This window comes from Alteromonas sp. G5_S2_22_S1 (assembly GCF_054968525.1).
On sequence record NZ_JBQKUJ010000012.1, the window covers coordinates 1 to 115,343 of the forward strand.

At 44.8% G+C, this 115,343-nt stretch carries 106 protein-coding genes and 1 pseudogene (1 of these 107 running past the window's edge); 41 read left to right on the plus strand and 66 right to left on the minus strand.

All coding sequences use genetic code 11. The features are described 5' to 3' along the window. Positions 1-429 precede the first annotated feature (429 nt). Entirely contained in the window at positions 430-894 is a 465-nt protein-coding gene (locus ACTRWF_RS13190) for an RNA recognition motif domain-containing protein (protein ID WP_012519748.1), read from the plus strand. Positions 895-958: 64 nt separating this feature from the next. On the opposite strand, the gene ACTRWF_RS13195 is transcribed toward ACTRWF_RS13190, so the two are convergent. After that, positions 959-2,284 carry a DUF5610 domain-containing protein gene (locus ACTRWF_RS13195; RefSeq protein WP_462835683.1) on the minus strand — a complete coding sequence of 442 codons (1,326 nt, stop codon included), beginning with the start codon at positions 2,282-2,284 and terminating at the stop codon, positions 959-961. Between the two features lie 164 nt (positions 2,285-2,448). Between ACTRWF_RS13195 and trmA the strand changes: the two genes are divergently transcribed. Continuing rightward, positions 2,449-3,546, plus strand: a complete 1,098-nt coding sequence (gene trmA / locus ACTRWF_RS13200; protein ID WP_462835684.1) for a tRNA (uridine(54)-C5)-methyltransferase TrmA — start codon at positions 2,449-2,451, stop codon at positions 3,544-3,546. A 49-nt stretch (positions 3,547-3,595) separates the two neighbouring features. On the opposite strand, the gene fabR is transcribed toward trmA, so the two are convergent. Next, complete coding sequence (gene fabR, locus ACTRWF_RS13205) at positions 3,596-4,189, minus strand: HTH-type transcriptional repressor FabR (RefSeq protein WP_012519751.1); 594 nt, start codon at positions 4,187-4,189, stop codon at positions 3,596-3,598. A gap of 341 nt (positions 4,190-4,530) precedes the next feature. Here fabR and ACTRWF_RS13210 point away from each other — a divergent pair, with 341 nt between their 5' ends. Both ACTRWF_RS13210 and sthA read left to right on the plus strand, forming a co-directional pair. Next, positions 4,531-5,658: an acyl-CoA desaturase gene (locus tag ACTRWF_RS13210; RefSeq protein ID WP_012519752.1), complete on the plus strand. Its 1,128-nt coding sequence runs from the start codon at positions 4,531-4,533 to the stop codon at positions 5,656-5,658. 204 nt (positions 5,659-5,862) lie between these two features. Beyond that, on the plus strand, positions 5,863-7,284 hold the full coding sequence (sthA, locus tag ACTRWF_RS13215; protein WP_462835685.1) for a Si-specific NAD(P)(+) transhydrogenase: 1,422 nt from the start codon (positions 5,863-5,865) through the stop codon (positions 7,282-7,284). A 54-nt stretch (positions 7,285-7,338) separates the two neighbouring features. On the opposite strand, the gene ACTRWF_RS13220 is transcribed toward sthA, so the two are convergent. Beyond that, on the minus strand, positions 7,339-7,644 hold the full coding sequence (locus tag ACTRWF_RS13220) for a pyridine nucleotide transhydrogenase (RefSeq protein ID WP_462835686.1): 306 nt from the start codon (positions 7,642-7,644) through the stop codon (positions 7,339-7,341). A 114-nt stretch (positions 7,645-7,758) separates the two neighbouring features. Between ACTRWF_RS13220 and ACTRWF_RS13225 the strand changes: the two genes are divergently transcribed. Then, a complete protein-coding gene (locus ACTRWF_RS13225; RefSeq protein WP_012519755.1) occupies positions 7,759-8,346 on the plus strand; it encodes a uracil-DNA glycosylase family protein in 588 nt (195 codons plus the stop codon). On the opposite strand, the gene ACTRWF_RS13230 is transcribed toward ACTRWF_RS13225, so the two are convergent. Then, complete coding sequence (locus tag ACTRWF_RS13230) at positions 8,343-10,568, minus strand: bifunctional diguanylate cyclase/phosphodiesterase (RefSeq protein WP_012519756.1); 2,226 nt, start codon at positions 10,566-10,568, stop codon at positions 8,343-8,345. The genes ACTRWF_RS13225 and ACTRWF_RS13230 overlap by 4 nt on opposite strands. A gap of 141 nt (positions 10,569-10,709) precedes the next feature. Here ACTRWF_RS13230 and ACTRWF_RS13235 point away from each other — a divergent pair, with 141 nt between their 5' ends. Beyond that, positions 10,710-11,615, plus strand: a complete 906-nt coding sequence (locus ACTRWF_RS13235) for a TIGR03899 family protein (protein ID WP_012519757.1) — start codon at positions 10,710-10,712, stop codon at positions 11,613-11,615. Here the strand turns inward: ACTRWF_RS13235 and ACTRWF_RS13240 are convergent. The 13 genes from ACTRWF_RS13240 to ACTRWF_RS13300 form a co-directional block, all read right to left on the minus strand. Further along, positions 11,612-12,358, minus strand: coding sequence for a phosphoadenylyl-sulfate reductase (locus ACTRWF_RS13240; protein ID WP_020744285.1), 747 nt, complete (start codon positions 12,356-12,358; stop codon positions 11,612-11,614). The two genes, ACTRWF_RS13235 and ACTRWF_RS13240, sit on opposite strands and share 4 nt — an antisense overlap. Further along, positions 12,348-14,069: an assimilatory sulfite reductase (NADPH) hemoprotein subunit gene (gene cysI / locus ACTRWF_RS13245; protein ID WP_462835687.1), complete on the minus strand. Its 1,722-nt coding sequence runs from the start codon at positions 14,067-14,069 to the stop codon at positions 12,348-12,350. The genes ACTRWF_RS13240 and cysI overlap by 11 nt, the downstream gene beginning before the upstream one ends. Further along, complete coding sequence (locus ACTRWF_RS13250) at positions 14,069-15,895, minus strand: assimilatory sulfite reductase (NADPH) flavoprotein subunit (RefSeq protein ID WP_012519760.1); 1,827 nt, start codon at positions 15,893-15,895, stop codon at positions 14,069-14,071. Before ACTRWF_RS13250 ends, cysI begins: the two co-directional genes overlap by 1 nt. Positions 15,896-16,093: 198 nt before the next feature. Then, complete coding sequence (locus ACTRWF_RS13255) at positions 16,094-16,849, minus strand: TIGR04219 family outer membrane beta-barrel protein (protein ID WP_012519761.1); 756 nt, start codon at positions 16,847-16,849, stop codon at positions 16,094-16,096. 3 nt (positions 16,850-16,852) lie between these two features. After that, positions 16,853-17,845 carry a DUF2333 family protein gene (locus tag ACTRWF_RS13260; RefSeq protein ID WP_012519762.1) on the minus strand — a complete coding sequence of 331 codons (993 nt, stop codon included), beginning with the start codon at positions 17,843-17,845 and terminating at the stop codon, positions 16,853-16,855. A 156-nt stretch (positions 17,846-18,001) separates the two neighbouring features. Continuing rightward, entirely contained in the window at positions 18,002-18,364 is a 363-nt protein-coding gene (locus ACTRWF_RS13265; protein WP_015068081.1) for a hypothetical protein, read from the minus strand. Next, positions 18,364-18,564, minus strand: a complete 201-nt coding sequence (locus ACTRWF_RS13270) for a PspC domain-containing protein (RefSeq protein WP_012519764.1) — start codon at positions 18,562-18,564, stop codon at positions 18,364-18,366. Before ACTRWF_RS13270 ends, ACTRWF_RS13265 begins: the two co-directional genes overlap by 1 nt. A gap of 63 nt (positions 18,565-18,627) precedes the next feature. Beyond that, entirely contained in the window at positions 18,628-19,296 is a 669-nt protein-coding gene (gene pspA, locus ACTRWF_RS13275) for a phage shock protein PspA (RefSeq protein ID WP_141154577.1), read from the minus strand. Between the two features lie 332 nt (positions 19,297-19,628). After that, complete coding sequence (locus ACTRWF_RS13280; RefSeq protein ID WP_012519766.1) at positions 19,629-19,916, minus strand: hypothetical protein; 288 nt, start codon at positions 19,914-19,916, stop codon at positions 19,629-19,631. 189 nt (positions 19,917-20,105) lie between these two features. Beyond that, the gene (dusA, locus tag ACTRWF_RS13285; RefSeq protein ID WP_462835688.1) at positions 20,106-21,128 is read right to left on the minus strand and encodes a tRNA dihydrouridine(20/20a) synthase DusA; all 1,023 of its coding nucleotides are present in this window, start codon (positions 21,126-21,128) and stop codon (positions 20,106-20,108) included. Between the two features lie 696 nt (positions 21,129-21,824). Further along, complete coding sequence (locus ACTRWF_RS13290) at positions 21,825-22,073, minus strand: hypothetical protein (RefSeq protein ID WP_015068084.1); 249 nt, start codon at positions 22,071-22,073, stop codon at positions 21,825-21,827. A 185-nt stretch (positions 22,074-22,258) separates the two neighbouring features. Then, the gene (locus tag ACTRWF_RS13295) at positions 22,259-22,720 is read right to left on the minus strand and encodes a hypothetical protein (protein ID WP_462835689.1); all 462 of its coding nucleotides are present in this window, start codon (positions 22,718-22,720) and stop codon (positions 22,259-22,261) included. Between the two features lie 27 nt (positions 22,721-22,747). Next, entirely contained in the window at positions 22,748-22,945 is a 198-nt protein-coding gene (locus ACTRWF_RS13300) for a hypothetical protein (protein WP_462835690.1), read from the minus strand. Positions 22,946-23,266: 321 nt separating this feature from the next. Here ACTRWF_RS13300 and ACTRWF_RS13305 point away from each other — a divergent pair, with 321 nt between their 5' ends. The 4 genes from ACTRWF_RS13305 to ACTRWF_RS13320 are packed head-to-tail and all read left to right on the plus strand — an operon-like array spanning position 23,267 to position 28,216. Next, positions 23,267-23,818: a hypothetical protein gene (locus ACTRWF_RS13305; protein ID WP_012519796.1), complete on the plus strand. Its 552-nt coding sequence runs from the start codon at positions 23,267-23,269 to the stop codon at positions 23,816-23,818. 3 nt (positions 23,819-23,821) lie between these two features. Further along, a complete protein-coding gene (locus ACTRWF_RS13310) occupies positions 23,822-25,585 on the plus strand; it encodes an OmpA family protein (RefSeq protein WP_020746605.1) in 1,764 nt (587 codons plus the stop codon). 15 nt (positions 25,586-25,600) lie between these two features. After that, positions 25,601-26,086, plus strand: a complete 486-nt coding sequence (locus ACTRWF_RS13315) for a Rab family GTPase (RefSeq protein ID WP_012519798.1) — start codon at positions 25,601-25,603, stop codon at positions 26,084-26,086. Positions 26,087-26,095: 9 nt separating this feature from the next. After that, a complete protein-coding gene (locus tag ACTRWF_RS13320; protein ID WP_462835691.1) occupies positions 26,096-28,216 on the plus strand; it encodes an EAL domain-containing protein in 2,121 nt (706 codons plus the stop codon). Between the two features lie 102 nt (positions 28,217-28,318). Here ACTRWF_RS13320 and fghA read toward each other — a convergent pair whose 3' ends face one another. Next, a complete protein-coding gene (gene fghA, locus ACTRWF_RS13325; RefSeq protein WP_012519800.1) occupies positions 28,319-29,161 on the minus strand; it encodes an S-formylglutathione hydrolase in 843 nt (280 codons plus the stop codon). A gap of 113 nt (positions 29,162-29,274) precedes the next feature. Between fghA and ACTRWF_RS13330 the strand changes: the two genes are divergently transcribed. The 3 genes from ACTRWF_RS13330 to ACTRWF_RS13340 are packed head-to-tail and all read left to right on the plus strand — an operon-like array spanning position 29,275 to position 32,501. Further along, the gene (locus ACTRWF_RS13330) at positions 29,275-30,189 is read left to right on the plus strand and encodes an acyltransferase (RefSeq protein ID WP_012519801.1); all 915 of its coding nucleotides are present in this window, start codon (positions 29,275-29,277) and stop codon (positions 30,187-30,189) included. Beyond that, on the plus strand, positions 30,186-31,079 hold the full coding sequence (locus tag ACTRWF_RS13335) for an acyltransferase (protein WP_012519802.1): 894 nt from the start codon (positions 30,186-30,188) through the stop codon (positions 31,077-31,079). The genes ACTRWF_RS13330 and ACTRWF_RS13335 overlap by 4 nt, the downstream gene beginning before the upstream one ends. Positions 31,080-31,082: 3 nt before the next feature. Next, positions 31,083-32,501: a mechanosensitive ion channel domain-containing protein gene (locus ACTRWF_RS13340; protein WP_462835692.1), complete on the plus strand. Its 1,419-nt coding sequence runs from the start codon at positions 31,083-31,085 to the stop codon at positions 32,499-32,501. A gap of 69 nt (positions 32,502-32,570) precedes the next feature. Here ACTRWF_RS13340 and ACTRWF_RS13345 read toward each other — a convergent pair whose 3' ends face one another. Further along, positions 32,571-32,762 carry a hypothetical protein gene (locus tag ACTRWF_RS13345; protein ID WP_012519804.1) on the minus strand — a complete coding sequence of 64 codons (192 nt, stop codon included), beginning with the start codon at positions 32,760-32,762 and terminating at the stop codon, positions 32,571-32,573. Positions 32,763-33,097: 335 nt separating this feature from the next. On the opposite strand from ACTRWF_RS13345, the gene ACTRWF_RS13350 reads away from it, so the two are divergent. Together ACTRWF_RS13350 and ACTRWF_RS13355 are read left to right on the plus strand one after the other, a co-directional pair. Further along, the gene (locus tag ACTRWF_RS13350; protein ID WP_071952688.1) at positions 33,098-33,910 is read left to right on the plus strand and encodes a DUF2884 family protein; all 813 of its coding nucleotides are present in this window, start codon (positions 33,098-33,100) and stop codon (positions 33,908-33,910) included. A gap of 229 nt (positions 33,911-34,139) precedes the next feature. Then, on the plus strand, positions 34,140-34,952 hold the full coding sequence (locus ACTRWF_RS13355) for an NAD-dependent epimerase/dehydratase family protein (RefSeq protein ID WP_462835693.1): 813 nt from the start codon (positions 34,140-34,142) through the stop codon (positions 34,950-34,952). A 68-nt stretch (positions 34,953-35,020) separates the two neighbouring features. Here ACTRWF_RS13355 and ACTRWF_RS13360 read toward each other — a convergent pair whose 3' ends face one another. The 3 genes from ACTRWF_RS13360 to ACTRWF_RS13370 all read right to left on the minus strand — a co-directional run bounded on the left by ACTRWF_RS13360 (position 35,021) and on the right by ACTRWF_RS13370 (position 37,821). Beyond that, on the minus strand, positions 35,021-36,442 hold the full coding sequence (locus ACTRWF_RS13360) for a sodium-dependent transporter (RefSeq protein ID WP_015068089.1): 1,422 nt from the start codon (positions 36,440-36,442) through the stop codon (positions 35,021-35,023). Positions 36,443-36,710: 268 nt separating this feature from the next. Beyond that, positions 36,711-37,436 carry an SDR family NAD(P)-dependent oxidoreductase gene (locus ACTRWF_RS13365; RefSeq protein WP_462835694.1) on the minus strand — a complete coding sequence of 242 codons (726 nt, stop codon included), beginning with the start codon at positions 37,434-37,436 and terminating at the stop codon, positions 36,711-36,713. Further along, entirely contained in the window at positions 37,426-37,821 is a 396-nt protein-coding gene (locus tag ACTRWF_RS13370; RefSeq protein ID WP_462835695.1) for a DCC1-like thiol-disulfide oxidoreductase family protein, read from the minus strand. Before ACTRWF_RS13370 ends, ACTRWF_RS13365 begins: the two co-directional genes overlap by 11 nt. 261 nt (positions 37,822-38,082) lie before the next feature. On the opposite strand from ACTRWF_RS13370, the gene msrA reads away from it, so the two are divergent. Further along, entirely contained in the window at positions 38,083-38,628 is a 546-nt protein-coding gene (gene msrA / locus ACTRWF_RS13375) for a peptide-methionine (S)-S-oxide reductase MsrA (protein ID WP_462835696.1), read from the plus strand. A 97-nt stretch (positions 38,629-38,725) separates the two neighbouring features. Here msrA and ACTRWF_RS13380 read toward each other — a convergent pair whose 3' ends face one another. Next, entirely contained in the window at positions 38,726-39,847 is a 1,122-nt protein-coding gene (locus tag ACTRWF_RS13380) for a hypothetical protein (protein ID WP_462835697.1), read from the minus strand. A gap of 254 nt (positions 39,848-40,101) precedes the next feature. On the opposite strand from ACTRWF_RS13380, the gene ACTRWF_RS13385 reads away from it, so the two are divergent. From ACTRWF_RS13385 to ACTRWF_RS13405, 5 genes are all read left to right on the plus strand, one after another. Further along, the gene (locus ACTRWF_RS13385) at positions 40,102-41,967 is read left to right on the plus strand and encodes a metallophosphoesterase family protein (protein WP_043960158.1); all 1,866 of its coding nucleotides are present in this window, start codon (positions 40,102-40,104) and stop codon (positions 41,965-41,967) included. Positions 41,968-41,984: 17 nt separating this feature from the next. After that, positions 41,985-42,521, plus strand: coding sequence for a flavodoxin FldB (gene fldB, locus ACTRWF_RS13390; RefSeq protein ID WP_015068092.1), 537 nt, complete (start codon positions 41,985-41,987; stop codon positions 42,519-42,521). 25 nt (positions 42,522-42,546) lie between these two features. Continuing rightward, entirely contained in the window at positions 42,547-43,335 is a 789-nt protein-coding gene (locus tag ACTRWF_RS13395; RefSeq protein WP_012519815.1) for a CLCA_X family protein, read from the plus strand. Positions 43,336-43,477: 142 nt separating this feature from the next. Continuing rightward, a complete protein-coding gene (locus tag ACTRWF_RS13400) occupies positions 43,478-43,888 on the plus strand; it encodes an ExbD/TolR family protein (RefSeq protein WP_015068094.1) in 411 nt (136 codons plus the stop codon). A 183-nt stretch (positions 43,889-44,071) separates the two neighbouring features. After that, positions 44,072-45,487 carry a collagen-binding domain-containing protein gene (locus tag ACTRWF_RS13405; RefSeq protein ID WP_462835698.1) on the plus strand — a complete coding sequence of 472 codons (1,416 nt, stop codon included), beginning with the start codon at positions 44,072-44,074 and terminating at the stop codon, positions 45,485-45,487. A gap of 51 nt (positions 45,488-45,538) precedes the next feature. On the opposite strand, the gene ACTRWF_RS13410 is transcribed toward ACTRWF_RS13405, so the two are convergent. The 8 genes from ACTRWF_RS13410 to ACTRWF_RS13445 all read right to left on the minus strand — a co-directional run bounded on the left by ACTRWF_RS13410 (position 45,539) and on the right by ACTRWF_RS13445 (position 56,381). Continuing rightward, positions 45,539-47,986: a cellulose synthase subunit BcsC-related outer membrane protein gene (locus tag ACTRWF_RS13410; RefSeq protein ID WP_462835699.1), complete on the minus strand. Its 2,448-nt coding sequence runs from the start codon at positions 47,984-47,986 to the stop codon at positions 45,539-45,541. Beyond that, a complete protein-coding gene (locus tag ACTRWF_RS13415) occupies positions 47,983-49,056 on the minus strand; it encodes a glycosyl hydrolase family 8 (protein WP_462835700.1) in 1,074 nt (357 codons plus the stop codon). Before ACTRWF_RS13415 ends, ACTRWF_RS13410 begins: the two co-directional genes overlap by 4 nt. A 20-nt stretch (positions 49,057-49,076) precedes the next feature. Beyond that, positions 49,077-51,353, minus strand: coding sequence for a cellulose biosynthesis cyclic di-GMP-binding regulatory protein BcsB (locus tag ACTRWF_RS13420; RefSeq protein WP_462835701.1), 2,277 nt, complete (start codon positions 51,351-51,353; stop codon positions 49,077-49,079). Further along, positions 51,353-53,575 carry a UDP-forming cellulose synthase catalytic subunit gene (bcsA, locus tag ACTRWF_RS13425; RefSeq protein ID WP_462835702.1) on the minus strand — a complete coding sequence of 741 codons (2,223 nt, stop codon included), beginning with the start codon at positions 53,573-53,575 and terminating at the stop codon, positions 51,353-51,355. Before bcsA ends, ACTRWF_RS13420 begins: the two co-directional genes overlap by 1 nt. After that, complete coding sequence (locus ACTRWF_RS13430) at positions 53,553-54,125, minus strand: hypothetical protein (RefSeq protein WP_023559898.1); 573 nt, start codon at positions 54,123-54,125, stop codon at positions 53,553-53,555. Before ACTRWF_RS13430 ends, bcsA begins: the two co-directional genes overlap by 23 nt. Before the next feature lie 279 nt (positions 54,126-54,404). Further along, positions 54,405-54,899 (minus strand): YgjV family protein, encoded by a 495-nt coding sequence (locus tag ACTRWF_RS13435; protein WP_015068102.1) that lies wholly within the window; start codon positions 54,897-54,899, stop codon positions 54,405-54,407. Positions 54,900-54,912: 13 nt separating this feature from the next. Then, positions 54,913-55,629 (minus strand): methyltransferase, encoded by a 717-nt coding sequence (locus ACTRWF_RS13440; protein ID WP_462835703.1) that lies wholly within the window; start codon positions 55,627-55,629, stop codon positions 54,913-54,915. A 131-nt stretch (positions 55,630-55,760) separates the two neighbouring features. Beyond that, entirely contained in the window at positions 55,761-56,381 is a 621-nt protein-coding gene (locus tag ACTRWF_RS13445) for an NAD(P)H-binding protein (RefSeq protein WP_462835704.1), read from the minus strand. A gap of 70 nt (positions 56,382-56,451) precedes the next feature. Between ACTRWF_RS13445 and ACTRWF_RS13450 the strand changes: the two genes are divergently transcribed. Continuing rightward, positions 56,452-58,665 (plus strand): DPP IV N-terminal domain-containing protein, encoded by a 2,214-nt coding sequence (locus ACTRWF_RS13450; protein ID WP_462835705.1) that lies wholly within the window; start codon positions 56,452-56,454, stop codon positions 58,663-58,665. A gap of 130 nt (positions 58,666-58,795) precedes the next feature. Here the strand turns inward: ACTRWF_RS13450 and ACTRWF_RS13455 are convergent, their stop codons facing one another. Both ACTRWF_RS13455 and ACTRWF_RS13460 read right to left on the minus strand, forming a co-directional pair. Continuing rightward, positions 58,796-59,170, minus strand: a complete 375-nt coding sequence (locus tag ACTRWF_RS13455) for a PH domain-containing protein (protein ID WP_462835706.1) — start codon at positions 59,168-59,170, stop codon at positions 58,796-58,798. 12 nt (positions 59,171-59,182) lie between these two features. Beyond that, a complete protein-coding gene (locus tag ACTRWF_RS13460; RefSeq protein WP_462835707.1) occupies positions 59,183-60,730 on the minus strand; it encodes an EAL domain-containing protein in 1,548 nt (515 codons plus the stop codon). 171 nt (positions 60,731-60,901) lie between these two features. Between ACTRWF_RS13460 and ACTRWF_RS13465 the strand changes: the two genes are divergently transcribed. The 4 genes from ACTRWF_RS13465 (at position 60,902) to ACTRWF_RS13480 (ending at position 65,602) form a co-directional block, all read left to right on the plus strand. Further along, positions 60,902-61,918 (plus strand): serine/threonine dehydratase, encoded by a 1,017-nt coding sequence (locus ACTRWF_RS13465; protein ID WP_462835708.1) that lies wholly within the window; start codon positions 60,902-60,904, stop codon positions 61,916-61,918. 71 nt (positions 61,919-61,989) lie between these two features. Then, complete coding sequence (locus ACTRWF_RS13470; RefSeq protein ID WP_020744317.1) at positions 61,990-63,630, plus strand: amidohydrolase; 1,641 nt, start codon at positions 61,990-61,992, stop codon at positions 63,628-63,630. 19 nt (positions 63,631-63,649) lie between these two features. After that, positions 63,650-64,957, plus strand: a complete 1,308-nt coding sequence (locus ACTRWF_RS13475; protein ID WP_020744318.1) for an APC family permease — start codon at positions 63,650-63,652, stop codon at positions 64,955-64,957. A gap of 3 nt (positions 64,958-64,960) precedes the next feature. Continuing rightward, positions 64,961-65,602 (plus strand): MBL fold metallo-hydrolase, encoded by a 642-nt coding sequence (locus ACTRWF_RS13480; RefSeq protein WP_020744319.1) that lies wholly within the window; start codon positions 64,961-64,963, stop codon positions 65,600-65,602. A gap of 151 nt (positions 65,603-65,753) precedes the next feature. On the opposite strand, the gene ACTRWF_RS13485 is transcribed toward ACTRWF_RS13480, so the two are convergent. After that, entirely contained in the window at positions 65,754-66,269 is a 516-nt protein-coding gene (locus ACTRWF_RS13485; RefSeq protein WP_020744320.1) for a lactoylglutathione lyase family protein, read from the minus strand. 174 nt (positions 66,270-66,443) lie between these two features. Here ACTRWF_RS13485 and ACTRWF_RS13490 point away from each other — a divergent pair, with 174 nt between their 5' ends. Beyond that, on the plus strand, positions 66,444-67,436 hold the full coding sequence (locus ACTRWF_RS13490; protein ID WP_462835709.1) for a LysR family transcriptional regulator: 993 nt from the start codon (positions 66,444-66,446) through the stop codon (positions 67,434-67,436). Here ACTRWF_RS13490 and ACTRWF_RS13495 read toward each other — a convergent pair. The 4 genes from ACTRWF_RS13495 to ACTRWF_RS13510 all read right to left on the minus strand — a co-directional run bounded on the left by ACTRWF_RS13495 (position 67,433) and on the right by ACTRWF_RS13510 (position 70,154). After that, entirely contained in the window at positions 67,433-68,266 is an 834-nt protein-coding gene (locus ACTRWF_RS13495; protein ID WP_462835710.1) for a class II glutamine amidotransferase, read from the minus strand. The two genes, ACTRWF_RS13490 and ACTRWF_RS13495, sit on opposite strands and share 4 nt — an antisense overlap. A 185-nt stretch (positions 68,267-68,451) precedes the next feature. Further along, positions 68,452-68,922, minus strand: a complete 471-nt coding sequence (gene yiaA / locus ACTRWF_RS13500; RefSeq protein ID WP_015068116.1) for an inner membrane protein YiaA — start codon at positions 68,920-68,922, stop codon at positions 68,452-68,454. Positions 68,923-68,932: 10 nt separating this feature from the next. Further along, positions 68,933-69,742, minus strand: a complete 810-nt coding sequence (locus tag ACTRWF_RS13505) for a DUF2145 domain-containing protein (protein ID WP_462835711.1) — start codon at positions 69,740-69,742, stop codon at positions 68,933-68,935. Positions 69,743-69,749: 7 nt separating this feature from the next. Then, positions 69,750-70,154 carry a hypothetical protein gene (locus tag ACTRWF_RS13510; RefSeq protein WP_023559908.1) on the minus strand — a complete coding sequence of 135 codons (405 nt, stop codon included), beginning with the start codon at positions 70,152-70,154 and terminating at the stop codon, positions 69,750-69,752. A gap of 131 nt (positions 70,155-70,285) precedes the next feature. Here ACTRWF_RS13510 and ACTRWF_RS13515 point away from each other — a divergent pair, with 131 nt between their 5' ends. Next, on the plus strand, positions 70,286-71,020 hold the full coding sequence (locus ACTRWF_RS13515; RefSeq protein ID WP_015068119.1) for a helix-turn-helix domain-containing protein: 735 nt from the start codon (positions 70,286-70,288) through the stop codon (positions 71,018-71,020). A gap of 63 nt (positions 71,021-71,083) precedes the next feature. On the opposite strand, the gene ACTRWF_RS13520 is transcribed toward ACTRWF_RS13515, so the two are convergent. From ACTRWF_RS13520 to rutA, 9 genes are all read right to left on the minus strand, one after another. Continuing rightward, on the minus strand, positions 71,084-72,583 hold the full coding sequence (locus ACTRWF_RS13520) for an NCS1 family nucleobase:cation symporter (RefSeq protein ID WP_462835712.1): 1,500 nt from the start codon (positions 72,581-72,583) through the stop codon (positions 71,084-71,086). Between the two features lie 290 nt (positions 72,584-72,873). Then, positions 72,874-75,192 (minus strand): TonB-dependent receptor domain-containing protein, encoded by a 2,319-nt coding sequence (locus ACTRWF_RS13525; RefSeq protein WP_462835713.1) that lies wholly within the window; start codon positions 75,190-75,192, stop codon positions 72,874-72,876. A 291-nt stretch (positions 75,193-75,483) separates the two neighbouring features. Next, positions 75,484-76,974, minus strand: coding sequence for a CoA-acylating methylmalonate-semialdehyde dehydrogenase (locus ACTRWF_RS13530; RefSeq protein ID WP_015068122.1), 1,491 nt, complete (start codon positions 76,972-76,974; stop codon positions 75,484-75,486). A 19-nt stretch (positions 76,975-76,993) separates the two neighbouring features. Next, complete coding sequence (locus ACTRWF_RS13535; RefSeq protein ID WP_015068123.1) at positions 76,994-77,524, minus strand: flavin reductase; 531 nt, start codon at positions 77,522-77,524, stop codon at positions 76,994-76,996. A gap of 23 nt (positions 77,525-77,547) precedes the next feature. Further along, positions 77,548-78,168 (minus strand): malonic semialdehyde reductase, encoded by a 621-nt coding sequence (locus tag ACTRWF_RS13540; protein ID WP_020746628.1) that lies wholly within the window; start codon positions 78,166-78,168, stop codon positions 77,548-77,550. A gap of 86 nt (positions 78,169-78,254) precedes the next feature. Beyond that, positions 78,255-79,091 (minus strand): pyrimidine utilization protein D, encoded by an 837-nt coding sequence (gene rutD / locus ACTRWF_RS13545; RefSeq protein ID WP_020746629.1) that lies wholly within the window; start codon positions 79,089-79,091, stop codon positions 78,255-78,257. A 58-nt stretch (positions 79,092-79,149) separates the two neighbouring features. Beyond that, a complete protein-coding gene (gene rutC, locus ACTRWF_RS13550) occupies positions 79,150-79,533 on the minus strand; it encodes a pyrimidine utilization protein C (RefSeq protein WP_020746630.1) in 384 nt (127 codons plus the stop codon). 137 nt (positions 79,534-79,670) lie between these two features. Then, positions 79,671-80,405, minus strand: a complete 735-nt coding sequence (rutB, locus tag ACTRWF_RS13555) for a pyrimidine utilization protein B (RefSeq protein WP_023559915.1) — start codon at positions 80,403-80,405, stop codon at positions 79,671-79,673. Further along, positions 80,405-81,493: a pyrimidine utilization protein A gene (gene rutA, locus ACTRWF_RS13560; RefSeq protein WP_023559916.1), complete on the minus strand. Its 1,089-nt coding sequence runs from the start codon at positions 81,491-81,493 to the stop codon at positions 80,405-80,407. The genes rutB and rutA overlap by 1 nt, the downstream gene beginning before the upstream one ends. 304 nt (positions 81,494-81,797) lie before the next feature. On the opposite strand from rutA, the gene rutR reads away from it, so the two are divergent. Next, positions 81,798-82,469, plus strand: coding sequence for an HTH-type transcriptional regulator RutR (rutR, locus tag ACTRWF_RS13565; RefSeq protein WP_015068129.1), 672 nt, complete (start codon positions 81,798-81,800; stop codon positions 82,467-82,469). 3 nt (positions 82,470-82,472) lie between these two features. Here rutR and ACTRWF_RS13570 read toward each other — a convergent pair whose 3' ends face one another. Further along, positions 82,473-83,144: a Crp/Fnr family transcriptional regulator gene (locus ACTRWF_RS13570; RefSeq protein ID WP_020744332.1), complete on the minus strand. Its 672-nt coding sequence runs from the start codon at positions 83,142-83,144 to the stop codon at positions 82,473-82,475. A gap of 88 nt (positions 83,145-83,232) precedes the next feature. Here ACTRWF_RS13570 and ACTRWF_RS13575 point away from each other — a divergent pair, with 88 nt between their 5' ends. Continuing rightward, positions 83,233-84,126, plus strand: coding sequence for a sterol desaturase family protein (locus tag ACTRWF_RS13575; RefSeq protein WP_141154607.1), 894 nt, complete (start codon positions 83,233-83,235; stop codon positions 84,124-84,126). Between the two features lie 105 nt (positions 84,127-84,231). Next, positions 84,232-84,453, plus strand: a complete 222-nt coding sequence (locus tag ACTRWF_RS13580; RefSeq protein WP_015068132.1) for a VF530 family protein — start codon at positions 84,232-84,234, stop codon at positions 84,451-84,453. A gap of 49 nt (positions 84,454-84,502) precedes the next feature. On the opposite strand, the gene ACTRWF_RS13585 is transcribed toward ACTRWF_RS13580, so the two are convergent. The 13 genes from ACTRWF_RS13585 to ACTRWF_RS13645 form a co-directional block, all read right to left on the minus strand. After that, complete coding sequence (locus tag ACTRWF_RS13585) at positions 84,503-85,393, minus strand: MBL fold metallo-hydrolase (RefSeq protein ID WP_020746635.1); 891 nt, start codon at positions 85,391-85,393, stop codon at positions 84,503-84,505. Positions 85,394-85,456: 63 nt separating this feature from the next. Beyond that, positions 85,457-85,705 (minus strand): DUF1653 domain-containing protein, encoded by a 249-nt coding sequence (locus ACTRWF_RS13590; RefSeq protein ID WP_020746636.1) that lies wholly within the window; start codon positions 85,703-85,705, stop codon positions 85,457-85,459. 82 nt (positions 85,706-85,787) lie between these two features. Next, positions 85,788-86,861, minus strand: a complete 1,074-nt coding sequence (dinB, locus tag ACTRWF_RS13595) for a DNA polymerase IV (RefSeq protein ID WP_023559919.1) — start codon at positions 86,859-86,861, stop codon at positions 85,788-85,790. 211 nt (positions 86,862-87,072) lie between these two features. Next, a complete protein-coding gene (nqrM, locus tag ACTRWF_RS13600; RefSeq protein ID WP_020746637.1) occupies positions 87,073-87,306 on the minus strand; it encodes a (Na+)-NQR maturation NqrM in 234 nt (77 codons plus the stop codon). A 9-nt stretch (positions 87,307-87,315) separates the two neighbouring features. Continuing rightward, a complete protein-coding gene (locus tag ACTRWF_RS13605) occupies positions 87,316-88,341 on the minus strand; it encodes an FAD:protein FMN transferase (protein WP_462835714.1) in 1,026 nt (341 codons plus the stop codon). 117 nt (positions 88,342-88,458) lie between these two features. Next, on the minus strand, positions 88,459-89,691 hold the full coding sequence (nqrF, locus tag ACTRWF_RS13610) for an NADH:ubiquinone reductase (Na(+)-transporting) subunit F (protein WP_015068137.1): 1,233 nt from the start codon (positions 89,689-89,691) through the stop codon (positions 88,459-88,461). 20 nt (positions 89,692-89,711) lie between these two features. Next, positions 89,712-90,320 carry an NADH:ubiquinone reductase (Na(+)-transporting) subunit E gene (nqrE, locus tag ACTRWF_RS13615; protein ID WP_015068138.1) on the minus strand — a complete coding sequence of 203 codons (609 nt, stop codon included), beginning with the start codon at positions 90,318-90,320 and terminating at the stop codon, positions 89,712-89,714. A gap of 3 nt (positions 90,321-90,323) precedes the next feature. Then, positions 90,324-90,956, minus strand: a complete 633-nt coding sequence (locus ACTRWF_RS13620) for an NADH:ubiquinone reductase (Na(+)-transporting) subunit D (protein ID WP_015068139.1) — start codon at positions 90,954-90,956, stop codon at positions 90,324-90,326. A gap of 10 nt (positions 90,957-90,966) precedes the next feature. Further along, positions 90,967-91,731 (minus strand): Na(+)-translocating NADH-quinone reductase subunit C, encoded by a 765-nt coding sequence (locus ACTRWF_RS13625; RefSeq protein ID WP_015068140.1) that lies wholly within the window; start codon positions 91,729-91,731, stop codon positions 90,967-90,969. Further along, positions 91,721-92,923, minus strand: coding sequence for an NADH:ubiquinone reductase (Na(+)-transporting) subunit B (locus ACTRWF_RS13630; protein ID WP_462835715.1), 1,203 nt, complete (start codon positions 92,921-92,923; stop codon positions 91,721-91,723). The genes ACTRWF_RS13625 and ACTRWF_RS13630 overlap by 11 nt, the downstream gene beginning before the upstream one ends. Positions 92,924-92,926: 3 nt before the next feature. Beyond that, a complete protein-coding gene (locus tag ACTRWF_RS13635) occupies positions 92,927-94,267 on the minus strand; it encodes a Na(+)-translocating NADH-quinone reductase subunit A (protein ID WP_015068142.1) in 1,341 nt (446 codons plus the stop codon). 507 nt (positions 94,268-94,774) lie between these two features. Further along, positions 94,775-95,953, minus strand: a complete 1,179-nt coding sequence (fabV, locus tag ACTRWF_RS13640) for an enoyl-ACP reductase FabV (protein WP_020744340.1) — start codon at positions 95,951-95,953, stop codon at positions 94,775-94,777. Positions 95,954-96,284: 331 nt separating this feature from the next. Then, the gene (locus ACTRWF_RS13645; RefSeq protein WP_015068144.1) at positions 96,285-96,905 is read right to left on the minus strand and encodes an FKBP-type peptidyl-prolyl cis-trans isomerase; all 621 of its coding nucleotides are present in this window, start codon (positions 96,903-96,905) and stop codon (positions 96,285-96,287) included. 232 nt (positions 96,906-97,137) lie between these two features. Here ACTRWF_RS13645 and ppc point away from each other — a divergent pair, with 232 nt between their 5' ends. Continuing rightward, on the plus strand, positions 97,138-99,759 hold the full coding sequence (gene ppc, locus ACTRWF_RS13650; protein WP_015068145.1) for a phosphoenolpyruvate carboxylase: 2,622 nt from the start codon (positions 97,138-97,140) through the stop codon (positions 99,757-99,759). Positions 99,760-99,912: 153 nt separating this feature from the next. Here the strand turns inward: ppc and ACTRWF_RS13655 are convergent. Continuing rightward, positions 99,913-100,889 (minus strand): annotated as a pseudogene (locus ACTRWF_RS13655) (peroxidase family protein); the annotation flags it as partial. A gap of 136 nt (positions 100,890-101,025) precedes the next feature. On the opposite strand from ACTRWF_RS13655, the gene ACTRWF_RS13660 reads away from it, so the two are divergent. After that, positions 101,026-101,835 carry a hypothetical protein gene (locus tag ACTRWF_RS13660; protein WP_015068148.1) on the plus strand — a complete coding sequence of 270 codons (810 nt, stop codon included), beginning with the start codon at positions 101,026-101,028 and terminating at the stop codon, positions 101,833-101,835. Positions 101,836-102,025: 190 nt separating this feature from the next. Here the strand turns inward: ACTRWF_RS13660 and mdh are convergent, their stop codons facing one another. Further along, on the minus strand, positions 102,026-102,964 hold the full coding sequence (gene mdh / locus ACTRWF_RS13665) for a malate dehydrogenase (protein WP_015068149.1): 939 nt from the start codon (positions 102,962-102,964) through the stop codon (positions 102,026-102,028). A gap of 239 nt (positions 102,965-103,203) precedes the next feature. Between mdh and argR the strand changes: the two genes are divergently transcribed. Further along, a complete protein-coding gene (gene argR, locus ACTRWF_RS13670) occupies positions 103,204-103,668 on the plus strand; it encodes a transcriptional regulator ArgR (RefSeq protein ID WP_015068150.1) in 465 nt (154 codons plus the stop codon). A gap of 84 nt (positions 103,669-103,752) precedes the next feature. Here the strand turns inward: argR and ACTRWF_RS13675 are convergent, their stop codons facing one another. Together ACTRWF_RS13675 and ACTRWF_RS13680 are read right to left on the minus strand one after the other, a co-directional pair. Then, positions 103,753-104,436, minus strand: a complete 684-nt coding sequence (locus ACTRWF_RS13675; RefSeq protein WP_015068151.1) for a type 1 glutamine amidotransferase domain-containing protein — start codon at positions 104,434-104,436, stop codon at positions 103,753-103,755. A gap of 192 nt (positions 104,437-104,628) precedes the next feature. Continuing rightward, positions 104,629-107,802, minus strand: coding sequence for a TonB-dependent receptor (locus ACTRWF_RS13680; protein WP_015068152.1), 3,174 nt, complete (start codon positions 107,800-107,802; stop codon positions 104,629-104,631). A 385-nt stretch (positions 107,803-108,187) separates the two neighbouring features. On the opposite strand from ACTRWF_RS13680, the gene ACTRWF_RS13685 reads away from it, so the two are divergent. The 5 genes from ACTRWF_RS13685 to ACTRWF_RS13705 all read left to right on the plus strand — a co-directional run bounded on the left by ACTRWF_RS13685 (position 108,188) and on the right by ACTRWF_RS13705 (position 113,079). Then, positions 108,188-109,081 (plus strand): substrate-binding domain-containing protein, encoded by an 894-nt coding sequence (locus tag ACTRWF_RS13685; protein WP_462835716.1) that lies wholly within the window; start codon positions 108,188-108,190, stop codon positions 109,079-109,081. Next, positions 109,081-110,034 carry a hypothetical protein gene (locus ACTRWF_RS13690; RefSeq protein WP_462835717.1) on the plus strand — a complete coding sequence of 318 codons (954 nt, stop codon included), beginning with the start codon at positions 109,081-109,083 and terminating at the stop codon, positions 110,032-110,034. The genes ACTRWF_RS13685 and ACTRWF_RS13690 overlap by 1 nt, the downstream gene beginning before the upstream one ends. Positions 110,035-110,222: 188 nt before the next feature. After that, a complete protein-coding gene (gene udk / locus ACTRWF_RS13695; protein ID WP_014950808.1) occupies positions 110,223-110,846 on the plus strand; it encodes a uridine kinase in 624 nt (207 codons plus the stop codon). 12 nt (positions 110,847-110,858) lie between these two features. Continuing rightward, complete coding sequence (locus ACTRWF_RS13700; RefSeq protein WP_015068155.1) at positions 110,859-112,070, plus strand: NupC/NupG family nucleoside CNT transporter; 1,212 nt, start codon at positions 110,859-110,861, stop codon at positions 112,068-112,070. Positions 112,071-112,239: 169 nt separating this feature from the next. Further along, positions 112,240-113,079, plus strand: a complete 840-nt coding sequence (locus ACTRWF_RS13705) for an isopenicillin N synthase family dioxygenase (protein WP_015068156.1) — start codon at positions 112,240-112,242, stop codon at positions 113,077-113,079. Positions 113,080-113,144: 65 nt separating this feature from the next. Here ACTRWF_RS13705 and ACTRWF_RS13710 read toward each other — a convergent pair whose 3' ends face one another. Continuing rightward, positions 113,145-114,302 carry a tetratricopeptide repeat protein gene (locus ACTRWF_RS13710; RefSeq protein ID WP_287150889.1) on the minus strand — a complete coding sequence of 386 codons (1,158 nt, stop codon included), beginning with the start codon at positions 114,300-114,302 and terminating at the stop codon, positions 113,145-113,147. Between the two features lie 281 nt (positions 114,303-114,583). Between ACTRWF_RS13710 and ACTRWF_RS13715 the strand changes: the two genes are divergently transcribed. Next, complete coding sequence (locus ACTRWF_RS13715) at positions 114,584-115,003, plus strand: MAPEG family protein (RefSeq protein ID WP_020744348.1); 420 nt, start codon at positions 114,584-114,586, stop codon at positions 115,001-115,003. A gap of 126 nt (positions 115,004-115,129) precedes the next feature. Then, positions 115,130-115,343 carry the start of a diguanylate cyclase domain-containing protein gene (locus tag ACTRWF_RS13720; RefSeq protein ID WP_462835718.1) on the plus strand. It continues 776 nt past the right edge of the window, so only the first 214 of its 990 coding nucleotides appear in the window; the start codon lies at positions 115,130-115,132; its stop codon lies beyond the right edge, outside the window.

Genomic DNA, 115,343 nt, shown 5'->3' on the forward strand with positions numbered 1-115,343 from the left:
AGACCAACATTACTTTCAGTTGATTCGTTTTCCTTGCTCACCGCGAAGCGCGTTGCTTCTTAGTGGCTCACCCTGTTCGAGTGAGGTGCGCATTTTACATCGTTTGTTTTCGATGTCAACCTTGTTTTTAAACTTTTTATTTGCTTGAAAACTTGGTTTTGCACTTGTTGCTAAGTTGACTTTGTTTTTCTCGAAGCCCCCTCAGAACGTGGAGCGCATTATAGATACCTGATGAGAAAGATCAACAGTTAAATTGGTTTTTTTTGCTTTTTAGCACACTTTTGAGGTTAACCGCTCATTTCTGCATCATATCTACAAGCTCAATGCATCTTTCGGCTAGTTTTTTCACATTTTATTGTTCTAATTGTTACAAATGAGTAAACTGTATACAGCCTCCAACCCCATAATAAACAATAGAAAGGTAGGTATATGAAAGTAGGCTTTATTCAATGCGCCGTTATAAGCGCTATTTTTGCAATTGCAGGTTACTTGTTGTTTTCTTCTGCTAGTTTAAACGTTCATGTTCCACTAACCGTATCAGCAGCTCTGTTGATAAGCGGTATCGTCACTCCATGGCTAGCGTCTCTTATTCAAAGTCCATCTTCCTCAGATGCCAGAGCACACTCTAATGAAGGATCGATAGAAACCTTGTATGTAGGTAATTTGCCTTATCGAGCAAATGAAAACGCTGTGAAGGAATACTTCAGCAGTTTTATTGAAGTACAGTCAGTTCGGCTAATGAAGGATCGAAAAACGGGAAAGCGAAAAGGTTACGGTTTTATTGAAGTTGTTACCGATGACTTAAGTAGCGTTATAGATAAGACGAACGATTCTATTTTTCAAGAGCGTACATTGAAGGTTCGCCCAGCGAAAGATAAAGTCCATCACGAATAGTCTTCATTCGCATGTAAAAAAGCCCGGTTAGCATTTGCTCCGGGCTTTTTCATATGAGGAAGGTTTAAGACTCGCTGGCTTCTAAAGATTGCGGTAGTCCGTCTAGTAAAGTCTGATTAAAAGATCGAAATCTATTAATAGCGGATATCAAGTCAGGCACCTGCACATCTTTCATTTCATTTATTAATCCAGCAATTAACGCATTGTAGTCTTCGCTACTTGCTAGCTTATTCTCTGCATTAGCAAACGTATCCATCATCTTTTCTAGATACTGGGCAACTGGACTTACTACGTTACCGTATTTAGCATTATCGCTATTATCCTCATTATAATGCTGGATGTTCTCGTATGTCTTTAGCACTTCAGTTTGTGTGGTTCTATTAAGCTGCAGTGCGTAACCCACCAGTTCTTTATCGTCAAAGCCTAAACTCAATGCTTCTTCATATGCTTTATCGATATCACCATTATAAAAGGTATCAGCTAAGTCTTGAACTTGACCCACTAAATTCGCAATAGACTCTAGTTCACCTTCATCAAGTTCTCCTTTGAGGGAAAAACTGATTCCGCTTCGTTCATAGTACTGATAAGAAGTCTGTTGAGAATAAGCCGCTGTACTTTCAGTGTCACTCTGTTGGTCTAACTCTCCTGAACTATCTTGTTGCTCTTGTGAGATCTGCGCTTGATAGCTTAACTGTTGAGACGCTTTAAAAGACTGTAAGCTTTCAAAACTAAAGCTGACTTCATCGCCGTCTTTTGTCCGTATCATCAAGCTTCCGCTCTTTTCTTCTGATGCCGCTACTGCATTTAGTGTGGATATGGAGACAGCGTTAGGCTGCTGACGACCAAAGATATCGGTTTCAAGATCATTGATTCCCGTATCAATGAGATCGCGGCTTTTTGTCATGCCCTGCTCTATCTCATCATTCATGAAACCCGCTAAATCTTTTTCTGCCATGGCAAAACCACGACTTACGCCTTCTCTCGCCTGACTAAATAAACCATTTAGCTTTTCTTCACTTGCTCCACCATCGGCGGCCCCGCGAATTACACCGCCAACAAACTTAAGTACATTTCTAGCCACCTTTTCGAAGTCGAATAACTTAGAAGATTCTTCGTCCAGCGCTTTTCCTTTCGTTTCTTGCGGCTTTTGTCCGTCAATCTCTAACGCTTGGTTCAGGTTACTGCTCACTACCCGTAAACCTATACTCGTTTGACTGCTTGAAACAGATACAGACGCCGCTTGCTGCTTAGAAAACTCTGCTGCTTGTTGCAACCCATCTTGCTGCAACTGCTTTTTCAATACTTCATTCGGGTGAACCGTCGCTTTCTGTTCAGCTTTTTGCTCGACCTTTTGATCGCCCATGAAAGCTTTAATTTGACCCACGTTCATAATTTGATCCTCACTATCCTCTTTCTTATTATCGGCGACGATTCAGTATTGTTTAATTTTAATACAGCTTTTTTTATACGATTTTTATAGAAGTAACTAGCGCTTGTTGCAGTTATTTTATAAGGGACTACAATTCGCGACCTCAACTATCAATGGAGAATTTTATGTCGGCCGATGAACAACAACGTTATCAAGCGCAGTTAGACGAAAAAGTAGATCGTCTTTCGGCGTTACTTTCTCCATTTAATGCGCCTAAAACTTCGGTTTACCCATCACAGCCTACTCACTATCGTATGCGCGCAGAATTTAGGGTGTGGCACGAGGGCGACGACCTCTTTCACATCATGTTTGATCAGGAAACAAAAGAAAAATATCGCGTAGATAGTTTCCCTCCCGCGTGCAAAACAATTAACGATGCGATGGAAAAGCTACTAAACGAAATTCGCCCTAATGAAATACTAAGAAAGAAGTTGTTTCAGATAGATTACCTTTCAGCGCTATCTGGTGAACTCGTTATTAGCCTTTTATACCATCGCCAGTTAGATGATGAATGGGAAGCTGCCGCAAAGTCTCTTAAAAGTACGTTGGAAACGCACTTCCCGAAAGTGAATATTATTGGCCGTGCAAGAAAACAAAAACGCATTATCGACAACGATTTTGTTATTGAGCGTTTGCCAGTAAAGGGTAATGAGTTCGTATTCAAGCATATCGAGAACAGCTTTACTCAGCCTAATGCTGAAGTAAATTGTAAGATGATTGAATGGGCTCTGGACTGCGTTAAGCCTCTATCTGGTGATCTATTGGAAATGTACTGCGGTGCCGGTAACTTCTCATTACCGCTGGCCCTTCACTTCGATAACGTAGTGGGTACTGAAATAGCGAAACCCTCGGTACAAGCAGCGCAGTTTAATATTGAACAAAACAGACTGCACAATGTAAAAATTGTCAGGTTAGCTGCAGAAGAATTTACGCAAGCTATGAAAGGAGAACGTACGTTTAGCCGATTAGAGGGTATCGATCTTAGCGAGTATAACTTTACGACTGTACTCGTCGATCCACCAAGAGCTGGGTTAGATGAAGATTCATTAAGAATGATTCAAGATTACGACAATATTGTGTATATCTCTTGTAACCCTGAAACCTTAGCGCAAAACCTTGAACTATTGAGTGAAACTCACGACGTCGCTCAATCGGCACTATTTGATCAATTTCCTTTCACCCATCATATTGAGGCAGGTGTTTTACTTACACGCAAAGGCTAGTTTGCGTGTAAGTTTTCAGTATCATAACATTCCTATAATACTGTTGGTGTTAGCTTTTCTGGGTAGCACCTACCTGAACAAAGCGAAGTTGAGCTTTGACTTTTTCGCCAATTTCCTTGCGTAGCTTTTCATCAGCTTCTAACGCCTCAGCGCCTGCACTAAATACTAGCCTTACCATGGCGTCAGCTTGAAGTTGTGCACAGGAATACTCCACACCTTGCTGCTCAATGATGTAGTCAGTGAGTTCGTCTATGAAGTGTTGGATTTCTCTGAATACTGCTAGCCGGTAGGCAGACGACGTGCCAGTATGCTCACGCAGTAATAAACGGAAAACGTTTGTATTGGCCGCAATGAACTCCATAAAGGTTTCAACAGAGGTATGGATAACACCGCCCCCTGACGCGATACGTCGTCTTGCCTGACGCATAAGCTGACGCAATGCTAAACCCGCTTCATCCACCAGCGTTAAACCCAGCTCATCCATATCTTTAAAGTGCCTATAAAAAGACGTAGGTGCAATGCCTGCTTCTCTGGCGACTTCACGCAAGCTGATTGCCGACAAACTACGGTTTTCGTCTAGCAGTGAAAAAGCAGCATGGATGATATTTTGGCGGGTTTTTAATTTCTGTTCTTGTCGACTCACATTTGCAACCTATGTTGATTAACGTTCAATGGCCCGATGATTTGCAGCACTTTACGATGTAAATTCTGCATCATCTGAATAGCCATTAATGAAATCAAACTTCTTACATCAAGGACTAGCGTGCGTAGTTTATCGCAACACACGCTAATGGGGAAAGAGAAACAAAATCATCTCTTTTATAAACAAGGGCTAAGCATTAATTAGTTTACTTTACCTACATTTCATCCACCCTCGGCTATAATTAAATTTTACACATGTAAGCAGAACTTATCTGGGTTTTGCTTGCCTGAAGCCTCGTAAAACGATAAATTAGCGAACAGTTGTAAGCCAAGTTGTATAAAATGAAAAAACCTCCTCTTATCCTAACTAATGCGCTGGTATTTATAATATCTGGCGCAATAGCATTTATTGGTGTGCCGCTATGGGTGGCGTATCAAGGCATTGATTGGGCAGAAATTGGTACTGCTATATTTCTGTTCTACTTTACCGGCATGTCAATTACTGCTGGTTATCACCGTCTGTGGTCTCACAAGACCTACGATGCAAACATTGTTGTGCGTGTCATTCTTGCTATCGGCGGCGCTATGGCCTTGCAGAATAGTATTTTGCATTGGTCTTCTGATCACCGTGTGCATCACCGCCATGTAGACGACAACGACAAAGATCCTTACTCTGCAAAGAAAGGGCTTTGGTTCGCGCACATCGGCTGGATGTTACGCGAGTATCAAGCTAAGCGTTACGATGACTACAGCAACTGTAAAGACCTGCAAAAAGATAGCGTGGTGATGTGGCAGCACAAATACTACTTACCTATCGTACTCGCTGCTAACTTTGGCATTACTGGTCTATTAGGCTATTTGAACGGCGACGTAATGGGCATGATTTTAGTAGCGGGCGTTCTTCGGTTGGTGCTAGTTCATCATGTTACGTTTTTTATTAATTCTCTGGCCCATTTTTGGGGTAGTCAGCCTTATACCGATAAAAATACGGCGCGAGATAATGGCGTTTTAGCTTTCTTCACGTTTGGCGAGGGTTATCACAACTACCACCATATCTTTGAATACGATTACCGCAACGGCATTCGTTGGTATCAGTTTGATCCTACTAAATGGCTAATCAAAGGGCTGTCTTATGTAGGTTTAACGTCGAACCTTCGCAAAGTACCTGAAGAGCGCATCGAAAAGGCACTGGCGGCCATGCAGCTTCAAAGGGCTAGTGAGAAAGTATCGGTACTGCCCAACGCTGAAGAAATGATGCACACTATTCAAGAAGAGTACGACCTGCTTATGCAGCGAATGAGTGAATACTACGCGACGAAAAAGCGCGTGATGCGTGTTAAGCAACGCACCTTAAAACGCAGTATTGAAGGGTTAGAACTTGCATATAAGTACAAAGAACTGAAGCACGCGTTTGCTGTGCAGAAAGAAAAATGGACACATTTGCAAAGCTTATCGTTACAAATGGCCTAGCCCCTAACTTTCTGTAAATTAAGTTTTGGAAAAACCACATAAGTGCCTGCTTATGTGGTTTTTTTTATCCTATAGTTGGAATTACAAGACAACTAAGGTAGTACTATATTTATAGCAACTTCTTAAACGGTTTATGCCGTTGCGAAGTTGGCGCGCATTTACGATGTCGCCACCTCACCAGTCGTTACACAATAGGAAAGTAAAATGGCAGCTAAGCAAAAACAGAAATCACCTTCTTATCATTATGACGCGATAGTTATTGGTACGGGTCCTGGCGGAGAAGGTGTTGCTATGCAACTTGCCAAGGCCGGTAAAAAAGTGGCTGTTGTAGAGCGCTATGAAGCGGTGGGTGGAGGCTGTACGCATTGGGGAACCATCCCCTCGAAAGCGCTTCGTCATTCAGTTAGCCGGCTCATTGAGTACAACTCATCGCCTCTGTTTGCCGATAACCATTTAAGCAAGAGCCTTACGTTCTCAGATATCATGCGTCATGCCAGTGGCGTTGTGAAAAGCCAAACACGCCTTCGCTCTTCCTTTTACGATAGAAACCGGGTGACACTGTTTTACGGCGAAGCAAGCTTTGTTGATGCGCATACTTTAGAGATAATGCGAGAAGATGGTTCAAAAGACACGGTTACTGCAGCGCAAATAGCTATCGCTACTGGTTCCCGTCCCTACTGCCCGAAAGACATCGATTTTAATCATCCAAGGGTTTATAACTCAGATACCATTTTGTCGTTAGATCACGACCCTAAATCCATCATAATCTACGGTGCGGGTGTTATCGGTTCTGAATATGCCAGCATTTTTAGAGGGTTAGGTGTTAAAGTTGATCTGGTTAACATGCGCGATCGCTTACTTTCATTTCTAGATGATGAAATTTCCGACGCCCTGAGTTACCACTTATGGAATAACGGCGTTCTCATTCGCCACAACGAAACGTATTCATCGGTCGAAACGTTAGATGACTCTGTGATTTTAAACCTTGAATCAGGTAAGCGAATGCGAGCAGACTGTTTACTGTTTGCTAACGGGCGTACGGGTAACACCGATACCCTTAAGCTGGAGAATGTTGGTCTTAAAGCAGACAACAGAGGGCAACTGCGCGTAAACGAAAACTATCAGACAGAGATAGATAATATCTATGCCGTCGGTGATGTCATTGGCTACCCTAGTTTAGCATCAGCGGCATATAACCAAGGCCGGTTTGCAGCAGAAGCCATGCTTGGAATAAGCACTCATTCAGCGCTTGTTGCCGATATCCCTTCCGGTATTTACACTATTCCGGAAATAAGCTCCGTAGGCAAGACAGAGCAGGAGTTAACAGCCGCTAAAGTGCCTTATGAAGTAGGACGAGCACAGTTCAAGCATTTGGCTAGAGCACAAATTGCGTCCACGCAAACCGGTAGTCTTAAGATTCTCTTTCATCGTGAAACAAAAGAAATTTTGGGCATTCACTGCTTCGGAGAGCGTGCCTCAGAAATTGTGCACATCGGGCAAGCTATCATGCAGCAAAAAGGTGAAGGTAATACCATTGACTACTTCGTTAATACCACATTTAACTATCCGACTATGGCTGAAGCCTATCGCGTTGCAGCGATAAACGGCTTGAACAGGATTTTCTAACAGGCACAAAAAAGCCGGCGAAATTGTCGCCGGCTTATATGCGTTAACTAAAAACTAGTTACGGTTCGCAGCAAGCGCGTTTAGCGAATCTTTATGTGCTACGATGTCGATGTGCATATTTTCTTGATCGAATGTCATTGTCGCAATAGCGTAGTCACCCTGACTTTCGCTTGCAATGTCGATAAGCTTTGTCTGTGCATCACGGAAACGAATGTTATTGTCGATTTGGCTCGACATACATTGGTTGTTCATTTCGAATGTTTTCGCATCCATGCAATCGAAAAGCTGGTTGCTACCAGATTCCGCATGCGCAATACCAAAGGCTGCTGATAGAGCTAATGTTAGTACTACTTTACGCATGTTTCTTCTCCTGTGTTACAGTCTTTCACTGTCACTATTAAACATACTGTATATACATTAGATAGTCAAATTGAGATCATAGTTTTGTGACAAAAGTATTACAACCAGAAATATTTGGAGAAAAAAGTGAAAGGGCACGATGAACTGGCAGCTGAAGCGAGAAATTGCGCCTTATGCGCTCAGTACCTTCCTCACACTCCTAACCCTATTTTCAGTACGGCAAAATTTGCCAAAGTACTTATTATTGGTCAAGCACCTGGGTTGAAGGCTCATGAAAGTGGCATTGCCTTTAACGATGCAAGCGGTGATAGACTGCGTAGCTGGCTGTCAGTATCAAAACCTACCTTTTACAACCCTAAACTCATTTCTATTCTGCCTATGGGATTTTGTTTCCCGGGATACAAAAACGGTGCGGATGCTCCACCCCGAAAAGAGTGCGCGCCTACTTGGCATCAGGCTTTCCTGTCACAAATAAGGCCAGAACTCACGGTCTATATTGGCCGTTACGCGCAGCAATACTATTTGCCCGAATATAAAAATTTAACAGACGCCGTTTACACTACGTTTGCAGCGAACGCCGGTCACGTCGCTTTACCTCACCCGTCGGGCAGAAATAACCGCTGGCTCGCAAAAAATAAGTGGTTTGAGGAAGAAAGCCTGCCGATGCTCCAACACTATGTTTCGAACGCGTTACAAAACTAATCGTGGTTCTCTAAAAACGCTAAAAGCGCGTCAAACGGCATGGGTTTCGCGTAAAGGTAACCTTGCGCCTCATCACAGCCTAACTTAATCATGTAGCTAGCCTGCTCTCTTTTTTCCACGCCTTCCGCAATGGTTAATAAGCCTAGTTTATTACCTAAGGTAACAATTGTTTCAGCCAGCACTGCACTCGCACCTGGCTTAATATCTTTTACAAAAGAGCGGTCTACCTTCAGTCGGTCTAGAGGTAACTGCTGCAAGTAACTCATTGATGAAAAACCGGTGCCGAAGTCATCTATCGCTATTTTCACCCCAAATTCTTTTAGCGAGCGTAATGCATCAATCACTATTTGAGGCTCATCCATAACAACACTCTCTGTAATTTCCAGCTCTAGACGGCTGGGATCACAGTTAGCATTTGACAGGGCGTGCTTTACCTTTTCTACAAATAACCTATCTCGGAATTGCGGAATAGAAATGTTGACTGCTACGCGTAGGTGGCCATAGTTTTTTTCTTTCAACGCTTGAAGACGGCGGCACGACTCTTCTAATACCCATTCACCAATATCTACGATGAGGCCAGAATACTCTGCGAGGGGTACAAAGATCGCCGGTGAGATATACCCACCATCGCCATCAGGCCACCGCAGTAAACCTTCCATACCCACTACTTTTTCGTTTAGTAAATCTATTTGGGGTTGAAACCAAAGCTCTAGCTTTCGTGCAGCAAAATCACTTCTAAGACGACGGATCATATCGAGACGCCAGGTTGTCTGGTCCTCAATGTCTTTCGCGTAATATTCAAAGTTATCTGTAAGGTTTTTCTTAGCGCGGTTTAAGGCAATATTGGTACGCTTTAAAATTTCAATACCAATATTGCGTTTGTTATCTAACTTACAAAATCCAAGTGTCACGTTTACTGGAAGTGTGTGATCGCCGACTTTAAAAGACGATTGAAAGATAGCGTTAATCGCTTCTGGACAAACCAATTCATCGGGACCAATCAGCCCAAATACGTCCGCACCAATACGGCCTTTTTTAACCAGTCCATCAAAAGAAGTTTGAAAACGACCACTAATAGCCCGCAGTAATTCGTTTCCCACTTCCTGGCCTAACCCGTCATTAACGTCTGAAAAGTGATTAACATCGATAAGGGCCACACTGCAGTTTTCCCCGGCGAATAGGTGGGGCTTATCCAACATGTTAATAAATTCGTTGCGATTTGGAAGGCGCGTTAGCCAGTCACGAAACGCTGCATTTCTTAGCTCGTGGAAAAGGTTTACGTTTTCATATCCAACGGAAATGCTTGATAAGAAAACTTCCAGCAAATGCTTGTCAAGCTCGCTTATTTCATGAGTCTGGCGCACGTATACTGCCGCTTCAAAGCCCGCTCTACTGATATAAAGTACCGAGCAGCTTGGCTCGAAAATATGCTTTTTAAGCCGTAAACAGCGAACGACGTTTTCTTCTATTTCTATATTTTTAACGTCGGCTACTGGATGATTAATAAACTTAGCATACTCACCCGCTGCACCTAAAACGTAAACTTCAGAATCATCCCTGTCGAGCAATGAACCTGCTCTTGCACATAACAAGCCTTCTGAATCGAGCCCAATTAAAGAGCTTATTTGAGTAACGACACCTTCGCAGAATTCTTTTACGGAATGTTCTTCAAACAGGTTAGCCGAGGAGGTAATAATTTTCTCCAAGCCTGCGCGGCTTTGGCTAATGGTAATAATTTGCTGATAAGAACGCAGAGAAGAGATAATAGTTGTTAGTAGTTTTGCTCGAGTGAGCTCTGTCTTGGTTTTATAGTCATTGATATCGTAGACTTTTATGACTTGTTCTTCGGGCGCATATCCTGGCTGACCCGTGCGCAGGATTATTCTCGGCTCGAACAACTTCATATCCTCACGGATGTACTTAACTACATCGAAACCAGCGTCATCGGTTTCCATGACCACGTCGAGCAAGATAATAGCAATACTGTTGCTATATTCATGAAGTAACGCTTTAGCCTGCTTTGCTGAATAAGCGTGGATAAAGTTTAATTTACGATCGTTTACGACAAGGTCAGACAGCGCAAGGCGCGTAACCGTGTGAATCTCTTCATCATCGTCAACAATGAGAATGTTCCAATCTTTGCCCAAGAGAACTTGCTCTTCAACTGAACCATCGTCATCTAAAAAAATCAATTCGTCGTTATCGTAATCCATTGCCGACATTACCGCTCATTTCCTCGAAACACACAAAACAAGAACGTATTACTCATAGTCTAAAGCGACGATTACATTGATATATAGGTTACGCAATGCAATAGTGCTCTCATGTCACATGCCATTTTACATTCAGTCATTTAACCATTTATGAAGATTACACCCCAGCATTTTCCTCAAGAGGTAGAAAAACCACGGCAAGCGGGAAATGACAGCGCCAAGACTACGGCTGAACAAGCTACTGCAGAAAAAGCGGCTGGTACAGTGAAAGCTGATGCTAGTCGTCAACGCATGCTTTCGTGGTTCGCACGAGTAGGTATCAGCCCCTCGTTGATGTCTTCTGATCCAAAGAAGCAAAAACATGCATTGGAACGAAGAAAACAAATTTTAGAAACACAAAAAGCGAGCAATCTTCAAGCAGTTTTAAATATAGCACTAAATGTGACAATCAACGAACAAACTAGCGATAATCTTGACCCTGATTGGTTTTTCGCATTTAGTACCATGGCTGAAGAGATTTACAGCCAGCCCATGCAGGAATTATGGGGTAAAATTTTCGCAGTGGAAGTCGCACGGCCCGGTAGCTTTTCTTTAAGAACACTTCAGCTATTAAAAACGCTCACACATCGCGACGCTAAAGTGTTTAATAAAGCCGTTAATATCGCCAGCCGCAGAAATAACGACGCAGTACCGCGTATATTGGTGGGCTATCACAAACGCAAGGGGCTGCTCTCGCTGTTTAAACGCCCCGTGCCAGAGCAAATAAATTTAGCTACCGTTGGATTAAGTTATCCCGACTTATTGTCGTTACAAGAAATGAAGTTAATTTACGCCAGCGAGATTGAAAGTGGCGTATATGCCGAAGGGCAACAGGTTACATGGCGGTGTGTGAATGAGAATATGACCTTAACCTGTAAAACCTCCGATGTTGCACTGGTGTATTACAAGTTCACCTCTGTAGGTAGCGAGCTTTACAAACTTGTCACCAAATCACCCAACAACGCTTACCTTCAAGAATTAAAGGCGGTATTAGGCGAGGTATTTAACATAAGCTAAATACCATCACCAAACTCGTGTAAACCGCATTCACGTTTTAACCCAAAGAAACGGGTATCTTGTTCACTCATTCCTTCTTGAAGAGATTGCGTGGTGTGCCAGTCACCAATAGACACGTAACCCTGCTCCCATAGCGGATGATAGGACAACTCGTTATCTTTAAGATAATAGTGCAAGTCCTTGTTGCTCCAATCAATAATTGGATAGAGCTTAAATTGCTGACCTACTTTTTGTAGCACAGGTAGTTTGCCACGGGTATCGGATTGGCTTCGGCGCAAGCCGGCAAACCAAGTGCCTGCTTTTAAGTCTCCCAACGCACGCTGCATTGGCTCAACTTTGTTCATCTTGTTGTATTTTTCAATACCTTCAATGCCTTGCTCCCAAAGCCTACCAAAGCGTGCTTCTTGCCACGCAGATGACATTTTTGCGCTGTAAACGTGCAAATTTAAATTAAGCTTCTCAACCAGCTCATCGATAAACTTGTACGTTTCTGGAAAAAGATAACCGGTGTCAGTAAGCACAACAGGGATATCCGGCTGTGCTTGAGTAAGCATGTGCAGCATAACTGCCGACTGTGCTCCGAAACTCGAAGACACGATATGAGTATCGGGCAAGTTATCCAGCGCCCAAGCAACTCGCTCTTGCGCTGTCATTTTTTCCAACATATCGTTGATATCAGCAAGATCTTCCTTGCTGATATCAAGCGTAAGTGGTTGCTGCTTTTCTGCTGTATTATTCGTCATAGAAATCCCGTGCGGAGTCTACTACTGGTTTTACAACACCAGCGCGAACAACATAATCACCAAAGGCCTCGCCACTCTCACGCTCTTTAGCCCATTGACCAAGTAGCGTATCTAGCTCTGCCATGATTTCTTGTTCGCTAATGTTTTCACGATACATACGTGGGATACGTGTACCCTCGCGGTTACCCCCTAAGTGCAAGTTGTACTTGCCTGGACCTTTACCAACCAAGCCCACTTCAGACAACATCGCGCGACCACAGCCATTTGGGCATCCTGTTACGCGGAAGATAACACTGTCTTCTTCCAGGCCGTGTTTGGCAAGTAAGCCCTCTAGCTCGGTAACAGCATCTGGCAGGTAACGCTCAGCTTCCGCCATTGCTAGCGGGCAAGTTGGCAATGCGACACAGGCCATTGAATCAAGACGCTGATTAGAAACACTTGGCGCAATAAGACCATGCTCACGAGCCAAGGCTTCTATCTTGTCTTTGTCTTGTGGCGGAACCCCTGCAATAATCAAGTTCTGGTTTGCAGTTAAACGGAAATCCCCTTTGTGTATTTTGGCAATTTCTGCGCAACCTGTTTTTAGTGTTTTACCTGGATAATCCAAAATACGACCATTTTCGATAAACACAGTCAGGTGGTATTTGCCGTCAATTCCTTCAACCCAGCCGAAGCGGTCACCACGGTCGGTAAACTCATAAGGGCGGCTATCCTGGAAAGTCACGCCAGCACGCTTTTCCACTTCAGCTTTGAAGTTGTCTACGCCAACACGCTCTAGGGTGTATTTGGTCTTCGCGTTCTTACGATTAACACGGTTACCCCAATCACGCTGCGTAGTAACAACCGCAGCGGCAACGTCTAGCGTGTTTTCCAGCGGTATAAAACCGAAGTCAGAGGCTTTGCGCGGATACGTACTCTTATCACCGTGGGTCATTGCAAGACCACCACCAACAAGAACGTTAAAGCCAACTAGCTGACCATTTTCTGCAATCGCAACAAAGTTAAGGTCGTTGGCGTGAACATCTACGTCGTTTTGCGGAGGAATAACCACGGTAGTTTTAAACTTACGCGGCAGATAGTTATCACCTAAAATAGGTTCAACAGGCTTTTCAGTAGTCTCAACTTTTTCACCGTCCAACCAAATTTCAGCATAGGCGCGAGTCTTAGGAAGTAAGTGTTCACTTATCTTTTTCGCCCATTCAAACGCCTGAAGGTGAAGCTCGGATTCAACCGGGTTAGAGGTACATAGTACGTTTCTGTTTACATCGCCCGCCGTTGCAATAGAGTCAATGCCAGCTTTGTTCAGCATTTGGTGCATAGACTTAATCTTAGGCTTTAACACACCATGAAACTGGAAAGTTTGACGAGTGGTTAAGCGAATGCTGCCGTACATGGTGTGGTCAGCGGCAAACTTATCAATCGCTAGCCATTGATCAGGCGTGATTACGCCGCCCGGTAAACGCGCACGCAGCATCACATTGTGAAGCGGCTCAAGTTTTTGCTTTGCACGCTCAGCGCGAATATCACGGTCGTCTTGTTGGTACATTCCGTGGAAGCGAATAAGCTGGAAGTTATCAGCTGTGAAACCACCGGTAAGATCATCTTTAAGATCGGTAGTGATGGTACCGCGCAAATTATTACTTTCGCGTTTTAAGCGCTCGTTGTCAGCCAGTTTGCCCTCAACGATAAATGGTGATTTTTCGTTACTCATTAATAGACATCCTTCTGATAACGTTTCGCTTTTCGTAACTCTACAATATAGGCTTTGGCATCGGCTTCTGACTTACCGCCGTGCTCTTGCACTATAGTAATTAGGGCATTTTCAACATCTTTCGCCATGTGCATGGCATCGCCACACACATAGAAATGTGCGCCCTGTTCTAGCCATTCGTACACCTCTTTACCGTGTTCAAGTAAACGGTGTTGAACGTATACTTTCTCTTCCTGATCACGGGAGAACGCCAGCGTAATTTTATCTAGCAGGCCTTCTTTAACGTAACCTTGCCACTCTACTTGATACAAGAAATCTTGCGTAAAGTGTGGGTTACCAAAGAACAACCAGTTTTTGCCTTCAGCGCCTTGTACATCACGCTCTTGCATAAACGATCTAAACGGTGCAATACCTGTGCCTGGTCCCACCATAATAACAGGAGTATTCGGATCAGCCGGCAAGCGGAAGTTGTCGTTGTTTTCAACAAACACATCAACTTCACCGTTTTCCTCTAAATACTCACAAAGGAAACCCGACGCCCCACCTTGGTGACGATGGCCGAACGCTTCATAATCAACGTGCGCCACAGTTAAATGAACTTCTTCTTCAACTTCTGCTTGGCTTGACGCAATTGAATACAAGCGTGGGGTAAGCGGGCGAAGTGCTTCAACCAGCTGCTGTTCTGAAATCTTACCTGGGTGGTCGCGAGCAATATCGATAATCTGACGCTCGGCCATATAAGTGCGAAGCTGCGCTTTATCTTCCATGAGCGTCGCTAGCGTTTCAGAGCCTGTTGCTGCTTGGTACGACTTAATAAAGTTAGGGTAGCTTAACGTTAATTCTAGCTTTGAAGTTAATGCATCAGTAAGTGACATAGTTGCGTCACCCACAGTTACCTCTGCATCACCGTTTAACGACAATATGCTAATAAGTTCAGATACTAACGACGGCGCATTTTTAAACCAAACACCAAGCGCATCGCCTGGTTGGTAAGTAATGCCGCTGTCCTCTAAGCTTATTTCGATATGGCGGATGTCTTTGATTGAATCACGCCCTGTGATTTTTTGAGACTCAATTAAGGTTGCTTTGAACGGTGCCTTTTTGGTGTAAGTTTGCGCCGCAACACCTTGCACTGCTGCGCCAGTTTGTGCCGCTACCGCAGTTTGCGGTGCTGCACTAAAGTCTTCTTTTAACGACTCGATTAATTTAGCTAACCACGCTTGTGCTTCAGCTTCATAATCAACATCACAGTCAAGACGCTCAATAATCGCTTTGCCACCCAGTTTACCTAGGCGCTCATCAAAATCTTTACCTGTCTGGCAAAAGAACTCGTAACTGCTGTCACCTAACCCCACTACAGCATATTTGGTATTGGCAAGTTTTGGCGCTTTCTTGCCTGCCAAAAACTCGTGCAGTTCAATGGCATCATCCGGTGCATCGCCTTCCCCGTGAGTACTAACAAATACTGCAACGTGGGTTTCCGACTTCAAGTTACGTGGCTTGTAATCTGCCATGCTAACTAGCTTGCTGTTGAAGCCCGCTTCTTCAGCTTTAGCTTGACACTGAGCCGCTAAACCTTTTGCGTTACCGGTTTGCGACCCGTACAAAATAGTAAGCGTTGGCGCGTCACCAGCACCGACTGCTGGAGCACTTTGCAATGCTGGTGCAATCGAACCGCCTTGTGCAGCCGCCATGCCTGCTGCATAGCCACTTACCCAAGTAAGTTGATCACGATTTAAGCCTGCAATGGCTTGCGTAATCGCATTCCACTGCTGTTCGTTTAATACCGCGCCTGGCGCTGAGTTCGAATTAGAATCTTGTGACATAGTCTTTTAGCCTTTTATCAATGGCGCTAAGGCTAACGGCTTTCTACAAGAAGAGAAAAGAATAAATGAAACTTTTTTATTACTGAAAGTGCTAATGACACTATGAATAAGTAATAACGGGAAGAAATTACGCTTACTCATAGCAAAAGGGCGTGAACTGCATAAGCAGTCACGCCCTTTAAAATCAATACCTAACGACTAGAAATGAAGCTCTAAACCAGCAAATACACCGTCAAATTCCATGTCTGCATACACGTCATCAAGGTCTTCAATATCTACCGTTACGTTTCTGTAACCCACCTGAAGTGTCATATCAACGGCTAAACTTTCAATAAACGAATATTGAACGGCTGCTTGATAGTCACTTAGCTCGTGATCGTCAAACGACAAATAGCTACCTTCAAAGTACGCTGACAAACCGGTAAAAGGTAAGCCTAACTGAACTTTGGAATAGGCCATAGGCACAATACCTGAAAACTCTGCTGAACCGCTTGTATCACTCGCTGTATCAACGACAAATAATGCTCCGTCGATATATTTTGCATTCACACCTAGATCAAAGCTTACTAAGTCATTATCAAACAGCTCGTAGTACAGAATAAAGTCTGTTGCATCTAACTCTATATCTGTATTTACCGTCGTACTTTCAGAAAACAGTTCGCCATCAAACGTGAACGTTGAATCTAGCGTTGTGGTACCCGAATTGTCTAACGTAGTGTGGTTAACCTTAACGTTAGGCAAGAAAGGTACTGGATGTTCAAAGGCAATATATAGCGCCGTATTGGTCTCATCATCAAAATTAAAGTCGGCAGTGTTATTGCTATCAGCAAAGCCACCTTGGGTATCGGTTTGCCAAACTTGAGCACCAACATAAACGCCTGCGATAGTGTCTGCTTGAGATGAAACTGAAAATAATGCGCATCCCAATGCGGCAGCTATAAGACCTTTTTTCATTAATTATCCTTGATTAAGAAGTTCTGATATTTCAATTAAAGCAGCGTTTGCGCGAGAAATATAGTTTGCCATCACTAGAGAGTGATTCGCTAACATACCAAAGCCACTGCCATTTAAAATCATCGGACTGAATACAGACTGTTGTGTTGCTTCCAGTTCGCGAATAATTTGCTGAAGACTCACTAATGCGTTCTTATCTTCAAGCACATCGTTAAATTCAATTTCTACAGCTTTAAGGAAATGTAGTAGAGCCCATGTTGCCCCACGCGCTTCATAAAAATTATTATCTAACTTCCACCAGCTTGTCTGAACAACGCGTTGGTTGATGCTAGGCGTAGATTGTTTCGCGTTAGCATCGCCAGCTAAATCTGTATTAATTCTAGCAGATCCTACGCTGGCACTTAATCTTTGTGAATAACTACCTAGGCGTTTTTCTACCTGCTTCAACCATTCGCGCAGATTGTCTGCACGCGTATAAAATTGACTATCTGAATTTCGCGTGTTTGCCAGCTCGTCGCGGTATTTTTTCAGAAGCTCAATACCTTCAGCATAGCTAGATTCAGAAGACGGTAATGCCCAACTTTTATGGTCCATATTAAATTTGGGATGAGCTTTAGTAAGGTAAGGGTTTTCAATCGATTGAGACTGTGAGCGGCTAAAGTCTTTGCGCATTGAAAGCGCTAAGTCGCGCACCATCTCCAATGCTCCAAACTCCCACGCTGGCATATTGTCTAAAAAGACGCTAGGGGGAATAACGTCATTTGAAAGGTAACCACCAGGTTTATTAAGCAAGGTTTCAGACACGTCTATCATGGTGGTTGTAAGTGTATAACCCGCAATATTCGTTGGGTTTTCTACTGATGAGTTTTGTTCTAAACGCTTTCTTATATCAAAAGTATCTGGCGAAAGGCTCCAATACCACCCGATAAGCCAGAACAGAAGAAAAATCACCACAGCGACAATCGCTATCCGTTTTGAGTTAATTGATTGTCTCATCTAAACACCAACCTTCCTGTTAAATAGCAAATAGCCGAGCACCGTCAGCTATTTGAGTTTATTAATACTATGCGAATAATGCGTAACCTTTATGACGGCTACTTATATATCACCATTTTTTACTACGTTAACACAATTTAAATCTATTTATATTAGTTATAAAGTATGGTGCATACTTTGATCATTTCGCTGCTTATACGCGGCAGAGTTCCGATTTTTCAACGCATATAGCGCAATAACGATAAGAATTATGGGCCAAAATGCACTAACGCCCACAACTAATAAAGCTAAAAACCCTGCGCTTAGTGCTAATAGTATTGTTCCCATCACACTCACCGCTACCACGAAACCCACAATGGCTAGTACTACGCCAATAAGCGACAGAACCGCTATGTTCTCCCAAGGGCTTAAAAGCTGGTCAGACATAATAATATGCATACCCAGCCAGCTATCAACTAAGCTACCTAAGCAATTCACCAATATAATGGCTATCACCAATGCAATCAGAAAGTTTTTCATTACACTAGCCTCGGTAATAAGATAACCGCAGCAACATACGCAACAAGCGTAATAGGTGTGGCCATAAACAGCCCCAACACCGCCGCCGCTCTTACCCATACTGCGTCTATATCAAAATAGCGTGCAACGCCTGCACACACCCCAGAAATAATTCCAGCATCAAGATCTCTATAAATACGTTTCTGCGTCGGTACTTTCATCATTTTCTCCAAAAATTCTTAATTTCGACAGTCGCAATACGGGGCGGCGGTACTCAAGGTCGCTTAAGCGACCTTGCTCTTTTTAAGCTCAGCCAACTCCCTTTCAATTGTTTCATCTGCCTGCATTGCATCGAACTCAGCCTGAAGAGAGGTCGCTTCACTTGATTTAGTTAAGTCATAAGCATCGACTTGAGCTTCTAAGTGATCGATTCGCTGTTCGTAATTTTCAAAGCGTGTCATGGCATCATCTATCTTACTTTCATGATCCGCTTGCTTAACTTTTAACCGTGTATGGGCAGCGTTTCTTCTCTGCGCTAAGGATTTTTGCTTCGCTTTAGCTTCCGCCAACTTAGTATTCAAACGAGCAGTATCACCTTGGATTTTTTCAATGCTGTCGGCCAAATGGCCTTCTTGCTCTTCAAGGGATGTCAGTTTCGCTACATACTTCTGCTTTTCCATTAGCGCTGCTTTAGCTAATGACTCTTTATCGTTGTTCATCGCAATCTGAGCTTTGTGTTGCCAGCCATCCACTTCTTTTTTCGCAGCGTCAATATGTCGCGCTAACGTTTTTTGCTGTGCGATATAGCGGGCGGCATCGGTGCGAACTTCAACTAACGTTTCTTCCATTTCCTGAATGATCAAGCGAATAATTTTTTCAGGATCTTCAGCTTTGTCTAACATTGCGTTGATATTTGCTTGAACAATATCGTTAATGCGCGAAAACATACCCATGATTATTTCTCCGTTCAAAATAGTATTTTGGTTTCCAGCATTTCTTGTTTATCTGATCCGACGCTGGTTGCCACTGACTGAGTTCTTCTCAACACCATAACTATTACAATCACTGTGCCAGTTATTTAACCCATTGTTTTATATGATATTTAATTAAAATAAAAGAAAACAAGACTGCATACTTAACGACCAGATGCAACTTGTTAGTTTTTTTGACCAACAAATTCGTTAATTTGACCACGAGCAAAAACTGTTGCGATGCCTACCCTTTTTCAAGTTATTACAGGTACAAAAAAAGCGCCCTATGGCGCTCTCTTAAACTAAGTATCAATTTAGTCGGCATCGTCTTCGTTGGCTTCGCCATTAGTCGGTGTAGCGACAACAAGGTCGGTTACACTCACCTTACCGCTGCCCTGCAACTCTTGTGGGCTCAGTTCGAAATGGTAAGTGGTGTTTGCAACTGCTTGATACACATCGGCTTTAATTTCTTGCGTTGTTGCGGCTACCGCATTTGATACAACATTGGTTAAAAACGACTGTAGCACTGACTCTTCTGCATTTGCTACGCTGCTTGCCATGGTTGCTGTTAGTAAAGTTGCTGCGATTAGTGAAGTTTTCATAATTTCCCTCTGAGTTAGTCAGTGCAACAACACGCCGTTGTTGCGATACTTAGAGGATTGCGAGAGCTGTGCCAAGATCTCAAAACCTATTAACACCCTGATTTTAATAAACTAAATAAAAAAGCCCGCCATAAGGCGAGCTTCTTAAAATTGAACAAATATTAAACTTTGGTCAAAACTACTAAAACGTTAGTCTTTTTGACTATTATATTCGGCCACTTCTCGTTGGGCACTTTCTACTGCATCCAGTGCGTTAAGGAGCAAATTCGGATCTGGGTTTTTGCCTGTACCATTTTGACTAAGATATCTGCGCCATATACGCCCACCCGCTTGGCCCTGATACAGCCCCAAAATATGACGGGCTGCATGCCACGGTTTAAAGTAAGGGTCTTCTTGGCGTTCAATATATTGCTGCATTTGAAGTACTATCTCACGACGTGACAGACTCTGTGCATTAGCATCACCAAATATGTCCTTATCAACGCTCGACATGATATATGGGTTTGCGTAAACCTCACGTCCCACCATAACACCATCTACGCTTTCCAACTGCTGTTGGGTTTCAGCAAGTGTTTTAATACCACCGTTAATACTAATCGATAATTCAGGGCGGGCTTGTTTAAGGCGGTGAACGCGCGGATAATTTAACGGCGGAATTTCGCGATTTTCTTTCGGACTTAGCCCTTGCAACCAGGCTTTTCGTGCGTGAACAATGAATGTATCACAGCCAGCGTCGGCGACCGTATCAATAAACCGAGCAAAGTCTTCATCTTCGTCCATGTCATCAATACCAATTCTACATTTTACGGTTACAGGAATATCAACAGCAGACTGCATAGCTTTAACGCAGTTTGCTACAACTTCTGGCTGCGCCATTAAACACGCGCCAAAGCTGCCGTTTTTTACTCGGTCACTTGGACAGCCCACATTAATGTTCACTTCATCGTAGCCGCGCTCTTGAGATAATTCTGCGCACTTGGCCATGTCAGACGGATCGCTTCCACCAAGCTGTACCGCGATAGGATGCTCTTCTTTGTTGTACCCTAAATAGTCGCCTTTACCGTAAATGATCGCCCCTGTTGTAACCATTTCCGTATATAAAAGCGTATGCTTAGACATTAAACGTAAAAAATAGCGACAATGCCTGTCTGTCCAATCCAGCATAGGGGCAACAGAGAATTTACGATTGAAAGAGATGTCAGACATAGACATTAAAACCTTGATTAATATGTAAAAAAGTAAATCTCATCGCATTTTTACCGATTTCAAAATTAGTGACATTTCCGTGTTATTCCGTCGATTTATCCCTTAGAGGGACACAGTAGGAATACAAAAATATGGCTTTTACTCAATCAACAAGCGGCTTCGCGGAGAAAGAACCGCACATTGTACTTCTGTAAAGCAGAAAAACAAAGGCAAGATAGTTTTCTCCAAGTCTAAAACATTCACTTCACCCTCGTCGTGCGCCTCTTAGCATCCAAAATAAAAAGTCACCATATTGAACGTCACTGTTTGGCTTGTGCAGCAAACTTACGCTCATTGATGACTGCAAGATTTACATGAACCAAAATGAATGCCTTCTTTTCCACTTTCTTATAGTAGTATGAACGCAAGATGAGAAAGACAGTGCAGCATTCAATTACATTGAAGCTGCCTACATGTTCGAGGAAAAAGAGCGATAACTCTTACTAAACTTTCTAGCGGCCCCTTTCTCCCCTAAAAATTTTAGACACGGACGTCTTCTTGTTCATTATTTTGCACTGTTCAATAATAGTGAACACGAAAGATAAATGAACAAATGGACAGCTCACGCGATGGCTGGACGCTTATCCGTACAACATGGATGCACAGGACTATGACGATATGAAAGCCATGGTGTTTCACCGGCTACTGATAAGCCCCCACCCGCTAGTAAGTGTCACGAAGGTTTGAGTTTGAGAAGATATTATAATAATAAGTGGCAGACCAAGTAAGCATCATAAACCCCGTGAGCGATATAGAGTCAATCAAAAGCGCTAACTCTTGTTGGGGCGTTACCGATAAACTGCCTAAGGTAGTAAAGCTGCTAGCTGCTACGTGAAGGAAGTCTAAGGGCAATAGAACAGTATCACCTTGAAAGCCATTTAAACCAACGATGTCGAATGCGAAATACAACATAAGTGCGTACCATAATATTTCTATTATATGAATTAAGAAGAGGAAAATAACCACGGATACACTCATGAAAAAATGCGACGTAAAACGCCTTGAAAACCGTGTAATCGTTCTTAATCCCCAATAGTGAAAGATGATGATTACGACCGTACTGAATAGCGATAAAAATAGGCTAGTGGCAAGCAACATTATTCACCCACCGCTTCTTCAAGCTGCCGATTTTGCATACAGTTCATTGCTATCTTTTTGGCAAAGCTGGCACATGAATCTAACCCAGGCACGTTAATGTACCAAGGCGTTGCATACGCCGACCCTATAAAGACTCCGGTTGGTTTTCCATTACGCAATAACTCATGTGAACGGGAAATACTTAAATCTGTTAGGGCTTTATCACACGCGTATGTTTTATCTTTATCAGAAAACTCGATGAGCTTTTTCAGGGTTGCAAGCTTATCAGCCTTACCAAGAACCCCTTTAGCGTCTATCGTTATTGAACGTGAATGCGACGTTTCGTTCTTTCTTACACTATGGCTTTGCTCTACGTGTAAAATCCCATTTTCATAAAGCGCGATTAGTTTGCTAGCACTGTCGCTCGGAATAGATGCAAAAGAGGCACTAAGCAAAGGCTTTATATCCTGATAATTTGCCAAAAATTCTTTTAGCAGTAATGGCGACTGCTAAATGTAATCTACCCCTGCTGCCATTATTGCTGGCCAATCAGACTCTTTAGTCTTACTACTTAGTGCGAGAAGTTCGGTTTTAAGTTTTGAAAAAGGGTGACCTATCGACTCGCGCTGAGTGAGAAAACCCAATGCCTTTGAAAATGGCATACCGGCTATTTGCCTATGGGTTTCAGGTAGTTCTTCTTTGAACAAAGGAAGTAATCGGTAGCGATAAAAGCTTTCAATATTACTTACGCGGATATTAGTGGGTTGTTCTAACTTTTCTCCCCCGTCTTTTATGCTTTTTTGCGCACACTAAACGAGGAGACCGCACAGAAAGGCTAATAACAACTTACTGAAACAGCGCTGCTTTTTGCTAGGTGCTTACCACTATTATGCTTTTAGCGTATTTCAAAGTTTTCAAATTGGGGCTATTGTATAGAGTAGGACTTAAAAATTATTAGCATAGATAAATATGTGATAGCCGTTTTTTGCATGCCTGATGCAAATAAACCGCGCCCTTGGAGACATTTTATGGCGGACAAGAAGCCGAAGGACCAGCAAGCGCAAGACGTTAACGAAACCCAAAGCGCCCCTCAACCAGCAGACGAACTTGCTCAATTAAGAGAAATTTTATTTGGTCAAACTAACCGTGCATTTCGCGCAGATCTGTCTGCCCTTGAGTCACGCGTTAACGACAGCTTTGCAAAACTGAATACACATCTTGATGATCAGTTTAACGATATACGTAAGCTTATCGATCAACAAATCTCTGAACTTTCTAATCAATTGGCCAGTGCTAATGACAATCACAGTAATGTTCAAGAGCAGCTTCAAAATACGACTGATAAATTACAAAGTGAGCTGGAAATAGCTGAAACTGCAGCGAAAAGTGACAATGACGCGCTTGAAGCTCATGTTGTTAAGGAGCTTGAATCCTTGGATAACTTGTTTAGCAAACGCCATCAAGAATTGCTGGAAAAACTTCAGCAGGTAACGAGCGAGCTTTCAGAAAGTAAAACCGACAGGAAAACACTGGCGAACCTACTTTCAACTATGGCTACCAACCTCGCCACAGATAGCTAATTAATGACTGACAAGGGAGCACCAGCTGATTTGCCTGACAACTCACTGGATAAAGTCAGAGAGCTGCTTATTGGGCGAGACGACAAGTTCGTTCAAGAGAAGCTTGATAGCGATGCAAAGGGATTTGTAAGTAGTGTTGTTTCAGAAGCATTGTTTGAGCGTGAAACCAAAGATGGCTCAGTGAACAAGGTACTTGTCCCTCTGGTTGAAAAGTCTTTGCACCGCTCCATAGAGGCAAACAGTGAGAAAATTGTAGGCACGCTTTATCCCCTTGTTGGCACATTGGTAAGAAAAGCGGTTTCGTCGTTTTTGATTGAATTCGTAGAACGAACCAATGCGCTTATTGAACACAGCCTAAGTCCGAAGAGTATCTCGTGGCGATTTAGAGCATGGCAGTCGGGTATCAAGTATTCTGAATACGTTGCCTCACAAATCTATCAATATCAGGTTCAGCAGCTTCTGGTTATTCATAGAGAGACCGGAACTCTTCTTCACAGCATTTCATCAGATCCTGATAAAGAAAAAGATGCCGATCTCATTTCTTCTATGCTGGTTGCCATTAATGATTTTGTGGCCGACGCTTTTGGCGTAACAAGCACTGAATCAGAAAACGAGCTTGGTGAAATCAAAACAGAAGATTTCACATTGCTTATTAAAATTGGCCCCCAGGCTCTACTTGTGGCGGCAGTAACAGGCAGTGTTCCGCCCGAAGTGCGCGGCAAGCTCCAGCAGGCGCTAGAAGAGTTTCACCACTTTTACCAACAGCCCTTAGTCAACTATGACGGTGATAACGCCCCCTTTGATGGCTGCGAAACTATTTTGGCCGATTGCTTGGTAAGTGAAAGAAAAGAAGGCGAAGGTAAAAAATCGAAGCGCCTTATTGGCGGTGTTGTACTTTTAGTAATACTGTTCGCGATAGGTATTCTATCATTTATGCGGCTATCGCTGACTGTATTAAAAAGCGATTTACACGAGCTTGTGCCTCCACCAGGTGTCATCCTGACCGACACTTATATTTCAAACGGAAAAGTACACGCAAAGGTGCTACGAGACCCCGCCGCCACCAGCATTAACCAGTGGTTTAGCGAAAGTGATATTGACTTATCCAGAGTGATTGTTAGTGAAGAGCCGTTTGTCTCGCTCAAATCCCATGTGATATTGCGTAAACTCGAAACACTGGTTAATGCGTTCCACTTAAGTGAAACAGAAACCTTGTCGCTTAACGCTAAAGAGGATAATAACGCAGTGATATCGGGAAGCGTATTCGCCTCAACCGCTCAGCGCTTTACCCAACAAATGGGGCGTATTCCAGGTATTTCGTCAATTCATGTAGATACCGATGCGCTTAACGTAAAAGCAGCCCATCAAATCGACAATGCTGTTATACAAAAAGCGGCGCTAAACCGGTTAGTTAATAAAATTTCTTCGCAAACTGTACTTTTTGCTACTAACCAACAAGTGCTTTCTGAAGTACAGTTAGCCAAATTAGAATCACTGGCTAACGAAATAAAGCAACTTTTATCTCTTGCCAACAAAACCAATACGGTTGTTAGCATTGTGGTAATGGGTGCCAGTGACAACTCAGGTTCAAGTGCACGAAATCGTGAGCTTAGCCAAAAACGCGCAGAGAATGTTGTGAATTCATTAATTTCACTTGGTGTAGAAAGTGATATCCTTATACCTGTAAGCTTAGGAGAGCTACCATTGCAAAACGCATCAATGGGACGTTCAGTTATGTTAAACGTATTAATATCCAGTGAGCTGTAGTAAGGAAACTTTTCAGTGATACAGAAAAAAGTTTGTATTTTAGGACCTACTGGTGTTGGAAAAACAAGCCTAATCAAGCAGTTCGTCGAAGGTATTTTCTCTGAAAAGTACAAGACCACTATTGGTGTAAAAATAGACAAGAAGCAAGTCAATAAAGAGGGACGCGGTGTTCAGCTTCTGCTTTGGGATTTAGAAGGTATCGACAGATACTGTGGTTTCAACCCTCGATATCTTAGAGGGGCCAGCGCCTACATCGTTGTGGTAGACCAGACCCGTTCTCAATCTTTGCTTGAAGGCATGGAAATTTTAGAACTCGCCAAAGAACACTACCCTGACATTCCTGCATTTTTCGTTGTTAATAAAACCGACCTTCCAACAAGTTGGCATTGGAGTGAGGAAGAGCTAAACACTTATGCTCAGAAATTTACTTCGCTTACAAAAACCAGCGCAAAAACCGGTGAAAATGTAGAGAACTTATTTAGTACCATTGCGTTTTGGTAGGAGATTGCCATGGATATTCATTTATTAAATGCGTTAGGCATTACGAATTGCGCTTTATTCAAGTGCAGTGCTGAAGAAGAATTAGAGTGCCTAACCCCAGAATTACCATGGCTTCCTCACGTTGTCACATTAGACGAAAAAAACCGGCTACAAAAAAAGCATACCCCCTCCATTTTCCTAGATGATTTCTTTCTAGATGCCGGTGAGGTGTGGAAAGGCGATACCTCTTTTACCTTGTCTTCAGGCTTTTGGACAGAACAAAATGAAAAGCAGGTACTACGTCTTGAGGCACTAGCGATTAATAGCGAATCTGGCTCGCGCTACTTAGTAGTTAAAAACATTGAAGAACAATTCGACGAAAAGCGAAAAACCCTGCAAGCCGCAAGAGAGCTATTGTTAAGCCACCACGAAATCGTTGGTCAGCATGAATATATAAGGCACAAATTAAACAGTGTGCTTCGCAAAAATAAACGAATGCAGAAATTGGTTCCTCCTATTCAACAAGCAATTCACAACCTTGAAACAGGTGTGGTTATTCTTGATGATAAGGGCGGTTTAGTTCTTGATAACAAAGCCTCTCATAGGCTTCTTCTTTGCAGCAGTACAACACCAAGCTCAATCCGCGTAGGTGAGCTATTAAAAGGTATCGATGCCCCCGCCTCTTTCTTACCAACTCTTGTGAAGAAAAAAGCCCCTTGGCAGGGAGAGCTTTATTGGCAGCCGGTGGACGAATACAAAGTCTGGCTTCAAGTTACCATTCACCCAGTGTTACAGGGAGATGAGCTGACGCACTGGGTTTACCTGTTTACTGATATTACACATATTCACAATAAAGAAGAGAGCGTATTAACCGCTAGCGGAATGGACTCGCTAACCAAGGTTGCCAATCGGAATCTGTTTACTGATACCGTAAAACGTCTTGTGCAAGAGGAAACGGCATTCAAGCTTTTCATTATTGATATTTGCGGTTTCAAGAGAATAAATGAAGCGCTTAGCTATCAGTCAGGAGATGAGATCCTCAAGTCCTTCGCGCTTCGCCTGCAGGCCTTCGTCGGCAATAGCGGCTTTATAGCAAGAATTGGCAGTAACGAATTCGCCCTAGTGAAACGTGAAGATACGTTTAAGAATGAATCGAGCGAGCAGTACGTAAAAAACCTTATTCAAAAGTTAACCCAAACCTATACCGTCCTTAATGGAAGCGAGCCAAACTTAGGGGTGAATATTGGTGAAGCTAACTACCCTGCCCACTGCAGTTCGTCTGAGGGTCTGCTTCAGTGTGCTGATATTGCCTTACAGGCATCTAAATATCAGGGGCGTAATACTGCGCTAACTTATAGCGAAGAGTTACATAAACAGCACTTCGCCATTAATGAACTTGAAAACCAGCTTCGCAAAGCGATAGACGAAAACCAGCTAAAGCTTTTTTTACAGCCTATCGTCGATTTAACCACAGGTAAAATTGTTAAATGTGAAGCCTTGGCACGTTGGATTACGCCCGAGGGAAAATTTATTTCCCCTGAAGTATTTATTCCACTAGCGGAGAAAAGCGAGCTCATCTTCCCCTTTGGTGAGTGGCTTATCAATGAAGCGTGTAATGCGATTGACGCCTTAAAAGGGGCCAATTTAGACATCCGTTTAGCAATTAACATCTCGGGCCGACAAGTCTCAGACTTGGCCTTGCTTAACCAAATTAAGAACGCACTTGAAGACCATCAGCTGCCGGGCTCAAACCTGTCAATTGAACTTACCGAAAGCGTGTTGGTAGAAAGTTTAGATGTGGTTTCGGTTCTGTTGAACGAACTTCGCGGGATGGGGATTACCGTATCGATTGATGACTTTGGAACAGGCTTCAGTTCACTCGTGTATTTGAAAAAGCTGCCAATTGACGAACTTAAAATTGACCGCTCGTTTGTAAGTGAACTTGAAAAAAACACCGACGACCAAGCCATTGTGCAAGCTATTTTAGGTTTAGCACATAACCTGAATATAAAAATCATCGCTGAAGGGATTGAGACCCAGCAGCAGCAAGACTTTTTACAAAGTCATCAATGTGCGTATGGTCAAGGGTATTTATACCAACGCCCCGTCGCTATAAAGGAATTTATTTCGCTAGCGCAAAAGCTTAAATAAACAGGCAATGACTTACACCATCTCTTACCCTATCTACAAATAAAAAAGCCGAAGACCGCGATTTACATCGCCGTTCTTCGGCTTTCCACATTCGAAATATTGTTAAATAAGGCCCATATGCCCCGCGTGGAACTCTAAGTGTTCTTCAATAAATGAAGCGATGAAGAAATAGCTGTGATCATAACCTTCATGCATGTTTAGCGTTAACTGGGTGTCTGATTGCTGTGCAGCATGCACTAACGTTTGCGGCTTTAGTTGCTCGTGTAAAAACTCATCTTTTGTGCCTTGCTCAACTAAAAGCGGCACGCTGTGTGTTTTACTTGCAAGTAACACAGAAGCGTCATAATCCTTCCACGTTTCTTTATCATCGCCTAAGTAACGGCCAAGCGCCTTTTGTCCCCACGGACAATCAGATGGGTTTGATATAGGGCTAAAAGCAGACACAGATACAAATTTATTCGGATTACGCATGCCGATAACTAAGGCACCGTGCCCCCCCATAGAATGGCCACTAATGGCTCGCTCTTTAGTAACAGGGAACTCACTTTCAATAAGCGCAGGCAATTCATCAACAATGTAGTTATACATGTTATAATGCGTATTCCACGGTGCTTGAGTAGCGTTTACGTAGAATCCAGCGCCTAGGCCGAAATCATAAGATCCTTCATCATCATCAGGTACACCTTCTCCTCGAGGTGATGTATCTGGTGCGACTATTGCCATACCGAGCTCGGCCGCTAGTTTCATTGCTCCTGCTTTCTGCATGAAGTTTTGGTCGGTACAGGTCAACCCCGACAGCCAATACAATACTGGCACTGGCTTCTCTTTCGAAGCGAAAGGGGGAAGAAATATCGCGAATGTCATATCGCACTGTGTTGTTTCAGCTTTGTGGGTGTAGCGTAAATGACGCCCCCCAAATGCTCTATTTTCGCCAATAAGTTCCATTTCAGCTCCTTAAATTCGTAAATTTGCACCTTTATTGTGGAATCAGTAAAGGCTCTATCGGATTTTAGATCAAGTTCGTTTACACTAAGCGCCTAATTTTTGAGGTAAGTACAATGGTAAAAGCACTGCTGCATCATATTGTTGGCACTATTTCGGTCATTTTTTATTTTTTAAACACAGTTTTGTGGTCTACGCCTATTTTTATATTGGCAGTTTTTAAACTCATCCCTATCGCCCCGTGGCGGCGTTTCATTTCTTATTTACTCGACGCATGCGCCACCGCGTGGATAGGCGTCAATAATATTAATCAGCGCATTAGTGGACGCACAAAGTGGCAAGTAAACGGGCTGGAAAAACTGACTCGAAAAGATTGGTACCTCGTTGTTGCTAACCATCAATCTTGGGTCGATATCCTCGTTCTTCAACGTGTATTTAACCGAAAGATTCCTTTTCTGAAGTTTTTCCTCAAAAAAGAGCTTATTTATGTGCCCATTTTAGGTCTTACCTGGTGGGCGCTCGATTTTCCATTCATGCGTCGTTACTCGAAGTCTTTCATTGCTAAAAATCCGCACCTGAAAGGTAAAGATATGGAAACCACCCGCAAAGCGTGTGAAAAATTTCGCAATAAGCCGGTAAGTATAATGAACTTCGTAGAAGGCACGCGTTTCACCACAGCCAAGCATGATAGACAGAACTCTCCGTTTGAGCACTTGCTAAAGCCTAAAGCCGGCGGTATTGCTTTTGTGTTGTCGGCCATGGGCGACCAGCTACATAAACTTATTGACGTTACCATCGACTATCCTAATGGGGTCCCCTCGTTTTGGGATTTCGTAAGCGGTAAAGTTCGCGACATTCGCGTGAATATTGATGTGATGCCAGTAAAAGAGATTATGGACAATGGGGTTTTCAACGACAGCTATTTTGATGACCCACAAGTGCGTGCCCGCTTTCAGACATGGCTAAATGAGCGTTGGCATGCCAAAGATCAACGTTTAGCATCACTTAACGCAACTCAGAAACCATTATGATCCGTCTAGTACTTGCGCCTTTTATCTTCGTTTTACATACCACACTGCAAATTCTTAACTTAGCTTTGTGGGGTGGGCTTATTATTCTATTGGGTTTGGTAAAGCTTTTATTGCCGAACGGAAAAATTAGAACAGCGTGGAATAAGGTCATGCACGCGCTGATGTTTAGCTTTGGCCGCATTAGTGTCATATTGATTCGCCTATTCAACAAGGTCGACATTGTGTGCTCTGTTCACGGCACGCTTTCTAAAGATAGCTGGTATCTTATTATCGCGAACCACCTAAGCTACCTCGATATCATTTTACTTATTGAATTCGCTACACACCGTATTCCAGCGCCCAAGTTTTTCTTAAAGAAAGAGCTTATCTGGCTGCCTTTTGTAGGGCTTGGCGCGTGGGCACTTGATATGCCTTTCATGCACAGGTATACCCGTGCTTATTTAGAGAAGCACCCTGAAAAAAGGGGAAAGGATCTGGAAACCACTAAAGCGTATTGTGAAAAGTTCAGAACCGTGCCGACTACAGTGATAAATTTTGTTGAAGGAACACGCTTTACATCACAGAAGCACCTTTCAAAGCAAAGCCCCTATGTCAACTTACTTCCACCTAAGGCGGGGGGCGTGTCTTTCGCCTTATCAGCCATGGGCGAGTTATTTACGAACGTACTGGATATTTCTTTGCTCTACCCTGAAAATAAACGTCATCCGATGATGGCAATGTTAAGCGGCCAGATGACTAAAATTGTTATTGATGTAAACGTAACGCCTGTACCCGAGTTACAACAGCAGTCAGAACGTACAGAGTCTGAATTTCGTCTTTATTTCCAAAACTGGTTAAATAGCTTATGGAAAAATAAAGACAACCGCATAAAGCAATTATTGGAGTCATAAATAATGGAAGTGAGTGCTTCAGTACGCGATTACTTTATACACTTGGTAAACGACGTTTTCCCAAACTTAACCACTGAGGACCCGCTTTATACAGTGCTTGCACTAGGGTCTACCCTGATAATTGCAGCGTTCATTTATATTATTGCGCGGTTATTAGTACGCCCGCAAATTGCTAGCTGGGTTTACAAGTCTAATAATAAATGGGACAACGCGCTTCAAGAGCATGGCTTCTTTAGACCTTTAATGCACCTCTTCCCTGCGCTATTCATCTACGTTGCCACTCCAGTACTTATCGATGATGAAGCCGTCATGCACGGTATGGTAATCAAAAGTGCTCAGCTGTATATGCTTTACAGTGGCTTACTCGCTTTGTACGCCATGCTAAGCACAGTAGAAGACGTTTACAACGCCTCAGCCCTTTCCCGACGAGCCCCGATTACAGGGTTCATTCAGGTGACTAAACTTGCCTTTGCAATCATTACTATACTGCTGAGTATTTCTTTAATAGTCGATAGAAGTCCGTTGCTTATTGTATCGGGCCTAACCGCTATTGCCGCGGTGCTGTTATTGATATTCAGAGACACTATTTTAGGTTTTGTGGCCGGTATACAGATTGCCGCCAACCGCATGTTTAATACCGGTGATTGGATAGCCATGCCGAAATACGAAGTTGACGGTGAAATACTTGAAATAGGCTTAACCAATGTAAAGGTACAAAACTGGGACAAAACAATCTCGACACTACCTACTTATAGCCTTACTACTGAAGCGGTGAAGAACTGGCGAGGCATGCAGGAGTCCGGCGGCCGCAGAATTAAGCGCGCCATTTATATTGATGTGCACTCTATCAAACTCTGCGACAAAGATATGTTAGACCGCTTTTCAAAAATTCGTTATATCAACGAATATATCGATAAAAAGAAAAACGAACTGCGTGCTTATCACAGGGATTACTCCATTGATGAGTCGGATTTACTCAATAACCGCAAGCTAACCAATATCGGTACGTTTAGAGCCTACTTAGAAGCCTATTTGCGCAAGCATGCGAATATCAACCAAGAGCTTACGCTTATGGTTAGGCAGCTTCCCCCTAATGAGCTAGGTTTGCCCTTAGAAATTTATTGCTTTAGCGCAGAAAAAGAATGGGTCAAATACGAGAAAGTACAGTCGGATATTTTCGACCACGTCATGGCCATGCTTGACCTGTTCGACCTACGCGCCTACCAGCGAGACGGTCACCTCTCGCTTTTAGCCCACCGCGAGCACAGTGCCTATCAGCAAGAGGCAAAGGTGAACGCCAGGCAAGGTGCTGATAATAGTGCCAAGCAAAGTACAAGTGAAAGTTCTGATGGAAGTGCCGATGAAAGGACAGAGCGTAGTGTAAACACGCCTGCAGAGCCTCACAGCACGCCGAAAGCGTAACCATCAATAACTGTTTTACAGACGTAAAAAAACCGGCTTTGAAGCCGGTTTTTTCATAACGCTTTTTGCTTAAGCTAAGGCATAGGCCATCAGCATGCAAAGCACCAAACCTGTAACGCCAAAAAAACCGTACTCGATTTTTTCCTGCATACCTTCAGCACCTGCTTTAGCAGTCATAAAGCCCATAACGATGCTGCTTAGCCCTAGCGTAAAGGCAATTAGCGCAACACCAAACATAATTGCATTAATCCAATCAGCCATTGTGATAACCCCTTAAAATTATTGGCGGTATTATGCACCAATAATTAAGATTTGAACATGCTTGGATGGGTTTAAATATGCCGTAAAAGGCATAAATTGATCTTAGTCAAAATGGCTAATTTATTATTATATTCGCCAAAAAATGAAGCCGCCTATATTTCCCGCCCTTTCAAAAAAACATAACCCACTGAAAAATATAATCTTTAAATTATGGCAAGAGCATTGCTCTATTCTTTGCAAACAGGCTATCGCCGCCGCTTTTAGCAAGCCCTGGCTATACCGAACTACATTTTGCACGCGCACTACCGTGTTATTAGTGAAATAAGGAATGAACAATGTCTAACAAACTATTACTTTCAGTTGCCATCACCAGCGCTTTAATCAGTGGACAGGCACTTGCACACGATAAGAACTTTCAGACCAACAGCTGTGATATGGAGCTTGATGGTCACATTCAATACTATCAAGGCGACTTAACCGTAACCATGGATAATGGCTCGGTGATGAGCATAGACGCTCAACACAATATGACCGTTAACGGCGAAGCTGTGTCGCTTAATCGCGAGCAAAAAAAGTGGGTGGGTGAATACTACGACAATATAGATATGGCCATTCCAATGACACTGAACATTGCCAGTGAAGGTTTAGAGATTGCTAATGTCGCGGTAACTGAAGTATTCACAGAGCTCCTTGGCGGCGACCAAATGGGCGACGACTTTCGTGAACTCTTTGACTCGCTCGACGCTAAGCTCAACACCTCATTTTATGATGAAGCGGGTAATATCCGTGTCGATTCAACCAAGTTCGATGAGCCAGGTTGGTTTGACGAAAGCTGGGAACAAGAATTTGAAACCCAGATAGAGTCATTGATTAGCGAGTCGATAGGCAGAATTTTAATAGCCGTAGGTACTCAGATGCTATGGGAAGGCGGCGATATGTCTGAATTCGAAGAAAAAATGGAACGTTGGGGTGAAGACCTAGAATATCGTCTTGAGAGTCAAGCCGCCGCATTAGAAGAAAAAGGCGATGCTTTGTGTAAAGTGTTGAAACAGGCTGATTATGCTGAAGGAAAAATGCAAGCGTCAATTGCCGGGCTTGAAGAGCTGAACCTGTTAGATATCGATGGTCATGCAGAAATGAAGATGTAATAGCCCTTCGTATCAAAACCATTAACATCTATAAAGCCAATGATGGGTAACGCCCATAGTTGGCTTTTTTCGCAAGTCCGCCCCTGTCTTAGTGTATTAACCCCGTTTAAACCTTTGCGCTTTTAGTGCCGCTTTTTAAGGCAATCAGTAAAACGACTTGCGTATTGATAAAAGCAAGACTTTGCAAATTAATATAATCTACGGCTATTAAACAAAGGGTATTGAGACTATGACGCAAAATTTAGTAATTACGGGTTATGGATGGTTAGCCGGGTATGTTGGCGAAGCACTTAACGATGATTTCAATATTGTCGGCACAAGTAGAAGTCGGGACAAATGCCATGCGTTACAAGCGCAAGGTATCGAAGCACTTGAATATGCGCTAGGAGATAACACCAAGCCCCTTGAACGCTATTTACCTAATGCAACCTTATTACTCAATGTACCGCCCGGCCGACGAAGCACCAATTTAGACGCCTTTACAAAGCACATGCTGTCATTAATAGATAGCGCGATCAGGGCGGGCGTTGCGCATATTGTTTTTATCAGTACGACCTCGGTTTACGGTGATAATACTGATGAGACATTGACAGCGCAGGCCCCAACCAACCCTCAAACTGCGTCAGCAAAAGCGCATGTAGCAATAGAGCAATATTTACTGTCACTGCGAGAGCAAGTTAACGTAAGTATTGTGCGGTTAGCGGGCTTGGTTGGCCCAGACCGTCACCCGGCCCGTTCGTTAAGTGGACGTCAGCTAGAAGCGGGTAATAAAAGAATAAACCTGGTTCACGTTTTTGATATCGTTAAGGCGCTTGGCGAAATTGTTCGCTGTACCCCACTGAATGACACGATACATCTGTGTAGTTTGTCTCACCCCAAACGGGGGCTGTACTATGTTGAGGCTGCTAAAGCCATGGGTATTGAGCCGCCTGATTTTACAGGGACCGACGCTGAGCCTGGCGGGAAAGTAATTGACGCCCGCGAATGCTGGGCGCAGTTAGGTATTACGCCCGAGTTCGCTGACCCCTATCGCATGTTCTAAATCAATAAAAAACGGCAAGCCCGTTACCAAGCTTGCCGTTTTTGTTTAGATGTAATGTGTGAAGCGGTTTACCCGAAAAGGTTAAACCCAAAATATTTCACTGCGACTGTGTTTATAAAAATAACAAGCAGAATTAACGGTATAAAGGTTTTAAGCGACACATCTACATACTTTTCAAACCAGCTACCCTTGTATCCGCTGCTACCTTCTTCCAAAGACGCGTTGAAGTTAGCGCTCTTCCAACGGTAAATAACAAACAAGCAAATAAGTAAGCCGTTGAGCGGTAAAATAGTGTCGTAGAACACGTCGTAAATCACATCAAACAAAGACTTATCTGCCCCTGCGTAGTGCATAAACGAAGTCAACATATCCACTTTACCGAACGATAATGCGCTCAAAATGGCTAACACAATCATAATGCTGCCTAAAGAGCCTAGCGCCCATTTGCGACTTACGCCTTTCTCGTCCATCAATGCCGCAACCGGTACTTCAAAAATAGATACCAGTGAAGTAATTGCTGCGAAGAACACAAGCAAGAAGAACAAGCTCGCTACAATCGACGCACCGAGATACCCGATTGAATCTTGTAACGCGAGAAAGATACTCGGTAGGTATGTAAAGATCATGCCAACCGAAGACTCACTTAGATCATCAGGGTTAATATCTGGGTTAAAAGAGAAGATAGCCGGAAGAATCATTAACCCCGCAGTAAATGCAACCGCTGTATCGGTTAAGGCAACCAATTTGGCCGAGTTAGGCACATCCGCTCGTTTATCAATATAGCTTCCGTAAGTGATCAGAATACCCATACCTAACGACAGCGAAAAGAAGGCTTGCGACAAGGCGCCGTTGACAACTTCAGCCGTGATTTTTGAAAACTCAGGCACGATATAGAACTTAACCCCAGCCATGGCATTTTCTCGGGTCAGTACAAACACTACCAAGCCAATGAGCATAACAAAGAGTGCTGGCATAAGCAGCTTTGCCGCTTTTTCGATGCCTTCTTTTACCCCGCCTTGAAGTATGAGGTACACCACCCCAACCACAACTGCCATATAGGCGAAGATTGCCTCTGAGTTAATAAACAGCCCAAAGGTTTCGGGGTTAGCGAGTTTATCTAAGTTTCCGCTTACCGCTTCAAACAAATAGCCAAAAAGCCACACGGTGATAACCATGTAGAAAACGGCAATCATGAAAGGTGTAGCAATGGCTAACCAACCTGCGACCTTCCATTTTTTTTCGTTACCGCTGATATCGCTGTACGCGCCTAATGGGTCTTTTTTAGCATGGCGTCCTACTGACATTTCCGCCAGCATAACCGGCAAACATATCGCAAAAACGAAAATGGCGTACATTAACAAAAATGCGCCGCCGCCGTTTTTAGCTGCACCGACAGGGAAACCAACCAAATTACCAATGCCTACTGCAGAACCGGCAGCAGCCAAAATAAAACCTATGCGCGATCCGAACTGTTCTCTGGCCCCGCTCATATCCCTTCCTCTCGTTGAGTTATTGTTATAGCAGTTCGCAATAAAAACCCGACACCTGTTGTATGTCGAAGGTTAATGCCATGCGAACTGGTATTATTTTATTATCAGGATGGCGTTCTGTTATTATGACTCACGTGTGGCGTCAACGCGTTGTATTGCAACCTTTATGGGCTTATCAATACGCTGCACCAATCCCAAAAATAGCATGGTAACAGCAGTGAAATAAAAAGTCTTGATGTTGAACTTGTTGAAATGATGAAAGACCGTATCACCAAGTTACCACTTCACCGTTCCAGTCGATAAAATGGCAAACTTGCTCTCTATCTAGTTGAGAAAGGTGCGTAATAAGCTGTTTCGCCGTAAACTCAGGGGTAAATAGTTTCTTAGCAGCGACATTCTTTTGAAAAGGCTTTGAAAGCCCGGTATCAACGGTGCCCGGGTGATAGCAAACCAGTATTGTATTTTTTACTCTACGCTTGTATTCAACCGATGCGGTTTTAACAAACATGTTAAGTGCGGCTTTCGACGCGCGATAGCCATACCAGCCACCCAAGCCATTATCAGAAATACTGCCCACACGTGCACTTAGACATACAAGGGTCGAGCCTTCTTTGCTCACAATATTAACAAGGTGTTTTAGCCACAGCGCAGGCGTAATGCTGTTAGTACCAAAATACGCCGACAGTGCCGCTTCGTTTATATCCTCTAAACGCTTTTCAGGGTGAATGGCGTTTTCCTCGTTATGCAAAAAACCCGTGGTTATCACCACAGCGCTTATCACTACCCCCTGCTGCGCTAACTGCTGTACAAACTCACCTATGTGTTTATCGTCCTGCGTTGAGATTTGATAATATGTGACACTTTCTGTTTGCTCAAAGTCTGAAGCCGGCGCACGGCTTACCGCGATAACGTCATTGCCCATTGAGCGGTATTGGTCAACTAGCGCAGCCCCAATTCCCCCAGAAGCCCCAACAACTAACACCTTATTTTTCATTGGGCTCTCCTGGTATACAGCGGTCGCACTGGCGTTTTTTGCCCGTCAGCAAATAAGAAATGGTGTATCTATGCTTCGCGAAAAGGTTATAAACGGCATCGGCCACGTGGCGAATTAGCGGCCAACGTAGGGGTGCGTAAAGCCAGCCTACACCAACCGCTTTCCACGCCTCATGGGTCACATCGAGACCGGTTATCAAGGTACCATCATCACGAAGTCCATGTATTCTGGCATTAAGCGCGTGCCAGTCTAGCGCGGGATAGCGAATAGAAAAATCAGGCGACTGAATATCAACCAGCGTTAGCTTGTTGTGTTTATCTCGTTTTTCTAGGTGTCGCATCTCTGCGATACATAAGGGGCAATAGCCGTCATAGAAAATAATCACTTTTTACTACCTCTGCTACATAGAACGCATCGACGTTGGCTGTTTTGCCCGAAAAGGCAAAATCGATACCTTTCACTGAAAACGTAATCTATCGTAAAACTCATCACGCGTATTTAAAGCGTTAAGCTTAAAACCTTTCGCGATGACACCACATTATTCTTATTTAATATTCGTTTATACGATAAAAAAACACGCTTGGATGACTTGTGTTGAAGGCGGGGCGCACCCACACTACAACCATAGATTATGAGAGGTTTTATTATGGCAAATTTACAAGTCGCGACTTTGGCGGGCGGATGCTTTTGGTGTATCGAATCAGCGTATAACACCGTTGAGGGTGTAGAAAAAGCTATTTCTGGCTATGCTGGGGGCGAAAAAGCCGATCCAACTTATGAAGAAGTATGCACCGGCACTACCGGCCACGCCGAGGTAGTACAGGTAACCTTCGATGCAGATAGCATTAGCTATCGCGAAATATTGGAAATTTTCTTTGCGTTGCACAACCCTACACAGCTTAACCGACAGGGTAACGACGTAGGCCCACAATATCGCAGTGCGGTATTCTATCACAACGCCGAGCAAAAGGCCGAAGCTGAGAAAATCATCGCAGAAATTACTGAAGAAGAAATCTGGCCTGACCCAGTAGTTACGGAAATCGTAGAGATAAACAATTACTACGATGCCGAAGACTATCATCAGGATTACTTCAAAAATAACCCGCAAAACCAGTACTGTTCAATGGTGGTTGCGCCGAAACTGGCGAAGTTTAAGAAAACCTTTGCTTCTCGTCTGCGCAGTGACGCGTAACGAGAATCAGCGCGAATAACGCTGGTCCCGTTTTAATAAAAAAAGGTTGCTTTATTGGTGCTAGCAACCTTTTTTATGTGTCAGCGCTAACACTGATTTATTTAAACCACGTGTCGTTTATCTTAAGTGGAAATAATAGAGGCGCTAAATCTTCATATCGGCTTAAGTGAGCATCACACGTCGCGTTTTTTAAGTAGTTCTTTTCCCAAGGATCGTTAATGATCCACAGGGTATCTTTAATGACCACCACCCCTTCCATTGATGCATTATCCATAGTGTACTGCTCGCAATTCTCGTCGCCGGCAACATCAAAGGTAATAGGTATGCGTTTGGTTGGCTTTTTACCGCTGACATCAATTACCCAAAGTTCATTGTCATTTCTTGCAGCCCCCAGCAAATACGACGCGCCTGTTGTGTGCGTGTAGAAGGTTAATCCGTTGATAGGATGATTACCAGATGTAAACCGGGGTAGCTGCAAACTAGGTTCACTTACCGCTGCAAAGTCACTGGATTCAAAAAGACCGTCATCAACATTCAGCGAGAAAATCCTTGGCTGGCGGGCCTTGTCCTTCTCTAACCCTAAATACAAGGTACCGTCGTCGGCCATGGCAAGACCTTCAATACCGTCGTTAGGAAAATTACCCACTTCAAGTGCTAGAGGAAATTGGAGTGGACGCACATTTGACATTTCTACTGTGCCATTATCTTTGCGGGTAAGCTTGACCAGCAAGGTGGGATAGTCTGTTGAACCGGTATCCTCGTACTTGGTTTCACACCGTGGACTTAATGCTCCGGTGCGTGTGGCATCTTCGGTTACCGTATAAATCACATCGGTATTTCTGGGGTCTACGGCTAATGCTTCCAAATCAGGCTGCTCACTAAGATAGCTGAAAAAGCAGCTTCTACGCACACTTCTGGCAAACGAAAAACGCTCGCTCGATACGCTAAGTGTGGCGGTTTCTGGCGCAATAGTGTGTAGCTTTAATTGTTGCGTAGCGTCTGCGCTTGCATCGGCAATAGTGACAAGTTCACCATCAATTTCTACTAATCCCGATGTTTGGGGATCAAACATTACCCTACCATTTTGATCTAAAATCCAGCTTCCCACGGTAACTTCTGTTAAGTCTTGGGGCTCTGGCGTAATAATCACGTCTTGGGGCTCGCTGCAGGCGCTCAGCAGCAATGCTGTTACCACAGCACTCGTTAAGTGTTTAAGCATGTTGTGAAGTCCTGTCTCTATTTAACCGACTGTGGGCAAAATAAAAATTTGTAAGGGAGTATATCGAGCATACCGTTTATGCACAAAAAAGGGTAAGGTTATGACGATATTTTACAGTACTCATAACAACATGCGTAAAAGGTAATGCGCAAAGACCCACTGCGTTATTTGTGGCTTACGCGTTGTATGCACCGTGCTTGTTGATTGCAGCTATATCGATAACATTGAAGGAGAACGTCATTTCTACGCAGCACTTGCCCCTCGTCATAGCAGGGCCCATCGTGAGAAAAGTTACATCTAACCTTTGTTATATATGGGTAGTAACCAGTTCGGCTGATGCGCCTTCATTAACCTTGTCACATGATGAAGCGCCGATTGACGGCGACCGTCAAAGCGAGACCATTTGCGTAGGCACGCACGCGTTCATCCATTTACTTTCATTTTCAGCCTCCAAACCATTTGACGATAGCGCTCGGGTATCTTACCAACTTCACTTCGATAACAAGGAACACCAGGCCAGGTGGCACAAAGAGCAGCAAGCGCTTCTGTACACAGGGCAATCGACGTTAAGTTTTCACTTTACCGAAACGCCAAAGACTATCTTACACGGCTCGTGTCGCAAGCCGCATTTTCACAGTGACGATGCGTTAGCGCAGGTAGACACGCTTCATGAACATGCCTTTGGACAAAAAAGTAGCTTCCCTGATCTGTTGCTGATGACAGGGGATCAGATATACGCCGATGATGTTGCAGGCCCTATGCTTAAAGCCATACATAGCGTGATCGCTCGTTTAGGCCTGTTTCATGAGACACTGGAGGGCGCAGTGGTAAGTAATACGCAAGAACTTGCTACACACCCTCACGGCTATTATGAACGCGAGCAACTGCTGCCGCAGATTTCGACAAACACGGTATTGTCATCTCTTTTCTTTGGTGCGAAAAAGAAGCCCGTGTTCACATCGGTAAACGCGCAAAACCACCTGATAGGCAGCGCAGAAATCATTGCCATGTACTTATTGGTGTGGTCCGACACACTGTGGGCCGAAATAACGATTGATAAAGACGGTATTCCCGACAAATACAGCGCAACTTTTGATAAAGAAAATGAAGCACTTAAAGGCTTTGTAAAGCAACTGCCGCAGGTGCGACGCGCGCTTGCCCACATTCCAACCTACATGATCTTTGACGATCACGACGTAACCGATGACTGGAATTTAACCCGCGGCTGGGAACAAGAGGTTTACGGCAACCCATTGTCTAAACGCATGATAGGCAACGCGCTTATTGGCTACCTACTCTGTCAAGGCTGGGGAAACGCTCCTAAAAAAGTGACGGCGCTAATAGAAAAAGTAAAACAGTCTACAGGTGAGCAAGGTATAGCTCAGCATGATGAGATCATTGACGACCTACTCGATTTTGACCAGTGGCACTATCGCCTTGATACAACACCGCCTATAGAAGTTTTAGATACGCGAACCCAGCGATGGCGCTCAGAATCTGACATGAATAAACCTTCCGGCTTAATGGATTGGGAAGCGCTGTGCGACTTTCAACACTCCATTATTGGAAAAGAGTCGGTTATTGTTGTTTCTGCCGCTCCGATTTACGGCGTAAAAGTTATCGAGGCCATTCAAAAAGTGTTTACCTTTTTTGGTAAAGCCCTCACCGTGGATGCTGAGAACTGGATGGCCCATAAAGGTACGGCAAACGTAATGCTCAACATTTTTAGGCATTACAAAACGCCACCTGAGTTCATCATATTATCTGGCGACGTACACTATTCTTTCGTGTACGACGTACGGCTGCGTTTTCGTCGCAACAGCCCTCATATCACGCAATTCACCTGTAGCGGTTTAAAAAACGCCTTCCCCGATGGATTGATCAAATGGCTAGATAGACTAAACCGCATTCTTTATCGCTCTAAATCGCCATTGAACCTTTTTACTCGTCGAAGAAATATGTCGGTAAAAGCAAGAGAGCCAAGTATGGGGTATGGCGAATTATTCAACGGATGTGCAATAGGTGTATTAAAAATTTCACATAAAAACACCGATGTGCAGTGCAAGGCTTTGTTGAGCAACGGTAAAGAGGTAGAATTCCCCACTTCAAAAAACGATTAGTTGAAAAGAGGTATCTAATGAGTGATAGCGCACTGTCAATCGGGTTATTTTACGGCTCTACAACCTGCTATACCGAAATGGCGGCAGAAAAGATTCAAGCGCAGCTCAATAGCCTTTTTGACGAAGACATCGTTGATTTGCACAATATTAAAGATGTCAGTTTAACGCGCACCGCAGAATACGACATTATTATATTTGGCATTTCAACGTGGGATTTCGGTGAACTTCAGGAAGATTGGGAGTCACACTGGGAAGAGGTTCACGGCTTAGACCTGTCTGGCAAAACCATTGCGTTATTTGGCCTTGGCGATCAGCTTGGGTATGGAGAATGGTTTCAAGATGCACTAGGTATGCTTCACGATGCAATTGTACCCTCAGGCAGCAATATCGTGGGCTATTGGCCAAATGAAGGCTATGAATTCACGGCCTCAAAAGCGCTAACTGAAGACAAAACCCAGTTCGTTGGCTTATCACTAGATGATGAAAATCAATACGACAAAACCGATGCGCGTATTGAAGCATGGTGTGAGAAATTACTGGTCTCTATGGCCTAACTCCTGTTAAAAACGGACACAAACGTTGGACAATAAAGGCCGCCTACATCAGCAGTTTTATCGCAATAGCCCAAGTCATAGGGATGGCGCAGACGTTTCCTTTCAAGACATTCGCAAACTGTTCAATTTTGCCACCATCACGGTTGGCCGATGGGTAACCGCTGAAGAACAGCAGATCGCAGCGAATCTTTTTTTTGATGCCCTTTACGATCTAGTTGCGATCTTAAATATAAATGAACAGGTGCTCTCGCTAAACGGATCCCTTTCTCTTGCGTTTGGCAGTGGCGGCCAAAAACACAGCAGCGCGCATTACAATAGCGCAAAGCGACAGCTTGCCTTGGCGAAAAACGCGGGTGCCGGTGCGTTGGCTCATGAGTGGTTTCACGCGTTCGACCACTACATTGCGCCTCGTATGTTTGAAGGCATAGCTGCAGGCAGTTTTGCAACACAGGCGTGGCTAGACAATGCGCCTATGAACCCTCACCCATTGAATCAAAAATTGAGCGATTGCTTCTCACTTTTGTTTTTAAATGATCAAAAAAGGCCAAATGAGTACTTTGTACGATCCGTAGAAGCTGATCGCGCGCTAAAAATGTATTATTATGCTATGCCTCAGGAGATGGCTGCCCGAGCATTTGAAGCCTGTATTCAAGATCACGAGATCAAAAATGCGTTTTTGGTGCAAGGTACAAAAAAATCAACGGAAGCTAGACTTGGCATTTATCCTCATGGTAACTTGCGTACATCACTCAACCAGGCATTGATGTTGTATTTTTACCAATTAGGTGTCGCTATTTCACGCAAACAAACCTAGTTTGTTGTTTTATTACCGTGAAACTGAGTATTTTTTCAACAACAAGTGTTAATGAGCACACTGTTTTTATACAAAAGTCTGTATATTTTTGTAACAAGCAGTATACTAAATGGCTCGAACGTAACAGAAGAAAGAAGACGAGATGAAAAGAAAAAAGCATACCTCGGCTGAAGACGAGGCTCAGATTGATATGACCCCCATGTTGGACATCGTGTTCATCATGTTGATTTTCTTCATCGTAACGACCTCGTTCGTGAAAGAGAAAGGTTTAGACGTAAACCGCCCAGAAGACAATCAAGCTAAAAACGATAAGCCTTCAAAAGCGCTTTCTATTCGTATTGATGCTGATGGCTCAATCATGATGGGTGGCCGTGAAGTTGATATTCGTCGTGTGGTTGCAAACACGCAAACATACCTAGCGGAAAACAACACGGATTCAGCTGCTATCCAGGCTCACGAAGATAGCGAGCACGGTACTGTGGTAGAGGTTATGAACCAAGTTAAAATCGCAGGTATCGAAAAAGTATCTGTTTTGGTTAAGAAGAGCAGCTAAAGCTCGGTCTTAATCAAGCGAAAATTAAGAAAAGCCACCTTCGGGTGGCTTTTTTCGTATAGGACCTTATACCAAAGTATCTCTTGTGCTATCGCATGAATTTTGTTCAGATCGTACCATTCGGTGTGTCTGGAAAACCCATGTTGAAACTCGGTTCCAGACTCGGATGTCACTGGAGCCATTATGCACAAAAAAATACTTTATACTGCTGTAGTTGCAGCGGTTATGTCAGCGCCCCAGGTGTCTGCAGCAACAATAGAACTAAGCGAAGCGTTCAACTATAACGCCTTTATCTTCGAAAACTTTGAAGGCGAACGCTCTGACGTTGAAGGCCGTCTGGCCGTTGGCGGCGAAATGAACGTAACCGATTTTAATGTCGGTTTGCTGCTATCACCGAGTGTGTCCGAGTCTGCGTTGTCTGTAGGCGGCAATCTTCATTTCACTCGAGGTGACGTACACGGCGGTCCTACGACTGTATCTGGCATGGTGTTTGGCTCCGAACTTACTTTCGATAACGCCCTCAACGCTCAGCAAACCGTTAACCTTATTAACTCGACCGTCGAGTCTGGTGGTATTACCTCTCAAGGCGACGTAAAACTTGGTAACTCAAAAGTGGTTTCAGGTGATGTTCACGCTAACACGGTAAAACTTGGCGGGCCTAACAGCGTCTACGACAGTGTGAGCAATACCAGTGAATATGGTTCACAAGTTGCCAATGGCAATGTATTCGCGGAATCTAACGTTGAGCTAGATAGTAGTGAAGTTAACGGCGTAGTAACACTCAACGACGTTAATAATTTTACCGCTCTCAACGGGTCAAGTGCAGCGGCCGTTGAGCAAGACACTGTCAGCAAGGCTGTTGTTGAAAACGTTGATTTCAATGCTATTGCTTCTGAAGTTACGGCGCAATCTCAAGCGTTTGCATCAATGACGTCGAATGGCACCACAACGTTGACATGTACAGAAGCCAACGATCCTAACACAGCGGTAGTGTGTTCCGACCCGAACACAGCCAAAGTGAATACCATCACCTTCTCTGGCTCTGATGATATTAATATCTATGACGTTGACTCAAGTTGGTTTAGTGCGGCCAACAAAGGTATCGTTTACGATTTCTCTACCACCAGCTATAACATTATTAATGTATATGGTGAGTCGGTCGAGTTGTTTAATACGGGCTTTTTCAATACTGCGTTCACGAAAGAAAACGAATACTTTAGAGAAAATGGCCAATACAGAGACAACGATAACAACAAAGGCCAGCGTCACGATGGGCTTTATACCAACAATATTCTGTTTAACTTCGTCGATGCTGATTTTCTTACGCTACACAGCGTAGGTGTTAAGGGTAGCGTACTGGCCCCTTACGCAGAACTAAGCTTTTATAATGGCCACGTAGACGGCAATGTGATTGCTAATAGTTTAGTTACACCACTAGTAGAATTAATAAACGATGAAGGTGAAACTTACATGGCGCCAACAGGCCAAATAAATAACTACCAGTTTGGTGCTATCAACGTTAGCGAACCGGCCTCCATTGCCCTGTTATTTGGAGCGAGTTTCCTTATGTTAGCCAGACGTAGAAAGAACCAGGCGTAAAAAGGTTAGCTAGACATTGAAATGATGTCGTTAACCGCAGGCATAGCGGCTTTACAGTGCAAAGCCGCTAAGTCTGGGCGAAGACAGTAACAGTTCATCACTTGTCACGCCTGTGCCTTGCCCTTCTCGCCACCTTATTTGAATACCGGCTTCAAACGCCTGATACTCAACTGCGAAGGCCTTACCGATGTAGCCCGCCACAATCCAGTTGTTATTAAAGCGATACTGCCCTTCAGCCATCAGGTTTCCGCTCAAGCCTGTATCAGAGCTTTCGCCAAGCGTTTTGTTATTATCTTCGGATGAAGCAGCGCCACCAATAGGAAAGCGAAGATCGTCGTCTTGTTCAACACGGGAGAGTGCAAGAGAGCTGCGCAGCTTCACTTGCCAGTTTAAGGCTTCAAGGGTTAGCAACTCTGAATAGCCACCAATACTTACAAACTGGCTTGGGCTAAAGTAACCACCGTTGCCTATGGTAAACCCGCTTAAGTTTTTATCGTAACTCGTGTAGCTTAAAAACGGCCCTACACGCCAATAATCAAGCTGGGATGACACCACACTAGCAATATCATAGCTAACATCACCACGAAGCGATAGCGCGCTATTATCGGCAACCCGCTCGCCTTCTAAGCGGCTTATTTGCGCGGTACCGGCAACTGACATGTTATCAGCTATTGAATGCGCCACTAACCCTCTTACACCGCTTTCAATCACAAAGCCCCAAGGCTTCTGGTGGTCTGCATTGAAAGTACCGGTTTGGCTTAACAAGCTGTCTTCTTTCGCTTTTCTAAACAAGGTTGCCGCAACCGTCGTACTGGTAAGAAACTTGGTTGCAGATAGCTGGCCTGTTACTTTGGCGTCAACAGGTTGGTCGAACATGGCGTATTCGAGATTGGCATAAAAGTTAAAGCTAGGCGACTGATAATGCACCTCGCCGCGAAGCCCTATGTCCTCAAAACCACTAATGCCTGTAAAAGTATTACTTAACTGCCTATCGCCAAACCAATCTCCGCTTTGTGGACTGCCGCTGTAGAACTGCTTATAGTCTAGGGACACCTGCCATAGCCAATTGTCATAACCGCTGCCAATACCTACATAATGTGAAAAGACGTCGAAATTACCAAGCCCTTCGTCCCCGCTGCGGCTACGCGTAGTCACGCCATACAGCGCGCTAATCCCCTCTTTGTACTGCGCCGCAGTTACCCGTTCATCGTTGCTGTTATAAGCAAGTAAAAATTGCTTTCGCGGCCACGCGCTGCGTGTAACCCGCTGCTGCTGTATTGCTTTTACCGCAGTAAACTTTAGCGCTAACCGGTTAAGCTCAGACTCGTTATATTGATTTAGGGTCACCAGTTCATTAGCAATAACGGTATCATCTGGCGATACAACAAGCACATTTTCAAAAGCGTTGGTGGCTTTGCCAGTGTCCTGAAGCGCTTTTGCCGCCCACCCTATTAGCGCTTGCTCATCAACATTGAGAGGCCGCAAACGGGAGAGCTTTTCACCCGCCTCAATACTTTGCTTATAGCGCCTTAGGTCATAAAACTTTGCCTGACGGCTGGCAAGCGCATCCGCGCATCGCCTAATAAAAGCTTCTTTGCTTAATTGACAGGCCAGCTCAAATGCTTTGTCTTGCGCCTCTTCACTTCTTTGCGCAGTAAGGGCTAAATAACGACCTTCATTGTCGTTAACTAAGCGAAACAAAGCGTCAGCAAATTTGAAATCTTTCTTGTCGTACTGCTGCCAAGCTGCGCCCTGTAACACTTCTTTCGCGTAGCCGCTGTTATCAGCATTAAGGTACTGTTCTAGCGCCTCAACATCTCGCAGCGCAAGTGATTGCTGCAGCTTCACACCAGTCACACTGTTTAGCCCTTGCTGGGCAGACTGTTTATCGATATCGCGAACCGACGATTGCAACGCCAGTGCGAACTGCTGCTCAGCAGTCTTTAGCATTCCTTTATCTACAGCTGTCCAACCCATGAGCAGATAAAAGTCGGTACGCTTTAGCTGTTTGCTTAGCGCAGCCAAGGTTTCAATCTTTTGTTTTGATGTGTTAGCGCGCGCTTTAGGCGTTAGTTGGGCAAACTGCTCCAAAGGCAAAGACTTTGAGAGTGGCTTTTGCGGTTGAAATGCCTTATTTGTCTGTTCCTTTTGCAAAGCGTTACTTGCTGACTCAGAGGACGTCGCAATAGGTACTGCGGGAGCGGGTTTAAGCCTGCCGTTTATCCTGTCTAACTCTCTCTTTACTTCTTCAGGCACATCCCAAGTAGGATAACTGTTTTTTAAACGCCTATATTCGTCGTTCGCCTGTTTAATTTGCTTTTCGTTAATGTGATACCAAAGCCCCGTTAAGTCAGGCTGCGCATTGGGCGCGGGAAGTAAGCCTAAATCTTTTTCTTTATAGGTTGTTTTGGTTTGTCCGAAAGCCTGTTGTGGCAGGTAGGAGATACTTACCGCTCCTAATACCACAAATAAGATACGGGGGGTAAAGCGCGTTTTCACGATGCGTTATCCGACACCGCTAGCATAGAGAGCAGCGTTAAACTGGCCGAGTAATAGTCCATCTTGCGATTAACTGTTGGCCACACTGGTTCTTCAGATTTCATAAGGTACTTGACGGCTAACTTCACCGACTGCATGCCGGGTGTCATCTCATATTCAGCGGTTTGCTCGGTAAGTAGATTAACAGTGGCTGGAGTAGGCGTTTTAGCCCACCATTGATAATAGGGCGCAAAAAGTTCTTCGGCTAATGCCGCGTTGTCTCGGACCTGTACGGACCATGCCAACTGCAGCGGAATGCGAATAGCGTTAAAGCCAAACTCTGCAGATACCACGTTGGTTAGGGTGAGCTCACCGGATAAACCTGACTTTGCTGAACCACTATTGCGGGGTTCAAAACGCACCCAGTCGCTTGGCAGTTGATAGGATGAAAATTGCATGTTCGAAAGCAAAGTAAGCCCAGTTTGATGGAGCTTTTGCCATCGCGACGGTGTATTGGATAGGGCAGATAAATCTGTAAGCGCGGGAAAAACCCAGTATGACAGATTAAGCTGGAGGCTCTTTTGCCCCCCGCTTTGTGAGGTGAAGCCGTACTCACCAGGTAGTAACATCACGCTACCTTGATGTTCTACCAACAGCTTTTGCTCTACAGCCTGAACAATCTTGCCAGCTTCGTCTTGATATCCCTTTATTCCCCACTTTTTACTGGCCCGTAACAAGGCCCATGCAATTAAAATCTCGCCATCTGATGCATTATTCGGGTCGTCTATACACGACTCCGAATTATCGGCACAAGGTCGATACCGCCAGCTGAAAAGCCCATCGCTGCGCAAAAGCGTGCGCTGGGTCCAGTGCCATAGGGCATCGAAGGTATCTTTATCGTCGGCTGCTACAGCGAATAGCATGCCGTAACCTTGTCCTTCGCTGTGCGACACCTCATCGTTCCCCGTATCTACCACACGCCCGCCGTCGATAAATAGCGCTTTATACGCCATAAATTGCGATTTAAAAGCATTGTCTTCTTTTGTGGAGCACGACACTAACAATAGGGTTAGTGCTATCGCCAGCAGCATTTTTGTTGCCTTAAATCCGGTTACCATGAGTCTTGTACTTGTTTATTTCTGCGCTTAAGTAATAGGTAGATAATTAAGCTTACCACGAAGACAGTAACGACAAACCCAATCAACCAATACCAAGGGTTGTTAGAAAGCCAAAGCCTTAAATGCAGCCAGTTATCGTCAGCTTCACCTACTTCGTATTTGTCATTTACTTGCATAACAAGTGATGGTGATAGTGCATCTTTCCACGCAAAGAAATCGCCTGCCATATGGCCCCACATTGAAAGACTAACAAGCTCAGTCACTCTTGTTTGTAACAGCTCAGGGGTTTGCGCAGCAACAATGAATAAGGTGTCGGTTTGCGATGAGGTTGGGTGCGCTTGCGCGGTCAAAATCGCCTGCTCACCTAAATCATTTTTTTGTACAGTCTGACCATTGGTTCGCATTTCTTTAAAAGACTCATCGCCGGTTACGGTGCGAATATGGTTATACAAATTATTCTGCAGTCGATAAGACCAGCGTTTCGTGGCCTCTATGGCAGTACTAAATTCAGACTGTTCTAGTTGCGAAAGGGTTTCTGGCGTGCCCAAAACGATTATCGAGCCCTCTTTCGTTACCTCACTACCCATTGCTATTTGAACATTTAGCAAAGGTACTTGTGCGACCTGCGCTAACTTTGCGGAAAGGGTAAGGGCTGTATCTAAATACTGCTCTGAAGGAATGGCAATCGTTGAAGCAGGGGCAGTTTTAAAACGGGCAAACGGGTACGCAGTTTCAGCGAATAATGCTAAGTTCGGCTGTACAGCTACATTACCTGCATTGGGTAATTCTATAGATGAAGAATCAACAAGCTGGAATACTAGGTGTTTTCCTGCAACATCATCACAAGGCACTCCGGCAAGCGGCGCGTTCAAAGCGACATCAAAATCAATATAGTTTACGCCGCCTTTAAAGAACCGCGCAGGCACTCGAAGCTGGTAGTCTCTGAAAGACTGGCCGTTCTCATTGTTTAGCGACAAGCCGTGAACCAATTCGTCGTTTACACTTACATTCATCACCGAGCCAGGTCCAAAACCCGCGCCATAGCCAAAATTGAGCAGTAAATTGACGCTCGCATTTTCCGGTACATAGAAATCAGCAGGCAGCCTGAACGACACCCGCTTATTAAAACTTCCCTCCCCTCTAAACTGTGACGTAGATGCGCCAAGTTGTTGGAAAAAATAACGATTATCGGGGGTAAGTACTCGATTGCGTTGAAGCGTGTCTGCGTCCATTTGAGTTTGAGAAAGCACGGTTACCTGGGAAATTGGATTAATAGCATCATCCATTATCGCCAGCGCTTTTGCTGCTTCTAGTACTTCACTTTGGGTAGTACCACTCACAATAAGTCGGTAACTTGCAGGCACTATCACTTTATTGTCCGTAATAAATGCTGGAGTGCGTTGGGCTTTAAGAAACGCACCGTCAATTTGGTTAATTACTTCATCAGATAATACCGGCGATAGCGCTTCTACAGTGCCTACCAATACGTGAACCGGTTGTTTGGGTTTTGCCGTTAAATACCAAGCCGAACGTTCATAACGGGCTATGTTTTGTTCGTTCCACTCGCTATTTTCAGTTTCATCTAACTGAGGTAACACATATCCGTCATCAAAAGTGTCGCTCTCTATGATAAGTGGCTGATACTGGTTTCTAAGCGCCAAGGCTTGCGCCACAATAGGGAGCGCTTGCTGTTTTAGCTCACTGTCAGCCTCGCGTGCGGTATAGAGTTGCACGCCTCTCTGTCCGCCAATACCGGGGTTAAAAAAGCCGCTTAGTTCATCTAGCATAAAGCGTGTTTCAGCAGTTGAAGCGTCAATTTTCAATGTGGAGGTATAGGCATTTATTTCACTCCACAACTCAGGCGCACTACCATCTACACATTGCTCAGCATAATGCTGACTTACCGCCAGTGTTAGGGTATTGAAACCCGCGCGCCACAGCGTATTAGGAATTTCTATCTCTGACACTAGCGATGGTCTATCCGGATCAAATGCTACCTGTCCTATCGTCGCATTATTAAACCTGACATAAAGTTGAGAGCGTTTTTTTATCAGTGCTTGAGAGCTCATCACCTCTAATCTTAACTGCGCGCTGTTAATGTTGGTAACTGAACTTAATGGGATCGAGATGTCCAGCGAAGCAGATTTTCCCTCAAGGCGTACGGTACCGTCACCACCAAAAAAATCCGTCAACCGATATGTCTCGGTTTGCGCCGCTAGGGTTAACGACATGCACAAACACAAGGTGAAAATAAGGTATTTTTTTATCATTAACTATCCTTTGCCGCTTTAGGTAGTAACCCTAATTGGCTAGCGAATTTCCCCATTAATACAAGCATATGTAATAAAACAGGCTTTAGCCCAACTTTTAATACGTGTTTAGCGCCAAACCAGTAAGAAATAGGTCTGGTTCTGCGTCGCTGAAAAGCTAACCAGCGCAAACTGTCACAAAGCGCAAACGCGATAGCCTCACTTTTTTGTTCTTCAGTTTCTGGTGTAAAGCGCACCCGAAGTACTTTTGATTTACTGTCGTAGTGAAGTACAACAATAGCGATGTGTACGTTTTTATTAAGTGCATGGCTCCATGACGTTAGCGTTGCCCTTTCTGGCACGAACGCTCCCTCACCTTTTAGTTTTAGCCTTGCACCGCCTAACGAAAGGTCAACTAAGTCACCCACCCAAGCTTCATCACTATTTGTCTTAATCACCACGCTATTGGTGGCGGGCAGGCGAGCCTGACTTCTTACCTGTTTACGCTCTAAAAGTACACTTAGCACTGACAGAAGTATTAGTAAATTAAAGACATTCCAGAGCAACACCACTAATGTGAGCTCTCGGGTTAACGGCTCGGTGATAAACTTATACACACCGCTTCCCAATGCAAAAGTAATGACAAGTATTGCCCAGTAAAAGACGTTAGAAAGGGGCGACACGAAGGTTCTTTCTAAGCTCTCCCCTTTTGGGGTTACAACGAAAGAGGGTGCACGTGGTTTTAAGAAGACTTTTACTAGCGCGTTTAGCGTAAACGCACATTGCAATATTTCGTAGAGCTCAGACACTAGCGGCCATCGTGTTCGCCCAAAAAGCATGGTAGATATCATGTAGGTAGCGATGACGTGTGGCAGTGTATAGGCAAAGATTTCAAGTATGGAGGCATGGTACACCTGTAGACCAAACACAAGGTACGCCAAAGGCATAAATAAAAAGATGATACGAGCAAAGGGGAATAACCAGAACATGATTGAGCTCATGTAGCCCACTCGCTGATACCATTTTAGCCCTTCTGCTTTAAAAGGCTTTTTCAGTAATAAAATTTGGGTCATACCCTGTGCCCAGCGCATGCGCTGCTGAATAAAAGCATCGAAGGTCTCGGGCGCAAGGCCGCTAACCATGGGTCTATCGACATAAACCGACTCGTAGCCCATTTTATGAAGGTCCAATGCGGTTTCGGCATCTTCGGTAATAGACTCACCTGATATACCGCCTACCAAATCTAAATGCTTACGGCGCATAAGTGCGGCTGAACCACAAAAAAACGAGCTGCCCCAATAATCTAAGCCTTTTTGGATAGTGCCATAAAACATATCATTTTCTGATGGCATACGGCTGAATGCTGAAAAATAGTTACGCTCTACAGGGTCGGGATTCGCCATAAAGTGCGGGGTTTGAACAAGAAATACTTTCTCGTTTTTAAGCATCCAAGGCACGGTTCTATCAAGGAAGTCCGATGTAGGTACGTGATCTGCGTCTAGGATCACTATTAGGTCGCCATGGGTGTTTTGTATTGCGCTATTAACGTTACCCGCTTTGGCAAACTCATTTTTTGCCCGAGTGTGATAGGTAATACCTAAGCGTTCACACAGTGCCTGTAAATCCTGTCTACGCTGCTTCGCTTGAGCGGCTGAAATCGGGTTGTCTGCATTGATTTTTTGATCCGTCCCTCCATCATCCAGCAAATGGATATGCAGTTTCTCTTTAGGATAATCCAGCATTTTTGCTGCGCGGATAGTGACTTCTAATATTTCTTCATCTTCGTTATAGCTAGGAATCATAACATCGACACTAGGCAACGTAGATTTATCCATTCCTTCCAAAGAAAGTAAAGGTCGGCTTAAAGGGAACGCATTGACAATAGCGCCTAACACAGAGGTGATGCCTGCATAGATTTCAGCGGCGAAAAGTAGCCACACTGCAATCATCGATAAAACATCGGAATAGGTCAGTGTGTAAAGGCCCCGCCACAGTAAATACCTAACACTAAGCGCGATTGCTAGAACAAGGGCAACAACGCGAAATAAGTGTTGATACTTTTGAGTGTGCCTCGCTTCTTTACTGCAAAGCGATACAAAAATAAGAACGACTATCGAAGAAAGGAGCTGGCCAAGCGCATCCATGGGCGCTAACAAAAGCGCCCCTAGAAAAAGAGACGCAACTAAGAGTACTACTATCAGCTTAGAGGTATAGTGATGTCTATAAGTTTGCGAATAATCCAAGTTTGCGATCCAATATGTGTATTTGCGTTACACTTGCATAGTTCGCCCTGTTTATTAACGTCATCTTACCGTCCACGATCTCAACTTCGTGGTTACTTTTATAAAACAAGCTAGAGATGTGATCTCTGCGTTTTCTGTTACTTTTTGAAACTAAGAACCATGCCGGATACGTTGCTACGCCAAAGGCTGCAACGGCGATCAAGCCATAAAAAGCGACCGGCGACATGGAAGGTGCCACGTACAGGGAAAATAAAAACATAGCCATACTTAGTACCGTAAATATACCAGTAATTTTACGTAAGCGTATAACTTTAATAAGATTATTTTCGGCGTCTAACAGTAACGTCAAACGCTTTTTCCAAAGCTTTTCCGTCTCCAGGTTAGTACGCGCTTCCACTAATCGAGGCTTGTTGCTCGCGGGTGTCGCTTGTCTGAAATGTTGTGCTCGTTCAAAAACATTTACCGCGACACCAGCGTTAATGGCGCTTTGAAATGACTGTTCAAGCAGTTCAGACTGACCAAATTGTTTTGCATTATCGACTAGTTTCACGGCGCACAACCCTCTCATTACTACACGACAAGTTTACTTCTGCACACCCGGAGGAAAAATTGCTGAAACCATACTTACTGATTGATAATGATACGCTTACATACGCAAAATAAAATTGAACTTTAGCTCATTAAACTTTGGTATAAACCTTATAGAATAAGGGATAGCGCATTTCCCACAGGTTTTTAAAGCTGAACTTTCCTGGCTAAATTTCGAACTTTTAAACCCTGAAAAAAGGAGGGGTATTAGACTAATTGATAAGAAGGATATGCTTGTTTTTTAGGTGTTCGGCTTGCGCAGCTTACTTAAAATACTTATTAGGTTACTGACGTTAAAAACGGTACCAAAGATGCTCCCTACAGATATTGCGTAAACAAGCCCAAGGGTTTCAGCAACAAGAAAAACTTTTCGTATGGTATGCGTATTACGAATAACAAGAGATCCTACCGTAAAAATTAATGAGGATGCATAAGCGATAAAAATGATCCAACCGTGCTCTAGCACAAACCACTCATAAGCGAGAAACCCAATATTTACCGCCACGAAGGCAAACAAGATGGTGTTACTTCGGTGCTTGATGGCAATAAAGTTACGAACGCTGGCAAGCAAGGTACCGACTCCGGCGGCCATGGCATCAAGCATGAAAAAGTGCGCACTTAGCGCAGCTAGCGCAAAAGCCGAAATAAGTAGGTATTTGTCTACATGGCTTTGTCTATATCCAATAAAGTTTAAAACAACAGCTATCGCACCAAACGCTTCTGCAACAATATTCATTTTCTACTGCTCGTTAAAATTTCAAATAAAAAGGCTGACAAAGGGCTTTGTATTCGTGGGTATATTGGCCCTGTTCATCTTTTATAGTGAGTGTTTGCCTGCTATCTGCAGCGATTGATGCCAAGACATGTTGGCGGTTTAAACCCGCTAAACCTGAAGCACGTTTTGTGAAGTGAAACACACAAAGGTAAGGTGCTTTTACTGACGAGTGCCTTACATACATTACTTTCTTTAATGCGAAGCCGCAGGACAGCGCAATCTCAATGACATTGTCTTCTATAGAAGATGGGTACATGCAGTACATACTTCCTAACTCAACAAGCATTGCACTGGCTCGCTTAAAAAGTTCATTCGGATTAAGTGAAGACGTCTGTCTTGCTAGGTTTCGCTTTTCCGGCTGCGCGTTATAAGCCTTGGTCTCTTGATGTGGCGTATCAAAATAAGGGGGGTTTGTGATAATCATATCGTACTGATATGGCGCTTCAAACGTCTTGATATCGCTATGATGTATAAATAGCTGTTTTGACCACTTCGCGTTTTGAAAATTAAAAGCGGCTTGTGCTGCAGCGCCTTCATCAATCTCTATGGCATCAATGAAGGCCAAAGCTTGGGCTTTTTGCGCCATCATCAGCGCTAAAATGCCGCTTCCCGTTCCTATATCTACTATGCGCTGGGCGGAGTTAGGCTCAGCCCAGCTTCCTAGAATAAGGCTGTCTGTGTTCACTTTCATTGCACATTTGTCTTGAGCAACCGTAAATTGTTTGCAGCGAAACATAAGAAGGTAGACATTATCCTGTCATTGAAAGCCGCGCATTCTATACCATGATAACCAGCGCTTCACGTTAAGGTTGTGACATTTCATTACCAGCGCTGTAACGACATCATGTTTCTCGCTACATCAACGGCATGAACCGGCCGGTATTTTTTCAATGGCCCTTTCATCAGGCTTTGCCAGATAGGCGCGGTTTTCTGCGCAATATCTTCAAGGGTGCGCGACTCATCTCGATTGCCTAACAACAGCGACGGCCTAACTGCTGATGCATGGGGCAACTGAGGCATGCGCATAATGGCATTTTCTAACTCGCCTTTTACCCTTAAATAAAAGTTACTGCTTTTAGCATCGGCCCCCACCGACGAAATCCAAACGAAGCTATTCGCACGCTGCGCCCGGGCTAACTGCGCCGCTACGTGGACATATTCAAAATCCACCCGCCGAAACGCTTGCTTGGACCCCGCTTTTTTAAGCGTTGTGCCTAGGCAGCAATAGACATGATCTACGCTAAAGTAGCCTTGGTAATCCTGAAGATGATCAAAGTCGATCACCACGGGGCTTAACCTATTGTGTGGGTCCTTAAACATCTGCGATGACAGCGGTTTTCTGACCAAGCAGGTTACTTCACTATACCGTCTATCCTGTAACAGCATGTTTACGAGCGTTCGTCCTACTAAACCTGTCGCTCCTAGCACCATTGCGGATTTCATACGTCGCACCTTGTATCATAAATTGATATAACTACAATCAAACCTTCGACAGTCAAATATGCAGATAAAAATGAAAAAAGCCCTTTTAATTGGAGCCGCTATGCTCTCTACTGCTTTAAACGCTGAAACGCTCACTATTGAGCGCATTTTCTCCTCCCCTTCTCTTGATGGCAATGCGCCTCGTGCTTTAAAAGTATCGCCTGATGGAGAGCGTGTAACTTTCCTTAAAGGGAAACAAACCGATTATGAACGTTTGGACCTTTGGGAATACCACATTGAGAGTGGTGAAACTCGCATGCTGTTCGACTCTAACGATTTACAAAGTGGCGAAGAAGTGCTTTCTGACGAAGAAAAAGCGCGTCGCGAGCGTATGCGCTTATCAGGCAGCGGTATTGTTAGCTACCAATGGTCTGACGATGGTAAAGCGTTGTTATTCCCGCTAGGCGGCGACGTGTTTTACCACAAGCTTGGCGAGAAAGGTGCCAAGCAGCTGCTCGATACAGAAGCTTTTGAAACCGACATCAAGCTTTCGCCTAAAGGCAACTACATTTCGTTTATTCGCGACCAGAACCTTTACGTAAAGCACATTGCATCAGGTAAAGAAACCGCCATCACCAAAGAAGGTGGCGGCAATATAAAATTCGGTATGGCAGAGTTTGTGGCACAGGAAGAAATGGGCCGCATGACAGGCTACTGGTGGTCACCAGATGAAAGCAAGATTGCATTTACCAAGGTGGATGAAAGCCCGGTCGACGTGATCACCCGCTCTGAAATTTATGCTGACGACATCAAACTTATTGAACAAAAGTACCCGAAAGCGGGCACGCCAAACGTATTGGTGGAACTAGCTATCCAAGATATTAAATCTGGCGATCGCACGTGGGTAGATTTAGGTGATGACAAAGACATTTATTTTGCCCGTGGTAAGTGGATGCCAAACAGCAGTACCTTTACTTATCAGTGGCAAACCCGCGACCAGCAAACCCTTGAACTTCGCGCTTTTGACATAACAGAAAGCAAGCAAAAGGTGCTGTTAACCGAATCGAGTGATACGTGGGTAAACCTGCACGACGACCTATACTTCTTAAAAGAGCAAGGCCAATTCATTTGGGCTTCAGAGCGCGATGGCTTCAAGCACCTTTACCTCTTCGACAATAACGGTAAATTAGTTAAGCAATTAACGAAGGGTGACTGGGTAGTAGACAGTGTAGAAGCCATCGACACAGCAAATAACCGTTTGTACTTCTCTGGACGTAAAGACACGCCACTGGAAAGCCATGTATATAGTGTGTCGCTAGATGGCGGGGATATAACTCGCGTGACTGAGCTTGGTGCTTATCACAGCGCTGCGTTTAGCAAAGATGCTTCTATTTTTATTGACCGTTTCTCAACCATAAATTCACCTGCCCAGGTTAGCCTTAACAGCGCAACCAGCGAGCGAATTACTTGGCTTGAAGAAAACAAGGTTGAAGAAGGCCACCCGCTGCACGCCTATATGGATAGCTGGACAGCCCCTGAATTTGGTGACATTACCACCAAAGATGGCGCAACCCTCAAATACCGTATTTACACGCCAGAAAGTGCAAAGCAAAACCCTAAGCAAAAACACCCTGTTATTGTTTACCTTTACGGCGGCCCGCACGCACAAGTTGTAACAAACAGCTGGGCGGGCAACCGAGGTTTGCTGTTCCAACATTGGGTTGACCAAGGCTATGTAGTGTTTACGCTAGATAACCGTGGCTCTAACTATCGCGGCAAGGGTTTTGAAGATCCTATCTACAAAAAAATGGGCTTTATTGAAGTTGAAGACCAAGTGGCAGGCGTAGAGTTTTTGCGTACGCTTCCTTTCGTTGATGCTGAGCGTATTGGTGTTCATGGCCACAGCTATGGCGGCTACATGACCCTAATGACCATGTTTAAAGCGGGCGATTACTTTGCAGCGGGTGTATCAGGCGCACCAGTCACCGACTGGCGCTTATACGATACCCACTATACTGAACGCTACATGGGCAACCCAAATACGGATGACGATGCTTACACTGCGTCTTCAGTATTCCCTTACGCAAAAGATCTTAAAGGTGACCTTTTGATTTACCACGGCATGGCTGACGATAACGTACTGTTCACCCACTCGACCATGCTGTACAAACACCTTCAAGACTTGGCAATTCCGTTTGAAACCATGGACTACCCAGGAAAGAAACACAGTATTCGTGGAAAACAAACGGGCATTCACTTATACAAAACTGTCACCAATTTCTTTAATAGAAATTTAAAAGACTAAGCTAAGAGTAAGTGAAGCAATAAAAAAGCGATGCCTTGTGAAAGCGCATCGCTTTTTTAATGGGTTTTACAAAATGGCTTGGCGGTATATAAAATGCAATACCCACAAAGGGGCACCATATTTGCCGTTATTAGCTAAACATCTGGGTTGCTAGGTTTTGCTGTACCGCCTGCGCTGATGACGCACTCAGCTCTATTTCAACTGGATCGGCTTTACCCGACAACCAAATTTTAAGCTCAGCGTCGGTATCAAAATGCCCCGCCGTTTCAACAATAAACTGGGTAATCGATTTATAGGGAATTGAGTGGTAGTTTACTTTGCGCCCTGTAAGGCCTTGCTTATCAATAATAATTAAACGCTTATTAGTGAACACGCTTAAATCGCGCACTAATTTGAACGCAGAAGTAACCGTCTCATTAGCCGCTAATATGGGGGAGAGTTCTTCTTGAACATCTGCAGCGCTTGTTTCGCTTGCATTACCCATAATGGTATCAAATAAACCCATAACTATTTCCTTTTAGGCAGAGGCAAGCTTTACTCGCCATTGAACTCTATGCGCCAGTGGTTTGGGTTTATCCAAAGCAAAACCCTGGCCATAATCGACCTTCAGCTTTCGCAGTACTTCTGCTGTCGCATTGTCCACCACAAACTCAGCAACGGTTTGTTTACCCATGCTGTGCGCAATGTTATTAATTGCCGTTACTGTAGCATGATCAATAGGATCGTGAACGATATTTCGAACAAAGGACCCGTCAATTTTAACGTAATCCACGTCTAAATTTTTTAAATACGTGAAGGAAGACATACCCGCGCCGAAGTCATCAAGGGCAAAGCTACACCCGATATCACGTAATATAGAAATAAAATGTTTTGCCGCATTTAAGTTAGTTACTGCGGTTGTTTCGGTTATTTCAAAACATATTTTTTCGGCGGGTACTGTGGTACTTTGCATTCGCTGCGCGATTTTATGCAGCGCCATTTCATCGCCAAGCGTGATCCCCGACAGATTAATCGCTACCTTACCTACATTGTCGATATGCGCAGGGTTGCTTTCCAACGTTTTTAAGGTGTTATCGACAACCCATAAATCCACTTTGTTCATCAACCCGTGGCGTTCTGCTAAAGGTATGAATAACCCGGGGCTAATAAGCCCACTCTCTTTAGAGTTTAAACGAAGTAAAATTTCATAATGCTGTAAGTGAGCACCTTGCTCTTCTTGCGGCACTGTAAGCGGCATAATCGCCTGGCTATACAACTCGAACCCGTCGTGTTGCAGTGCTTTATGCAGTGCATGCAATACTTGGTTTTCACTGTCGTCTATCGCCATTTGACTGTCGTTTTCTCGGAACACAAAGTAGCGATTGCGCCCAAGGTGCTTGGCTTTATAACAGGCATTATCTGCTGCCTTAATCAATGCTTCAGCGCTTTGAGTACTTTCGTTTATTTCTATTACACCAATGCTGGCACCAACGAAAAAGAGTTTATCGTCATATACGAAGCGGTAATTTGAAACGGCAAGCAAAAGTTTATCTAAACACTGGGTAACCTCATCCAAACTTTGGTTACGAAATATAATGCAGAACTCGTCGCCTCCTATGCGAGCCAGTAAATCTTGGCCATTTACAAATTGCCTAAAAATAGTCGATATCTCTTTTAGTAACTTGTCGCCCGCCGGGTGCCCGACTAAACGGTTATCCAATCGCGTTTTAACCCCTGAATTTGGGGTAGCAATCCACTCTATATTGCCCTTCGCGTTAACAAACGCTAGCGATGAATATCCTTTTTGCATTCCCATAAGCGAAAGCGCTTGGGCATTAAACCAGTCTACCTGGTTCGGTTCAAACGTAGGCCAATTTCTCATTACGTTGTGAAGGGCTTGAATACGCTCGGTAGAAAAGACCTCTAAGCTGATTTTGACTTGCTCAGCCACTGTATTTGCCTTAGAGACTCGGGCCGCACGTTCTTCACTTTGAATGGATACACCCGCAGATACGAAAACGAGGGTGAGAAAAAGGAAAAGCACCGTAGGGAATGCATATATACGATGGTTAATTCTGCTCAGCATTTGCGTATCTCCGGTAAATCGCCGAGATAGACTAAAGTAGAATTATGAAACAAATGTGAATTGCCTTATATACAATATGTTGTAGGCTCTGGCGAAACATGAACACATCTGGCACTGTAGGGGATTAGTATCAAAATAGATAAAGCATCGCTAACCATAGAGCGCTAATTAATGAGTAGCACACCTAACTTTGACAGTATTAAACTCGCTTACGAGCGGATCAAAAAAAACGTAAAACACACGCCTATAGTGGAATCATCTTTACTTAACCACTGGTTAGGCCACCGAATCCTATTTAAAGCCGAGTGCTTACAGACGATCGGCGCGTTTAAGCTTCGCGGCGCCATGAATTTCCTCGCCCGTTTACAAGAAGAAGATCGCCTTCCAAAACACGTGGTTGCAAATAGTTCGGGTAATCATGCGCAGGCGGTAGCCTATGCAGCTGCACACTTTGGTATTAAGGCAACAATTTTTGCCAGTGAAACTATTTCCCCTATTAAAGCCGCTGCCACGCAAAGCTATGGTGGTGAACTAAAGTTGTTTCCCACTCGTCCAGAGGCCGACGCTGCGGTAAAAGAAGCATCAAAAGCCCCTGATACGGTTTGGATCCCGCCGTTTAATCACGAAGATATTGTAGCCGGACAAGGCACTGCAGCACTTGAGGCTCTCAATGAGGTGGGTAAGGTAGACGCTGTATTTGCTCCCTGCGGTGGTGGTGGTTTGTTGTCAGGTACTCTGTTGGCAACACGCACATTGCAACCTGATGCACTTGTCATTGGTGCAGAACCCGCTGAAGCCAACGATGCTTCTATGTCGCTTCAAGCAGGTGAAATTGTTGCTTTAGACTATTCGCCTAACACCCTTGCCGATGGCGCAGCCACACCATCTGTTGGTGATGTTACGTTTCCTTTACTTCAAGAGCTTGATGATTTTTATGAAGTGGACGAGGTGCAAATTGCTTATTGGACGCAATGGCTGCACCATCTACTAAAGCTTCACATTGAGCCTACTTGCGCTATGACTATGGCGGCGGTTGCTGCATGGGCCGCCAATACGACACCAGGGCAAACCGCTTTAGTGATGTTATCTGGGGGCAACATTAGCCAAGCTTCCATGGCAAAAATTTGGGAACGTGACTTTTTGCTACAGCCACCTATCATCGACTTTGAAGAATTAAACGAAGAATAAAAATCATGAAGATAAGACAGAAATTAACTATGACTCCAACACTATTGAATACTCATCCTGCAAAGCGAGTAATGGGCGTTGTTGCCTCTGCCGCACTCATGGCTGCCCTGTCTATGGGAGCTTCTCAGGCTGCAACGCTTGTAAATAACGTGAAAGGTTACACGCTTAATGAAAGCGGCAAGCTCATCACGTTTTCTAACCTTGTTATAGATGAAGGCAAGGTGGTGGCACTAAACGTAGAAAAAGACAACCACCGTATTGATGAAACCATAAATGGCAACGGAAAGGTGATGCTGCCAGGGCTAATAGATGCACACGGTCACTTGCTAGACTTAGGTGCAAACTTACTCGAAGTGAACTTGCGAGAAAGCAGCAGCGCCCAAGATGCCGCCAAAATGGTGGCCGACTACGCTTTTGCCAATGCACAACAAGATTGGATTACAGGGCGTGGCTGGAACCAAGAATTATGGTCTGACAGGGCCTTTCCAACAGCGGCCGACTTAGACAACGTCGTATCTGACCGCCCCGTTTTTCTTACCCGTGTAGACGGTCACGCGGCGTGGGTCAACACTAAAGCCATGGAATTAGCGGGCATTACTAAAGACACTCAATCACCCGTTGGCGGTGAAATTATCAAAGATGCAAACGGCAACCCTACTGGCGTGTTCATTGATAACGCATCTTTATTAATCGAAGCGCATTTACCCAAAGCCAGTAACGCCATATATGCCCAACAGCTCGACGCAGCTGGTGAGCACTTACTTGCTAATGGTATCACGTCAATGCACGATGCCGGCGTCGGCAGAGAGGTTTATGACTTCTATTTAAAAGAGGCCGTTGAGGGCGATTTACCGGTACGTATTTACGCTATGATAAGCGCAACAGATACCGAGCTTTCGACCATGTTGGGTAACGGCCCTATTCGCGACGAAGACGACTTTTTGTATATTCGCTCGGTTAAAGCTTATGGCGATGGCGCGCTAGGTAGCCGAGGTGCAGCGCTTCTTGCGCCCTATTCCGATGCCCCACACCAGCATGGTTTATTACTGACTCAACCTGAAGACATGACGCAGCTTTTCACCACCGTTATAGGCGCAGGATTTCAGCTTAACTATCACGCCATTGGCGATAAAGCGAACCACGTAGCGCTCAATGAATTTGAAACTACCTTTGGCAATATTGGCGGCAGCGAACTCCGCCATCGAATTGAGCATGCGCAAGTAATTGCACCCGATGATTTGGCCCGCTTTGCCAAGTTAAAAGTGCTACCTTCTATGCAGCCAACGCATGCCACCAGTGATAAGAACATGGCCGAAGATCGCATAGGCAAAGAACGTATGAAAGGCGCCTATGCATGGAAAACGTTGCTAGATTCAGGCATTGCGCTGCCACTAGGTTCTGACTTTCCAGTAGAGTTAGCCAACCCCTTTTACGGCCTTCACGCGGCGGTAACCCGTCAAGACAGAAACAACCAGCCAGTAAAAGGCTGGTATGCTCACGAGGCTCTAACCGTTGAGCAAGCGTTTAAAGGCTTTACGTTAGATGCGGCATACGCTGGGCATATGGAAGACACACTAGGTACGCTAACGCCAGGAAAATGGGCCGACTTTATCTTAGTGGACCAAGATATCTTCACCATTGATGCGAAGGACATTTGGAAAACCGAAGTGCACGCTACGTACGTGGCAGGCAAACAAGTATTTGCCCAATAACCGCGAGTGTAGTGCGTAAATGAGCAATTCAAACAAAGGCCTTTTAAGCAAAGGAATTGGCGGTGTAGGTGCCGCCCTCTTAGTGCTAAACGGCCTTATTGGGGCGGGAATTTTTGCCCTACCAGCCAAAATGGCCGCTGAATTAGGTGCGTTCAGCCCTTACATCTTTTTGATTTTTGGCGCCCTGATGCTTGCTGTGGTGTGGTGCTTTGGGCAGCTAGCCGTCTTGTATCAGGAAACCGGCGGGCCAGTGATTTATGCCCGCAAAGGCTTCGGTGATGCCGCCGCGTTTCAAACTGGCTTCATTTACTATTTAGCCCGCGCAACCGCTATCGCGGCCAATATGCACGTGCTGTTACTTTACGCAGGATATGTTTGGCCTGAGCTAAACGCAGGGATAGGTAAGTCTCTAGCCATTATTGCACTAACAGCAACGCTAATCTTTGTGAATATTGTGGGTTTAAAAGCTGCGATGCGGGCACTAGACACCATTTCAGTGTTAAAGCTTTTGCCCTTTGCCGCTCTTATCGGTATAGGCTATTGGCAGTTAGATTTTAACCTCGAGTCTGACTCGTCAATGTCAAACACGTTACCGGCTTTTGATACCATTTCTGCTGGCGCCCTACTTACGCTTTACGCCTTTATAGGGTTTGAAACTGTGGTGGTAACCAGTGGAGAAACGAATTCACCGAAAAAAACCATACCTCGGGCCCTAATGTTAACCGTGTCAGGTATTGCACTGTTTTACTTTTGCGTGCAGTGGTTGTACTGGCATACGGTAGGCGCAGCAAAGCCCGATAGCGCGCCGTTGATTGCCCTTGCCGATATGATTTTTGGCGAAACCGGTGCGCTTATTATGACGCTAACTGCTGTGGTGTCTGTTGCAGGTAACTTGCTTGCCAATATGATTTCTACCTCTCGGCTAACGTTTTCCATGGCGCATCAGTCGCTTATTCCGGGCAAACTGGGCAAGCCGTGGTTAGGCAAAGTAGACGGAACGTTTGCTACACCTTACATCTCCATATTGGTATTGGGTATTTTCGCCGGCATGTTGGCGCTAAGCGGAAGTTTCGTGTGGCTGGCCATTGCGAGTGTTCTGGCAAGGTTAGTGGTGTACGCAATGTGTGTGTTGGTGCTCATTAAGGTGCAGAATCAGTTAACGCTTCCGGTTAACCTTATTAAGCGCGTGTTGCCTTTTTTAGCGCTTGCGGTGTGCGCGTGGTCTGTTACACAATCTTCAACCCATGCATGGTTATTTTTAGTGGGCGAACTCGTTATTGGCGCAGTGCTTTATGTCGTCCTACACAACAACGCTTCAAAAGGTTAAAAAGTGGAAATTCAAGTTATACCCGTTACCCCGTTTGCTCAAAACTGCTCATTAATTTGGGACTCATCTACTATGCTAGGGGCTTTTGTTGACCCTGGTGGCGACATTGAAAAGCTGATAAGCGCAGCTTCAAACAAAGGCGTCAATATAGAGAAGATCATTTTGACTCATGGTCACCTAGATCATGTGGGCGGTACGGTTGCTATTGCCGAACATTACAATGTACCTATTGTAGGGCCGCATGTGGGTGATAAGTTTTGGTTAGATGCCCTAATGCAGCAAAGCCAAATGTTTGGGTTTCCACCGGCACAGCCTTTTGCTCCTACTGAGTGGTTAAACGACAACGATACCATTTCAGTTGGAACCTTAACGCTGGACGTTCTGCACTGCCCTGGGCACACACCGGGCCATGTTGTATTAGTCGAGCGCACAAGCAATAAGGTGATTGTGGGGGACGTCATTTTTGCAGGCTCTATTGGCCGCACCGATTTTCCGCAAGGAGATCACCAGCAGCTTATCGATTCAATTAAGCAGAAGATAATGGTGTTACCCGATGATATGACCATTTATCCCGGCCACGGCCCGACGACCACCATAGCCACAGAGAAAGCCACAAACCCGTATGTTTCTGGGCAGTTTGGGTAACGTAGATGTAGTGAGTGCGTATTAAAAAGCGAGGTACGCTTATATCAGAAGCGCCCTCGCCTTTTTCGTATTTAGTCGGTATTTGGTCGTTAGCTGCCCTTGTTAACCACAGGTGTTAACTCAAATTACAGCTAGGTTAACTGCCACGCGCTTATTCGTAAGAACCGCTTGCGTAGTGTAATTCATAGCTGTGGCTATAAATTTCAAGGATGTTGCCAAACGGGTCTTCCATGTAAATCATGCGGTATGGTTTTTCACCTGGGTAATAGTAACGTGGCGCTTTCATGCGTTTTTTGCCACCAGCAGCAACAATTTTCTCGGCCAAACCTTCAACATCAGGGTCTTGAACACAGAAGTGAAAAATACCGGTTTTCCAGTATTCAAAGTTATTTTCTGGGTTTTCCTGATTGCTAAACTCAAAGATTTCAACGCCTACACGGTCACCCGTTGAAAGGTGCGCAATACGGAACTTGCCCCAGCCTGCCCCAAAGACATCGGTACACATTTCACCAATAGCCGAGTCATCTTCTACTATTTCGGTTGGCTTCATAATAAGGTACCAGCCAAGCACTTCGGTGTAGAACTTAACTGCGGCTTCCAAATCGGGCACCGAAATGCCAATGTGTGAAAACGTACGTGGATACGGTGTTTTTACTGCTTCAGTCATCACTTACTCCTTTGTAGTACAAGTATTCAAAATGGCTTAAACGCACGGTTTATCTCAGTGGCCTTACGGCAAGTGATAGCGCGTTTAAGTGAACGTGGGCACATAGTAGCTAGACAAGCATAAAACATGAAATTATCATTATTTCTTAAAATGATAATTTGAATTTATAGCGTTATGATTAATCCAATTTGGCTGGATACCTTTATCACCTTAGTTGAAGCAGGAAATTTTACACGTACGGCGGAACAGCGCTTTATGACGCAACCCGGGGTGAGCCAGCACATAAAAAAGCTAGAAGATGTTTGCAATTGCGAGTTAGTAATTCGGTTAGGTAAAGGCATTCAGCTTACCGAACAAGGCCAGCGCGTTTATCACTACGCAAAAAGTCAGCAAGCCCAAGCGCAAGATTTTATTGCTAGCTTAAAGTTCGACGCGCCGTATGAAGGAAAATGCGTAGTGGCGTGTTCTGGCGCAATTGCTCAGCGTATTTACCCTGCGCTACTTAGCCTTCAAAAACAGCATAGTGCACTTAATATTCACGTTGAAGTGGCGCCCCGCAGAACGATTTTGTCAGGCATTGCCAACAATACCCTTGAGCTTGGTATTGTCACCAACATGCCAGACACAAAAGATGTGCAAAGCGAATACTTAGGCGAAGAGCCGCTGGGGCTTATTCTGCCTCGTGCGCTGCTTGGTTCAGACCTTGCAACTTCGGATAACGCAAAAAGCGCTGACGTTGGTCTTCAAAAAGCTGACGATGATCTGCAAAAAGCTGACGGCTCTATCAAAAACGTTGTCACGACATTAGGGCTTATTAACCACCCGGATGCCATGCACTATGTACAGCGTTACTTTAACGATTGCGGTGAAGCTGACCTTGCCAGCATTAACCCAAATCAGCTTCACCACACCGGCTACATTAATCAACTTTCGCAAATACTATTGCCTGTGAGTGAAGGACTGGGTTTTACCGTACTGCCTACAAGCACGCTAAACTTTGTCAGCTTTGCCGAAAAGCTCGCTGTATACCAAGCTAAAAACGATGTAACCGAGCCACTGTACAGCGTTCAAACCCCACATAGTACGCTTCCCGCCCGCTATGAAATCGTTAAAAAGAAAATCTCCCAAGTACTGGGGTCAGACTCTGCCCCCACAATTCGTAATTAGTCGTGCAGCGAGGGATCCGGTGCTACCATCTCAGCTTCTTTTTTATGTTCAGGCACATCCACTTTACCCGAGGCTATCACCTCGCCCTCTTGCCAAAGCTTCCATTCGCCCCGTTCGTATATATCCCACGGTTCGTCATTCGTTAACGGTTCTGTCGCGATAATACTCACCACATCCTTTGGCGTGGTTTCAGCGGCAAAATCAATTTCTACTTCGACATCACTTAAACAAGCCGGGCCAAAAGGTGCTCTGCGGGTAATGCTAGCTAGCTTTGTACTACAAAACGTAAATAACCAGTCGCCGTTACTTAGCAAACAGTTAAACACACCTTGCTGCGCATACTCTTTTGAAAGCGCCACCAGCGTTTCGGCTAACTGCTCAGGCATAGCGTCTCGGGAAAGGTTTTGCCTAACATTATTCATAATGTCGCAGAAAAGCTCTTCGCTATCGGTATCACCCACGGCTTCGTAGATACCTGTTCTTCGCGTAAAATTAGGTAACTGACCGTTGTGTGCAAACACCCAATACCGCCCCCATAACTCGCGGGTAAAAGGGTGCGTGTTAGCTAAATTGATGTTGCCCACGTTAGCCTGGCGGATATGGCAAATAGCATTTTTGCTCTTTATGGGTAGCTTAGAAACGAAGTCGGCAATAGGCGATGTGGCGCAAGGCTCAGGGTCGTGAAACATTCGCACGCCTTTACCCTCGTAAAAGGCAACGCCCCAGCCATCTTTGTGCGGCCCCGTTTCACCACCGCGGCGAGTTAGACCGGTAAAGCTAAAACATAGGTCTGTGGGAGTGTTCGCACTCATGCCTAAAAGTTCACACACAGCGTTTATTACCTCTAGCAGTTATCTCATAAAGTACGTTGAGAATACGCAAGCTATCGAGTCTTATCAATTCGACCTTAGGTAGGAATATCAATTTTTCCCTAAGATTCCAGCTTTGTGCAACAGTTCGACAAAGATTTGAGGCAGAGTACTTTTTGACGAAATGTACTCTGCCCCCGTAACTTTTATGCGGCTTTTACTTTAGTGTTGGCTTCAGGTTGTGAAGCTTTGGTTTCTAATTGAGGGTCGACGCTACTTGGCTCACTTAGAGTTTGGCTATCGCGTACGTTCTTTTGTACCGTGATGGCGGCAAACAGGCTAAGCGTAAACGCCATTCCGAAAAAGCCTTTCTCACTTAGTAAAAGCTCGGCATTCAGCAATCCAATAACTAACAGTACTATGGCTGATCCGGTAGCTACCGCTGAAGCTAAAAAGTATGCTTTGGTTGTGGGAACACCTTCCATTTTATCGCGTACCGTTTTTTGCAAGCTTACCACTGAAAATAGGCCAAATAGCATAATAGTGAAGTAATAACCTTTTTCGTTAAGGGCCATAGGTGCGTTGTACAAACCTATGAAATACGCACCTACGCCTACGATTAGTGCTGCTAGTGACGCAATTCGAAACGCTTTAGTGGGTTTATTCATGTTTTGCATAGTAAAACTCCTAAATATTCTTTATTTGACCCGTATGGGTAAACGTAACGGCCTTGTTCATTAAATCGTACTTTTGCATATAGCGGGCAAGGCTACCAAAGGTGGTGGTTTCTACCTTGCGGCCGTGGTCTGAGAGGGTTACGCCATCACTGAACATACTTGCCAAGCCAAGTTTCGCGCGGCTCATATGTACTTTTTGCGGTGTAAAATACGCTTTCGCATTAACCTTTAGCTGTGCAACATCGGTCGTTGAGTACATGGCTGCGTTCAATACATCAAGGGTATACTCGGTGCAGTTTTGGCGTTCACTATTAAACGGGTTCGCCACCACGGAATATCGAGAATTATGAAGTAGCTTAGCTTTGTCATCGCGGTATAGGTTGATTAAAGCCTGCTGCACTTCTACTGACGGAATAATAATTCCCGCTTCCAGTGCATAAGCACTCCAGAAAAAATCAACAGGGTAGTCAGTAATTAAATGACTTTCGCCCTGCTCTTCAGCGTCTTGATATAAATTGTGTATGGCATAGCCTTTCGCCATATTACCATCACTTAGCTGAATGCTTGAATAAATAGCAATTGCGGTATGGGTAAAGCGAATTCCTTTCGGCATATCTTCAATAGGCCTGCCACGTCTTGCAATAATAAACGCCCGCGCGCCTTCACTAGCCGCATACTTTTCTACATCTTTTGAAAAGGTCGCAATTGCTTCTGGCGTAAAGGTGGGCTTACCATGTTGCTGGCTCCCCGCGTATGCGTGGTGAATACCAGACATTAATAGTACAAGGGCAAACCCGATTGAAGTTAAGTAGGCTTTCATGTTTAACCTACCGCTTAGGATTAGTTGTGGTTGTGATCACTTTGGTTTTAGTAGTAACCACTTGGTTTGGAGCGGGGTCTGCAGTAATAATGGTTTCGGTTATCACCAAAGGCTGATCATGCGCCACTGAAGATTGATGGCTTGCCCGATGAAGATTGCGAGCACTTTCATTCACAGCGCTTTCTACCACCGCGCTTCCGGCAACAACCACACTCCCTGTCAATACTACCGGTACTGCCACGACCGCACTCGCCACCGAAGCTGTTGTCGCTAAACCTTCAGAGGCAGCTAACACACTGTGCTTACTGGCTTTACCGCTATGGTCTATAGAATCATCTGCCATTGCAGAATGGGAAAGAAGCGCACTACTGAGTAATGCAGTTAACATCAATGTTGAACGTGTATTTTTCATATCACTTGCTCCTGGTTTGTTAAGACAAGGTTTGCCTGAACACGTTCTACACTAGAACCAAGAATAAATTTCGTAAACCCAAATGATTAATGTAGTATTAAATTACACCACAAGTATAAAAAAGTAATACCATGAGCCAAATTAGCCTTGTATACGACACCTTGAAGCAGTGCTTACGCGAACAGCGACTCACCTATAAGCAGCTGGCAGAAACACTCAATGTGAGCGAGGCTAGCGTGAAGCGTAATTTCTCGTTACAAGCGTTTAGTCTTGATAAATTGGAGCAGATTTGTGAGTGCTTACATTTGTCGTTAAGCGATTTATTCAGTCTTTCACAAAAGCAACAAGAGAAAATTTCACAGCTATCTGAACAGCAAGAAATGGAACTGCTCGCTAACCCTAAGTTACTGCTTGCCGCGGTGTGTGTAAGAGACGGTTGGCGCTTTTCAGAACTGATCAAGCATTACGATATTGATGAAGTGGAAGGCATTAAACTAATGACAACCCTCGATAGACTGAAGCTTATCGAACTGTTGCCAAACAACCATTATAAGCTGCTTATTGCCCAAGATTTTCGATGGATCCCCGGCGGGCCGCTAGAAAAGTTCATGGAACAGGAAGTGATGGTGAAGTTTATGGATCCGAAGAAGAACGAACCGTGGATGTTTCGCTTTTACTTGCGAGGGCGCTATTCACAGAGCTCGGTTTCTATTATTCAGCGGCGTTTAGAGCAGCTTCGGCAAGAAGCAGCAAAACTGAGTAGCGAAGATAATGACTTACCTATTGAAGAGCGCCAACATGTGGGGTTACTTATGGCCATGCGGCCTTGGGAGCCTTCGCTTTTTGAAAACATGAAGCGAAAATAACCCCCTCGAAGTTTATTTGGGGGGTCAGAGTACATTTTGTAGAAAAGTACTCTGACCCCGTTATTAAGAGGCGCTTCTTGCCTGTATGGTATCTGGTACCCTGTTAGACAGCAGCAGGTATACGACACTGGCTATTATTAACCCTACGAACCACGCGTAGGCGTAAAGCGTATCGAAAATGGCTGGTACGCTGTCTACAAACCCTGCCGCGTGCATAAAGCCGGGTATATTAGGCAAAATACCAATGACAAGTGCAGCTACACCCGCCATGTTCCAACCGTTGTTCGCACCGTATTCACCCGAATGTTGAAACAGCGCATCAATGTTTAACGTCGATTTTCTCAAAATGAAATAGTCGGCAATTAGAATACCTGCGATTGGGCCGAGTAGTGCTGAATATCCCGTAAGCCATGTGAATAGATATCCGCCCGCAGTTTCAAGCAGCTTCCAAGGAAAAATAGCTACACCTATTCCCGCGGTGATATATCCGCCCATTCTAAAGCTAATTTTTGAAGGCGCCATGTTCGAGAACCCATAGGCAGGTGCAACCATATTCGCAGCGAGATTAGTTGTTAGTGTCGCAAGGGCTAGTGCGGCAAGGGCAAACACAACCCCCATGCCGCCCATTCGACCAGCAAGAGCGACAGGGTCCCAGATGGCTTCGCCATAAATGGTAACCGTTGCCGAGGTAACCGCTACGCCAATGAAGGCAAACAGTGCCATGGGTAAAGGTAAGCCAATAGCTTGCCCTAGCATCTGATCTTTCTGTGATTTAGCAAAGCGAGTGAAGTCGGGGATATTTAAAGCCATGGTTGCCCAAAAACCCACCATAGATGTAAGACCTGCGAAAAAAGCAGACCAAAACTGCCCTTCTTTAGCGCCACCTTCTACAAACTGTGACGGCGTGGATAGCATTTCACCAAAACCACCCGCGTTAATGTATGCCCAAGTAAGAAGCGCTAAGCCCATTAAGATCAAAAATGGTGCAGCGAAGGTTTCGAGCCAGCGTATCGATTCGGTGCCGTGCTTAATAAACACCAAGTGCATTGCCCAGAAGGCAAAGAAGCATAACGTTTGAGTGATATCTATTCCTAAAACAGGGAGTGTTTGACCTACAAAGGCATCGCCGCTAATACTGTTTAAAATAACGTAGATGGCACTTCCCCCCACCCAAGTATTTATTCCAAACCACCCACATGCTACGAGGCCTCGTGCTAACGCGGGTATTTTCGCCCCCTTGGTGCCAAAAGCACTACGTAGCAATACAGGAAAAGGTAAGCCGTATTTAGCCCCCGCGTGACCAATTAGCATCATTGGCACAAGCACAATAACGTTGCCTAACAGCACGGTAATCACTGCCTGATACCAGTTCATGCCTTCAGACACTAGCCCGGCAGATAAGAGATAAGTAGGTACGCACACCACCATGGCGACCCATAATGCCGCATAGTCTTTCCACCCCCAGGTTCTTGTTGCTTTGTTGGTTGGCGCTAAGTCTTCGTTCCATAAATCGCCATCGTAATGGGAAGGTTTTGTCATGGGTTGATTGTTGGTGTTATCCACGATCTCTTTCCTCGTTGAGTTTGTTGTGCTCATAGTGACATTTAACAAACGTTGCTTCTTGATAAAAAGTTGCTCTTCGTGAAGTCGTTTACTCACGCTTAGCTTAATAAAATACAGCGTCTTTGCCTGTAATACTGAAAGAAAAGCAAAAACACTGCCGTTTCGCGCGCTTTGATAAAGCGATACCTACATACCGTTTTGTACTTTTGGTATCTCTCCTAATCACGTGTGTTTTTTGGAGCTAAATTTGGCGCTTTATTCAATAGGAATAAAGCGCATTACTACTCAAATTAAAAATTACGCCTTATCGTTACGCCATAGGTTCTTGGCTTCGCATAGGATATTTGGCTGGTCCCATAAAAGCCCGTCACGTCAAAGCCAATAAGCTCATGGTCTGAGTCGAACAGGTTATCTACGTAGGCAGCTAAGCTCCATTTGTCTTGCCCGTCAACCCAAGTTAAACGGGTATCGGCAGTGGCATAGCTATCAATCTCATGAGCGGTAAAATTACGCGCGTTGTGAAAGGTTTCAGATTGATAGCTAGCTGACAATTGCGCTGCCATATTCCCGTTAAAGGCATCCCAGTTATAGCGAAGCATGGCAGACGCCTGAAATTCGGGAGTAAATGGCGGCGTTGTATCGGCAAAGTAACCTGAAGCCACTTCTAAATCTTCAACCACCGCATCGGTATAAGAGAAATTCACCATGACATCTACGCTGTCTGCTGGCGTTAAAAAGACCTCTAGTTCCACACCACTAAATGACGCTTCTTCATTGGTAACCACACCCGCGTTATTTACCCACGAAAACGATTGGTAATCGCTGTAGTCATAGTAAAAAACATTGGCATTAAATACGCCGCTTCCCTGCATAAAGCTGTGCTTTAAGCCAGCTTCGTATGAAGTCAGCTCTTCAGGTTCATAAAAGCTAAATCCACCTAATAGTGGTGCGTTGAAACTGCCCGCTTTTACACCTCGATTTATACCGGCGTAGTAAAGACTATTGCCCACGCTATACTCTAATTGGAGTTTAGCTGACCATAAGTTTTGATCGTTTTGTTCATCCATTACCTCTAACGAGGCCGTGCTAGTATCAATTTCTATAATGCGATCGTTGGTATTTTCGTTTTGATACACGTTACCAACAAACGCTTTATCTTCGCGGGTATAGCGCAAGCCGCCCACTAAAACCAGGTCATCGGTTAAGCTATAGTCTACCTGTCCGAATAAAGAGTAAGAATCAGTTTCAAGCGACACTAACGTATTGTTTTCTTCGCCACCTAAAAAGAAGGTAGTGGGTGAACCCGCTAACCCTTGACTGTAATCCGTATCGATAGAAAGGTAATAGAGCCCCCCAACCCACTTTAAATCTGCGGTTTCACCTGAGAAACGAAGCTCTTGGCTAAACTGTTCTATGGTGCTGTTAGATTGAAAGATGAGTTCTGGCGATGCCGTTTGATCGGAATCAAGGCCAACGGTACGCTTGAATTCTTTATAATCTGTCATAGCAAAGAGGTCGAAGTCTTCGAAGGCATAGTCTAACGTTGCCGCGAGGCCTTTTGATTTGATCTTGTTTTGATCGTCAAAAGCGAAATCTTTATTTACTTTATTGCCCGAGCCGTCAGGGTCGAAGTTACCGTTGAAATCCCCACCTTGAACGGGGCGGAAGGGGTCGCCGTTAAAGTTACCGTCTACACAAACGCCGGCTTGAATAGTGTCGCAGCCTAACGGGTCATCGGCAGCGTAAATTACATCTATCACATTGCCATCAGCATCTTTTATCTCGGTGGTATTAACCACCTGATAAGGGCCTTCACTTTTTGTGGTGTCAGACCAGTTACCGCTAAGAAGCAACGAGCCTTCCTCGCCAATGTCAAACAACAGCTGGGCGCGGAACGCTTTGGTATCATCGTTGTAGCCGTCTTCCCCGCCGCCCACTGACCCCAAGCGCGTATCGGGCGCTGCGCCGTCTTCATAAATATTTTCGAGTATTTCACCTTGCTGATTGGTGAACCCAGAAAGGCGACCGTAAATGCCCTCTGCAATTTCACCAGAAATAGCACCTTCAAAGCGGTATTGGTCAAAGCGAGCCGCTGTGAATTCCCCGTAACCTTCTGTATCGGCGGTAGGTTTTGCGGTAACGGTATTAACCAAGCCTCCGGTGGCGTTACGGCCAAACAAGGTGCCCTGCGGGCCTTTGAGTATTTCTATACGGGCTACATCAAATAAGCCGAAGGTTTGCGCTTGGGTACTAGCAAGATACCCTCCGTCTACATAAACCGCTACCGGCGCTTCGGCCAAATCGGCGTAGTCGTTTTGCACCACACCTCGAATATTAAAGATAGCCCGTTGCCCACCTATATCCCCGGCTAACGACACGCCTGGTGTAAACGCGATAAGCTCGGTACTGCTCTCAAGACCCAGCGCTTCTAATTGCTCGCCTGAAAAGGCGGTAATAGCAATACCCACATCGCTTATATTCTCGTTGCGCTTTTGCGCGGTAACTTCAATACTTTCCCAAACGTTCTCTGCAGCAAAGGCTGCTGGCGCACTTAACGCCATCCCAACGGTTAACGCCAGCAGACGCTTGTGTGTATTTAACGTATGCATGTTTTACTCTCGTTTATAGTTCTTTTTGACAAGCCTTGCGGCGGTGTTGTCCCGATATTTTTTTAAGAGTAACGGTCGACGTGAACTGCTTATCGATTGCCACTAGGGTGCAAACCTAAGGCAGGACTGGAGAGGAACTGCCAAAGGTTTGCGGGTTTAAATTGTTATTATTAATGGCTTAGTGTTAAGCCTGGTTCTAGGCGTAATTTGTTCTGCTTTTTCCCAGCTAACGTTAGCTTTTACGACAAGGTTTTCTTAGCGAACTAACCGTTTTTTCGAAAAAACGCCTTGCTAGCTAGGAAAAGAAAAGCTCACTCCTTCTCGAACGCCACTTGAAGGCCAACGTTGGGTAATAGTTTTGCGCTTAGTATAAAAACGCACGCCGTCAGGTCCGTATGCGTGAAGGTCGCCAAAGAGTGACCGCTTCCAACCACCAAAGCTGTGATAAGAAACAGGTACAGGCAGCGGTACGTTTATGCCTACCATGCCTACTTGAATATTGTCGGAGAAATAACGGGCAGCTTCACCGTCGCGGGTGAAAATGCAAGTGCCGTTGCCGTATTCATGCTCGTCAATAAGCTGCATGGCTTGCTCCATGCTTTCAACGCGCATAACTTGTAATACCGGGCCAAAAATTTCGGCTTTATAGCTGGTCATTTCCGGCGTGACGTTATCGATAAGGGTTGCGCCCAAGAAAAAGCCAGTTTCATACCCCTCGACTGTGGGGCTTCGCCCGTCAACGACCACATTAGCGCCTTGCTCAGCGGCACTGGTGATATAACCTTCTACTTTCTCTTTGTGCTGCAGAGTAATAAGCGGGCCAAAATCGTTAGATGCATCGTCAAATGCCCCTACTTTCAAGCCTTTCATGGCTGTTTGCATTTTATCTACGATTTTGTCGGCCACCTCATCGCCCACCGCTACCACTACTGATAACGCCATACAGCGCTCGCCGGAAGAACCGAAAGCTGCGCCAAGCAACTGGTTTACCGCGTTATCAATGTCAGCATCTGGCATAACAATAGCGTGGTTTTTGGCACCGCCTAAGGCTTGGCAGCGCTTGCCGTTCGCGTTTGCTTTTGAATAGATATATTCAGCAATAGGCGTAGAGCCTACAAAACTCACTGCTTTAATGCGGTCATCATCAAGAATTTGATCAACGGCTTCTTTATCGCCATTCACCACATTAAATACGCCATCAGGTAGCCCGGCTTCTTTGAGTAGCTTAGCTAAGAAAATGGCGCAGCTTGGGTCGCGTTCTGAAGGCTTAAGTACAAATGTATTTCCGCACACTATGGCAAGCGGGAACATCCAAAGCGGCACCATAGCGGGAAAGTTGAATGGCGTAATGCCGGCAACCACACCAAGAGGCTGAAACTCACTCCACGAATCTATGCTTGGCCCAACATTCTTACTGTGCTCGCCTTTAAGTAGCTGAGGTGCACCACAGGCAAACTCTACGTTCTCGATACCACGCTGCAGTTCTCCTGCCGCATCGTGGCTTATTTTTCCGTGCTCCGCGCCAATTAGCGCGGTTATCTCTTCAGCATGCTCTTCCAGTAAACTTTTGAATTTAAACATGATGCGAGCGCGCTTGCTAACCGGGGTATTCCGCCATTGAGGGAACGCTTGCTGTGCGCTCACAATGGCATCGTTCACCGTGGCTTTCGATGCCAGTAAAACCAGTTTCTCTGCTTCTCCCGTTGCCGGGTTATAGACATCTTGCATGCGCCCTTTCGGCGTGCAGGTTTCACCATTTATAAAGTGGCCTACTACTTTCATTTCAAATCTAATCCTTTAGTTATGCGTCTTTACACGCGCTGTGATAGCCGCGCTGATAATATAAAAGTGCGTCGGCCTCTGGGTCTTGCTTAATGTCTACCACCTGGCAGAAAAGCACATCGTGTGTGGCCACACTTTTAACGTCTGTAATAATACAATCGAAGCTCACGGCAGCATCGGCAAGTCTAGGGCAGCCGGTCGTAGATTCCACCCACTCGCCAATTTCGAAGCGTTCACTCATGGGCGCTTTACCACCAAAGGTGTTTGAAATTGACTGGTGCTGCGAGGTAAGCGTGTTGATAACCAAGTGCGTGCTGTTTTTAAACACCTGATGCACAGAGGCGCTTCGGTTTAAGCACACTAACAGTGTGGCGGGGTTGTCGCTTACGCTGCACACCGCTGTGGCGGTAAAGCCTGCTCGCCCCTCTGGGCCATTTGTTGTAACGACATTTACGGCTGCCGCTAAGCTAGACATGCCTTGACGGTATGCCTCTGAGGTTACCGGGGGAAGCACTTCTGTTACTGCGTTTTTTATTGCGGTAATAGTCATACGTATATCCTTTTTCGTTAGCGTTACAGTATTTGACAAGCTTGTTCGAAGCTTAAGCGAGGCAAACGTTTATGGACTTTCTTGCCGTCGCCATAGCCGATGTTCAGTAAGAAGTTCACCTTCCACGTGCTGTCTGAAAAGAAAGTCTCATTGAGTAATTTGGGGTTAAAGCCAGACATGGCACCGGCATCAAGCCCTAGTGCGCGGACAGCGCTAATTAAATACGCGCCCTGCATTGAGCTGTTTCGCATCGCCGTTTCATAAGCCGCTTCTGGGCTTGAGGTAAACCAGCTCTTAGCGTCTGCGTAAGGAAATAGCGTAGGTAATTCTTCATAGAATTCTTCATCATAAGCCACAATGACCGTACAAGGGGCTGTCATGGTTTGCTCAACATTACCGCTTGAAAGACAAGGCTTGAGTTTCTCCCGCCCTTCATCTGACGTAATAAAAACAAAGCGCGCCGGGCTGCAGTTTGCCGATGTCGAGCCTACTTTCACTAAGTCATAAAGCTGCTTTAGCACGGCGTCATCTATCTTTTTATCCAACCAGGTGGTGTGGGTGTGTGCATCACTAAATAGCTGGGCTAAACCACTTTCGCTAATAGGGTCTTTTGTTCCAATTTCAGTTATCTCTGATACCGTCATTTCAAGTTCTTTCCAGTGTTTTAAGTTGTTCGACAAAGCCTTAAATGACTTTGATAGCAACGCTTGTGTAGGAGCACGGCTTGCGACTACGCTACGCGCTGCAAATATTCCAATACCAATTTATTAAATGCATCAGGCACAGTAATGCTTGAGGCATGACCGCCATATTCCATCACCGACAGTTCGGCATTAGGCATGCGGTCTACTAACATCTGAGAGCGCTGCCAGGGCACTAGGGTGTCGTCTTTGTTCGCCAGCGCAAATGTTGGCGTGGTGATGCCCTTTAACTTGTCATCAATATCAAACGTGCTAAGTGCGCCAATACGAGCAAGCAAGTTATTCACGTTGGGAAAGTGGTTAAGCAACTGTGCCTCTTCCTCTTCCAAGTGCTCGGCGTTTTGGGCTATCCAGTCAGGCGGAAACAGCAGTAACGCCTGTAGCTGTAGGTACATATCTTTTCTATCTGCTGCCAATAAGGCTTTGCGTATGTCAAAGCAGCGCAGCGTGTGCGGGTTTGGGCTACTCCATGCGTTTACTAGAACCATGCTTTTAAGCAAATCAGGCTGAGTTAACGCAAGCTGAAGCCCTACCAAGCCACCAAGCGCGTGACCAACGAAGTGACATTGCTGCACCTCAAGTTTTTTCAGCAGTACATCGAGTTCATCCGCCATGTGCAAAATGCTGTATTCACTGCACAAATCAGCCTCGCTCTTATTGGTACCAAGCTGGTCGTAAGTGATCACTCGATAGTGTTGAGTAAAGTCAGCCAATTGGGGCTGCCAAAACTTAGCTGCGCCACCTAGCCCCGAACTAAAAACAACGGTTGGCGCATCTGGCGACGTTAGCCCGTGAATTTCGTAATGTAACTTGCTGCGCATTTCGCTTTTCATACTGGGGCCGCCGGCCTGCATTTCAGAAGGCATAGAGCTCACCTACATAGAACCAGTGGGCACAGTTAGCGGGGAGTCCAAACATAACCGCTTACCCTATGTGTGCTGTAGAGGCAATTTCTATTAAGGCTTCCGGCTTTACCAGGCCTACCTTAATGCAATAGCGCGCTGGCTTTTCACCCGGGAAGTATTCAGCATACACTTTGTTTACCGCCGCATAGTCGTCCCAATCTGTAATGAATATAGAGTTAAAGGTTACATCTTCCATGGTGCCACCGGCTTCTTGAATAACGCTCTTGATGGTTTCTAACACGTGGCGTGTTTGCGCTTCGGCATCGCCCACGTGAACCACGTCATTGTTTTCGTCAAACGGTAACGTACCCGACACATATAAAATGTTGTCAGCCATAGACCCTGGAACAAAAGGGGCTATCGGTGTAGACGTACCGGCTGGAATAATCGCTTTCTTTGGCATGTTTTCATCCTTCTCGTTGCGCTATCTATGCATTGCTACTTTGCTTAGTGCTTATAAATGGTTTCTTTCAATTTGTGCTTAGTGCTTTACCGCGCTGCTTTGTTGTACGTGGCGAGCCTTGGCCAATAAAACACCGCCTAACGCGCCCCTTCAAACACTTCACAGAACTGGGCTGTGGTAGATACCCATCCGAAGAACGTTTGAATATTAAAAAGTGAGGCTTCATGAATGTCTGGCGGGCCGGCTTGATAGGCTGCATCAGCAAGTACTACCCCAAAATACTCTAAGTGAAATCCATCGCGTAAGGTGGATTCCACGCACACATTGGTGGCAATGCCGGTAAACACCAGGTTACGGATACCGCGGGCCCGCAGCATGCTGTCTAAATTGGTATTGTAAAAGCCGCTGTAGCGGGTCTTGGGAATAACGATATCGCCCTCTTGCGGCTTAAGGGCGTCTACAAGGGCGTAGTCCCACGTTCCTTTGGCGAGCAAACTGCCTTTTAATTCTGGCTGTTTGCGCATGGTTTTAAGGGCATTCGATTTGTACCAGTTAGGTGAACCGGGGCCGCCAGCCTCTTTATAATCGGCATCCCAACCGTTTTGTAAAAAGACTACTGGCATACCTGCGGCGCGAGCGGTATCCAGCACCTTGACGGTATTGGCTATCACAGGTTTGGTCGTTGACACATCAAACCCAGCCTTATCTAAATACCCGTTTTTACTGGCGTATGCGTTTTGTAAATCCACTACGATAACGGCGGTTTCACTGGGGTTTAACGTTAAAGGTTCAGGTTTAGCGGGCAATACAGGCTGCCCGGTTTGGCGTTCCTGAAAACAGCCTGAGACTTCAAACACATCACCGGCAGACATTAGGCAGCTCCTGATGTGTTTAGCAGGTGCTGGCGCGACTTCATCAGTGGCTGAATTTTAGTGCCGAAATCATCCATACCTTTTAAGAAATCATCAAACGTTAGCAGTACCCCTTCACAACCCGGAACCGTTGCGATTTCATCTAGCATAGAAGCGACTGATTCATAAGAGCCAACGAGCGTACCCATATTCAGGTTTACCGCTGAGGTTGGGTTGGTCATGTCTCGAATGTTAGTGTCTTTGCCCGACTTTTTATCAGCCGCACCCTGCGTTGCCATCCAATCTAACGCCGACTGATCTTTACCCTCTTTATAACTTTCCCATTTAGCCATGGCGGCTTCGTCGGTTTCATCAGCAATAACCATGACGAGTACAGCGGAGCCTACGCTGCGACCGTGTTTTTCAGCCGCCTCGGTTAAGCGCGCAGCGGTTGGAGCAAATGCGGTAGGTGTATTCACACCTTTACCAAAGCAGAAGTTATAGTCGGCGTGACGGGCCGAGAAATCCATGCCCGCGGCACTTTGCCCTGCACAAATAAGCGGTATTTTGCGCTGTGGTTTAGGCAGCATTCGGCAGTCATCCATTTGGAAGTGCTCGCCTTTAAAATCACTTTTTCCCGTTTCCCACAACTCTTTAACCACCTTGATGTATTCATCAAGGTACTCATAGCGATTACCAAAGAATTCGTCGCCAGGCCACATGCCCATTTGGGAGTACTCGGGGCGCTGCCACCCGGTAACTAAGTTCACGCCAAAGCGGCCGTTAGAAATGGAATCGATAGTGGTTGCCATACGCGCCATAATCGCTGGCGGTAAAACTAACGTGGCGGCTGTGGCATATAGCTGAATTTTTGAAGTGACGGCAGCAAGACCGGCCATTAGGGTGAACGATTCTAAGTTGTAATCCCAAAACTCCGTTTCACCGCCAAATCCTCGTAACTTGATCATCGAGAGTGCGAAATCCATATCGTACTTTTCAGCCTTCATCACAATCTCTTTATTAAGATCGAACGTTGGTTTGAACTGAGGTGAATTTTTAGAAATTAACCAGCCGTTGTTACCAATTGGAATAAATACACCAATATCCATGTTGTTCCCTCTGCTTGTATGCGTTTTGAGCTGTTTAAACAGCTTTTTGTCAGGTTGCCGAGTTCAAATATTTGAAGAGGCGGTACAAAGACTGAACAGCATAAAACAGGCCAATTAATTTACTTGTTAATTTTCAACAACTTAACATGGCGTCAAGTTTAAAATGGACCTTTTGGTTCAATTTGAAACATCCAGTCCAGTGCAGGTGAACTTATTTGGTGCAATTTTGTGCAAAGCGGTTTATCGCTACACTAACTCCGCGTAAACTAGGTATATGAATATAAAATGCTGCAGTTAAGAAGTGATGAAGTCTGAAGGTAAAGCAACTACAAAACCAGCCCGCGCATTTAGCCCCACGGCCCAAAAACGCCGAGAAAAAGCACTGAAGGAAAAGCGCGCTCGAATTATGCAGGCAGCCCTTACGTTGTTTTCAAAAAATGGAGTAAGCGGAACAACGGTGGAACAAATATCCGAGCTAGCCAACGTATCGAAAAGCAACTTACTTTATTATTTTAAAAGCAAAGATGGGCTGTATTTATCAGTGATCACTCACCTACTAGATGTGTGGTTAAGTCCCCTACAAAGCTTTTCTGCAGAGCAAGAGCCTATAGAAACGTTAAGAGAGTACATTAAAGTTAAGCTTGAAATGTCGCGAGACAACCCCGCCGAATCCAAGCTTTTTTGTATGGAAGTAGTACAAGGTGCACCGCTTTTGATCAAAGAATTAGAGACACCGCTTAAAGCCTTGCTCGACGCCAAAAGCGCCGTAATCAATGAGTGGATTACTGCAGGTAAACTCAATGCAGTAGAGCCCGTTCATTTAATATTTAGCATCTGGGCCATAACTCAACATTACGCAGACTTCAGTGTTCAGATAAAGGCCGTCACTGGCAACGATTTAAGCGACCCCGTTTTTTTTGAAAGCACCTTAAAGAACATTCAGCATATTATTTTAGATGGCTTGCAGCCCCACTAATTGCTATATGGGCAACAGCGAGGAACTTTCCTTCAAGAATTTTTCAAGACGCTCGATGTTGCTTATCACAACCCCGCCATAGCGCTTTTCAAGGAGTTGCATGTCATATAATTTAGTGAGCGACTTATGCGCGGTAAGTACTGTAACGCCAAGCCTTTCGGCATAATCACTTTGGCGCAAAGGTATGAAGTCGCGTCGAGAGGTTAAATGCGCCTGGTAAATGAGTTTGGCTAACTGAACGTGAGTGGGTAAACGGCGAATATCATCCAGCCTCTCTAACGCGGCGTGTAGCTTTATTGCTAAAGAACGTGTAATAAAAGCAGCAATAGCAGGATGTTGGCTTACCAGTGAATGAAATGCTGGCTCGGGAATTTGTAATATTTTACATTCAGTTAGCGCTTGGGCGTGGTGTGTTCTAGCAAGTGATGCATACAAAGTAAACTCGCCAAAGGTGTCTCCCCTGCGCAAAATCGTTGTAATTTGATAGCTGCCATCTAAGCCATAGTTTCCTATTTTCACCTCTCCCGAGACAACGATAGACAGCCCTTTATTCTTGCTTCCTCTATCATGAATTGTAGCGCTAGCCGCATAGGCTTTAACGTTACCGTAAGGCATACAGTTATCAAGGTAGTCGTCGGGCATCACCGTTTGCGCTATACCGTGAATGTAAGACATACGACTCCAAAACTATACTTGTATATATTCTTGAATGTTAACTCAATGTAAATTGTTCGACAACATTCAAATAGCAGGTAATACAATAATGAATTATCAGTGGGCAATTTTGGCGGTGTTCATCACCTTTGCGCTGTTGGAAGCAAAAAACGGTAAGCTATTTAAAAAGTCCAGCGAAGTCAGTGATGATGGGAAGGTAGAGCTTATCGGTACGTTGCTGTTGTTTGTGGTAACCCAACCTTTTGTCCTGTTTAGTTCTGCCGCCATCATGGCGTTAGCCTTTCCTCAGCTTCAAGGTGCACTTGCCGACTCGCCGGTCCTTATACACATCGCGCTGCTATTGATATTCGATGACATGATGCAATACTGGTGGCATAGACTATCTCACTCCACGCGCTTTCTTTATAACTTGCACAGGGCTCACCACAACGCCAAATACATGAGCGTTCGCATCATCTACAGGAACAACTTTTTCTATTACCTGTTTATGCCTTCACTTTGGTTTTCTGGTGCACTGATTTATTTAGGGCTAGGGTGGACTTACGCATTCTATTTGGTGGTCAAGCTTACCGTAATCACAGGCGCACACGCCGAGTGGAAATGGGATAGACTGCTATATCAAACGCCATGGCTACATCCCATAGCTTGGGTGGTAGAGCGCACAATATCTACCCCTTCGACACACAGTGCCCACCATGGCTTAAAAGCGGATGATGGCATTACCAACTACAAAGGTAATTATGGAAATCTGTTATTCTTTTGGGATGTGCTATTTGGTACCGCTAAAATCACGCGCCAATATCCTGCGCAATACGGCATAGAAGGCATGTTTTACGCTAACTGGAAAGAGCAACTGATATGGCCGCTATATAAGACGCCGAGAAAGCCAAAGCGTGTACAAACTGAAACTGTCCACACACATGCACCACCGCCCGCCTCAGAATCACAAACAATGCACCATGCTGTAAAAGGCAAGGCCTAATTTGGTATAAACGAGCTATGGGGTCAGAGTAATCACTCTGCCCCCATAATCTATTAAGTTCGTGGTAAACTAACTGCTCGAACTTAGACAAAACAGCGACACGTTATGAACCAACAACCCAATAACCCACTTCACGGCTTAACCCTAGAGAAAATCGTCACTCAACTTCACGAACGATACGGGTGGGATGGGTTGTATTACCGAATCAAGGTGAACTGCTTTAACAACGACCCCTCGATTAAATCGTCGCTCAAATTTTTAAGAAAAACACAGTGGGCAAGGGATAAAGTAGAGCAACTTTACATTCAAACGTTTAGTGATAAATAGCTAACAGGGCAGCGTTTTACACTGACCCCATTTTTTTACGCAGTAGCGCTTAGGCGTCTTTATAGAGCGTAGCTATCCACTTTTCTTCATTGATAAAGTTCCAACTCCAATCAGACCATTTATCTTCTAGGCCCATGGTTTTGACTTCATCGAGAGTCTTTCCGTCTTGTTTAAGCGCTTTGACGTAGTTAAACGTCTCGCTGATCATGCTTAAAAACGCAGTGTATTCCTGCTTGTTGCTGATATCACCGTGACCAGGAATAATGACGGTGTCATCGTCAATTTTGGCTAGCAGTTGTTTAACTGAATCCATATAACCTTCTACGTTTCCACCTGCTCCTTGATCAATATAAGGAAAGCGTCCATTGAAGAATAGGTCTCCAGTGTGCATTACATTAGGTTGCTCGAACCACACTACACTGTCACCATCTGTATGCCCTACTGCTAAGTGCATCACATGAAGGGTTTCACCATTAAAATAAATTTTAATGCCATCTTCATAAGTAATGGTGGGGAGCGCTTCTGGTTTTACTTTTTCATCATCGGCTAAACGCACGCGAACGTTTTCATGGGCTAGAATAGTCGCCCCTTTATGGCTATGGAAAAACGCATTAGAACCCGTGTGATCGCCGTGGTAATGGGTATTGATCACGTACTTTGGTTTATCGCTGCCAAGCTGCCCTAGTTGCGCCGCTATCTTCTCAGCCAGTGGCGCAAATTGGTCATCGATGATTAGCACCCCATCTTCCCCGGCCGAAACGCCAATATTGCCCCCTGCACCCGTAAGCATGTGCACAGAGCCTTTAATCGCTGTTGCTTTAACTTCGACATCGGCAAATCTATCTTGCGCAATGGCAGTGTTAAACGGTGAAAGTGCCAATGGGCTCGCGGCAATAAGCGCAGCCAAAATATGGGTTTTAAAACGAGGTACAGTTTTCATTATTATTTCCTTGTTAGAAGCCTGTTTAAATAAGACCTCTTACACTATGACCCAATTTCACAATTAGATCATTTTTTCATCATCAGGGATCTCGCCTACGTATTCAAAACGAGGAAGCGTTTGCCCGCCTTTTTCCACCGTTTCGAAAAACATTTCCAGTGGACGCACCCACAGCGCTTTTTCGCCGTAGCACGGACGATAAACCACAAGCTTACTTTCATCTTCTGAATGGGTAGCAATTTCATATACATCATATAAGTTCCCTTTGTAGTGCTTATAGCGACCGGGGGTTTTAAGTTGTTTAGCGTTCATAACGTCCTTCTCGAAAAATTGAGTCAAATATTAAAGGTCAGTTAGCCTTCGCTTTACATTAAAGGTTAACAATAGCGCGCTGCTAAGTACTTTCAAAAGGCAAAACCAGCTGTTGTGTTGATTGGTCGGCGGCGAGGCCTATGTGAACGCCCACAAGTCGAATACCCCGCCCTGTTGCTCGTTCAAAGGCTTCCTGCATGAGTGTACGAAAATACGCTTCATCAAGGGTTGCACAGCGATGCTCGACCGTGGTTAGCTGAAAGTCATTGAACTTAAGCTTCACGCCCTGCGTGCGAATGCGTACCGGTTTACCCGTTCGCTTTTTGTGATTATCCATTCGCTCTTGAAGCTTTTCAAACAAGTGGGGCAAGAAGTCGATACATTCATCAAGTGTATGTATATCATCACTTAGCGTGCGCTCTACCCCTATAGACTTGCGCTCTCGAGATACTGACAACTCACGCTCATCGATGCCATGAGCCCGCTCCCACAGCACACTACCAAATTTGCCCAGTTCTTTTTGAATACGCTCGAAAGGATACTGACGAACGTCATTGCAGGTATTAAGCCCCATGCGCTGCAGCTTTTGCATGGTAACTTTGCCAACGCCCGGAATTTTCTTTAGCGGCATGTCGCGTACAAACGCATCGAGTTTGTCGGGAGTTATCACGCAGATGCCGTCGGGTTTGTTTTCGTCACTGGCCACTTTTGCCACAAACTTGCAGGGGGCCACGCCCGCGGAAGCAGTAAGACCTAACTCGCTTTGAATACGCGCGCGTATCTCTTCGGCAATTAACGTAGCGCTGCCCCCACAAAACTCGCTATTGGTGACATCTAGGTAGGCTTCATCTAATGATAAGGGCTCGATAAGGTCAGTATAGTCTGCAAAGATTTTACGTATTTTTTGTGATTCAGCGGCGTATACGTCCATGCGCCCTTTCACTAAAGTAAGATTAGGGCATAGTTTTACAGCATACGCGGTGGCCATCGCTGAACGCACCCCATATTTACGGGCGGGATAATTACAGGTAGAAATAACCCCTCGACGGTCGGCACTGCCGCCAATCGCAATGGGAATATCGCGCAAAGCTGGGTTGTCGCGCATTTCAACTGCGGCGTAAAAACAATCCATGTCGACGTGGATAATTTTTCGCATTGTCCGCCTTCATTCTTTAGCTTTAAACGTAAAACTGTACAAAAAGACAGTATATTACTAATAACGTTGAATTACACTAGTTCGTTATGGATTCTAAATAGAATTGATGGCTCGCACGCATAGTTCACGGCTGTGTTAAAAAAACAAAAATAGCGCTGTCGATTAGCATCTAACAGCGCTTTTAGATTTTAAGCCAACGAAAGGCGAAGCATTACAAAATTTGGTTCTGCTTCCACTCGTTTAGCTTTTTCTGGCGGGCTTCTTCTTTTTCCATGCGTGACTTTTTACGATCACACGGTTCTGGGCAATCACAGGCTTTCTCAATACCTAGTGCACCTAAGCCACCGCAACTTCCAGAAATAGATTTTTTCTGAACTAGGTAGCCAACGGCCATGGCCAAAACCATAGTAAGAAAGAAACCGAAAGCGAGAATAAATGTAGACATCGCTACCCCCTAATTATGAACTGTGACCAGTTTATCAAATTCTGGCGACGCATACTCCTCAAATCCGTCATCGGTGCGACGAATGAGGAATACGGCAAGCTGTTCTTGCTCGGCGATCGCTATCGCTTGCTCCCACCCCATAACATTGAACGCGGTAGCTAGACCGTCTGATGTCATAGATGAAGGGTGGACAACGGTTACCGATACCAAATTATGCGAAATAGGTTTACCGGTAGTTGGGTCTATTAGGTGCGAATAACGAACCCCGTCTTCTTCGTAATAGTTACGATAGTCGCCCGACGTAGCAACCGCGTTTTCACCTATTGAGACAACTTTTTGAACTGCGCGTTCAGTAGTAACCGGCTTTTCAATAGCGATAAGCCACTCGCTGCCGTCGCCACGTTCACCTTTCACGCGCATTTCACCGCCTATTTCTACAAGGTAGTTTTCAATACCGTGCTTTTCAAGGATCTCTGCCACTTCATCTACACCAAAACCTTTGGCTATGGTCGATAAATCGACGTAGAGCATGGGGTGGCTTTTTTTGAGACCGGTTGGCGTGGTCGACAGTTTCTGATAACCCACATAGTCTCTAATTTCGTCGATCTCCCCTTGGCTTGGTACTTTCTCGGGGCGTTTTGTTGGGCCAAACCCCCACAAGTTCACCAAAGGGCCCACCGTTACATCAAGCACACCTCCGCTTAAGCTAGCTAAACGCAACGCTTCATTAACCACGGTCAAAGTGTCTGGCGATACGGCAAAGTTATCGGTATAGCGATACTGATTGAACCTTGAAAGTTCTGATGTAGGGTCATACGTTGACATCATCTTGTTTACTTCAACAAGACGTACGTCTATTTCAGCCTGTAACCCTTCTACCGGCTCCTTACCTACAAGGTATTTAACGTTGTAGGTTGTACCCATTGTTTGGCCCTGAAGATGTACTACAGGCGCTTTTTCATCACTACAGCTTGCAAGTACTAATATGCCTATTGCAAAAAAAGCGAGAAAAATTCGAATTGCGAAACGAATCACGATGTTGTCCTTAGCTAATTTGCACATTTTTCACTAACAATGTGCATTAAGCGTTTTGCTTCAACAAAAAAGGGGCTTGCGCCCCTTTTATTATGCTTAACTTTTTAAGCGATTAGCTTAGCCACCGAAGTCATCTAGCATGATGTTTTCGTCCTCAACACCTAGCTCTTTAAGCATGTTGATTACGGCCGCGTTCATCATAGGTGGTCCACACATGTAGAACTCACAGTCTTCTGGTGCAGGGTGATCTTTCAAGTAGTTCTCAAGAAGTACTTGGTGAATGAACCCTGTGTAACCTTCCCAGTTGTCCTCTGGCTGAGGATCTGAAAGTGCTACGTGCCACTCAAAGTTATCGTTTTCTGCTGCTAGCTCGTCGAAGTCTTCGGTATAGAACATTTCACGAAGTGAACGTGCACCGTACCAGAAGCTCATCTTACGCTTAGACTTAAGGCGACGAAGCTGATCGAAAATGTGTGAACGCATTGGGGCCATACCCGCACCACCACCTACGAACACCATTTCGTTTTCAGTTTCTTTCGCGAAGAACTCACCGAATGGACCAGAGATAGTCGCTTTGTCACCTTCTTTCAGGCTCCAAATGTACGATGACATTTTACCAGCAGGAAGGCTTAGGTTATTAGGTGGCGGCGTAGCGATACGCACGTTCAACATAATAATGCCTTCTTCTTCTGGGTAGTTCGCCATTGAGTACGCACGAATGGTTTCTTCGTCTACTTTAGACTCAATGTCAAAGAAGCCAAAGCGCTCCCAGTCACCGCGATATTCTTCAGGAATATCGAACTCTTTGTACTTAACATGGTGAGCTGGCGCTTCAATCTGAATGTAACCACCTGCACGGAAAGGTACGCTTTCGCCGTTAGGAATTTTAAGCTTAAGCTCTTTGATGAAGGTAGCTTTGTTATCGTTAGAGATAACTTCACAATCCCACTTCTTAACACCAAATACCGACTCTTCTAGCTCGATTTCCATGTCTTGCTTAATCGCAACCTGACATGAAAGACGGCAACCTTCACGCGCTTCACCTTTAGTGATGTGGTCTAGTTCAGTTGGAAGGATTTCACCACCACCTGAGTGTACATCTACACGACACTGGCCACATGAACCACCGCCACCACACGCAGAAGATACGAAGTATCCTGCATCAGCTAGAGCACCAAGTAGCTTGCCACCCGGTGCAGTTTTGATTGCTTTGTCTGGGTCACCATTAATAGTGATAGTGACATCACCACTTGGTACCAATTTAGACTTGGCAAACATGATAATAAATACCAGCGCTAGAACGATGGCAATGAACATGCCGACGCCTAGATATATTTCTACATTATTCATTTATATGCTCCCGAGCTTTCTTACAGCTGAATACCAGTGAATGACTGGAAGCCTAGTGCCATTAGACCCGCGATCATGAATACAGAACCAAGACCGCGAACACCATCTGGCATATCAGCATATTTAAGCTTTTCACGTACTGCCGCAAGCAACACAATTGCAATTGCCCAGCCAATACCACTTCCTACGCCGTAAACAACGCTTTCGGTCAGGTTATATTCACGCTGTACTGCAAACGCTACACCACCGAAGATTGCACAGTTAACGGTAATAAGCGGAAGGAAGATACCTAGTGCGTTATAAAGCGCTGGGAAGAACTTATCTAAGCTCATCTCTAGGATCTGTACCAATGCCGCGATAACACCGATAAAGGTTAGGAAGTTAAGGAAGCTTAAGTCAGCTTCTGGGAAACCTGCCCACGCTAATGCGCCTGGAGCAAGAATGTTTACATAAATAATTTGGTTAACCGGAACCGAGATACCTAGTACCACGATTACCGCTACGCCAAGACCCATAGCAGTTTTAACTTTCTTAGATACCGCAAGGAAGGTACACATACCTAAGAATAGTGATAACGCCATGTTCTCAACAAAGATTGAGCGAACAAATAACGACAAATAATGTTCCATGACTTACTCCTTAGGCTCTACTTGCTCAGGACGGATAGTACGGATAACCCAAATCATACCGCCGATTAAGAAGAATGAGCTGAATGGTAAAATTAACAAACCATTACCTTGGTACCAGCCACCGTTTTGAACCAGTGGAAGGATTTCGAAACCTAAAATAGTACCGAAACCAAATAGCTCTTTAATTGTACCAATAACAATCAGGATGAAAGAGTAGCCTAAGCCGTTACCAATACCATCAAGGAAGCTCATTAGAGGTGGGCTCTTCATGGCGTAAGCTTCAGCACGACCCATTACGATACAGTTAGTAATAATCAGACCAACGAATACCGACAGCTGCTTCGATATTTCATACGAATACGCTTTCAGAATTTGGTCAACAACGATTACCAACGATGCAATGATGGTCATCTGGATAATAATTCGAACGCTAGATGGAATCTGGTTACGAATTAGTGAAATAAACAAGTTTGAGAACGCTACAACGCTTGTAAGCGCTAGCGACATTACCAATGCTGTTTCCAGCTTAGTGGTAATTGCCAGTGCTGAACAGATACCCAATACCTGTAGGGCGATCGGGTTGTTGTCCAGGATTGGCCCAAAGAGGGCCTTTTTCATTTCTTTAGTATCTGCCATGAGACTTCCCTTATGAACGCCATGCTTGGTTCTTCAGGAACTGGCCGAAGCCTTGCTCGCCTACCCAGTAACGAATAGTGTTTTCAACACCGTTGCTGGTTAGGGTTGCACCTGAAAGCGCATCGATAGTGTGAGGATTGCTAGGGTTAGCATTTTTCACTACGCGAATAGCAACTTCGCCATTCTCGTAAAGCTCTTTGCCGTCCCATTTGTCCTGCCAAGCAGGGTTTTGCACTTCACCACCTAGTCCTGGCGTTTCTTTTTGCTGATAGTAAATAAGCTCGCGAACCGTTTGGCCGTCTGCATCTATCGCTAAGAATCCGTACATAAGATCCCAAAGACCGCTACCGTGAACAGGAAGGATGATACGAGATACATCACCTGCTTCGTTGCGCACTAAGTAAACACTTGCCACGTTAGGGCGACGTTGGAAACCTACATTGCTGTTAGTTACCTTTGTGCTGTACTCAGTCTGCTTAGCAGCTTTATACATGTCGTAATCTGGCGCAGGCGCTTCAACAAACGTGCCTTCTTCAAGATTAACGTAACGCTGCTCTACTCGCTCGCTGTACGTGCTTTCGATAGCGTTATTGCTCATGCCCATTTCGTAAAGGCCTGCAGCATTAAGAATGTTGCTCTTTTTATCAAGAGCCGCGTTTGTTTGCTGTAGAGAGCGAAGGCCAACAGCCGCGCCAGAAACAACAATTGAACAAACCAAACATACGGCTACTACTACACCGATAGTTTTGCCTAAAGATTCTTTCTTAGCCGACACGTGCTACCCTCCGCTTGATGTTGCTTTGTGCGACGAAATAGTCGAACAGTGGCGCCCACAAGTTAGCAAACAGAATTGCTAGCATTACACCTTCAGGGAAGGCTGGGTTTAGGACGCGGATAAGTACCGTCATGAAACCAATGAAGATACCGTAAGCCCACTTACCTTGGTTTGTGAACGATGCAGACACCGGGTCTGTCGCCATAAAGAACATACCAAACGCAAGACCACCAACAACAAAGTGCCAATGTGCAGGCATTGCAAACATAGGGTTAGTATCGCTGCCGATTAGGTTTAGCAAGGTTGCGAAGAACGCCACACCAATTGCAACACCAGCAACAATGCGCCAGCTTGCTATACGCATGTACATGATGAACAAGCCACCAAGAATAATAGCTAGTGTAGATACCTCACCTGCTGAGCCCGCGATAGTACCGATGAAGCTATCCATCCACTGCGTCATATCAGCGTAGTCTAGGTTGCCCCAAGCGGCTTGGCTAAGAGACGTTGCACCCGAATAACCATCTGCTGCTACCCATACTTGGTCACCTGAGATTTGTGCAGGGTACGCAAAGTAAAGGAAAGCACGACCAGACAGAGCTGGGTTAAGGAAGTTACGACCTGTACCACCGAATACTTCTTTAGCAATAACAACACCAAAGGTAATACCTAGTGCTACTTGCCATAGAGGAATCGTGGCTGGAAGTGTTAGTGCAAACAGCACTGATGTTACGAAGAAACCTTCGTTTACTTCGTGCTTACGCACAGAAGCGAACAGTACTTCCCAGAAACCACCAACAGCAAACGTTACTGCATAAATAGGTAGCCAGAAACATGCACCGTAGAAGAACAGGCCTAATATGCCAGCGTTTGTCAAATCACCGCCTAGTGCAGTGAAAAGCCCCGCCTGCCATATGTCAGGCAGTGTTCCTGCGCCAGCAGCAATAGCTTCTTGCGCTTGAAAACCAATGTTGTACATACCGAAGAACATAGCTGGGAATGTTGCCATCCATACCATGATCATGATGCGTTTAAGGTCAATGCTGTCACGCACGTGCGTGTTCGCTTTGTTTACCTTACCTGGCGTATAAAAAATGGTAGCCGCAGCTTCGTAAAGCGCATACCACTTTTCATGCTTACCACCCGGCTCGAAATCCGGTTCAATTTTTTCTAAATACGCTTTTAAACCCATGACTTAACCCTCTTTCTCTATCGTGGTCAAACAGTCGCGTAAGATAGGAGCGTAGTTGTATTTGCCAGGGCATACGTAAGTACACAATGCCAAATCTTCTTCGTCCAACTCTAAGCAACCCAACGTCTGAGCACCGTCAGTATCACCAGAAATCAGGTCCCTAAGCAGAAGCGTAGGAATGATATCTAGGGGCATAACGCGTTCGTAATTACCAATTGGAACCATAGAACGTTCTGAACCATTGGTAGTTGTTGTCATATCAAATTTCTTGCTACCACTTAGGTGACCTAAGTAAGCACGAGTCACTGAGTGTTGGTTTGAACCAGGCATGATCCAACCGAACAATTTCTTCTCGCGACCTTCTTTTAATAGTGAAACTTGTGTGTGGAAACGACCTAGGAATCCGTGTACACCCATCGCCGTAGTACCACTAAGTACTGAGCCTGAGATAACACGTACTTCACCGTCTACTTGCTCGCTAGCAGTTAGTTCGGTTAAGTCTGCGCCAATTACAGTGCGCACTAAGCGTGGGTTGGTTGCAGCAGGACCTGCAAGTGAAATAACACGACGGTTATCTAACTCGCCAGAGGTCAGCAATGCACCAATCGCCATTACGTCTTGGTAGTTGATGTGCCAAACCGTTTTGTTCATGCCAGCAGAATCAAGGAAGTGGATGTGAGTACCCGGTAGGCCCGCAGGGTGAGGACCACCAAATTCTTCAACATCAACTGCCGCATCGCCAGTAGCAACAGAAGCACCTGCCGCTTTACAAACGTAAGTCTTGCCACCGCTCAATTGCGCTAACGCTTTAAGACCATTTACGAAATCGTCTTGGCGCTCAGCAATTACCACTGCAGGATCTGCCGCTAGTGGATTAGTATCCATTGCTGTAACGAAAATTGAGTTTGGAACAGAGTCTAACTGAGGCGATTTGCTGAATGGACGGGTGCGTAACGCTGTCCACATGCCTGACTCTACAAGGATTGACTGAAGTTGCTCACGTGTTGCACTCGCGATCTGGTCAGCTGCAATTTTGTCAAATGTCACAGCATCGCTGCCGTTTACTTTGATAACTACAGACTGAAGAACACGTTTTGCACCACGGTTAACCTCTACCACTTCACCCGCAGCTGGCGCAGTGAATTTAACGCCAGGGTTCTTTTTGTCTTCAAAAAGTACCTGACCTTTCTTCACTACATCGCCAACTTGGACGTGCATGGTAGGGCGCATACCCACATATTCTTCTCCCAGAATGGCAACGCGCGTTGCAGCAGATGCATCAGCAATCTCCTGCTTTGGCGCTCCCTCAATTGGGAGGTCGAGACCTTTCTTGATTTTTATCATATGTAATTGCACTACTCTAATAGAAATACCCTTTTGCATGACCGCAGAAATCCTGCCTGTCAGCATGCAAAAACGCACTATTAACAGGTGTTAAACACCTTTTCGTTGTTGATTGATGGAACTTGCAATGCCGCGGTCAGCCTGTTATGAAGCCGCAACGCATAATTCCTTTTGCGGGCATTTTGTTCGCCCAATATTTATAGACCACCAGCAGAAAATTACACTTATTATTATTGTTGTGTAGCGGTAATCGCTACTGCTGTATAGGCAGAGGCAGAAAAGGCCCCCACTTAATTTCGGGATTTTAGCATTAACCCATACGTTTGTGCCACGCTATTTCAAGATAAAGGCAAATTTTTCTACAATTTAATGTAAACCTTTGGTCTTATTCATTTACATTTTTACCGCTGACACCCCATATCGGCTTGCAATAAAGCACAAAAAAGCCGTCAAATCAGACGGCTTTTGCACAGATAGCACTAGGTTAATTAATGGTAAGTTTAAGTTTTACCACTTAACCAGTGGGTCAACTTCACTGTCGTAATCAACACTGGAAATGTCAAAACCGAATAGTTTTAAGAACTCGTGGTGGTAACCTTTGTAGTCACTTAAGTCATGGAAGTTCTCTTGTGTCACCTGATCCCATAGCGCTTTAATTTTTGCTTGGGTAGCGTCGTTGGTTTCTTTGCCGTCCATGCGATAGCGATTTGCTTCATCTAGCGTAGGAGTATTTCCAAACAGGCATTGTGTGAATAAACCATGAATTTGTTCAATACACCCTTCGTGTGTCCCCTCTTCTTTCATCACTTTGTAAATAAGTGAAATATACAGAGGCATTACGGGAATGGCAGAACTTGCCTGCGTTACCAGTGCTTTTAGTGAACTTACGTTTGCTTGTACAAGCAAGTCACTGTTTTTACCAATAATAGCTGCAGCAGCGCGATCTAGGTCTTCTTTTGCCTTACCGATAGTTGCTTGACCGTAGATAGGCCATGTAAGCTCTTTACCGATATAGGTATATGCGGTGGTTTTACAGCCTTCTGCAAGCACATCGGCTTCACGCAAAAAGTCCATCCAACGCTCCCAATCTTCGCCGCCCATCACTTTAATGGTGTTAAGGATCTCGTCGTCGTTGGCTGGCTCAAGCGCCACTTCATGCACTTTATCTTTATCTGTGTCGTAAGTTTTTGTGGTGTATGCCTCGCCTACTGGCTTAAGCGTCGACTTGTAGGTCACACCAGTTTCTGGGTCGGTTCTGCGCGGAGACGCAAGGCTGTAAATAACCAAGTCGACCTTGCCCATTTCGGCTTTGATTTTTTCGATAGCTTCGTTTTTGATCTCATCAGAAAAAGCATCGCCGTTTATCGTATCTGCATACAAGCCTTTCCCTTTGGCTTTTTCGTGGAACGCCGCAGTGTTATACCAACCAGCAGTACCCGTTTTGCGCTCCGTTGGTGCTTTTTCAAAGCACACACCTAGTGTTTTAGCACCATAACCAAAGGCAGATGTGATGCGCGACGCTAAGCCATAGCCTGTTGAGCTACCAATAACCAGTACATTTTTAGGGCCTTCGCCTAAGTCACCTTTTGCTTCTACATAAGCAATCTGTTCTTCAACCGCTTTAGCACAGCCTACGGGATGCGCGTTTGTACAAATGAAGCCTCTCACTTTAGGCTTGATAACCATAATAATTTTCCTTATTTGAGCGTGGGGCTATTGTAATGCCGAAGCCACTGATAACAACTCGGAGCAGATGGAAGTGTGCCGATCTTTAATACAATTTTGTCAGCATATCGCATACATGCATTCTCACCAACAGAACATAGTAGCATCACATATTTATATTTGAAAAAGCGAAACACGAACAACCTCAGATTATGAGTGAACTGTTTGTTTACAAACTAAGCCTCAGAAAAGTAAAAGAAATAGGCTAGAAGATAGAAAGGAGTAAAAGATTTAACAAAGAAGAATACAGGTATTCACAGGAGTACCATTGGGCACTCCTGTGAAGAAATCATTAACCTAGAACGTCAAGAAGTTCTACGTCAAAGATAAGGGTGCTGTATGGCGCAATAGCCGCACCAGCGCCTTGCTCACCGTAAGCTAGGTCGTGTGGTACGTATAGACGATACTTTGAACCTGCTTTCATAAGTTGAAGTGCTTCAGTCCAACCTTTGATTACGCCGCCTACTGGGAATTCAGCTGGCTGACCACGCTCGTAAGAGCTGTCAAACGTAGTACCGTTTATAAGCGTACCGTGGTAGTGAACACGTACTGTGCTAGAAGCATCTGGTGTCTCGCCGTCACCTTCAGTAACAACTTCGTATTGAAGACCAGATTCAGTTACCGTAACTTCATCACGCTTCGCGTTTTCTTCAAGGTACTTTGTGCCTTCTTCAATAACCGCTTTGCTCGCTTCTTCTTTAGCTGCTTGCATACGCTTGTGAATTTCGCCGAACGCATCACGTAGCGTGTCGTTATCAACCTGAGGGGCTTGACCCGCGAATGCGTCTTTTAGGCCAGCTACAACTGCATCGATTGCCAAACCGTCGAAAGGGTTTGATTGCAATTGTTGACCCATTTGAAAACCAATGCCGTAACTTGCTTGGGTTTCTACTGTATTGAATGTATCAGTCACAAGAACTCCTGAAATTAAATTACAAATGCAGTACAAATTTCAAACAAAACGCTTAGTGCGAGAATGTTTCTGCATTTTCCGGTGCAAGAGTGTATCACACCACAAAATATCTTGCTTTGAGCAATGTTAACTAGGGTGCAAAAGTATCAAAATGTTGTAAATTATAACCTAAAGTGGTTAGACAAGACGCAAAGGACACAGTATGGTTAGCCCATATATTTAGGAGGATAGCATGCAAACACACTACGATGCTGAACTGAAAGATACCGTTCGATACCTTGGTAAAACCCTTGGTGAAACAATCAAAAATCAATTAGGTCAGGAGTGGCTAGACCGGATTGAAAAGATTCGAAAAGGCGGCCGAGCTTCTTATCAGGGAGACGCTACTTGTAGCGAAGAACTGAAAGAAACTTTCAAAACAATGTCTGACAGCGATTTGCTTACTGTTGGTCGTGCCTTCGCACAATTCTTGAACCTAGGTAATATTGCCGAGCAAGAATACAACGCGGCAATGAATGTTGATGCATCTATTGATGCCCTTTTCAAACACCTAGATAAAGCAGAACTTACCGCAGATAAAGTACAAGACGCGGTTGCAAAGCTGAACATCGACCTTGTTCTTACCGCTCACCCTACTGAAGTAACACGCCGTACACTCATTCACAAGCATAAAGAACTTGCTGACTGTCTTCAGGCAGTGCATCAAGCCTCGCTTAGCGATGTTGAGCGCAAAAAAATTGAAACGCGTATTGCCGATCTTATCGCGCAGGCGTGGCACACTGAAGAAATTCGTTCCGTTCGCCCGACGCCTGTTGATGAAGCGCGTTGGGGCTTCTCGGTTATTGAAAACTCGCTATGGGAAGCCGTACCTGACTTTATGCGCGAGCTTGATGGCCGCTTAAACGAAGACTACGACGTATCGCTACCGCTAGACGCGTCACCCGTACAATTTAGCTCGTGGATGGGCGGCGACAGAGACGGTAACCCATTTGTTACCTCAAAAGTAACCGAGCAAGTATTGCTGCTGGCAAGAAAACGCGCAGCTAAACTTTTCGCGCTAGACCTTGATCGTTTGCAAGTCGAGCTATCAATGTACGATTGCAACGACGAACTACGCGACAAAGTAGGCGATGCAAACGAACCGTACCGCGCCCTACTTCGCCCGCTGGTAAACAAGTTTATTGCGACTCGCGATGGCATTGCCGACTACTTGGCCGGCAAGAATCCAGACACGTCTAACTGGATTGAAAGCGACGACGAGCTTATCGAGCCGCTAATGCTTTGCTACCAGTCATTAATCGACTGCGGTATGCAAGTAGTGGCAAACGGCCTTCTACTAGATACTATCCGTCGTGCTCGTGTATTCGGTATTCACCTTCTTCGCCTTGACGTACGTCAAGATTCTGAGCGTCACGCCGACGTATTTAGTGAGCTAACTCGCTACCTAGGTTTAGGCGATTACGCACAGTGGAGCGAAGCCGACAAGCAAGCGTTCTTATTACGTGAGCTTGGCTCGAAACGTCCGTTATTCCCAGCGCAATGGGATGCATCTGACGATGTAAAAGAAGTGCTAGATACCTGTAAGGTGATTGCGAAACACAGCAAGCACGGCTTCGGTATCTACATTATCTCTATGGCAAGTGAGCCATCGGATGTCATGGCGGTTCAGCTGCTTCTTCAAGAAAGCGGTGTAGACTGGCCGATGCCGGTAGCACCACTATTTGAAACGCTTGACGATTTGAACAACTCACCAGATGTAATGCGCAAACTCCTGTCTATCGACTGGTATCGCGGTTACGTGAAGGGCCGTCAGTTCGTTATGATCGGTTACTCTGATTCAGCGAAAGATGCAGGCGCATTGGCTGCTGGCTGGGCACAGTATCAGTCGCAAGAAGCATTGGTTGCCATTGCAGAAGAGTTCGACGTAAGCCTAACCCTGTTCCACGGACGTGGCGGTACGATTGGTCGTGGTGGATTGCCAGCACATGCGGCAATTTACTCACAGCCTCCTGGCTCACTAGAAGGCGGTTTCCGCGTAACAGAACAGGGCGAAACTATTCGCTATAAGTTCGGTATGCCAAAACTGGCTAAACGCAGCCTAGGTATTTACGCCAGCGCCATTATTGAAGCCATGTTGTTCCCACCTCCGGCACCAAAAGAAGAGTGGCGTGAGCTTATTACCACCATGGCAGCGCAAGGTCGTGATAACTACCGTGCAACTGTACGTCACGATGAAGAGTTTGTACCTTACTTCCGCGTGGCTACTCCAGAGCAAGAGCTAGGTAAACTACCTCTAGGCAGCCGCCCTGCTAAGCGTAAACCACAAGGCGGAATTGAGAGCTTACGTGCTATCCCATGGATCTTCGCTTGGGCACAGACACGTTTAGTGCTGCCAAGCTGGTTGGGCGTTATGCGCGCTATTGATAGCGTGAAGACTCCTGAGAACGAGAAAGTGGTTAACGAGATGTTCAGCGAATGGCCGTTCTATCGTTCACGCCTTTCTATGTTAGACATGGTGTTCCACAAAGCTGACCCACGCATTAGCGAAGCTTATGATGAGCGCTTGGTACCCAAAGAACTTAAACACTTTGGTGAAGCATTGCGTAGCGAGCTTAAAGAAAGCATCTCTTCACTGCTGGCTATCACAGGCGATGACGACATTATGAAGAACGACCCGCAGGGTAAGGAATCGATGGAGATCCGCGCAGGATACCTTCAGCCGCTTCATTACCTGCAAATTGAGCTTCTAGATCGTATCCGTAAAGCCGGTGACGATGCGCAGAACACCAGTCTAGAACGTGCCATGATGGTTACCATTGCCGGTATTGCTATCGGCATGCGTAACACGGGTTAAGACCCGTATTAGCGAAGCGCTTGAATTGACGCAAATAGCTTTTTTATGTTGGTCGCCATTCGCTTCGCTAAGTAATAAAACGAAAAAAGCCCGCGTCATCATGAAGCGGGCTTTTTGTTACTTAAGTGTTTTTACTTACACTAAAGATAAGCACTAACAGGTAAGGTCGAAGCGGTCTGCGTTCATCACCTTTGTCCACGCGGCAACAAAGTCCTTAATAAACTTCTCTTTGCTGTCATCTTGCGCGTATAGCTCAGCATATGCGCGCAATACAGAGTTTGAACCAAACACTAGGTCAAAACGCGTAGCGGTAAACACTTCATCACCTGACGCTCTGTCGACAATAGCGTAGCTATTTTTCCCGGTCGGCTTCCATGTGTATTTCATGTCGGTAAGATTTACGAAGAAATCTGTGCTCAATGCGCCTACGTTATCGGTAAATACACCGTGCTTACTTTCGCCGTAGTTAGTGCCAATCATACGCATGCCGCCTACGAGTACCGTCATTTCTTTCGCTGTTAAACCAAGTAACTGGGTTTTATCTAGCATTAGCTCTTCAGGTTTAACCACGTAGTCTTTTTGAAGATAGTTTCTGTAGCCGTCAGCAATTGGCTCTAGTGGCTCAAAAGATTCAGCATCGGTCATGATGGGGTTGTAGCGCTTTGATGGGTCTTCAATATCAATAGGCTTCTCTTCCTCTTTAATATTGATAGGTTCCCACTGCTCGGCACCGGCTGGCGAATTTTTTCAATACCTGCACCTTCTGGATCTGGCCCTAATGCTTCGGCACTGCCATTACCGTGACATTTACCTACCGTATGACCACCGGCGGCTAATGCAACAGTTACTTCATCATTCATTGCCATGCGCGCAAAGGTTTCACGTACATGGGCAGCGGTTTTAAGCGGGTCAGGCTTGCCATTAACCCCCTCAGGGTTTACGTAAACAAGGCCCATACTTTCATAGGCAATAGTGCCTGCTAGGACAAATAAATCAGCCCAGCTCAGTTTGTTGCCGTACTTCTTTTTAATAGGCCAAAGCAAACGGCGAGCTATATCTAAGTTAACGTTGTCTGGCCACGAGTTTAGAGGCGCAAAACGCTGGTTACCTGTTGAAGCGTTACCTCTGCCACCGCAAACGGGCAGTAATCAACAACAAGAGCATTCGCTTAGCAATATTCTTCCCTCCAATCACTCAAATAGTTTTAATCATGAAAAAAAAACGTTATCTTATTTATCGACATAACAATTTCATAAAGGACTAAACATGCATTTGCTACCGGCCTTAGCTGGTTTATTGTTGGGGATTTCGACATTAAGTTTACAAGCGAAACCGCTATCACTGTCACCCGGATTGTGGGAAGGAATTAGTGAAGATGAAATGCAGTATAAACTTCTCCAAATAAACGATAGCGGCGAACATTTTCTTTATGAAATCCACATACCTTCAGGCCTGAGGTACGCCAAACGCTCAGCCTTTAGTGATGAGGATATATCCTGTAAAGAGAACCGATGTACGATCAGTACCATTATCGAAGAAGACGTAACCCGTTCGCTTACTCTGTCCCCTTACCTAGACACCAGCTTTACCGCGCTTGAATCAAACTACAATGACAATAAAGGCTTACTTTCCACTAGTTACCGACTCATAAAACAAGAATCTAGCTCAACGCCTCGCAAGTTTTTCGAGAAATACGGTACTTTGCTAAACAATGCGGAACGCGCAAACGACGAGACGCCGTACGGTTTGTGGGTGGGCATTTTACATTATTTAGATAAACCAGAATTGGCTCTTCTTCAGTTGTATGAAGATAGACAAGGGTCGCTCACGGTTTTCAGAAAAGGGGAGACGAGTGAATTGGCTGTTAGCACACAGATCTCACCGAAAAATATCTCGCTTCAATACCCTATTGTTGAAATAACCACTTCCCACGCGACTTTTGCTACCCATCTTTTCCTTATGTCTGAAGGCAATAGCGTATTAAAAGGTTACGCTTACGCTGTACATAAAGGTGTAACTTTAGATGCCGGTGAAATCAGGCTTTTCGATATCACGAAATATCTTTCACTTAACTAATACACAAAGGTCGTAACAGAACCTTTAATCGCTGGGGTGATAAGAGCTGATAATAAAGTGGAAACTTGATGTGAAGTCTGAGAACGTAATTAAAATGTAGGCTCTCCACCGCAGAGAAGCGGTGGCGAAGCCTACAGGGAAGTATTCACGGCGTGCCTACGTTCAAAGGCCCGCCAATGATACTCACCGATTAGCCGTTTACGAAGTCAACGCCTAGCTTGATGTCGCCACGTAGGCCTTCAAGCATGTCGTTTTTCGCTTTTTCTTCGAATGCGCTAAGCTCGCCGTATGGCAAGATTTCTTCAACACCGTTTGCGCCAAGGCGTACTGGGTGTGCGAAGAATGCTGCGTCGTCGCTGTCGTCAGTTTGTACGTAAGTGTACTCAACCACATTCTCACCTTGCATTGCTGCAACTAGAGATAGACAGAAGCGTGCTGCTGCTTGACCCATTGAAAGAGTTGCAGAACCGCCGCCCGCTTTTGCTTCAACCACTTCAGTACCCGCATTCTGGATACGAGTGGTTAGGCTAGATACTTCTTCGTCTGTGAACTCTACGCCTTCAACTTGTGAAAGAAGAGGAAGGATTGTAGTACCAGAGTGACCACCGATTACCGGTACGTGCACTGAAGATACGTCAACATCTTTAAGTTCAGCAACAAACGTTTCAGCGCGGATAACGTCAAGTGTCGTTACACCGAAAAGCTTATTCTTGTCGTAAACGCCTTTTGCTTTTAGCGTTTCAGCTGCAATCGCAACAGTAGTGTTAACTGGGTTAGTGATGATACCAACACACGCGTTCGGGCAGTTATCAGCTACACCTTCGATTAGGTTTTTAACAATGCCGGCGTTGATGTTGAACAGATCAGAACGATCCATACCTGGCTTACGAGGCATACCCGCTGGAATTAGAACAACGTCTGCTCCAGTTAGTGCATCAGCTAGGTCATCTTTACCGTGACCGGTTACTTTTACCGCAGTGGGGATGTGGCTCAAATCAACGGCAACACCAGGAACAACTGGCGCTACGTCGTAAAGCGCTAAATCTGAACCTGCTGGCAATTGTGTTTTCAACAACAAAGACAGCGCCTGACCAATACCACCGGCAGCACCTAACACGGCTACTTTCATACCATTTCTCCTATGGGATTACTTCACGTATTTAAACGGAACGTCACACTAATGCAACGCGGGGGAAAACTCAATCACCGGATCGTCTTATTAACGTTATTTATGGCGATTTTATCTCGATATTCATTATCATGAATGATTATGCAAAGAAATTGCGCAAAGTCTACCTGTACGGCACAATATGGGCATAACAAATAAAATTCACCACACATAAACCCTCAGAAAAGAAAAGAGCGCTAATGGCAAACGCAAAACAAGAGCAACTCATCAAGGCTTTTAAAGAGATTCTTAAAGCGGAAAGTTATGGTTCACAAGGCGAAATTGTTGACGCATTAAAAGCACAAGGCTTTGACAATATCAGTCAGTCTAAAATTTCAAGAATGTTAAGTAAATTTGGGGCTGTGAGAACGCGCAACGCGCGCGGTGATATGGTTTACTGCCTTCCCCCTGAGTTAGGTATGCCTACGGCTAAAAGCCCCCTCAAACAGCTTGTATTAGACATTGTGCACAACAACGTGATGGTCATCATAAGAACTAGTCCAGGTGCAGCTCAACTTATCGCCCGCTTACTTGACTCGCTAAGTAAAAAAGATGGCGTGTTAGGTACAATCGCTGGTGATGATACCATTTTCATCGCTCCCGCTGATGTCACTAAAATTGAAGAATTAAGACAGCGCGTAGAAGATTTATTTGAGAATGTCTAGCCAGGGCGCTAAAAGCTAGGCAACCGAAAACAAGAAACCGCATACATGATGCGGTTTCCAACTACATTACAAATTAAAACGTTCTTAAGATAGAAGTTTGATCAATGCATCGGCTGCAGGACGTGACGATGGCGGGTTTTGCCCCGTCACCAACAATCCATCTGTACAGACTTTAACAGCAAAATCATCCGCGCTTTCATACTTACCGCCCTTTTTAACTAGCTCGTCTTCAACCAGATAAGGGACTACGTCAGTAAGCTCCATCGCAGCTTCTTCGCTATTTGAGAAGCCAGTAACCTGCTTGCCATCAACCAAATATTTGCCATCTGGCGTCTTAACATCTTTTAGCACGATGGGCGCGTGGCACACAGCCCCAACGGGTTTATTGGCTGCGATAGTGTCTTCAATCAATTTAATGGAATGCGCATTATCTGATAAGTCCCATAGCGGACCATGACCGCCCGGGTAGAAGACAGCGTCAAACTCATCTGCACGTACATCTTCTAGCGGAATAGTAGACGCTATGGCGCTTCGAGCCAGCTCATCTTTCGTGTATCGAATCGAATCGTCCGTCATTGCGTCGTCTGCAAGACTATTGGGGTCAATCGGTACCTGGCCGCCCATCGGTGACGCTAAGGTGATTGTATATCCCTCATCTTTAAATGCGTAGTATGGCGCAGCGAACTCTTCTAGCCACATGCCGGTTTTCTCGCCGGTGTCACCCATAATTTCGTGAGACGTCATTACCATTAGCATACGTTTTGACATAAGCCCTCCTTGCGAGCATCTAAAAATTTATCATGTGTTTGTTCGTTCAATGGAGAGACTTAGATCATAAGCAAAGACTATGCGCGCTCAGTAACAGGTGTGTGAGATAAATCGCAGGCATAAAAAAGTGCCACTTCCAGTTAAGGAGAGTGGCACCTAACACTACAACTTGTAGTTAGTGTTTACTACTTCTTAAAAGCGGTAGTTAACACCTACGCGGATTTCCCAAAGAGAAGGACCGCGAGATACGCTCTGCTCTGGTCTTGAGAACGCGCTGTACTCGTATTGACCTGCGTCATTGAAGTCCGCAGCAATAACTTCATCACCGCCGAAGCTACCTTGACGGAAGTCACCCCATTGGTCGTTGATTAAGTTGGTCAAGTTTTCGATTACGAAGAACGCGCTTGCTGTATGACCTTCATAGAAGCCAGGTAGCTCTTGAGATACACGTAGGTCAGCTTTAAACCACCAATCAGCAGTTTCACTGTTACGCTCAAGGATCTCGCCGCGCTCAAAGCCGTTATCTTCAACCCAACGGTTGAACTGTCTTTGAGCTTCTTCCGCAGTTTGAAGTACATCACCATCACGGTTTGTCTGATCAACAAACACTACGTTCGGATCGTTTACTTCAGGAATGTAAATAAGCTGACGAGCAAATACACCATCCCAAGGGAACGCTGAGTTGTTGCTGTGAACGTAAGAGAAAGGCTTACCTTCGTTAGCCGTTGCAAACAAGTTGAAACGTGTTGCATAACCGTCAAAGAACTCTGCAGTATAACCTAGTGAGAAGTTAAAGCGGTTGCCAACAGCGTAGTCAGACGTTGCCGCAGACGGGTTGTTAGGATCGCTTGTTGCAAAGTTAGCGTAGTTTGAGAACGCTACTGCGCTTGTCATTGGGTTAGCATCTTCTGCGTCAACATAAGCGTATGAAGCGCCCATATCGAAGCCATTATCCCACTCTTTGCTTACGCCGATTGAAAGAACAAGTGAACTACCGTCATCACCTGAATCAACATTACCTAGAATGAAGTCCTGCGTTTCATTACGACCTGAGTCAATATTGGTGTAGATTGGGCGACCATCGAAACGGTTTTCACCGTTGTAAACAATGTTCGCATCTCTAACTATTGCTGAATCTTGGCGATCGGTATAGATCATGTCAGCGTTAATTAGGTAGTCATTTTCAGTTACATAGGTGAAACCTAACGCGTATTTCCACTCAGAAGGAATCTCAAAGTCTGGGTCAGTTGCGTTAGTGTTACCGTCACCATCCGTTAGGCTAGTGTTCGCTACTACGTCAAATAGCTCTTGTGGTACGTCGTAAATCGGACGACCTTGACCAGTTAGCTCTAGGTCAAACAATGAAGTAGTGCCACTTACGAAGCCATTGATTTGACGTTCACGAGTACCAATGTTCGTTACACCGTCGTTAGAGTATGCATTTGAGATCCAAACGTTAGGGTTACCACCAGAGTAAAGACCTAAACCACCGCGTAGTTCTAAGCTTTCGTTAACTGTGTAGGTAAAGCCGAAACGTGGCTGAAGAAGGTCAATACCATCTACGTTTGCAGTGTTGGCAAAACCATAACGCTCAGTGAAGTTTTCGTTCAAACGAGGCGTATCGTCAGAGCCGTATGTATCATAACGAAGACCAGCCATGATTTTGAGGTCGTCAGTTAGGTAGAACTCGTCTTGTACGTAATAGGTAGTTACGTCGAATGCAAAAGAAGCACCAGCATCCGCTGGGTTGTTTGTACCCGCAGAGTTGTTGTAGTAGATACGATCAACAAGACCAGCTTCGAAGTCAGCGATGCTGTCGAAACGGTATTCACCTACAGTTTGCTGCATAAACAGGTTAAATACGTCAGTTTCTTCGTATTCAACACCAGCCGTAATTTCGTGGTCACCCCAGAAATAAGTACCCGCTAGTTTAAAGTTAAATACTTCATAGTTAAGGTCGTTAGACTGACGAGAGTCATCTGGACCGATGTAGATAGTTCCACCGTTATCAGTTCTGATTTGCGCTTCAGCGAAGCCAGAAGCTGCGTCTAGTGACTGTTGACGGTTATCTAGGTCAGTGTGGCCAATACGAAGCTCTGTTGAAAAGTCATCAGTCCAGTTTGAGTATAGTGAACCTACAACAGTAGTTAGTTCAGCGCCTCGCTCGTAGAAGTGATTACTTAAAGAAAGTCTTGAAGAACCGCCGTCAGATTGGCTTACGCTAAAACCGTCGTTCCAGTTATATACTAATGAAGCACGGTGGTCTGCGTTAATGTTCCAGTCTAGTTTAATAAGAATTTTTTCGTCTTCAACTGGCGCAGAACCCGGTGTACCGCCTACATCATAGCCATACACGTCTTGCGCAATTTGTGAAACCTGACTGATGTCGTCTTGAGTTACACGACTACCCAGCGCGTTGTAATCATAAAGCTGAACACCTTCAAGCTTTTCGTAAGCTGCGAAAAGGAACAGGCTATCTTTAATTAGTGGAAGACCAACGTTGAAACCGTAACGTTTTTCTGTGTAGTTACCGTTGTCACGCTCTACACTGTCAACTTCGTCGCCGCGGTAAGAATCAGACGTAAAGTCGTAGAAAACACCACCGTGAACTTCGTTAGTACCTGATTTAGTTACTGCGTTGATGTTACACGCAGTGAAACCACCGTACTCAACGTCAAACGGAGCAAGCTCAACGGCTACCTGTTGGATAGCGTCGTAAGAGAAAGGCATACGCTCGGTTGGGAAGCCGTTGCTGTTAAGACCGAAGTTGTCATTCATGCGAATACCATCTAGGGTCAAGCTGTTGTTACGCGGGCTTGCACCACCACAGCTAATCGAGTCGTTGAAGCTTTCATCAACGAAAACACGAGGGTCAACACGCACGATATCACCGATGCTACGGTTAATAGCTGGTGTATTTTCTAGCGCCTCTAAGTTGAATACAGTCTGTGGGCCTGTTGCACCAAACGCTGTCGCTGTTAATGCGCTACCGCTTACAGAGATAACTTCAATATCACTTGCGTCTTCTAGCGTAAGGTTAACGCCGAATGGGTTACCTAGCTCTAGGAATACGCTATCGATAGTGGTGTCTTGGTATTCGTCAGAGTCAACTACGACTCTGTAAGGACCGCCAACGCGAAGGCCACGAAGGTTGAACGTACCGTTAGCGCCAACAACCACTTCACGGGCTGTGCCAGTAGGTTCGTGAATAACAGTAACAGATGTTCCCGCAGCAGGTGCACCTGTAGGGGTAAGGATGCGGCCTTCCATTGCAGATGACGTTTCTTGCGCCATTGCAGTGGTCGACAAACCGATTGACAGCGCAACCGCAGCCGCAATGCGACTGAATTTAGCTGATGAGCTCATGTGTGTGTTTCCCTTTTTGTTTAAAATTCTTTTTTACTCGGCCTAGTGTAGTGCAAAAAGTACTACATAAAACCTATGACTTTCACTGAACCCGACAAATTGTCGTAAAGGTTCGTGTCAAATTTATTACAATTTTACATTTTTATTTAACAGCAATCGCCCGAGGCTAGTGAGTTTGCAAAAAATTACTTGACCACATGGTCAAGTTAATTTACTTGTTATTATTATTGTCAATTTGCGACGAATAGCTGAACCTATTCTTGCCACATATGCGACTAATAAACAGCGTTTAATAAAAATCAGGTTTACCTATAAAAATTAACCATTTTTCATATAGTTAACACCTTAAAATAAATTTACCTATTGCAATAAATAACCTTAACTGATGAAATCACTATATAAATCGTTAATTCATTTGGTCGTTTTTTTGACGAATTTCAGAATTGTTGCTTCCGGAAAATGGATAATTTTTATGTTAGCCGCCATCTTGTGCGGTTCGATAAACTATTTTCAAAATTCCGTTTCTTTTAGTGACATCGCCCCTCAAACTGGTCAATATTTAACCTGCAAAACCGAACTTGTAGGAAATAATGACGTTTTTTCAGTCTATGTTACCGATGGACGCATTGCCGAAATGGCAAGGCAACGGTTGTGTAATGATGAAACGATAAAACGGCAATACGGTGAAGTGAAAGTAACCATCGGCCAAAGTGATTATGATACGTTCCGATACATTAACCATGGCGTCGTCGATTTAGCGCTCGTTAAAAGTAATGTGGTAAACGCCTTCGGCGCAGACCAAATATATGGTTTAACTAAAATTGCTTCCCACCCAGATTACTCTGCGTTCTTTATAGCGTTAAGAGAACGCCCTCAGTTATCCAAAGAATACCTATTGGGAAAGCGAATTGGGTTACTTGACTACCCTAGCAGTCGTTCAGGACACATTGTTCCTAAAACAGTTATGCAGAACTTGGGGTTAAGCGATAACAATGTAAATATCGTCTACTACAGTTCGCACCAAGAGTTAAGACGGGCCCTGCTTGCGGGTGAGATTGATATTATTTCTTCGTATTGGGCACAAGAAGACAAAGATAGCTTTTCTAGAAACTATGCCACTCCCCTTCAAGAGAGCGTAAGCGGTATGCAGTGGTTCTTAAAAATGCAAACTCAGAACACCGACTTATTCTGCGCGATGCAAAGCGTTGTGCACGAAATAGCCATGGCCCATCCTCGCCCCTATTACAAAACTATTACATTGGAAGAGGGGTGTAATTAATGGGTAATAAACAGCTCCACTTTAAGTCCAAGCCATTTATCGCATTAAATTTGGTTGTTCTAATAGCACTTCTCCAATGCATTGCGCTGACAACTCAGCTATTGTCTTATCAAGCTTCCATTCATCGAGCGCTAGACAAGGTAGAGCGCAGAATTAGTCTAGACAGTGCGTTTTTAGATGTAGGAAATAACACGTTAAATACGCCGGTTAATCAATTTGCAATCTTTCGCTATCTTGGCAGATTAAACGCTACACTCAAAGATGAAAGATACCCTGTCCTCGTAAGAGAGATACAAGGTGTGGTTACAACGAAAGAAGACTTTAGCCAGTATCCAAAACTTGTCACCACAAGCTTTAAAAACGCCGAGCAAGAAATCACGGTAGAAATGCGAGGCAAAAGCCTTTTAAGTGCACTATCGTTCAGTTGGGCTGCACTAGCATTATCAATGCTTCTTACCCCTTTCTTCGCGGTATCAAACCGAACTAAAAAGCGTCGCGCAATAGTAGAAGAGATAATTCCACCTACGCCTAAATTAGTCATCAACCTCAAAGAAAAGACAATTTCTAATGGTATCGATGACAAAGCTGTTACACTACAAAATAAACCGTTATGTTTTTACACCGCACTGGTTAAATATTGCATCGAGCACCCTGGCGAGCCGCTTCCCCCCCATAAAGACGTGCCAACTGAATTGCTCGCCTTAGCGAATAAAAGCTTCGGTCGACTGATAGAACTGGGCCATACCAAGCGTAAACGCCCAGATTTCAACGCGAACCTTGATAAAACGCTCAGTGAAGTACGCGCGGCGCTTGATGAGGTGTTCGTTCGCTATTCTAAAGAAAAAGAAACGTATTACCCACCTAGGGCACAGGGCGAAGGGTCGCGTTCGAAACAACACTCTTACGCGTTACCATCTATAAGAGAAGAGGATATTGAAATTGTTGGAAATTAACTAAAAACTGACCACTTGGAGAACTTTTTGTTATTTTTTGCTAATTAAGTAAACAGCCTGCAATACCTTGAAAATACGATAAAGTTCTAGCAAAGACCGATCCAAAATCTGATAACTTGCGAATATGGCATTGATTCGCGAGGCCTAAACGCGTATCTTTGCACCAACAAAACCAGCTTTATAGTACTATGCAATCGCCACTTATTATTGCCATTTCTGGGGCTTCGGGCTCTGGGAAGTCTCTTTTTACAAAAAATTTGTTCAACGGCTTCAGTGCCCAAGGACGTCCCGTTCAAGTGCTGCGCGAAGATCACTACTATCGTGCGCAAGATCATCTTCCCATGGAGCAGCGTGAGAAGAACAATTATGATCACCCCAACGCCTTTGAACATGAGCTTTTAAAAGCGCACTTACAAGCATTGCGTGACGGTCAACCTATCGACTACCCACATTATTGCTATAAAACGCACACACGTTTACCTGAAACGGAGCGTTTAAACCCCGCACCGGTAATAATACTTGAAGGTATCATGTTGCTAGCCCGTACCGACTTACTACCCTTGTACGACGTTAAAATTTTCATCGATACCCCACTAGATATTTGTTTAATGCGCAGAATGATGCGTGACCTTAAAGAACGTGGTCGCAGTATTGAATCTGTGGCAAAACAGTACGAAGAGACTGTTAAGCCAATGTATCATCAATTTATCGAACCTAGCCGCTTCACTGCCGACGTAGTAGTGACGCAAGGTGGCAAAAACCAAATTGCATTAGATGTGATTAAATCACACATTCAGCAAGCGCTTCTTTAAGGGAACATTACTATGGTAAGTTTACTGGGCATAGCCGTCCTTCTGGGTATTGCTTTCGCGTTATCCTCCGCAAAACGCAGTATTAATCTGCGCACTGTAGGCGGCGCATTTGCTATTCAAGCATCGGTTGGCGCCTTTGTCCTGTACTCGGAACCTGGTAAAGAAGTCTTGTTAAGCGCGACAAAATTTGTCGCCAATATTATTGCCTACAGCCAAGAAGGGATTAATTTTCTATTTGGCCCTATTGGCGACAAATCGATAGCGTTTATTTTCGCCTTTAACGTGCTTCCTGTTATCGTGTTTTTCTCAGCCCTAATTGCGGTCTTATACCACCTTAAGGTAATGGGCATTGTTATTAAGGTGATTGGTGGCTTTCTACAAAAAGCGCTAGGCACAAGTCGTCCTGAGTCTATGTCGTCAGCGGCCAATATTTTTGTCGGCCAAACTGAGGCGCCGTTAGTCGTTCGCCCATTCATCCCACACATGACCCGTTCTGAGCTTTTCGCCATTATGGTGGGGGGCCTTGCTTCCATTGCAGGCTCTGTAATGGCAGGTTACGCCGGCATGGGTGTAGAGCTTAAATATTTACTTGCAGCCAGCTTTATGGCGGCACCGGGTGGCTTATTGATGGCAAAGATCATTTTGCCTGAAACAACCAAACCCAACGAAGATTTACATGACGTAGACGCGGAAGATACCGGCTACGCCAATGTATTTGATGCAGCCGCCAGCGGCGCCGCATCAGGCATGCAGCTTGCGTTAAACGTAGGTGCAATGCTACTTGCTTTTATAGCACTTATTGCCATGTTCAACGGTCTTATAGGCTGGACAGCAGGGTTATTTGGCTATGAAAACGTAACGTTTGAAGGGATCCTGGGTTATGTGCTTCAACCTCTTGCATGGGCAATCGGCGTTCCATGGGAAGAAGCGCAACTTGCAGGCAGCTTTATTGGACAGAAGATGGTGGTAAACGAGTTCGTTGCCTATCTCAACTTCTTAGAAAGCCAAGAACAGCTGTCTGAAGCATCTCAGGCCATTATCACCTTTGCACTTTGTGGTTTTGCAAACTTCTCTTCTATCGCCATTTTGATGGGTGGAATTGGTGCTATGGCACCAACACGCAGAAAAGAAATTGCGAGACTGGGGTTAAAAGCTGTTATTGCTGCAACGTTATCAAACTTAATGAGCGCCGCGCTAGCGGGCTTTTACCTCTCTCTTGGTTAAATTTCATTAAATTAGACCAGTTGGTCAAGAAAATACTAGACTAACTGGTCAGGTTTATGTACATTACGCGCAAATTCATCGCGGGGTTGATTTGTATCAATTTCTGCGACTTTTTTCTGTAGCCCGTCTACCTTTATAATGCCGCAGTCAATATATACGGGATAAAGTTATGCAATTAGTTGCTGTAGATTACCAAGCGGACAACGCTCAAGAAGAATTCGTGAAGTCACTTCGCGAAACCGGGTTCGGTGTTTTAAAAAACCACCCTATCCAGCAGTCATTGGTTCAAGGTATTTACGATAATTGGCAGGCCTTCTTCGACAGTGAACAGAAGAATGATTACCTGTACAACAAAGGTAAACAAGACGGATTTTTCCCTCAGAGTGTTTCTGAGGTAGCCAAAGGCTTTACGAAAAAAGATATTAAAGAGTATTACCATTTTTATCCGTGGGGTCAGTGCCCAGACACACTACGCCCTCAGATTTCTCAATACTATGAGGAAGCAAATGGCTTAGCGAAAGAGTTACTAGGCTGGATAGAAAAACACTCTCCTTCAGAGGTGAGCGGTAAGTACAGTCAACCGCTAGGTGACATGATCAAAGACTCAGATCAAACCTTGCTACGTATACTGCACTACCCACCACTTAAAGGTGATGAAGAAGTTGACGCAATCCGCGCTGCTGCACACGAAGATATTAATTTAATTACTATCTTACCTGCAGCCAATGAGCCTGGACTGCAAGTACAAGCTAAAGACGGTAGTTGGTTAGAGGTTCCTTGTGACTTCGGGAATTTGATTGTGAATATCGGCGATATGCTTCAAGAAGCATCAGGCGGATATTTCCCATCAACTACGCATAGGGTTGTAAACCCAGATGGCGCTGACATGACGAAATCTCGTATTTCATTGCCACTATTCTTACACCCTAGACCAGATGTTGTTCTTTCAGAACGTCATACTGCGGGGTCATACCTGCAAGAGCGCCTTCGTGAGCTGGGCGTTATATAAATTAAGTTCCTTTTGTAGTGTTATTCTTTGCCGCAGCTAGTCTGCGGCTTTTTTTTGCCCTCGCATTAGCGACTAGCCAACGACGCTAATTTAGACGAATAACGCTGTTTTTCTTGCTCGTTCGGAGAATGCTTAACTGCGTGCTTAAGATAACGCGTTGCTTTACTCACATCACCTAGCTCATGAAATGCTTTTGCCATTCCAAACAATAGTTCATGACGTGCGTTATCAAGCCTAAGCCCTCGCTCGTAATGGGTTATTGCCACATCGGCTTTTCCAGCCTCAAAGGCCTGCTCACCTAAGATATAGTGATAAAACGGGTTATTTTTACGTTTTGCCTCTACCATTTGAGTTATCTTTAGGGCCGCATCATCTTTATTTTGATAGGTATAAAGAATCGATAAGTTTTCCCATGCCGTTAAGTTTTCATCGTCCAGTGCTAACGCATGCTTGTAGGCCAACTCAGCTTGCTCATACTCATCAACCATTCGGTACAAAACGCCCAAATTTACCCAGGTCTGCTGTAACGCAGGGGAGATTTTGGCTGCGGCTCTAAAATAGCTGTAGGCTCGGGTATAACTGTTCGCCACTAAAGCGTCAGCGCCCTTATTGTTGTAAAACATAGCTATAACCTTGTCTCTCGATACTGCCTTTCTTGGGAAGTAATTGCGTAACATTTGAGGGTCGAAATCTACATCTGCCCACGTTCCGCCAACCGAGGCTACAGGGCTTTCATTAGGTAGTGAAATACGCAAATTAATATGCCCGTTAAGCAAGCTAAATCCTTCACGGCGAGTCCAATACTCTGGGATATCTACTTCATAAAAAGTGGCGGTAAGCCCAACGTGTTCAGCTAACGCCAGAGTCATAATAGACAATGAAAGGCAATTGGCAGCGCGGTTATTAAACGTGGTATTTGCTGTAGTATTGGCACTGTTTCGATAAAGCATCCCGCGGTCAGAATGATCGAAAATGGCCTTTACTAACCCTTTCACATTTTTTCGTAAAATGCTTTTTTCATGCACGGCTTTTTCTGCAAATTGCTGTGCGTCTTCATCTAAGTAAAAAATCTCTTCGGGCGGCTCGACGGGAAACAAACTAAAAGAGGGAAAGAGGCTATCGTTTAATAATATTGGTGTAGCATCTGCCTGATTGTTATTAGTAGACGTGCACCCACCAACTACAAAACAAAACAGTATTGTTACAAGAATTCGAGCATTCATAATAGGCACCTTTTTATTTACTCGATAGCCTAAATTATAGCACTTGCAGCAAATTTTACATTTTATTTACAACCCCAAATGTTAGCCCCTCACCGCAAAAGAACGTATTTGTTGGCTTTTAAAACCGCGTAAACAAGTCGAAGCGCTGAAAATTTGGTGCTTCGCTTCATCTTTTATTGCGATCTCTTCTAATGCGCGTGGCGTAGGTATTAACGCTAACTTTTTTGAGCATTAATGTGCTCGCATTTCAAAAATATCAAATCTGCTGAAAAGGAGTTCGTATGTTCGCTGTCTATACCTATAGCATTGCCGGCCTGTTACTGATTATTTTTACTGTGTTTGTTCAAAACATCGTGGCCGCCATTGCACACAGAAGACAATCCCAGTATATCCCGGGTAAAGTTAGTGATGAGTTAAGTCATGATAGTTTTGTATTTAGAAGCCACCGAACCTTTCATAATTCGTTAGAGAACGTACACCAATTTACGCTTCCTGCCATTCTATGCATGTTTTTAGGCGCACCAACAACGCTATTAGCGTTACTAATATGGATATATGCATTATGCCGAATAATGCATATGGGGCTATACTACGCAATAGCTACGGAAAAAAACCCTAGCCCCAGAAGCTATTTCTACATGATTGGCGTGCTTTGTACAGTTGGCGTGTTTGGACTTGCGATTTTCCAATTATTTATGTAGGAACGCTGCAACTATGTAAATAATGTGAACCAAATGGTTCAATATTCAACTTATGATTAATCTACAATTGCTTCGTTGAGGAGTAATGTGTGTTATGGAAGTCATCACCCGCACTGAGGAGCGAGCGTGTATATTGAGCAAGTTGGCGAGCGTACTTTAAAAGATTGTAAAGTGCTTATCGTTGACGACCAAGCCAGCAGCAGACTTGTACTGGAAACATTACTTGAGGACACGGTTCCCTGTACTTCTGTGAGTTCAGGACAGGAGGCTATTGAGTACTGTAAGTTTCACACGCCTGATTTAATCTTAATGGACGTGTCAATGCCTGAACTCGATGGGC

What these genes read in the sequence shown, in the direction of transcription:
- ACTRWF_RS13680 (WP_015068152.1), bottom strand. Translation starts at nt 107,802, where the DNA reads ATGAGCTCATCAGCTAAATTCAGTCGCATTGCGGCTGCGGTTGCGCTG.
- pspA (WP_141154577.1), bottom strand. Translation starts at nt 19,296, where the DNA reads ATGGGTATGTTTTCGCGCATTAACGATATTGTTCAAGCAAATATCAAC.
- ACTRWF_RS13330 (WP_012519801.1), top strand. Translation starts at nt 29,275, where the DNA reads ATGGTAAAAGCACTGCTGCATCATATTGTTGGCACTATTTCGGTCATT.
- ACTRWF_RS13440 (WP_462835703.1), bottom strand. Translation starts at nt 55,629, where the DNA reads ATGAAAGTGAACACAGACAGCCTTATTCTAGGAAGCTGGGCTGAGCCT.
- ACTRWF_RS13235 (WP_012519757.1), top strand. Translation starts at nt 10,710, where the DNA reads ATGAAGATTACACCCCAGCATTTTCCTCAAGAGGTAGAAAAACCACGG.
- ACTRWF_RS13420 (WP_462835701.1), bottom strand. Translation starts at nt 51,353, where the DNA reads ATGATAAAAAAATACCTTATTTTCACCTTGTGTTTGTGCATGTCGTTA.
- ACTRWF_RS13195 (WP_462835683.1), bottom strand. Translation starts at nt 2,284, where the DNA reads ATGAACGTGGGTCAAATTAAAGCTTTCATGGGCGATCAAAAGGTCGAG.
- ACTRWF_RS13265 (WP_015068081.1), bottom strand. Translation starts at nt 18,364, where the DNA reads ATGAAAAACTTTCTGATTGCATTGGTGATAGCCATTATATTGGTGAAT.
- rutR (WP_015068129.1), top strand. Translation starts at nt 81,798, where the DNA reads ATGAAGTCTGAAGGTAAAGCAACTACAAAACCAGCCCGCGCATTTAGC.
- dusA (WP_462835688.1), bottom strand. Translation starts at nt 21,128, where the DNA reads ATGTCTATGTCTGACATCTCTTTCAATCGTAAATTCTCTGTTGCCCCT.
- ACTRWF_RS13690 (WP_462835717.1), top strand. Translation starts at nt 109,081, where the DNA reads ATGGGTAATAAACAGCTCCACTTTAAGTCCAAGCCATTTATCGCATTA.
- ACTRWF_RS13510 (WP_023559908.1), bottom strand. Translation starts at nt 70,154, where the DNA reads ATGAAAAATACACGTTCAACATTGATGTTAACTGCATTACTCAGTAGT.
- ACTRWF_RS13530 (WP_015068122.1), bottom strand. Translation starts at nt 76,974, where the DNA reads ATGAAAGTAGTAGGCCACTTTATAAATGGTGAAACCTGCACGCCGAAA.
- ppc (WP_015068145.1), top strand. Translation starts at nt 97,138, where the DNA reads ATGCAAACACACTACGATGCTGAACTGAAAGATACCGTTCGATACCTT.
- ACTRWF_RS13460 (WP_462835707.1), bottom strand. Translation starts at nt 60,730, where the DNA reads ATGCTGAGCAGAATTAACCATCGTATATATGCATTCCCTACGGTGCTT.
- udk (WP_014950808.1), top strand. Translation starts at nt 110,223, where the DNA reads ATGCAATCGCCACTTATTATTGCCATTTCTGGGGCTTCGGGCTCTGGG.
- ACTRWF_RS13250 (WP_012519760.1), bottom strand. Translation starts at nt 15,895, where the DNA reads ATGTCACAAGATTCTAATTCGAACTCAGCGCCAGGCGCGGTATTAAAC.
- ACTRWF_RS13585 (WP_020746635.1), bottom strand. Translation starts at nt 85,393, where the DNA reads ATGAAAACTGTACCTCGTTTTAAAACCCATATTTTGGCTGCGCTTATT.
- ACTRWF_RS13515 (WP_015068119.1), top strand. Translation starts at nt 70,286, where the DNA reads ATGAGCCAAATTAGCCTTGTATACGACACCTTGAAGCAGTGCTTACGC.
- ACTRWF_RS13230 (WP_012519756.1), bottom strand. Translation starts at nt 10,568, where the DNA reads ATGTCGGCAATGGATTACGATAACGACGAATTGATTTTTTTAGATGAC.
- ACTRWF_RS13320 (WP_462835691.1), top strand. Translation starts at nt 26,096, where the DNA reads ATGGATATTCATTTATTAAATGCGTTAGGCATTACGAATTGCGCTTTA.
- ACTRWF_RS13220 (WP_462835686.1), bottom strand. Translation starts at nt 7,644, where the DNA reads ATGCGTAAAGTAGTACTAACATTAGCTCTATCAGCAGCCTTTGGTATT.
- fghA (WP_012519800.1), bottom strand. Translation starts at nt 29,161, where the DNA reads ATGGAACTTATTGGCGAAAATAGAGCATTTGGGGGGCGTCATTTACGC.
- rutA (WP_023559916.1), bottom strand. Translation starts at nt 81,493, where the DNA reads ATGGATATTGGTGTATTTATTCCAATTGGTAACAACGGCTGGTTAATT.
- ACTRWF_RS13435 (WP_015068102.1), bottom strand. Translation starts at nt 54,899, where the DNA reads ATGAATATTGTTGCAGAAGCGTTTGGTGCGATAGCTGTTGTTTTAAAC.
- ACTRWF_RS13470 (WP_020744317.1), top strand. Translation starts at nt 61,990, where the DNA reads ATGGGCGTTGTTGCCTCTGCCGCACTCATGGCTGCCCTGTCTATGGGA.
- ACTRWF_RS13365 (WP_462835694.1), bottom strand. Translation starts at nt 37,436, where the DNA reads ATGAAAAATAAGGTGTTAGTTGTTGGGGCTTCTGGGGGAATTGGGGCT.
- trmA (WP_462835684.1), top strand. Translation starts at nt 2,449, where the DNA reads ATGTCGGCCGATGAACAACAACGTTATCAAGCGCAGTTAGACGAAAAA.
- fldB (WP_015068092.1), top strand. Translation starts at nt 41,985, where the DNA reads ATGAGTGATAGCGCACTGTCAATCGGGTTATTTTACGGCTCTACAACC.
- ACTRWF_RS13350 (WP_071952688.1), top strand. Translation starts at nt 33,098, where the DNA reads ATGTCTAACAAACTATTACTTTCAGTTGCCATCACCAGCGCTTTAATC.
- ACTRWF_RS13290 (WP_015068084.1), bottom strand. Translation starts at nt 22,073, where the DNA reads ATGTTGTATTTCGCATTCGACATCGTTGGTTTAAATGGCTTTCAAGGT.
- ACTRWF_RS13310 (WP_020746605.1), top strand. Translation starts at nt 23,822, where the DNA reads ATGACTGACAAGGGAGCACCAGCTGATTTGCCTGACAACTCACTGGAT.
- ACTRWF_RS13525 (WP_462835713.1), bottom strand. Translation starts at nt 75,192, where the DNA reads ATGCATACGTTAAATACACACAAGCGTCTGCTGGCGTTAACCGTTGGG.
- ACTRWF_RS13630 (WP_462835715.1), bottom strand. Translation starts at nt 92,923, where the DNA reads ATGGGTTTAAAAGCGTATTTAGAAAAAATTGAACCGGATTTCGAGCCG.
- nqrM (WP_020746637.1), bottom strand. Translation starts at nt 87,306, where the DNA reads ATGTCTACATTTATTCTCGCTTTCGGTTTCTTTCTTACTATGGTTTTG.
- ACTRWF_RS13190 (WP_012519748.1), top strand. Translation starts at nt 430, where the DNA reads ATGAAAGTAGGCTTTATTCAATGCGCCGTTATAAGCGCTATTTTTGCA.
- ACTRWF_RS13685 (WP_462835716.1), top strand. Translation starts at nt 108,188, where the DNA reads ATGAAATCACTATATAAATCGTTAATTCATTTGGTCGTTTTTTTGACG.
- msrA (WP_462835696.1), top strand. Translation starts at nt 38,083, where the DNA reads ATGGCAAATTTACAAGTCGCGACTTTGGCGGGCGGATGCTTTTGGTGT.
- ACTRWF_RS13535 (WP_015068123.1), bottom strand. Translation starts at nt 77,524, where the DNA reads ATGACTATTACCGCAATAAAAAACGCAGTAACAGAAGTGCTTCCCCCG.
- ACTRWF_RS13540 (WP_020746628.1), bottom strand. Translation starts at nt 78,168, where the DNA reads ATGACGGTATCAGAGATAACTGAAATTGGAACAAAAGACCCTATTAGC.
- ACTRWF_RS13590 (WP_020746636.1), bottom strand. Translation starts at nt 85,705, where the DNA reads ATGAACGCTAAACAACTTAAAACCCCCGGTCGCTATAAGCACTACAAA.
- ACTRWF_RS13455 (WP_462835706.1), bottom strand. Translation starts at nt 59,170, where the DNA reads ATGGGTTTATTTGATACCATTATGGGTAATGCAAGCGAAACAAGCGCT.
- ACTRWF_RS13335 (WP_012519802.1), top strand. Translation starts at nt 30,186, where the DNA reads ATGATCCGTCTAGTACTTGCGCCTTTTATCTTCGTTTTACATACCACA.
- ACTRWF_RS13710 (WP_287150889.1), bottom strand. Translation starts at nt 114,302, where the DNA reads ATGAATGCTCGAATTCTTGTAACAATACTGTTTTGTTTTGTAGTTGGT.
- ACTRWF_RS13575 (WP_141154607.1), top strand. Translation starts at nt 83,233, where the DNA reads ATGAATTATCAGTGGGCAATTTTGGCGGTGTTCATCACCTTTGCGCTG.
- ACTRWF_RS13580 (WP_015068132.1), top strand. Translation starts at nt 84,232, where the DNA reads ATGAACCAACAACCCAATAACCCACTTCACGGCTTAACCCTAGAGAAA.
- mdh (WP_015068149.1), bottom strand. Translation starts at nt 102,964, where the DNA reads ATGAAAGTAGCCGTGTTAGGTGCTGCCGGTGGTATTGGTCAGGCGCTG.
- ACTRWF_RS13255 (WP_012519761.1), bottom strand. Translation starts at nt 16,849, where the DNA reads ATGAAAAAAGGTCTTATAGCTGCCGCATTGGGATGCGCATTATTTTCA.
- argR (WP_015068150.1), top strand. Translation starts at nt 103,204, where the DNA reads ATGGCAAACGCAAAACAAGAGCAACTCATCAAGGCTTTTAAAGAGATT.
- ACTRWF_RS13570 (WP_020744332.1), bottom strand. Translation starts at nt 83,144, where the DNA reads ATGTCTTACATTCACGGTATAGCGCAAACGGTGATGCCCGACGACTAC.
- nqrE (WP_015068138.1), bottom strand. Translation starts at nt 90,320, where the DNA reads ATGGAACATTATTTGTCGTTATTTGTTCGCTCAATCTTTGTTGAGAAC.
- sthA (WP_462835685.1), top strand. Translation starts at nt 5,863, where the DNA reads ATGGCAGCTAAGCAAAAACAGAAATCACCTTCTTATCATTATGACGCG.
- ACTRWF_RS13260 (WP_012519762.1), bottom strand. Translation starts at nt 17,845, where the DNA reads ATGAGACAATCAATTAACTCAAAACGGATAGCGATTGTCGCTGTGGTG.
- rutD (WP_020746629.1), bottom strand. Translation starts at nt 79,091, where the DNA reads ATGCCTTCTGAAATGCAGGCCGGCGGCCCCAGTATGAAAAGCGAAATG.
- ACTRWF_RS13415 (WP_462835700.1), bottom strand. Translation starts at nt 49,056, where the DNA reads ATGCTGCTGGCGATAGCACTAACCCTATTGTTAGTGTCGTGCTCCACA.
- ACTRWF_RS13505 (WP_462835711.1), bottom strand. Translation starts at nt 69,742, where the DNA reads ATGAAAGCCTACTTAACTTCAATCGGGTTTGCCCTTGTACTATTAATG.
- ACTRWF_RS13340 (WP_462835692.1), top strand. Translation starts at nt 31,083, where the DNA reads ATGGAAGTGAGTGCTTCAGTACGCGATTACTTTATACACTTGGTAAAC.
- ACTRWF_RS13465 (WP_462835708.1), top strand. Translation starts at nt 60,902, where the DNA reads ATGAGTAGCACACCTAACTTTGACAGTATTAAACTCGCTTACGAGCGG.
- ACTRWF_RS13635 (WP_015068142.1), bottom strand. Translation starts at nt 94,267, where the DNA reads ATGATAAAAATCAAGAAAGGTCTCGACCTCCCAATTGAGGGAGCGCCA.
- ACTRWF_RS13485 (WP_020744320.1), bottom strand. Translation starts at nt 66,269, where the DNA reads ATGACTGAAGCAGTAAAAACACCGTATCCACGTACGTTTTCACACATT.
- ACTRWF_RS13445 (WP_462835704.1), bottom strand. Translation starts at nt 56,381, where the DNA reads ATGAAATCCGCAATGGTGCTAGGAGCGACAGGTTTAGTAGGACGAACG.
- ACTRWF_RS13380 (WP_462835697.1), bottom strand. Translation starts at nt 39,847, where the DNA reads ATGCTTAAACACTTAACGAGTGCTGTGGTAACAGCATTGCTGCTGAGC.
- rutC (WP_020746630.1), bottom strand. Translation starts at nt 79,533, where the DNA reads ATGCCAAAGAAAGCGATTATTCCAGCCGGTACGTCTACACCGATAGCC.
- ACTRWF_RS13700 (WP_015068155.1), top strand. Translation starts at nt 110,859, where the DNA reads ATGGTAAGTTTACTGGGCATAGCCGTCCTTCTGGGTATTGCTTTCGCG.
- fabV (WP_020744340.1), bottom strand. Translation starts at nt 95,953, where the DNA reads ATGGTTATCAAGCCTAAAGTGAGAGGCTTCATTTGTACAAACGCGCAT.
- ACTRWF_RS13305 (WP_012519796.1), top strand. Translation starts at nt 23,267, where the DNA reads ATGGCGGACAAGAAGCCGAAGGACCAGCAAGCGCAAGACGTTAACGAA.
- ACTRWF_RS13210 (WP_012519752.1), top strand. Translation starts at nt 4,531, where the DNA reads ATGAAAAAACCTCCTCTTATCCTAACTAATGCGCTGGTATTTATAATA.
- nqrF (WP_015068137.1), bottom strand. Translation starts at nt 89,691, where the DNA reads ATGAATAATGTAGAAATATATCTAGGCGTCGGCATGTTCATTGCCATC.
- ACTRWF_RS13280 (WP_012519766.1), bottom strand. Translation starts at nt 19,916, where the DNA reads ATGAAAACTTCACTAATCGCAGCAACTTTACTAACAGCAACCATGGCA.
- ACTRWF_RS13450 (WP_462835705.1), top strand. Translation starts at nt 56,452, where the DNA reads ATGAAAAAAGCCCTTTTAATTGGAGCCGCTATGCTCTCTACTGCTTTA.
- yiaA (WP_015068116.1), bottom strand. Translation starts at nt 68,922, where the DNA reads ATGCAAAACATGAATAAACCCACTAAAGCGTTTCGAATTGCGTCACTA.
- ACTRWF_RS13240 (WP_020744285.1), bottom strand. Translation starts at nt 12,358, where the DNA reads ATGACGAATAATACAGCAGAAAAGCAGCAACCACTTACGCTTGATATC.
- ACTRWF_RS13715 (WP_020744348.1), top strand. Translation starts at nt 114,584, where the DNA reads ATGTTCGCTGTCTATACCTATAGCATTGCCGGCCTGTTACTGATTATT.
- dinB (WP_023559919.1), bottom strand. Translation starts at nt 86,861, where the DNA reads ATGCGAAAAATTATCCACGTCGACATGGATTGTTTTTACGCCGCAGTT.
- ACTRWF_RS13360 (WP_015068089.1), bottom strand. Translation starts at nt 36,442, where the DNA reads ATGAGCGGGGCCAGAGAACAGTTCGGATCGCGCATAGGTTTTATTTTG.
- ACTRWF_RS13675 (WP_015068151.1), bottom strand. Translation starts at nt 104,436, where the DNA reads ATGTCAAAACGTATGCTAATGGTAATGACGTCTCACGAAATTATGGGT.
- cysI (WP_462835687.1), bottom strand. Translation starts at nt 14,069, where the DNA reads ATGAGTAACGAAAAATCACCATTTATCGTTGAGGGCAAACTGGCTGAC.
- ACTRWF_RS13620 (WP_015068139.1), bottom strand. Translation starts at nt 90,956, where the DNA reads ATGGCAGATACTAAAGAAATGAAAAAGGCCCTCTTTGGGCCAATCCTG.
- ACTRWF_RS13270 (WP_012519764.1), bottom strand. Translation starts at nt 18,564, where the DNA reads ATGAAAGTACCGACGCAGAAACGTATTTATAGAGATCTTGATGCTGGA.
- ACTRWF_RS13490 (WP_462835709.1), top strand. Translation starts at nt 66,444, where the DNA reads ATGATTAATCCAATTTGGCTGGATACCTTTATCACCTTAGTTGAAGCA.
- ACTRWF_RS13345 (WP_012519804.1), bottom strand. Translation starts at nt 32,762, where the DNA reads ATGGCTGATTGGATTAATGCAATTATGTTTGGTGTTGCGCTAATTGCC.
- ACTRWF_RS13660 (WP_015068148.1), top strand. Translation starts at nt 101,026, where the DNA reads ATGCATTTGCTACCGGCCTTAGCTGGTTTATTGTTGGGGATTTCGACA.
- rutB (WP_023559915.1), bottom strand. Translation starts at nt 80,405, where the DNA reads ATGTCTGCCGGTGATGTGTTTGAAGTCTCAGGCTGTTTTCAGGAACGC.
- ACTRWF_RS13355 (WP_462835693.1), top strand. Translation starts at nt 34,140, where the DNA reads ATGACGCAAAATTTAGTAATTACGGGTTATGGATGGTTAGCCGGGTAT.
- ACTRWF_RS13400 (WP_015068094.1), top strand. Translation starts at nt 43,478, where the DNA reads ATGAAAAGAAAAAAGCATACCTCGGCTGAAGACGAGGCTCAGATTGAT.
- ACTRWF_RS13705 (WP_015068156.1), top strand. Translation starts at nt 112,240, where the DNA reads ATGCAATTAGTTGCTGTAGATTACCAAGCGGACAACGCTCAAGAAGAA.
- ACTRWF_RS13475 (WP_020744318.1), top strand. Translation starts at nt 63,650, where the DNA reads ATGAGCAATTCAAACAAAGGCCTTTTAAGCAAAGGAATTGGCGGTGTA.
- ACTRWF_RS13405 (WP_462835698.1), top strand. Translation starts at nt 44,072, where the DNA reads ATGCACAAAAAAATACTTTATACTGCTGTAGTTGCAGCGGTTATGTCA.